Here is a 112238-nt window from a genome sequence, read left to right as displayed (position 1 = left end):
ACGCGCGGGCCCGGCATCAAAATTGTGTATCGATCGCCGATGGAACCGGGCCCGGCACCTTCCGCTTCAGGTACCCGACAGCACGAACGGCAGCGTCGTCAGCAGAAACACCGAAATGCCGACCACCGGCGCGCCGAACGCGATCGCCGTGAACGCAACCGCGGCACTCGTCAGCACGAGCGTTCTCGACACCCGTCGGTGCCGGTCGTGTGCAGCCGCCCTGTCAGTGCGGATTGCATCGGTCCGCGCACCGGTCACGTGTTTCCAGAACGTCAGGCCAAGCATGATTGCTCCTGTATGAAAGTTGACCGGGACCGGGCGCGCGAGGCGCCCGTCAAGCGGGTCAGCAGCGCTTGAGCTTGAGCACGCGCGAGATCTGCCCGGGCGTGAAGCTGCTGTTGCGCACATAAGGCGCGCAGTCGAGCGGTGCGGTGAGCGATTCGCTGACGATGTACTGGCCGACGAAGCGGTACGCGTCGGTGGCCATGCGGATGAACACCGGAATCGCGTCGCGTTGTGCGGCGAGCGTCCTGCCGGCCGCCCGGGCGGACGCGCTGCCGTCGCAGAGGATCACGTCGGGTGCGTGCGGGTTGAGGTCCGTGCGCAGGCAGGCGGCCACGACCTTGCCGTTCTTCGTCGGCAGGAACGCCTGTTTGCTGCCGCCGCACGCGGTGTGGATGAATTCGCGGGTGTACTGCTTGTCGATCTCGAACATGTTCGTGCTCCGGTATCGGAAACTTCCGTCGGTTAAATAAGGTATGCAAAGTAATCAGGCTGGATCGGCATGCGGGATGCGAGGCATTCCAGTCGAACGTTGCCGGGGCGGCGGATCGATGGCGTGTCGTGATACGGGAAATTCCGCGCCAACAAGCTGACCTGCGCGATGCGCGGCTAACGCATCGACGTCGTGTTCAAGCGTGCACGGGAAAGACTACGGCGCGCACCGTCCGCCTGCTGGCAGGACGGTGGCTCGGGAAAAGAGAGACGCAGGCGTCCTGCCTGTCAGGCAGAAAAGCAACTCGGAGGGCGAGGACTTCGGATGCGCATGTGCGTACTCGGTGATGGATCGATTGCGAACACATTCTAGTGAACGCATGCGCGGGCGCAAGTAAAAAGGTCGTAAAGGTGGCGTGGTCGGTGCGGCCTGGCGCACCAAGCAAAAAACGCGTGACGACTGTCGTCGCCACGCGCAATGGGAGTCTGCAAGCTGGCGCGCATGCCGGCGAACCGGCATACGCGTCGGGTCATCAGAAATCGAACCCCGGCCCACCCGCACCCGGGCCGCCCGGCGCCGCCGCCGGCGCCGCATCCTTCGGCGCTTCGAACACGGTCGCATCGGTCGTCAGCAGCAGCCCCGCGACCGACGCCGCGTTCTGCAGCGCCGTGCGCGTGACCTTGGTCGGATCGAGCACGCCCGATTCGACGAGGTCGCCGTATTCGCCGGTCTGCGCGTTGTACCCGAAGTTGCCCGAACCTTCGGCCACCTTCGCGACGACGACGCTCGCTTCCTCGCCCGCGTTCGTGACGATCTGGCGCAGCGGTTCCTCGAGCGCGCGCAGCACGATCTTGATGCCCGCGTTCTGGTCGGCGTTCACGCCCTGCAACTCGCGGATCGCCTGCCGCACGCGGATCAGCGCGACGCCGCCGCCCGGCACGATGCCTTCCTCGACGGCCGCGCGCGTGGCGTGCAGCGCGTCGTCGACGCGGTCCTTCTTTTCCTTCACTTCGATTTCGGTGGCCCCGCCGACCTTGATCACCGCGACACCGCCCGCGAGCTTCGCGACGCGTTCCTGCAGCTTTTCACGGTCGTAGTCCGACGTCGCTTCGTCGATCTGCACGCGGATCTGCTTCACGCGTGCTTCGATGTTCTTCGCATCGCCCGCGCCGTCGATCACGGTCGTGTTTTCCTTGCCGACTTCGATGCGCTTCGCCTGGCCGAGTTCGGCGAGCGTCGCCTTCTCGAGCGTCAGGCCCGTTTCCTCGGCGATCACCTGCCCGCCGGTGAGGATCGCGATGTCCTCGAGCAGCGCCTTGCGGCGGTCGCCGAAGCCCGGCGCCTTCACGGCGACCGTCTTCAGGATCCCGCGGATGTTGTTCACGACCAGCGTCGCGAGCGCTTCGCCTTCGACATCTTCCGCGATGATCAGCAGCGGCCGGCCCGACTTCGCGACCTGTTCGAGCACCGGCAGCAGGTCGCGGATGTTCGAGATCTTCTTGTCGTGCAGCAGGATGTACGGGCTTTCGATCTCGGCGATCTGCTTGTCGGGATTGTTGATGAAGTACGGCGACAGGTAGCCGCGATCGAACTGCAGCCCTTCGACCACATCGAGCTCGTCCGCGAGCGACTTGCCGTCCTCGACGGTGATCACGCCTTCCTTGCCGACGCGGTCGATCGCTTCCGCGATGCGCTGGCCGATCGATTCCTCGCCGTTCGCGGAGATCGTCGCGACCTGTGCGATTTCCTTGCTCGTGGTGGTCGGGCGGCTGATCTTCTTCAGCTCGTCGACGGCCGCCGCGACGGCCTTGTCGATGCCGCGCTTCAGGTCGAGCGGGTTGAGCCCGGCCGCGACGTATTTCTGGCCTTCACGAACGATCGCCTGTGCGAGCACCGTGGCCGTCGTGGTGCCGTCGCCGGCCGCATCGCTGGTGCGCGATGCAACTTCCTTCACGAGCTGCGCGCCGATGTTCTGCAGCTTGTCCGCGAGTTCGATTTCCTTCGCGACCGACACGCCGTCCTTCGTGACGACGGGCGCGCCGAAGCTGCGTTCGAGCACGACGTTGCGGCCCTTCGGCCCGAGCGTGACCTTCACCGCGTTCGCGAGAATGTTCACGCCTTCCGTCAGCTTGGCCCGTGCGACGTCGCTGAAAATGATTTCCTTCGCTGCCATGATTGCGCTCCGTTATTGATTGACGACCGCGACGATGTCTTCCTCGCGCAGCACGAGAAACTCGTTGCCGTCCACCTTGACGGCTTGCCCCGCGTATTTGCCGAACAGCACGCGTTCGCCGACCTGCAGGTCGGGCACGATGCGCTGGCCGTCCGTGTCCTTGCGGCCGGGGCCGACGGCGATCACTTCACCCTGGTCGGGCTTTTCCGCCGCGCTGTCGGGGATCACGATGCCCGATGCGGTGGTGGTTTCCTGGTCGAGTCGTTTCACGATCACGCGGTCGTGCAAGGGGCGTAGGCTCATTGGTTCGTCCTGTGCTGATCTGTTGAAATTGGCTGGCACTCTTTAACAGAGAGTGCTGACGAGTATAAAAATGCGCGGCGGCGCAATCCAATAACGGATTCCGAAATGCATTCGCGCCGTCGTGCAAAAGCGCGTCGCCGCCGCTATTGCGACACGGCCTGCTGGGCGGCGGGCGTGCAGGCCGGGCGGATCGTCTCGCCGGCGAGCACGCGCTTCACGAACGGGATCGAATCGGCGAGCGACGCATTCACGGTGCCGTTGTGTTCGCGGCCCGCATACAGGTGCGCCTCGACCGTCGTGCCGGCCGCGCATGCGTCCTTCGCGAGCGCGAGTTCGAGCGGCGCGAGCCCGTCGTCGGCACCCGCGCCGATGAAGACGGGCGTGGCGATCTTCAGCGTCGGGTATTTGAGGTACGCGTCCCACCATGCCTTCAGCCGCGCATCGCCGCCGGGCTTCACGGTGTTCGCGTGCGTGAGGTGCGCGAGCGCCGCGTCGTCCTCGAGCGATGCGAGGCAACTGATGCGCGACTGTTCGAGGATCGGCAATGCCTGCTCGGTCAGCACTTCGTCCGCACGCAGCGACGGGTCGAACTGCTGCGCGGAGAGCACCGAGTAGAACTGGTACGCGAGCGTCGGATCGACGCGCTCGGGATCGCGCCGGTACGCGCTCTCGAACTTCGGCAGCGACGCGAGCGTGGCGGGCGACGCGTTGTAGATCGTCCCGGTGGCAACGGTCGCGCGGATCGCGAGTTCGGGCGCATAGGTGGCTGCGTAGCCGGCCGCCGCGAACACGGCCGAGCCGCCTTGCGACTGGCCGACTAGCACGACCTCGTTCGCGAGGCCCGGCACGCCGCCGAGCACCGCGCGCACGCTGTCGAGCAGCGTGTAGCTGTTCGAGCGGTTGTTGAGCTGCGGATTCGGGCCGGGCGTGCCGAGCCCCTGGTAGTCGGTCGCGACGACCGCGAACCCTTGCTGCAGCCACGCGTTCAGGTAACGCACGTCGCGATACGAGCGGCCGAACCACGACGGCGCGCAGATGTCGGCCATCCCGAAGGTGCCGTGCGCCCACGCGACGATCGGCCAGCCGCCCGCGGGCGGCGTGCCGCGCGGCACGAACAGCGCACCCGACACGGCGATCGGCGTGCGGCCGCCGACACCGTCGGTCGATGCATAGAGGATGCGCAGCTGGCGTCCGGCGCTCGCGAGCCCGAGCGTTGCCGGAAGCGGCTCGGTGCGCAGCAGCACGCCGGGCGTCGCCGGAATGTCGCGGTCCCACGTGTAGAACGCGGACACGCGGCCGTCGCCCTGAAGCGGATCGGGTGCAGGAACGCGGCCCGGTGAAGCCGCATGCGAGAGGAGCGACGAGACGGCGAGCGCCGAAGCGAGCAGCGTGCGCGCGGCATGGCCGCGCAGGGGGAGAAGCGTCATGGTCGGATGGATGTCGGTGAAGTCGGATCGGACGTGCCGGACAGTGCGCGGCGCGGGCCGACCACGACGCAAGTTTCGAACCAGCGCGCGTTGCAGAGGCGGCGCACGGCGCGACGGGCCATCACGTGGCGCGTCGGCGCGTCCGCGCATGGACCGGCTGCGTGTCGCGCAGCAATCCGGGCCGGCGGGCTGTTGCTCCCGCAACAGAGGCGCGTGCATGGATCGCAAGGCGCGCGTCGTGCAAGGCGCACGCGCCCCGTCGCGCGGGCCTTCGGCGCACGCATGGCCGGCTGGCACGATTGCTGCTGATCCGGTAGCCGTGCGTCGCGGCGTTCCGACATCGCGATGCGAGCCCATCCGTTCACCCGATCAAGGAAACCGTCCTCATGCCAGTCACCTCGACCATCGACAGCGGCGAACTCGTGGCATTCGTCGAGCGCGCCACGCGCGAATTCACGCAGGCCGAACGCGTGCTGAAGGACACGCGCACGCTGTCCGCGACCAACACGTTCCAGGCGTTCCAGCGCGTGCCGGGCACGGAACTCATCGTCGCGCTGTCGGCGCCGAGCCCGTGGGCCGCGTCGCAGGAGATCCAGCCCGTCGTCGTGACGTTCGACGGCGACGTGCTGCACGGCGACGCGCGCGCGGGCGGCAACGGGCCGCGCTATGCAGACGTGTTCCGTGAAGCGCCGGAAGTCGGCGTCGTGATCCACGTGCACGGCCCGTACCTCGGCGCCTGGGCGAGCGCGCATCGCCCGCTGCCGATCCGCTATGCGCCGGCCGCACGCTACACGCGCGCCCGCGAGATTCCGGTGTATGTCGATCGCCGCCCCGGCGAGCCGCGCTTCATCGTCGACACGATCCGCCGCGACCCCGAGGTGCCGGCGATTATCGAGGCGAACGGCGGCGCGACGTTCTGGGGCAAATCGATCCTCGACGTGTCGAAGTACATCCTGATCCTCGAGGAAGCCGCGTATTTCCAGGCGCTCGCGGAGCCGCTCGGCGGCTCGCTCGAATTCGGGCCGGGCGCGCTCGAGCAGCAATGGAAGATGACCGGCCTCGCGTGATGCCGCGCGGCGGCCGGCGCAATCCGGCCGCCGTCATACCGATAGCTCGATGAATTGGTTCGTGGCCGCCGCGCGCCTTGCTATCGTCGAATCTTCCCCGTTCAATACGCCGGTCGTGCCATGGCCATCTTCAGCTTGCCGGACCCGACTTCGCATGCGATCACGATTCGTGCGAAGGCGCTGACGTTCGACGATCCCAAATCGCGGGTGCTGCTCGAGCGCATCCAGCTCGTCGCGCCAAGCGACGCGACCGTGCTCGTCACCGGCGAGAGCGGCACCGGCAAGGAGCTGATCGCGCGCCTCGTGCATTCCTTGAGCGAGCGTCGTGACGGCCCGTTCGTCGCGGTCAACTGCGGCGCATTCTCCGAGACGCTGATCGAGAGCGAGCTGTTCGGCCATGAACGCGGCGCATTTACCGGCGCGATCAACAGCCAGCCCGGCTGGTTCGAATCCGCGAATCGCGGCACGCTGTTTCTCGACGAGGTGGGCGACCTGCCGCTGTCCGCGCAGGTGAAGCTGCTGCGCGTGCTGCAGGAGCGCGAGGTGACGCCGGTCGGCTCGCGCAAGACCGTGAAGATCGACGTGCGGCTCGTCGCGGCGACCAACGTGAATCTCGAAGCCGCGGTGCGCGCGGGCAATTTCCGCGAGGATCTGTACTACCGGCTCAACGTCGTGAAGCTGAGCCTGCTGCCGCTGCGCGAGCGGCCCGGCGACATCGCGCCGCTGATCGAACACTTCATCGACACCTACGCGAAGCGGCTGCGCGTGGCCGCGCCGACGCTGACGGACGCCGCGCGCGCCCGGCTGCATGCGCACGCGTGGCCCGGCAACATCCGCGAACTCGAGAACGTGATCCACCACGCGGTGCTGATCTGCGCGGGCGGCGCGATCGATGTGAGCGACCTGCAGTTTTCCGCGCTGTCGCTTTCGCCCGATGCCGGCGACCCGCGCGCCGCTGCGGCGGCGCCGCCGCGCCGTGCGCGCGACGTGGCCGAGGCGACCGATGCGCTGCGCCACGCGGTGATCGAGCTGCTGGATCTCGGCACGCCGTCGCTGTGGCAGCACATCGAGGACACCGTCTACCGCAGCGTGTTCGACTACAGCGAGCACAACCAGCTGCGCATGTCGCGCCTGCTCGACCAGTCGCGCAACATCGTGCGTGCGCGGCTCGCGCAGCTCGGCATCCTGAAGCCGCGCGACGCGGGCGACGCCGACGCGCGGCTGCGCCGTCAGGCGTGATCGCGCCAGCGCAGCGCGCGCTGCGCGACACGCTCGCATAGCGCACTCATCCCGACGGCGAGCGCCGTCACGCCCAGCACGCAGACCAGCAACACGTCGGCGCGTGCGCCCGCCTGCGCGTTCTGCATCAGGCTGCCGACCCCCGCGCCCGCGTTGAACAGCAGCTCGCTGCTGGTCGCGGTGATCCATGCGAACGGCACGGCCTGCAGCACGCCCGCGAACAGGTCGGGCAGCGCGCCCGGAATCAGCACGTCGCGCCACAGGCCGGCGCGCGTCAGGCGATACGACTGCGCGAGTTCGACATAGCGCGGATCGACGCGGCGTAGCCCGTCGAAGCTGGCGGTGGTCATCGGGTAGAACGCGGCGAGCGCGATGATGAACACCTTCGCGAATTCGCCGGTGCCGGCCCACAGGCTCAGCAGCGGAATCAGTCCGAGCACCGGCACGTAGCGCAGCGCCTGGAACGCCGGCTCGCCGAGCTTGCGCGCGAGCGTCGAGCGCGCCATCGCCGCGCCGAACACGAGCCCGACCGCGACACCTGCCGCGAGGCCGAGCGTCGTGCGGCGCAGGCTCGCGCCGAGATCGGTTGCGAGTTCGCCGCTGCGTGCGAGTTCGACGAGCGCGGCGCCAACCTGCTGCAACGGTACGAATGCGTATTGATGGGCCGCGTCGCCTGACGACGCGTATTGCCATGCGGCGACCAGCAGGGCCGGCACGACGAGGCCGCGCGCCCGGCGGCGCAGCACGGCAAACGAAACGGGGGGCTTGGCGAGTGTCATTCTTGAAACCTGTTCGTTCAGCGCGCGGGCGTCTGCCAGCGCAATGCGTAGCGTTGCACGAGCGCGATCGACCGGTCGATCGCGAAGCCGATCAGCCCGATCACCGCGACGTCGATGAGCACGACGTCGAGGCGCAGCATCTGCCGCGCCAGTTCCATCATCTGGCCGATCCCGCTGTCGGCGCTGAGCAGTTCGACCGCGACGAGCGCGAGCCACGCGCGCGCGAGCGCGATCCGCACGCCGGTGAGCAGCGGCGGCAACGCGGCGGGCAGCAGCACGTCGCGCAGCAGCGCGAAGCGGCCGAGCCCGTAGTGCCGCGCCATCTCGACGAGATCGCGCGGCGCGTCGTGCACACCCGTGTACGCGGCCAGCGCGACCGGAAAGAACACGGCCTTGCCGACGACGACCAGCTTCAGCGGCTCGTCGACGCCGATCAACAGGATCAGCAGCGGAATCAGCGTGAGCGTCGGCACCTGCCGCAGCAGGTCGAACGTCGGCCGCAGGTAATCGGCGAACAGCCGGCTGCGCGCAAGCAGGATGCCGAATGCCGCACCGCCGGTCGCACCGATCACGAAACCGAGCGCGAGGCGATGCAGCGTGATCAGCAGGTTGTCGCGCAATTCGCCCGTGTCGAGCAGCGTGCGCAGCGTTGCCGCGAGCCGATCCGGCGGCACGACGAGCTGCGGCGGGAACCAGCGCTGCGCGCTCGCGAGCCACCACAGCGCGACGAACGCGACGGGCGTGACCCACGACAGCGCGATGCCGCCGAGCCGTGCGGGTCCGGGCAGGCGCAGCGCGCGTGTGCCGTTCGACGCGAGGGCATGCATCGGCATCAGCGGCTCGCGACGCGCGCCGCGTCGGCGCGCCAGTAGCCGTCGAGCCCGAGCTGCTTGAGCGCGGTCGTCAGGCCGGCCTGGCGGCTGTATGCGATGACGTCGCGGTAGTGGCCGGTCAGCGCGGGCGTGAAGAGCGGCGTCCATTGCTCCTTCCACGGTGTCTTCTCATCCGCGTATTCGCGGCGCACGACGCTTTCAGGCTGGCCGGACGCGCTCAGGATCTTCACGTACGCGTCGCGATTCTGCGGCTGCGAGATCCAGTGCGCGGCGCGCACGTAGGCCGTCGCGACGAGCTGCGTGATGTCGGGGTAGCGCCGCACGAAATCGTCGGATGCCCACAGTTCCGCGCGCATCTTCCAGTCGTCGGGCGCGGTCTTGGTCGACCAGATGATCTTGCCGACGTTCTTGTCGACGAGCGAATACGCGTCGGACAGCGTGAAGAAGCCGTCGACGCGGCCGGCCGCGACGGCCGCCGCGCCGGCCTGCGGGTCGAGGTTGTAGATCCTGAAGTCGGACAGCTTCAGCCCGTTCTCGGCGAGCAGCTTGCTGAACGTGACTTCCCACGGCCGGCCGCGATTGAGCGCGATGCGCTTGCCCTTGAGGTCGACGATCGACTTCGCGGTCGAGCCGGCCGGCACGACGAGATACGTGTTGCTGCCGACACCGCCCGGCACGATCAGGCGCGTATGCGTGCCCGATGCGTTGACGACGACCGACGGCAGGTCGCCGTAGCCCGCGAAATCGATGCTGCCGTTCGTGAACGCCTCGTTCACGAGCGTGCCGACCGCTGCGGTCGATACGGGCACCCATTGCAGCTTCACGTGCCGCGCGGCGAGCGCCTTCTCGAGCGACTTGTCGGCGTCGATCAGCGCCGACGCGCCCGCGTATTGCGTCTTGCCGCCGCTCGAATAGGCGACGACGGCGATCCGCACGACCTTGGGCGCGTCTTCAGCGTGAGCGGCGGGTGCTGTGAGCGACGCGACGGCCAACGGCAGCGCGGCGAGCAGCGCGCGCAGCGGGCGGCGCAGCGACGTGAGGGAGAGTATGGGTTTCATGACGGTTCCGAACAGTGAACGGAAAAGGGGCTCACGCACGTTTCTGCAGTGACGGCCGCAGCACGTCGGCGAGCGGCCGAGGATCGATCCAGTCGGCGACGTCGAAGTCGGCTTCCAGAAAGCCGTGGTCGTGCAGGAACGTCTTGAAGTCGTCGAGCGCGGCGACCGATTCGTCGTCGAGGTTGACGCCGAGATGCCGGTGCAGCTGGTTGCCGTACGCGGCGCGGACCCAGTCGATCGACGACGCGGTTTCGCCGGCCACGTAGTGCGCGGTTTCGTCGGGGTGCGTGCCGGCCCAGTCGCCGGCGGCGACCACGAGCTTCAGGAAGCCGGCGACGATGTCCGGGTGATTCGCGAGCACGTCCGCGTTGACGGTCAGCGGGCGCGGCGTGCCGTTGTTGTTGCGGATCGCGCGCTCCGGATGAAAGCCGATGTCGATCACGACGTGCGCGCCGATCAGCTGCGCGATCTCGAGGCCGGTCGACCCCTTCACGTAGATCGCGTCGACCTCGCCGCGCAGCAGCGCGCCGGCTTCGGCCGCGTACAGCGCGCGGCTCGAAAAGCCTTGCGGCGACGCGAACAGGTTCGCCGCGCGCGCCGGTCCGACGGCCTGCAGCGTGCGTGCGCGCACGTCGACGAGTTCGACGTCGCGCGTGGTCAGCCCGTCGAGGCTCAACGCGTTGACGAAGCCGCGCAGCGCCGACGCGCGAAAGATGTCGATGCGGTCGTCGGGGCGGCTCGGGATCGCGATGCGGCGCCCGCGCAATGCCTTCACCGAGCGGATGCCCGACTCGGGCCGCGCGAGGATCAACTGCGATTCGTCGACCCACGACAGCCCGATCACGCGCGTATTCGCGCCGTTCGAGCGCGCCCACATCGCGGGGATGCTGCCGCCCTGGCGGAACGACTGCGCGAGCGTGTGATCGCTGATCGACGACACGTCGTGCCGCGTGTCGCCGCGCGGCGAGCGGATCGCGACGCCATCGGCCGACGTTTCGCCGTTGAGCCAGCCGAGATGCACGGCGATGCCGAGCGGGGTCGGCACGGGCGAGCGGGCGTACCAGAACGTCTGTTGCTTGTCCGATGACGAATCGGGCCTGTCTGTCATGGGTGAGATTCCCTCTCTGCGTAAGCATGGTTGAAGCCCGGTCGCGCACGGTGTCGGTGTCGCACGCGCGGGCCGGTCAACGTTGCAAGTTCCGGGCCAGTGAACGGAAACGGCGCGGCCGCACGCGGCGCGGGCATCGCGCGGGAGGGGCGGTGCGCGCGCCGACGCATGGCCTGTTGCGCCAGCAACAGTCGCGACGGCTGCTGTTGCGCGCGCAGCAGCGGTGCGGCCGGTGCAGCACGGCGGTACGGGCGTGTCGCGGCGGCATGGGCGAGCGCGGGCGGGTGCGATCCGATTGCCGCTGATGGCCGGTGTGCAAGGCACCGGGCAGGTTCGCCGGCAGCCACGCACGCGCCGAGGCGAGCGCGTTGGCACACCGCGTGCTTTACAGCGCAGCACACGCGCGGCACGCCGATGCCGCACGCAATCCGAATGGCCCGACCAGGAGAACTCCGATGGCTGTTGAATTTTTGTGGCGCCTGCCGATGCATGGCGACGGCCGGCGCGCACACGACCTGCATACGCGCGGCGAATGGAACCGTCAGCGCGCATCGCGCGTCGCGCCGAAAGTCGATGACGACGATTTCGGCTACATCGACTATCTGTCGCAGGTCGCGCGCGCGGCCGATATCGCCGGCTTCCACGGCGCGCTGATTCCGATCTTTCGTTTTACCGAGGAACCGTGGGTCGTGGCGGCCGCGCTGGCGCGCGAGACGCGCCGGCTGCGGCTGCTGATCGCGCTGCAGCCGCATTTCGTGCATCCGGTCTATGCGGCGCAGATGGCCGCGAGCCTGCAGCGGATCAGCCGCGGGCGTGTCGAGTGGAACGTCGTCACGGGCGGCGGCGGCCCCGACCAGCGTGCCTACGGCGACTTCATCGATCACGACAGCCGCTATGCGCGCACCGACGAATTCCTCGATGTCGTGAAGGGCGTCGCGGCCGGCGCGCCGTACACGTTCGACGGCCGCTTCTACCGCGTCGAAGCCGGCGGGCTGCTGCCGCCGCTGAGCGGCCAGAAGCCGCCGCGCATCTACCTGGCCGGCGCGAGCGACGCCGCGCTCGCGGTCGCCGCGAAGCACGGCGACGTGCACCTGAGCTGGGGCGAGCCGCTCGCGAAACAGAAGGAGGTGATCGATGCGGCGCGCCGCGCGCTCGATCGCCAGAACGCGGAGCGCGACCTGCGCTTCGGCATGCGCATCGACATCCTGGCGCGCGAGACCGAGGAGCAGGCGTGGGCCGAGTTGCGGCAGATGTTCGCGACGGTGGGCGACGTGACGCGCAACGGCTTCGGCGGGCGCGGCGAATCGTCGGAGTCGGTCGGCGCGAAACGCCAGTTCGCGCTGCACCAGGGCAACACGCAGCACTTCGACGACCTGGTCGTCGGCCCGAACCTGTGGGCGGGAATGTCGCAGATTCGCGGCGGCCCCGGCTGCGTGATCGTCGGCAGCCACGAGCAGGTGGCCGAGCGGCTCGCGGAGTACGTCGACATCGGCGTGTCGACGTTCATTCTCGCCAGCAACCCGCATCTCGAGGAGGCGTACCGCGTGGGCGAGGAAGTGCTGCCGCTCGTCGACGGCGCGCTGAACGCGCGTGGCACGCAGGCGGCGCTGCGCGTGGCCGGCGCATGAGCGCGACGGCTTTCCCGCACGATCCAACGACATCGACAAGGACATTCACCATGACGACACTCGCTGCGCAGGCCACGGCCTGCGACGCACTCTGGTACACGCGCTGCCCGGTGCCGACCGCGCTCGGCATCGCCGTGCACCGCGGCTGGTTCGACGAGGAGTTCGGGCCGGACGGCATCACGCTGAATTCGCTGCAGGAGACGGCGGACGCCGGCAAGCGCGAATCGCATTTCGATCACAGCCTGCCGCACTCGTTCCGGCAGGGCGGCAACATTCCCGCGCTGTGGGCACGGGCACGCGGCGCCGATACGCGCGTGATCGGCCTGTCGTGGACCAACGAATTCCAGGCGATCGTCACGCTGCCCGATCGTGGCATCCGCTCGGTGCGCGATCTGCGCGGCCGGCGGCTCGGGTTGCCGCGCCATCCGATCAGCATCGACTTCTGGCGGGCGGCCGCGCTGAAAGGCTTCCTGAGCGCGCTCGAACTCGAAGGGCTCGGGCACGGCGACGCCGAGTGGGTCGACCTGCCCGACGAACGCGAACGTCGCACGGGGCCCGCATCGTTCACGAGCGGTCCGCACGAGTACGAGATCGAGATCGCGGCGCTCGTGCGCGGCGAGGTGGACGCGGTGTTCGTGAAAGGCGTCGAGGGGCTCGAAACCGTGCATCTGATCGACGCGCAGGTCGTCATCGATCTCGGCGCGCACCCCGATCCGCTCGTGCGGATCGGCAACGGCACGCCGCGCACGTTGACCGTCGACCGCGCGCTGATCGACGCGCGCCCCGATCTCGTGAGCCGCTTCCTGTCGGTGGTGGTGGGGGCGGGCGACTGGGCCGCGCGCCATCCGGCGGAGACGGTCGCCTATATCGGCCGCGAGACGCGCGCATCCGACGAGTGGGTGCGTTATGCGTACGGCGCGGACGTGCACCGCCATCTGGAGACGGGGCTCGCGCAGACGTCGATCGACGGGCTGGTCGCGTTCAAGGACTTCCTCGTCGAATGGGGCTTTCTCGAACAGGATTTCGATGCGCGCGCGTGGATCGACCCGGCGCCGTTCACGCGCATCGACCGGCAACGCCATGCGTGGGTCGCGTAGCGCGCCGCGGCGCGTCATTGCAAGGAGTCGAGCATGACAGGTCTGACGATCGAATACGGCGTGCCGCCCGCACGTCGGCACGCGGCGCGTGCTGCGCCGCGTGCGGGTGCGAACGCGGTGGCGGCCCGGGCGGCGGCCGTGACGCGTCCGCCGTCAGCTTCACCTTCGGCGCGGCCGAACGAGACGAAGGCGAAGCCGGGCGCGTGGCGCGTCACGGGGGCGATTGCGCTCGCGGTCGCGGCGTTGCATGCGGGTGTCGCGCTGCTGGCCGCGCGCGCGCCTGCCGCGCCGCCCGTGCAGCCGCCGCGGCCGCTGCCGATGACGGTCGAGCTGACGCGGCCGCCCGAACCGTTGCCGCAGGCCGCGCATCCGCCGCCACCGGCAGTGCCGCCGAAGCCGCCGAAGCCGCTGAAGCAGGCGCCGACTCCGCCGAAGCCGCGTGCGGCCGTCTCGCATCCGGCGCCGGTGCCGGTGCCGGCCGCCGCGCCGCAGGCCACCCGCGAGGCGGCCCCCGCACCGGCGGCGCCCGCCGTCGCCACGCCGGCTCCCGCGCCGGCCGCACCTTCTGCACCCGTGCGCGAAACCGCCCCGATCGGCGACGCGGCCTACCTGCGCAACCCGGCGCCCGACTATCCGGCGTTCGCGCAGGACCAGGGCTGGGAAGGGCGCGTCGTGCTGCGCGTGCACGTGCTCGCGAACGGCTCGCCCGATTCCGTCGAGGTCCGCACGAGCAGCGGCCGCCGCATGCTCGACACCGCGGCGGTGGCCGCCGTGAAGCGCTGGACGTTCGTGCCCGCGAAGCGCGGCGACGAAGCGGTCGACGGCTGGGTCAACGTGCCGATCGATTTCAAGCTGGGCTGACCCGCCGGGCCGCCCGCCACATTTTCAAAGGAACTCACATCATGAACGGTATCCCGACCACCTTCATCGTCCAGGGCGCGCTCTGGCTGCTCGTCGTCTTCTCCGTCGTCACGTGGACGCTGATCGTCGTGAAGGCGATCCAGAGCCTGCGGGCGAGTGCGCGCAACCGGCGTTACGTCAGCGCGTTCTGGGCGGCGAACAGCTTCCACGAGGCCGCCGCGCTCGACGGCGCGAACAGCCCGGTGGGCGAACTCGCCACGACGGGCTTCGACGCGCTGCGGCGCGCCGACGAGAGCAGCGCGCACGATCTCGAACACAGCTGGAGCCGCCACGACCTGCTCGAACGCCATCTGCGCCAGCAGATCCACAATGCGCGCCGGCGTGAGGAGGCGGGGCTGGCGGTGCTCGCGTCGATCGGCAGCACCGCGCCGTTCGTCGGCCTGTTCGGCACCGTGTTCGGCATCATCCATGCGCTGACCGCGATCACGCACAGCGCGTCGGCGAGCATCGACATCGTGGCCGGGCCGATCGGCGAGGCGCTCGTCGCGACCGGGATCGGCATCGCGGTCGCCGTGCCGGCCGTGCTCGCGTACAACTTCTTCGTGCGTCGCGTGAAGGCCGCGTCGGCCGATCTCGATGCGTTCGCCACCGATTTCGTCACGCTCGCGCAGAAGGCCGGCTTCCGCGTGCCGGCCGCCGCCGCCGCGCCCGCGCCGGCACGCCGTGCCGACGACACCCGCCAGGAGGCGTTCGCATAATGGCCTTCTCCTCTTCCTCCGACAACGACGACGTGCTCAGCGAAATCAACATCACGCCGCTCGTCGACGTGATGCTCGTGCTGCTCGTCGCCTTCATTGTCACGGCGCCGCTGCTCAACAACGCAGTGCACGTGAATCTGCCGAACACCGTCGCCACGGCGCCGGCCGATCGCAAGCCGAACGTCACCGTGAGCGTCGACGACAAGGGCGTCGTGTATCTCGACAAGCGCGCGGTCGCACTGGCCGCCGTGCCGGCCGAGCTGGCCGCGCTGAAGGCCGGCCGGCCCGACGTCGCGCTCGACCTGCAGGCCGACGAGCACGTGCCGTACGGCACCGTCGCGAAGCTGATGGCCGCGATCGAGCATGCGGGCATCACGCGGCTGTCGGTGCTCACCGCGCCGCGCGGCTGACGCGCGGTTCACGACTCCCTCTACGAACGCATCCATGAGCATCACGGCTTCCTCCAACGTCCAGTCGATCTGGTACACGCGCTGTCCGGTGCCGACGCCGCTCGGCATCGCCGCGCATCTCGGCTGGCTCGACAGCGAATTCGCCGGCGACGGCATCACCGTGCGCGCGCTGCAGGAGACCCAGCACGCGGCGCTGCATCACGCGCACGTCGATCACTCGCTCGACAACGCATTCCGGCAGGGCGGCAGCATTCCCGCGCTGTGGGCGCGCGCGGCCGGCGCCGATACGCGCGTGGTCGCGCTGACCTGGGTCGACGAGGCGCAGGCGATCGTCGCGCTGCCGGAAAGCGGCCTGACGCGGCCGAAGGACCTGCGCGGGCGCCGCATCGGCCTGCCGCGCCGCGACGGCGAGCGTATCGACATCTTTCGTGCGGCGGCGCTGCGCGGCTTCGTCAGCGCGCTGTCGCTCGACGGGCTCGGCCCCGCCGACGTCGAATGGATCGACGTGCCCGCGTCGAACCTGCGCGCACCGGTGTCGACTCCGGCGACGCGCGACGCGGCATTCAGCCATCCCGCGAGCCTGTCGAGCCGCCGGCTCTATGCGGCCGAAGCGGCCGCGCTCGTGCGCGGCGACGTCGACGCGATCTACGTGAAGGGGTCGCTCGGGCTCGAAACCGCGTACCTGATCGGCGCGCAGCCGGTCGTCGACATCGGCTTTCATCCCGATCCGCAGATCCGTATCAACAACGGCTCGCCGCGGCCGCTGACCGTCAATGCGTCGACGCTCGAACGCCATCCCGACATCGTCAGCCGCTTCCTCGCGCGCGTGACCGACGTCGAAGGCTGGGCGCGCGATCACGAGCAGGAAGTGCTCGGCTATCTCGGCCGCGAGACGGGATCGGGCCATGACTGGCTGAGGCTCGCGTACGGCGCGGACGTGCACCGGCGGCTGCGCACGGATCTCGACGAAGCGTCGATCGCCGCGCTCGACGATTTCAAGCGCTTCCTCGTCGAATGGCGATTCCTGCCGGCCGACTTCGACGTGCGTGCGTGGATCGACCGGCGCGCGCTCGACGGCATCGCGACGCTGTCTCGCGGCGCCGCGCGGTGAGCGCATCGGCACGCGTTGCCGACGCATGGCGGCGCGAGCGCTTCACCGGCGGCTTCATGCTGCTGGCGCTCGCGAGCGGCACGACGATCAGCATGGCGCAGCTCGCGACGACGCTGTACGCGCTCGCGCTCGGCGTCGACAGCGCGCGGCTCGGCATCATCGCCGCGATGGAGCCGCTCGGCATCGCGTTGATGACGCTGCCGGCCGGGCTGCTCGTCGCGCGCTACGGCGCGCGGCGCGTGTACTTCGTCGCGAGCATGGGGCCGATGCTGCTCAATCTCGTCGTGCCGTTTGCCGGCGCCTGGCCGCTGATCGCGCTCACGCAAGTGTTGATCGGGCTGTGCATCCCGTTCCGGATCGTGTCGATCAACGGCGTGTTCCTCGCGCGTCTCGCGCAGATCGGCCTCGCGCGCGCCGGCTGGTACCGCGCGGCGATGTCGGTCGGTACCGGCATGGTCGGGCCGTGGCTCGCGAGCGGGCTGATCGGCGCGCATGGCGCGGTCGCGACGTTCTGCGCGGCATCGGCGAGCTTCGCGGGCATGGCGCTGTTCAGCCGGACGCTGCTCGGCGACGCGCAGCCTCCGGCATTTCGTGCACAACCGGAAACCGGCGGCCTGCGCGCATTGCTGGCGCTCGCGTGGAGTCACGACGTGCGCGAGCAGCTCGCGCTCGAAGCCGTGAACAGCGCGACACGTTCGCTCGCCGGCGCTTTTACGGTGGTGCTGGCGATCCAGTCGCTCGGGCTGTCGCAAACGAAAGCCGTCGCGCTGCTGACGCTGCAGGGCGTCGTCGCGGTGGTCGCGCTGTTCGGGCTCGGGCATGTCGCGCAGCGGATGACCGCGCGCCGTTGCCAGGCGCTCAGTCTTGCCGGTGGCGTGGCCGGCTTGCTCGCGCTGGGTCTAGCGCATGACGCATGGATCGTCGGCGCGGGACTCGCCGCGCTGTGCGTCGGGTCGTCGCTGCTGCATCTCGTCAACATGCAGCGCCTCGGCCGCCACCCGGCCGACAAGAGCCAGGTGTCGAGCCTCTACAACCTCGCGTCGATGACGGGCGCGTTCTGCGGCCCGCTGGCCGGCAGCGCGCTCGTACCGGTCGTCGGGTTGCCGGGCGTGTTTCTGTGCTGGCTGCCGGTCGTCGTGCTGGTTGCGTTCGCGCTGCGCGTCTCGACGGCGCGGCGCGAGGCATCGCAGTCCGAGACTGCGAAGCTGTCCTGACGACCATCGAATCGGGTGTTGCGGAATCCGCGCGGTGTTGCGTGACAAGCAGTTTGCTTCCCGTCACAGATGCGCATGCAGCAACACCGGCACCACGCGCATGCCGGAAGCCCCGTGCGACGGGCTTCTCGATGCTGGCATCCGAATTGCAATAGGTAACCCGTGCGTCGCGCACGCACGTGCGTTCAACCGATCAAACAGGATGACTCATCGATGTTCAGGAAAAAACTAATCGTCACCGCGCTGGGGGGACTGCTGACGGGCGGCGCCGTATCGTTGCCCGCATGGGCGGAAGATGGCGCGGTGACGGCGGCGCCGGACGCGAAGCCGGCGCAACCGGGCGCGGACGATGCAGCCGCGGCCGCACCGAAGGCAGCCCGCGTGAACCAAGGCACGGCCGTACGCGAAACGAATCTCGGCACGGTGACAGTGACCGCGCGCCGGCGCAAGGAGAGCATCCAGGACGTGCCGGTCGCGGTGAGCGCGCTGAGCGGCGACACGATCAGGAACAACGAGTTGCGCGTGGTGAACGACGTCACGAAGTACGTGCCGAACTTCACCGGCCAGTCGACAGAAGGCCGCGAGCGGCCGCGCTGGTTCCTGCGCGGCGTCGGAAGCAACGATCCGTCGGACCTGTCGCTGAGCCCGATCGGCGTGTACTTCGACGATGTCTACATCAACAGCGTGTTCGGGCAGGGCTTCCCGCTGTTCGACCTCGACCGCATCGAAGTGCTGCGCGGCCCGCAGGGCACGCTGTGGGGCAAGAATACCGTCGGCGGCGCGCTCAGCATCACGTCGCAGAAGCCGACTTTCGACGTGAGCGGCTACGGCAAGATTGGGCTCGGCCAGTACAACAGCCGTCTCGCGGAAGCCGCGATCGGCGGGCCGATCGGCAAGAACGACGTGCTGGCCGCGCGCGTGTCGGTGTATCACGAGAACGCCGACAGTTTCTACACGAACACCGTGCAGCAAGGGCGCTTCGGCGGCTTCCACGACAATGCGGTGCGCTTTCAGGTGCTGGCCGTGCCGACTTCGGACACCGACTTCCTGTTCAACATCCACGGCCGCAACTACACGGGCGGCGGCAACGCGTGGCACGCGCAGGGCGCGGGGCCGGGCGGCGCGAACCAGTTCGGCTTCGTCGGGTCGAGCGATCCGTACACGGTGTCGCTCAATGCGCCGTCGAGCGATCGCATCTCGACGTGGGGCACGTCGCTCACCGCGCACTGGCGCATCAACCCGGCGGTGACGCTGACGTCGATCACCGCGTTCGAAGGGCTGCACCGCTGGTACCAGGACGACGAGGACTATTCCGCGTTCGACGCCGCGCGTTCGCACGATCGCCTGTCGAGCCGCCAGTTCTCGCAGGAATTCCGCCTCGAATCGCCGCAGAACGACCGGTTCAGCTGGCTCGTCGGCACGCACCTGTTCACCGAGCAACTGGCCGAACAGGGCGCCGGCGGCGGCCTGCCGGGCTCGCCGTCGCCCGCGTTCTACCACCTGACCGACCTCACGCAGCACACGCAGAGCGCGGCGATTTTCGGCAGCGTGAAGTACCGGTTCACCGACCGCTTCAACGTGACGGGCGGGCTGCGTTACACGATCGAGCGCAAGAACATCAACCTGACCGGGCTGCAGGGCACCGGCAACGTGACGTTCAGCAATCCGGGCAGCTGGTGGGATCCGTCGTCGGTGTCGTCGCCGCTCGCGGTCAGCGCGCGACAGAACCAGACGAACACGTGGCGCGCGCCGACCTGGGACCTCACGCCCGAATATGCGCTCAGCAACAACGTGCGCGCGTATTTCCGCTATGCGCGCGGCTTCCGCTCGGGCGGCTACAACGGCAACGCGTATACACAGAGCACGGTGTCGACCGTATCGCCGGAGTACCTGACCGACTACGAAGCCGGCATCAAGAGCGAGTGGTTCGACAAGCGGCTGATCGTCAACGCGAGCGTGTTCCACTACGACTATCGCGACATCCAGGTGTTCGCGCTGGCGCCGAACCCGTTCGGCGGCCCGCCGGTGTCGACGCTGTCGAACGCGGGGCAGGGGCGCGCGGACGGCTTCGAGCTGGAGCTGAAGGCGCAGCCGGTCAACAGCCTCTACCTGTTCGCGAACCTCGGGATGCTGAACACGCGCTACACGGAGTTCCGCTACGTGCCGACCGCCGTCGGCAATTCGTTCGCGCGCTCGCCGCATACGACGATCAATGCGGGCTTCGACTATCGCGTGCCGGTGTCGTTCGGCACGCTGACGGCCGGCGGCGACGTGAACTACCGCAGCCGCGAGTACTTCAGCGCGACGCGGCAGACGATGCCGCAGCTCTGGCAGGGCGGCTACACGGTGCTGAACGCGCACGTGTCCTACACGACACCGGACCAGAAGTACATCGTGACGGGCTACGTGACGAACCTGACCAACAAGGTCTACAAGAAGCTCGAGCTGCTGCCGTCGTATGGCGCATATCCGGTGCTGTATGGCGATCCGCGCACGGTCGGGATCACGTTGACCGCGAAGATCTGACGGGCGGCACGAGACGTGTGCGGCGGCGCGGCAAAGGGCCGCGCTCGCCGCGCGTCAGATCAGCAGCGACAGCGTCCTGAACAGCGCGAGATCCGCCTTGCGTGCCGATCGCGCATGCCGGCGGATCACGTGCAGCAGGCAGTCGATGAAGCAGCGCGCCGCGTCGCCGAGCGTGCTGCTGCGCCGCGTGACGATCCCGAGGTCGCGCGGCTCGAAGGTCTCTTGCAACTTCAATGCGCGCATCCGTTCGCCGAACGACGGCACGGCCGCGAGGATCGTCGGACACCACGTGCACATGTCGGCCTGCTCGAGCATCGTCTGCAGCATCGCCACCGACTGCGCACGCACGATGCGCCGTTCGTCGATGTGGGCGCCGTGACGTGTGAACAGGTAATCGACGAGCGCAGCTTGCCCATCGGCCGCGAAATTCAATACCCAGTCGTGGTCGACCAGGTCGTGGATCGACCGCGCGTGCTCGAGCGGGTGGCCGGCGCGCACCATCACCGCTGTCTCGTAGCGCAGCATCGGCTCGAACGCGAATTCCTGCGTGCCGCCCGGTTGCACGTGCCCGAGCGCGAAATCCATGCTGCCGTCGCGCAACAGCGGTTGCGCGACGGCCATCAGCGCTTCGTAGAGTTCGAGGCGCACGTCGGGCATCTGCGCGCGAAAACGCAGCACCGCTTCCGCGAGGAAGGTCATCGTCAGCCACGGTGTGACGCCGATGCTCAGCCGGCCCTCGACGCGGCCGCGCATGCGCTCGAGATCGCTCTGCGCGTGCTCGAGCTGCTTCAGCACGAGCTTCGCGTGCGTGAGCAGCGTCTTGCCGTATTCGGTGAAGCCGATCCCCTCCGGCGCGCGGACCAGCAGCGGCAGGCGTTCGCTCGCCTCCAGCTCGCGCAGCGCGCGCGTGACGGCCGCCTGCGACAGCCCGAGCGTGCGCGCCGCACCGCGGATGCTCCCGGCCTCCGCGCTCGCGACGAGCGCCTGCAGCTGATGCAGCTTGATCGTGCTCATGGTGCGATACCCGACAACGAAAGGTTGTCATCATAACGAAACCGCGGCTGTTCGCCGGGATTTTCGCTGCCTACGATGCGGCCACGATCGGTCATTCGGGCGATCGGCAACCGGAACGCATCGAGGAGAATCGGGGTTGGACCACAAACACATCCAGCCGGAAATGGCGGCCATCGAGGCGGAAATGATCGCGCTGCGCCGCCGGCTGCACGCGCATCCGGAGCTTGGCTTCGAGGAGCACGCGACGAGCGACCTCGTGGCCGGCTTCCTGACAACGTGGGGTTATCGGGTGACGCGTGGGCTCGGCGGCACGGGCGTGGTCGGCACCTTGACGCGCGGCCGCGGAAAGCGGCTCGGGCTGCGCGCGGACATGGATGCGCTGCCGATCCGCGAGACGACCGGGCTGCCGCACGCGAGCCGGTGCGATGGCGTGATGCATGCGTGCGGCCACGACGGTCACACGGCGATGCTGCTCGCGGCGGCGCGCTGCCTGGCAGAGCGCGAACGCTTCACGGGCACACTGAACCTGATTTTCCAGCCGGCCGAGGAAGGGCTCGGCGGCGCGAAGCGGATGATCGACGACGGGCTGTTCGCGCAGTTTCCGTGCGATGCGGTGTTCGCGATGCACAACGTGCCGGGGCTGCCGGCCGGCGTGCTCGGTTTCTGCGACGGCCCGGCGATGGCCTCGGCCGACGAGGTGCGCGTGCGCGTGACCGGGCGCGGCGGGCATGGCGCGGCGCCGCATACGACGATCGATCCGGTGGTCGTGTGCGCGTCGATCGTGATGGCGCTGCAGACCGTCGTGTCGCGCAACGTGAACCCGCAGGAGCTGGCGATCGTGACGGCCGGCTCGATCCATGCGGGCACCGCGTCGAACGTGATTCCGTCGCACGCGGATCTGGCGCTCAGCGTGCGTGCGCTTTCGCCGGACGTGCGGGCGCTGCTCGAACGGCGAATTCGCGAGATCGTGCACGGGCAGGCTGCGAGCTATGGTGCGACCGCGGAGATCGACTACCGGCACGAGTACCCGGTGCTCGTCAATCACGCCGCGGAGACCGCGTTCGCCCGCGACGTCGCCCGCGAATGGGGCGGCGATGGCGCGCTGATCCCGCATCTGCGGCCGATCGCGGCCAGCGAGGACTTCGCGTTCATGCTGAACGCGTGCCCCGGCAGCTACCTGTCGATCGGCAACGGCGACGGCGCCGCCGGATGCGGGCTGCACCACCCCGGCTACGACTTCAACGACGCGTGCCTCGCCAACGGCGCGAGCTACTGGATTGCGCTGGCGGAGCGCTACCTCGCGTGACGTGCCCGCACAATTTTGACTGACGATTCACACAAGGAAGGAGACTGGCAATGAAGCAATGGAAACGGATGGCGGCGCTCGCGGTGACGCTGGCGGCAGGGGCGGCGCATGCGGGCGACTGGGCCGGCAAGGAGATCCGCCTCGCGGTCGATCCGACTTACCCGCCGCTCGAATACAAGCTGCCCGACGGCACGCTGGCGGGTTTCGGGATCGACATCACGAACGCGTTGTGCGCGGAGCTGCATGCGCGCTGCGTGTGGGTCGAGTCGAGCTTCGACGGGATGATTCCGGGGCTGCTCGCGCGCAAGTTCGACGTGATTGCGTCGTCGATGACGATCACGCCGAAGCGGCAGCAGCAGATCGCATTCACGAACCGGATCTCGAATGCGCCGGCGCGCCTCGTCGCGCGCAAGGGCTCGCCGCTGCTGCCGACGGCCGACGCGCTGAAGGGCAAGCGCGTGGGCGTCGAGCAGGGTTCCGCGCAGGCTGACTATGCGATCGCGAACTGGCAGCGGGCCGGCGTGCAGATCGTGTCGTACCCGAACCAGGATCAGGTGTATGCCGATCTCGTGACGGGCCGGCTCGATGCGGCGTTCCAGGCGTCGATCGCGGCGAGCGACGGGTTCCTGAAGAAACCGCAGGGCAAGGATTTCGCGTTCGTCGGCGCGGCAATCGACGACGTGAAGTATTTCGGGCAGGGCGACGGGCTCGGGCTGCGCAAGCAGGACAACGACCTGCGTGACGCCTTCAACCGCGCGCTTGCGGCGATCCTCGCGAACGGCACGTACCAGCGCATCAACAACAAGTATTTCGACTTCGACATCTACGGCGCGAAGTAAGCGGCGACGCCCGGAAGGCGGGCAGTCACGACACGATAAATAAGGAAAACGAATGAACTGGAGATTGGCTTTCGTCGCGGTCCCGGCGCTGTGTGCAGCGCCCGCGTTCGCGTTCGCGCAAGGCAGCGTCACGTTGTACGGCCTCGTCGATGCCGGCATCGACTACACGAACAACGTCGGCGGCCACGGTGCGTGGCAGATGGCAAGCGGCTTCGCGCAAGGCAGCCGCTGGGGGCTGAAGGGCACCGAGGATCTGGGCGGCGGCTACAGCGTGCTGTTCCAGCTCGAGAGCGGCTTCAACGTGAACAGCGGCACGCTCGCGCAGGGCGGCCGCATGTTCGGGCGGCAGGCGTACGTCGGGCTCGGCAGCGCGCGGTTCGGCACGCTGACGCTCGGCCGGCAATACGATGCGGTGGTCGACTATCTCGCGCCGACGACCGCGAACGGCAGCTGGGGCGTCTATCCGTTCTCGCATCCGCTCGACAACGACAACACCGGCAACACGTTTCGCGTGAACAACACGGTGAAGTACGCGAGCCCGGATTTCGCCGGCTTCTCGTTCGGCGGCACGTACAGTTTCAGCAACGACACGGGCTTTGCGAACAACCGGCAGTGGAGCGTCGGCGCGCAGTACGAGCAGGGCGGCTTGCTGATCGGCGCGGCCTTCCTGAATGCGGACAACCCGGGCGCGACGTCGGGCGGCGCGATCGCGGGCTCGGGGCCGGTCGGTGCCGATGCGAACTTTGCGTCGGCGCGGCTGCGGATCTTCGGTGCGGGCATCAACTACACGGCGGGGCCCGCGACGGTCGGGCTCGCGTACACGAACAGCAACGTCACGCGGCCGACCGCGAACGTCGGCTACCTGTTCGGCAACGAAACGATCCAGCCGGTGACCGGCCCGCTCGCGGGTGGCGCGGTGTCGTCGATCCGGTACCAGAACGTCGAGGTGAACGGCAAATACCAGTTCACGCCGGCGCTGTTCGTCGGTGCGCAGTACGTGTACACGACGGTGCGCTACGACGCGACGACGGGCAGCGCGAAGCCGAAGATCCATTCGGTCGGGCTGATGGCCGACTACAGCCTGTCGAAGCGCACGGACGTGTACCTGATGGGCGCGTACCAGCGGATCGCGGGCGATGCGACGGGCTCGTCGCTCGACCAGGCTTACATTCCCGGTGCGGCGGACCTGGCGTCGACCGCGAAGCAGCTGATGATTCACGCGGGGATCCGTCACAAGTTCTGAGTGTGCGATGACGGAAGAGGCGGCGGGTGGAGCGACCCGCCGCCTCGACGCGCTTACTGCGCGACGCCGATCACGACCTTGCCGAAGTGTTGACCCGACTGCAGGTACGCAAACGCCTGCGGTGCTTCGTCGAAGCCGAACACGCGATCGACCACCGGCCTGATCTGCTTCGCGTCGACGAGCCGCACGACATCGTCGAGCATCGCGCGGCTGCCGACCATGATCCCGTGCAGCTGCCGGATTCCGCCGATCAGCGACAGCAGCCCGAGTTCGGGGCCGGCGAAGCTGCTGAGGCCGCCGATCACCGACACGATGCCGCCCATCTTCGTCGCGGCGACCGAGCGCGGCAGCGTATCCTTGCCGCCCACTTCCACGACCAGGTCCGCCCCCGCGCCGCCGGTGAGCCGCAGCACCTCGTCTTGCCATTCGGGCGTCGCGCGGTAGTTGATGGTTGCGTCCGCACCGAGCGCGCGGGCGCGCTCGAGCTTCGCATCGCTCGACGACGTGACGATGGTCCGCAGCCCCGCCGCATGCGCGAGCTGCAGCGCGATGATCGACACGCCGCCGGTGCCGAGCAGCACGACGGTCGCGCCGGGCTCGAGGCCACCGTCGGCGAACAGCGCGTTCCACGCGGTGGTGCCCGCGCACGACAGCGTCGCCGCCTCGTCGTAGTTCAGATGCGCGGGAATCGCGACCAGCGCGGCTTCATCGGATACGAAATGCTCGGCCAGCACGCCGTCGAATTGCGCGCCGGGCGACCCCGAGACCTTCTGCGGCGTGGGCGGCCCGTCGATCCAGTGCGGAAAGTACGTGTTGATCACGCGGTCGCCCGGCTTGAAGCGCGTGACGTCGCGGCCGGTTTCGACGACTTCGCCGGCGCCGTCGGCCACCGGGATCAGCGCGTCCGTGCCGATGCCGAGATAGTCGCCGCGCGCGAACATCAGGTCGCGGTAGTTCAGCCCGGCCGAGTGGATCTTCACGACGACGTCGGTCGGCCCGACCGCGCGGCGTGTCGCGTCGATGCGCTGAAGCCCGGCCACGCCGTCGCCCGGTTTCACTTGCCATGCGTTCATGTCGACTCCTTTTCGAGATAGAGCGGACTATCATAGTGTTGCGCACGGGGACGCATTGGCGAGAATTCGGCCGATGACTGTCGCCTGTGTGGACACAACCCTGTGACCCAACCGGAGTGGAATGGCATGGACGAGCGGCTGAGAGGCGTGGCCGAATTTGTCGACGTGGTGGAGTCGGGCAGCTTCGCGGCGGCGGCGCTGCGGCTCGGCGTCACGCGCTCGGCCGTCGCGAAGGTCGTCGCGCGGCTGGAACGTCGCCTCGGCGCGCGGCTCCTGCAGCGCACGACCCGCCAGCTCGGCCTGACCGACGAGGGGCTCGTCTACTACGAGCAATGCCGGCGGCTGCTGGCCGAACTCGGCGAGACGGAGGCCGCGCTCGACGCGGGGCAGCGCGAGCCGGCGGGGCGGCTGCGCATCAGCGTGCCCGTGCTGTTCGGGCGGCAATGCGTGGCGCCCGTCATGCGGCGCCTCGTCGAGCGCCATCCGCGGCTCGAGATCGACGTGTCGTTCAGCGACCGCGTGGCCGACCTGGTCAACGACGGCTTCGACATCGCGGTGCGTATCGGCGAGCTGGCCGACACGAGTGCGCTGGTCGGGCGCAAGCTCGGCGTGCAACGCATGGGCATCTGCGCGTCGCCCGCGTATCTCGACCGTCATGGCCGGCCGGCGGGGCTCGACGCACTCGCGTCGCACGTCGGCATCGCGTATTCGCGCGGCGGGCAACCGACGCCGTGGCGGGTCGTCGGCGCGGACGGCGCGGTGCACGACCATCGCCCGGCCGGCCGCTTGCGGCTCGACGACCTGCAGGCGATCGCCGATGCGGCCGCCGCCGGCGCGGGTCTCGCGTGGCTGCCGTGCTGGCTGATGGCGCCTTACCTGCGCGACGGCAGCCTCGCGCTCGTGATGGACAGCAACAGCGTGTCGGGCGCCGAAGTGTTCGCGGTGCGGCCGGCCTCGCGCCAGGTGCCGTCGAAGGTGCGTGTCGTCATCGATGCGCTCGTCGACGAGATACCGCGCATGCTGGCATCGGACGATTGACGCGGGGGCGATGTGGCGATCGCGCCGGGCCCGCGCCCCACCGGCTCAATTGGCGGCCCGATGCGGATTGCAGTCCACCGAATACTCCGCGTGCTCGCCATTGACGCGCAGCACCAGCGTCGCCTGGCAGATGTCGCTCGAATCGACGCTCAGCCGCAGCGTCGCGAGCGGCCGATCCTCGCCGCCGGCGAGTCGCGATTCGCCGGAGCGTGTCAGCGAGGCCGAACCGGCGCCGCCGGTTTTGGTGATGCGCAGGCTGTACGACACGTCGACCGGCGCGGCCGCCCGCACGTGCGGCACGATGTTCACGCCGCCGGCACTGGCGGCGATGTCGAAATAGGCGTTGAGATCGTGAATGCCAACCATGATCGTCCCCTGTCGAATGAAAAAAAGGCCGAACGGGCAACCGTCCGGCCTTTTCGTTACACCGGCGGCGCTCAGTGCTGCTTGATCGATGCGGTGTTGAAGGCGCCCGTCTGGCTGATGCTGGCGTAGTTGCCGTTGCCTTGCTGCAGCAGCGTGGCGTTGTTGCTGAAGCCGATCTGCGTCACGTAGCCCTGGTTGCCCGTGCCCGACACTTGCGACGCGTTGATGATGTTGAAGCCACCGGTTTGCGAGAGGTTCAGCAGGTCATCCGCACCCGTCTGCGACGCATTGGCGTAGTTGCCGATGGCGCCCGACTGGCTCACCGTCACCGCCGAGCTCGATGCCGATTGCGTCACGGACGCCAGGTTGTCCGCCGAAGACTGCGTGATGGATGCCGTCGAACCGGTCGAGCTGCTTTGCGTGATCGACGCCGTGTTGAACGCGGCCGTTTGCGTGATGGACGCGCCGTTGCCGTAGCCGTATTGCTGCGTGATCGCTGCGTTGTTCGACGCGGCCGACTGGTTGATCGTCGCGCTGTCGCCGGACTCGAACCACTGGTTGACCGTGGCGTTGTTGCCGTCGGCGGTCTGCGTGATCGACGTCGCGTTGCCGGCCGCGGCAAGCTGGTTCACCGTTGCGTTGTTGCCGCTCACGCCGCCCGATTGCGAAATCGTCGTCGAGTTGCCGCCGCCGAACGACGAGTTCACGGTGGCCGTTTCGGTGCCGCTCTGGGTCGTCGTGACCTGGTCGCCAACTTCGGCGAACTGCGTCACGCTGGCGTTGGTCGTGCCGCCCGTTTGCGTGATCGACGTCGCGTTGCCGCCGCCCCAGGTCGTCTGGACGTTCGCAGTGCCGTTGTTGCCGGTCTGCGTGATGCCGACGGTGTTGCCGACCGTGTCCGTCTGCGCGACGGTCGCGTTGTTGGCGATCGCCGACTGGCTCGGCGAGCCCTGGTTGATCGTCACGGAGTTCCAGCCGCCACCCTGCTGCGAGATCGACGCGCTGTCGATGTAGCTGTACTGGTTGATCGTGTTGATGTCGTATTGCGGGCCGCCCGTGTAGGCCGACGTCGTCTGCGTGATGGTCGCCGAGAAGTCGCCGCCACCCGACTGCGTCACGTAGTTCCGCTCATGCGACGTGCCCGTCTGCGACACGTTCACGCTCGAATACGGCTCCGCCCACCCGGAGGTCTGCTGGATCACGGTCGTGTCGCCGCTGCCGCCCGCGGTCGTCACGTTGGCGACGAACCCGTAACGGGGATCGTCGCCGGCTGCCGACTGGTTGATCGACACCGAATCACCGCTCGTCGCCGTCTGTTCGACGGTTGCCGAGTTGAAGCTGCCGGTTTGCCCGACGGTCACGTTGTTACCCGACGAATCGGCCTGTGCGGCGGCCGATGCGAGCATCAGCACTGCGATTGCGATTGCAGACTTGGTCACCTTCATTTCTTGCTCCTGATTCGAAAGAAAATTCGCCGGAAAAGTGGGTCTTCGCCGGCACCCCCGCCAATTGAGGACGCTCTCACGTCCCACACGTCACACCACTTGAAGCCAAGCACTTGCACACTGCATAACCGTTACCGCGTCAGCACCGTGGCGTGCGCACCGTTGCCGCTCTGGATCACCTGGATGCCGGTGTTCGATCCGCCCTGCACGATGTTCACCGCGTTGTTGCTGCCGTTCTGCGTGACGCGCGCCGACAGCGACGTGCCGACCTGCGTCGACTCGACCGAATTGCCGACGCCGTTCTGTTGCACCTGCAACGTGTTGCCGTTGCCGCGCTGCGTCGCATTCAACGTGTTGCCGACGCCGACCTGCGACGCCGCGATCCAGTTCTGCGCACCGGTCTGCCGCGCGACGATCGCGTTGCCGTCGCCGGCCTGCCACACCAGCGCACCGTTGTGGCCCGCCTGGTCGAGCGACGCGGCATTGCCGACACCGGCCTGCCGGACCGCGACGATGTTGCCGCTGTAGTCGAACGCCGGTTCGGGCGGCCCGAGATCGTTGAGCGGCACGGGTGCTGCCGCCGCAGCCTGCATCGTTGCCGCTGCCCACACGGATGCGAGTACCCGCCACGCCGCGCGGGCGCGCCCGTTCCGATCACGCTGTCGATTCATCATGTTTTCTCCGCTGGCCGGCCTGCTGCCGGTTAATGAGTGGTCGCGCCCTGGCGATCGATCTTCTGCGGGTCGTACGCGGTGTTCGCGTCCTCCATGTCCTGCGCGTATTTCCGGTCTTCCTGCAGATACCGCTGCATCGTCGGGTCGTACCAGTCCTGGTCGTTCTTCAGCGCCCAGGTCTGGTTCGCGACCCCCTGGACGATCAGGTGCGTAAGCGCCGATTCGATCGCTTCGTTCACGCAGATCTGCGCGGGTTCGTTGCGCGTCAGCCCGGCTTCCGCCTGCAGCAGGTCCTTGAAGCCGACGAAGCGATAGATGCCCGTGTCGACCTGATAGGAGTAGACGGTCTTGGTCGTCGACACGCTGTTGAGCACCTGGCCCGTGCGGATGTCGATCGCGCGCAGGTTGACGGTGACCTGGTCGATCCGGTATTGCGTCGACCCGCTGATCCCGAGGTAGGCGACGCCGGCCCCGCCGGTCCGGACGTTCGTGTCGTAGCCGACGATGCCGCCCTCGAGCACGATGTTCGCGGGCATCAGCGGCGCCATCGCATCGTTCTGCGCCTTCTTCGCATCCGCGCCGTCGGTGGCGCGCATGATCTTGCGTTCGGTCAGCAGGTCCTGCAGGTTCTCGCGTTCCACCGGCGTGAACCAGCCGGAGTCGCGCATCGCCTTGACGAGGAACGACGCGCCGCCCTGCGTGACCTGCGACGAGAACGAGCTGTCCGGCGATGCCTTGTACTGCCCCGTCAGGTCGCGAAAGCCGTACACCGCCGCGACGATCTTGCCCTTCGGCGGCGGCAGGTGCGTGAGGTCGCGCGTGGTGCGCGTCGGCGGCGTCAGCGTCGCGTTGCTCAAGGCCGGCATCGGCCGCGTGACGCAGCCGGCCAGCGACAGCAGCAACACCGCGCCCATGGCGACCCGTGTCATCCCCGTGTTGAAGCGTGTGCGTTCAGCATTGTTTTTCATGATTCGCTCAGTCGTTTTTCTGATCTATTGGCCGTTGCTGACGATGAACGTCGAGGTCGCACCCGTCGTCTTGTCGGTGGTCGTCACTTGCAGGTTGCCGTTGCCGGCCGCACTCACGACGATCGTGAAGTTGCCCGTGCTGATCGTCCCCGGCTTGAGCTCGCCGTTGGTGCCGACGATCGAGTTCGTCACCGAGCCGGCGACGCGCGACAGGATCGCCTGCTGCAGCTGCGCATTGAACTGGTCGAGCGACGACGTGGACGTCGGCGACGAAAAGGCCGACAGCGACGGATCCGTGTGCTTGTTCTGCGCGTTGGCCTCGTTGAGCAGGTTGGGGCCGTTCGCCGGGTTGCCGCCGAAGTTCGGGTTGTTCGGCTGATAAACCAGCGTCGACGACCACGCATAAGGCGACACCGCGGTCATCGCGACCAGGGCGATCAAGCTCAATCTGATTCGATTCATTTTCTCCCACCCCTGTTTTTTTGATTAATCGACTAAATCTCGTCTTTGGCCAGATCCGAATCGGGAAACAGCAAATTCGACAGATCGTCCTGAATGACGGTTTGAAAGGAGATACCGGCGGCGCTTTCGGCTACGGCCTTGACATTTGCCCGCGCAATCGGCAGGAAAGTCTGGAATACGCGCTTTTGCTGGAACTCGACCCAGATCAGGCTGCCGTAACGCCCGGACGGGCGTTCGTGAATGGCGACCATGTAGCGCTCGCTCAGCGGGATTTCCGACCACGTCTGCGAGAAGTAGGTATAGAAATCGCGGCCGGCGAGCGTCACGGCATCGGTCGTGACCGTGCCGCCGAGCTGGTCTTCCGGAAGGGCGTGGCGGGCGGCGGCCCGGGCACCGGCCGGCGCGGCGCCGGTGGCCGGCCTCACCGCGGCCGGGCCCGCGCCGGGCGCGGGCTTCGGTGCTTCGAGCACGCGTTCGGCGTTCAGCAGCGTCGAGGGCGGCGCAATCGGACCGCCGTTCGCCGCAGCGGCAGGCGGCGCGTCGATGGTGTCCTGGGCCTGCGCGCGTGCCGTCGCGAATAGCGACAGGCACGTCACGGCCCCCCAGGCCAATCGCCTGCTTGCGCTCGAAACCATTTCCCCGACCCCCGGATCAACTTTTACGAAATATGGCGCCGCCCGTTTTTCGGGTTATTCGTTCCTGGTCGAACGCGGCACATGGTGGGGGGAGTGAGCAAGAGGCATGCCTGCCGTTGTTTTAAACGGTTTACTTTTTTAAGTCGTTATTCGTCTAATGTATCGGTTGCATATTTCCGTCACGTAAAACGTTTGCGAGTTGGATATTCATTAACAGTCTTTCTTTTATAAATAGAGCATTACAATTTAATCAGACGATATTTTCGGAAAATCGTGATTTGGAAATTCCTGGCGATGCTGATGCGGAGAAAACGTAACGTGTTGCTACGGGTTCGCTCGTAACGACACGACGTAACGTCCCGTTACGCACGTAGAATCGTCCAACGAAAGCGCGGGTTCCGGGCTTGTGCGCCGGCAACCTCTCTCCACGCTACTCACGTGAACGGACTTCGGGAGCACACATGTCATCTCGCACCTATCTCGTCACCGGCGCATCGCGCGGCATCGGCCTCGCGATCAGCACGTTGCTCGCACGGCGCGGCCATCGCGTCATCGGCCTTGCGCGTCACGCGCAGGGCATCGACTTCCCCGGCGAGTTGCGCGCATGCGATCTCGCCGACCTCGAACAGACGGCGGCCGTTCTTGCACGCATCAGCGAGCAGCACGATGTCGACGGCATCGTGAACAACGCGGGCATCGTGTTGCCGCAACCGCTCGGGCAGATCGATTTCCAGTCGCTGCAGACCGTGTTCGATCTCAACGTGCGTGCCGCTGTCCAGGTGACGCAACACTTTGCCGAAGCGATGAAGGCACGCGGCCACGGTCGCATCGTCAACATCTGCAGCCGCGCGATTTTCGGCAGCCTCGATCGCACCGCGTATTCCGCCGCGAAGAGTGCGCTCGTCGGCTGCACGCACACGTGGGCGCTCGAACTCGCCGAACATGGCGTGACCGTCAACGCGGTGGCGCCGGGTCCGATCGAGACGGAACTGTTCCGGCAGACGCGGCCCGTCGGCAGCGAAGCCGAACGCAAGGTGCTCGCGACGATTCCCGCGCGCCGGCTCGGCACGCCCGACGACGTGGCCGCGGCGATTGCATTCTTCCTGTCGGACGAGGCCGGCTTCGTCACCGGGCAGGTGCTGGCCGTGGACGGCGGCGGCAGTCTCGGCGGGCGTAGTTGACGCCAACGCCGACGCATCGGGCGCCATCGGCGCGGCGCCCGGCAGCGGCCGGTTTCGGCGCGCACCGCGGGCGCGCACATGTGTGCGCGCTGATGGCCGGTATTCTGCTTGCGCGCATATTCCGCCACCCCGTTAGCATGTGACGAATCGGACTTTGGGTGCCGCGCACGCGACGCTAAGATCGCCGATCCCGTAGATCGAGCGTTCAGAACAATGAAAAAGTCAGCGTCGCCGTTACATGCCTTTCGTTTCCGTGTCGTCTGCGCCGCGATTGCCGGCGCGATGTCGCTCGCATCGTGCGGCGGCGTCGACAGCGATACGCCGTCGCCGCCGACGAACACCACGCCGCCGCTGGCCGCGAAACGCCCGAACATCCTGTACATCATGGCCGACGATCTCGGCTATTCCGACATCCATGCATTCGGCGGCGAGATCAACACGCCGAACCTCGACGCGCTCGTCGCGTCGGGCCGCATCCTGTCGAACCATCACACGGGCACCGTCTGCGCGATCACGCGCGCGATGCTGGTGTCCGGCACCGACCACCATCTCGTCGGCGAAGGCACGATGGGCGTACCGACCGACGAGCGGCGCGGGCTGCCCGGCTACGAGGGCTACCTGAACGACCGTGCATTGTCGTTCGCACAACTATTGAAGGACGCCGGCTACCACACGTACATCGCGGGCAAGTGGCACATCGGCTCGGGGATCGTCGGCAGCGCGACGGGCAGCGGGCAGACGCCCGACCAGTGGGGCTTCGAGCGCAGCTACGTGCTGCTCGGCGGCGCGGCGACGAACCACTTCGCGCACGAGCCGGCCGGCTCGTCGAACTACACGGAAGACGGCCGCTACGTGCAGCCTGGCCAGCCCGGGCAGCCGGGCGGCACGGGCGGCAGCCCGGCCGTGTTCTATTCGACCGATTTCTATACGCAGAAGCTGATCTCGTACATCGATGCGAACAAGCAGGACGGCAAGCCGTTCTTCGCGTACGCGGCCTACACGTCGCCGCACTGGCCGCTGCAGGTACCCGATCCGTGGCTGCACAAGTACGCGGGCGTGTACGACGCCGGCTACGACGCGATCCGCAACGCGCGGATCGCGCGGCAGAAGGCGCTCGGCCTGATCCCCGCCGATTTCAAGCCGTTCGACGGCTTGCCTGAAACCACGGCCGCGTCGCCCGCGACCGCGAACAACGGCGCGGCCGGCGCGAAATACATCAGTGCGGTGCACACGGCCGCGGACGGCTACAGCGACTACGGCCCCGGCAAGGTCGACAAGCTGTGGTCGAGCCTGTCGCCGGCCGAGCGCAAGGCTCAGGCGCGCTACATGGAGATCTATGCGGGGATGGTCGAGAACCTCGACTACAACATCGGCCTGCTGATCCAGCACCTGAAGGACATCGGCGAATACGACAACACGTTCATCATGTTCCAGTCGGACAACGGCGCGGAAGGCTGGCCGATCGATTCAGGCGCCGACCCGACGGCGACCGATACCGCGAACGGGCAGGACCCGATCTATTCGACGCTCGGCACCGACAACGGCAAGCAGAACGCGCAGCGCCTGCAGTACGGGTTGCGCTGGGCCGAAGTGAGCGCGTCGCCGTTCCGGCTCACGAAGGGCTATTCGGCCGAAGGCGGCGTATCGACGCCGACGATCGTGCGCCTGCCGGGCCAGACGCAGCAGCTGCCGACGCTGCGCGCCTTCACGCACGTGACCGACAACACGGCGACGTTCCTCGCGGTCGCGGGCGTCACGCCGCCGTCGCAGCCGGCGCCGCCGCTCGTCAACACGCTGACGGGCGTCGACCAGAACAAGGGCAAGGTGATCTACAACAACCGCTACGTGTATCCGGTCACGGGCCAGTCGCTGCTGCCGGTGCTGACGGGCACGGCGACGGGCGAGGTGCATACCGCGCCGTTCGGCGACGAAGCGTACGGCCGCGCGTACCTGCGCAGCGCCGACGGCCGCTGGAAGGCGTTGTGGACCGAGCCGCCGCTCGGGCCGCTCGACGGCCACTGGCAGCTGTACGACCTCGCGGCGGATCGCGGCGAGACGACCGACGTGTCCGCGCAGAACCCGTCGGTGATCAGCACGCTCGTCGACCAGTGGAAGACCTACATGAGCAACGTCGGCGGTGTCGAGCCGCTGCGTCCGCGCGGCTACTACTGAACCCGGGAGCGACACGATGCGGGTCCGGTTCTGGACGATCGGCGCGGCGCTGGCCGCCACGCTGTTCGCCGCCGCGTTCGCGGCCGGCTATGCGAATCCCGTCGCACCGGCGGGCGGCGCATTCGACGACGCGAATCGCGGCCGCGCGCTCGCGCCGCTCGGCTCGGAGCAACAGTGCGCGCGCTATTCGGGGCTGCCGGCCGGATGGCGCGACGACCCGAAAGCCGGGATGGTGCACCTGCGCGGCGGCGCGTTCGTGTTCGGCAGCACGCGCGGCTATGCAGACGAGCGCCCGGCCGGCGACGGCCGCACGCGTGTCGGCGGGTTCTGGATCGACCAGACCGACGTGACGATCGCGCAGTTCGCTGCGTTCGTGCAGGCGACCGGCTACGTGACCGAGGCCGAGCAGCAGGATGGGGCGGCCGTGTTTCATGTGCCGACGCGCGACGAGATGAACGCGCGCGACCTGGCATGGTGGTCGTGGGTGAAGGGCGCATCGTGGCGTCATCCGCGCGGGCCGGGCAGCCATGTCGACGGGCTCGGCAACCTGCCCGTCACGCTCGTCACGCAGCGCGATGCGCTCGCGTATGCGCGCTGGCTCGGCCGCGACCTGCCGACCGAGGCCGAATGGGAATACGCGGGCAAGGCCGGCCGCGACGACGCATCGCTCGACGCGGCGCCGCGCGATGCGCGGGGCAAGCCGGCCGCGAACTACTGGCAGGGCGTGTTCCCGGTGCTCGATACGGCCGAGGATGGCCACGCGGGGCTCGCGCCGGTCGGCTGCTATGCGGCGAACGGGTTCCGGCTCTACGACATGATCGGCAATGCATGGGAATGGACCAAGGACGCGTACACGGGCCCGCACCAGTCGCATACGAACGGCGACACGGCGGCCGTCGCGCCGCCGACGCGCCGGCACGATACGCCGATGGTCATCAAGGGCGGCTCGTTCCTGTGCTCGCGCGACTACTGCGTGCGCTATCGCGCGTCGTCGCGCGAACAGCAGGAAGCCGATCTCGGCGCGTCGCATATCGGGTTTCGCACGATTCTGAGGGATGCGTCATGAAGCGCGTCGTGGTTTGCGTGGGCGCGTGGCTGATGGCGGCGTGCGCGGTCGTTCATTCGGGGTTGACCGTGGCCGCCGAATCGGCCGCACCGACCGCACCGGCGGTGCGTGTCGGCGTGACGCGCGGCGTGCATGCGCAGATCCTGGACGAAGTGAAGCGGGTCGCCGCATCGCGAGGATTCGGCATCGACGTCGTCGAATTCGACGATGCATCGCGCATCGATGCGGCGCTGGCTGACGGCCGCATCGACGCTGCCAGCTTCGAGGATGCACATCAGCTTGCCGTGACGCGCGCGCAGAAACGCTGCGCGCTGACCGAAGTCGCGCCGACCGTCACGCTGCCGATGGCGCTCTACTCGCGCAAGCTCAAGAACCTGAACGAACTGCAGCCCGGTGCGACGGTCGCGATTCCCGCCGATCCGCGCGGGATGGCACGCGCGCTCGTGCTGCTGCAGAACGACACGCTGGTGACGCTGCGCGAGCGGGCCGGCCTGCATGCGACGCTGCGCGACGTGACCGGCAACCGGCTCGGGCTGAAGCTCGTCGCGCTGCGGCGCGATCGTCTTCATGCCGCGCTCGACACGGCCGCGTTCGTCGCGATCGACAGCGACGATGCCGCGCGCGTCGGGCTGCAACCCGCACGCGACAGCATCAGCATCGAGGATGCGCGCTCGCCGTATGCGAACGTGCTGACGGTGCGCGATGCCGATCGCGCGAAGCCGTGGGTCGCGCAACTCGTCGCCGCGTATCACTCGGACGATGTCGCGCGCTTCATCCTCACGCGCTACCAGGATTCGGTGCGGCGGCCGTGGTAGATACCTGGCTGCTCGCGTGCAACGCTTGCGGACGCTGCTGCAACAGCGCACCGACGCTGTCGTTGCGCGAACTGTTCCGGCATCGGCATCGCTTCGTCGGTGCGCTGACGATCGGCCGCGTGCCGAAGCGGCGAACGGGTGAGCGCTGGCGCGCGGGCGGCCGCGAGTACGCGCTCGACGCGGAAGACGTCGCGGCTTCCGATGCGCTGTCGGCGCGGTTGTTTCATCGCACCGGCGGTGCGGGGAGCGAATGGATCGCGCTGACGCTGCAGGGCTACGACTATCCGTCGCTCGGCCGTTGCGCGGCGCTGGCCGATGACGGGCGCTGCAGCGTGCATGCGGACAAGCCATCGATCTGCCGCGCGGTGCCGCTCGATCCGATGCTGCCCGACCGCTTGCAGTCGCGCGTGCTGGCCGCACGGCGCGACGATGCGGGATGGCTCGGCGCGAACTGCATCGTCGAAGCAGGGGCACCACACGCTGCCGTCGAGTCCTCATTTCCCATTCCGCTGGTGACGGCCGGGCAGGTCGCGGACCGCGCGGCGCTCGACGCACATCGCGATGCGCTGGTATTCGAGCGCGCGGTGTGGCGGGATGCCGTGTTCGCCTCGTTGACCGATGGCGGGCAGGACGTGCGCCATGCACTGTCGCGGCTCGCGCCCGGCGGCTACCTGACCGTGTCGATCGTGCCGGTACTGCTGGCCGTCGCACAGGTGTCCGCGTATTGCCGTACACGCTGCATCGAATTCATCGACGCGCAACTCGCGTTGATCGGTATGAACATCGAAACGGCACTCGCGCGCCGGCACGCCGACGACCGGCCCGCGACACGCGAGTTGCGCGGTTTCACGCAGGCGCTCGAACGGGCACGGCACGCACTGGCCGCGATGCCGGCGCCCGCGGCCGGAATCCGGGAGGACGCAGAGCGCATCGACGCGTGGCTCGCCGACCGGACCGACTTCGATACGCTCGCCGCGTAACGACGGCGGCCTGCCGTACCTGCCTTACAATCGGCGCTCTTTCAATCGCTTTCGATGGAGCGGGCATGTATGCGTCGACCTTCATTTTCCGGGCCGGGCAATACGACGACGAATTCCACCGGCTCGACCGGCAGATCGCCGACATGGCGCGCGCAACGCCCGGCTACCTGGGCGAGGAGACGTGGGAGAACGCCGAATCGGGGCTGATCCAGAACGTCTATTACTGGGAATCGGAGGCGGCGCTGCAGCAACTGATGCAGCACCCGGCGCATCTCGAGGCAAAGACGAAACAGGCGCGCTGGCTCGACGGCTATCGCGTCGTGATTTCGAAAGTGTTGCGCGAGTATGGCGACGGCAAGCTCACGCAGCCGCATGCGGGCCAATCCGCCTGAATGGCTGTCTGATCCATTTCTTTCGCATTACGGATCAATAACAAGGCGCTGCACCGGGAAACCCGCATGCGTACGCGGGTTTCCGCGACATCGCGTGCAATCAATTCTTCATCAAGCATGGCTAAGGTGGCTGGGCTTCACGTCGTCAGTCCGTCCACCAACAACGTCCTCACTCGATGTCGTACGGAGCCTTGTCCATGCCGAATTTCGCCTTGTCCGCGAAGCGCCGCCGCGCGCTGCGCGATCGTGCCGTTCCCGTCTTCGCACTCACGCTGATCGCCGCGAGCATCGGCGCACACGCTGCCCCGCATGACAACGACGGCGACAGCCGTTTTGCGCCGGGTTTCGTGCCGGGCTTCCTGGTCCTCAGCCGCAGCGTGTACGACAACGTGTCGGGCAACGTCCAGCCCGGCGCGATCCTGCCGCCGAACTGCGCGAAGACCACCGGCGGTTGCGGCGCGGCATCCGGTGCGCCGAACGACGGCACCTATCCGTACGTGTGGAACAACGACCGCTACGACGGCAGCTTCGGCATCACGTCGCGCATCTTCCTCGACCAGATCACGCCGGCCGGCGGTGTCGTCAGCACGCTCGAAGTGCCGAACAGCCTGCAGAAGGGCTTCGCGCACGACCAGATGGTGACGAGCTTCAGCTCGAAGTCGGAGCTCGGCCTGCACCTGTCGCTCGACGGCAGCTACCTGACGTTCATGGGCTACGTCGCGCCGGTTAACGCGATCGACGTGTCGAACTCGAACACGCCGCTCGCGGTCGATACGACGAACCCGGACGGGCAGAACGTCTATCGCGCGATCGCGCGCGTCGATCGCCACGGGCACTTCCGCTTCACCGAGACGAATGCGTACAGCGGCAACAACGGACGCGCGGCGATCCTGAACGATCGCGACGGCCGCGAGATCTACTACACGTCGGGCAACGCCGGCAACGGCGCGAACCCACAGCCGGACAACGTGATTCTCGGCGCGGGCGCGCAGCTCATCGACGGTGCGAAGCATCATGAAGCGCAGCAGGATCCGGGCGTGCCGACGCCGCTCGCGAGCTTCTCGGTCACGGAACTCGGTGCAAAGGCCGACAAGATCGGCAAGGACGACAACTTCCGCGGCATCGCGGTGCACGACAACGTCGTGTACTACACGAAGGGCAGCGGCGGCAACGGTGTGAACACCGTGTACTTCGTCGATACGACCGGCACCGCGTGCCCGTCGGGCGTCGGCGTGCCGTCGCCGAAGGCCGTGCTGCCGACGGCGCCGCTCGCGTACAATGCGGCCACGCTGCAGACGGCCGGCCTGCCGAGCAACATGTGCGTGCTGGCCGGCTTCCCGAGCACGCCGAACAAGACCGCGACGACGCTCTCCTATCCGTTCGGGATCTGGTTCGCCGACGCGAACACGCTGTATGTCGCGGACGAAGGCGACGGCTACACGGGCGGTGCGGACCTGTACACGCATGCCGCCGCGCAGAAGACGGCGGGGCTGCAGAAGTGGGTTTACGACGCGGGTGCGAAGCAGTGGAAGCTCGCGTACACGCTGCAGAACGGGTTGAACCTCGGTCAGCCGTATTCGGTCGCCGGTTATCCGGCGGGCAGCAATTCGGCGACGGGCCTGCCGTGGGCACCGGCGACGGCCGGCCTGCGCAACCTGACGGGCCGCGTCGAGCGCGACGGCACGGTGACGATCTGGGCGATTACGTCGACCGTCAGCGGCAACGGCGACGTCGGTGCGGATCCGAACCGGCTGGTTGCGGTGCGTGACGTGTTGAAGAACACGAGCGCGACGACGGCGGCGCATGAGCAATTCGCGGTGCTGCGGACTGCGAAGTTTGCGGAAGTGCTGCGGGGGATCGAGTTCGCGCCGGGGACGGATACGGGGCGGTGGCACTAAAGAAGATGAGCGCCCGGCTGGCTGATGCCGGGTGACACAGGCACGGCCACGCGTTTCCGTGGCCGTGCCTTTCAACGTGGGGGTGACACGCACGCGTCGCCGGCGATGGTGGGCGATGTACGCGGCGATGTCGAATGCGTGCCGGATGCCAGGCCTCGCCCCCCGCCGGCCCACACCGCATCACAGCGCCTCAACCAGCAACCGCTTGCTCTTCTCGCAATACTCGTGACAAGCCGTCCGCGCCGCGATCGATGCGCCATGCACGAACCGCGGCGCATCGGCCCGCCGCGACATCGACACGACGATCGACGGCGGCGACGGCTGCAGCGGCAACTCCACGACTTCACCGCTTTCGATCAACGCGTCGACGAACAGCACCGGAATCGCCGCCACGCCAAACCCGTCGCGCACGAGCTGCACGATCACCGAGATCGACGGCGACCCGGTGATGCGCGTGTCCGACAGCGGCACGCCGTGCGCATGCGCGAGCGTGCGGACGATGTCCTCCAGCGCACGATGCGGCGCCGTTCCGCGCCCGTAGGTGAGAATCGGCTGCCGCAGCACCTGCCTGGCGAGCCCCGCGCGCGTGTTCGGCAACAGCCCCGCACGCGCGATCCAGCGCACCGGGTAGTTCGCGAGCGCATCGCACACGACCGACGCCTCGTCGCTGCCTTCCACGCGGATGATCAGGTCGAGTTCGCCGGCCATCAGCCGGCGCTGCAGCACGACGCTGACGTCGACGGTCAGGTCGATCTCAAGCTGCGGATAGTCGGCCGCCAGCCGCCGCATGTAGTGCGGCAGCCAGCTGTGCACGACGGTCTCGATCACGCCGAGCCGCAGCTTGCCGCGCAGCGCGCTCTCGCCGGATGCCGCGGCTTGCAGCTCCTGGGTCGCCTCGACCACGGCCTTCGCATAGCCGAGCAGGTATTCGCCGTTCGGCGTGAGCCGGAATTCGCGGCTGTCGCGGTCGACGAGTACCGTCTGCAGTTCGTCCTCGAGCGCCTTCAGGCGCTGCGAGATCGCGGCCGGTGTCGCATGCAGCGCGGCGGCCGTCGTGCGGAAATTGCGCAGCTTCGCGAGCGTGACGAAGGTTTCGAGAAAACGCGTGTTCATGGCGGTCGGACGAAGGGTGAGCGCGCACTTTGCCGGTGAGGAAAAGTGAACGGAGCCGGGGAAAACCCCGAGATCCGTTAAGAAATTCTATACACGAAGCGCAGAAAAACTCGTTGGCGACAAAATTTTTTCTTTTCTATTCTTCGCCGTATCCGATGACACGGCACCGTCATCCCGACGACATACCGATCTGCGACACAACCTCATGACGCCTTCCGAATTCCGCCAGTCCGTGCGCCACGGCGCGTTCCGCGGCCCGACCGCCGGCCACTGCGGCCCGTACGCGCAAGCGAACCTCGCGATCCTGCCCGAGGTGGTCGCGCACGATTTCCTGCGCTTCTGCCAGGCGAACCCGAAAGCCTGCCCGCTGCTGGGCGTCGGCGAACCGGGCGCGTTCCGGGTCGATGCGCTCGGCGAGGATCTCGACATCCGCACCGACGTGCCGAGCTACAACGTGTACCGCGACGGCCGCCTGACCGAAAGCGTCGAGTCGCTCGAAGCGCTGTGGCGCGACGATTTCGTCGTATTCGCGATCGGCTGCTCGTTCTCGTTCGAGGACATGCTGGCCCGCGAAGGAATCGGCCTGCGCCACGTCGAGGAGGGGCGCAACGTGCCGATGTACCGCACGTCGATTCCGAATCGCCGTGCGGGGATCTTCGGCGGCCAGCTCGTCGTGTCGATGCGGCCGATGCGCGGCGCCGACGCGATCCGCGCGGTGCAGATCACGAGCCGGTTTCCGGGCGTGCACGGCGCGCCGATCCATCTCGGCGATCCGCGCGAGCTGGGCATCGCCGACCTGAACGCCCCCGAATTCGGCGACGCGGTGACGATCCGCGACGGCGAACTGCCGGTGTTCTGGGCGTGCGGCGTGACGCCGCAAACCGCGCTGATGGACGCGAAGCTGCCGATCGCGATCGCGCACACGCCCGGCCACATGCTGATGACCGACATCACGAACGCGTCGCTGGCCGTGTTCTGACGCGCGGCGACGACCCGCACGACACACACGCACGAAACACACGCACGATACACCCCCGCACGCACGATCGCCCTTTGACGGCGCACAACGACAGGAGCACCACCATGGAAAGCAAGACCCTCGCGGCGAACGCCGCGGAGCCCGCGAGCCCCGAGAGCGGCGGCCTGTTCTCGTGGTACGGGGACGCGCAGCCGCGCGAGCGCCGCGCGTTCTGGAGCTGCAAGGTCGGCTACATGCTCGACGGGATGGACACGCAGATGCTGTCGTTCGTGATCCCGACGCTCGTCGCGACCTGGGGCATTTCGCTCGCGGATGCGGGCTTCATCGGCACGATCACGCTGCTCGCGTCGGCGGCCGGCGGCTGGATCGCCGGCATCCTGTCCGACCGGATCGGCCGCGTGCGCACGCTGCAGCTCACCGTGCTGTGGTTCGCCGTGTTCACCGCGCTGTGCGGGCTCGCGCAGAACTACCACCAGCTGCTCGCGGCGCGCGCGCTGATGGGCTTCGGCTTCGGCGGCGAATGGACGGCCGGTGCGGTGCTGATCGGCGAGGTGATCCGTGCGCGCGACCGCGGCAAGGCGGTCGGCCTCGTGCAGTCGGGCTGGGCGATCGGCTGGGGGCTCTGCGCGCTGCTGTATGCGCTGCTGTTCTCGGTGCTGCCGGCCGATGAGGCGTGGCGCGCGCTGTTCCTCGTCGGCCTCGCGCCCGCGCTGCTGGTCGTCGCGATTCGCCGCTACGTGAAGGAGCCGGACGTCTACGAGAAGGAGAAGGCCGCGCAGGCGAAAGTGGCCGATGCGCCGCGCCTCACCGAGATCTTCGCGCCGAAGCTGATCACGACGACGCTGCGCGCGGCGCTGCTGACGACGGGCGCGCAGGGCGGCTACTACGCGATCACGACGTGGCTGCCGACCTTCCTGAAGACCGAGCGGCACCTCACGGTGATGGGCACCGGCGGCTATCTCGCGATGATCATCTTCGGCTCGTGGGTCGGCTACCTGACGAGCGCGTACCTGACCGACCGCCTGGGCCGCAAGCCGAACTTCATCCTGTTCGCGGTCGGCTCGATGGTGATCGCGTTCGCGTACACGTCGCTGAACCTGACCAACGCGTCGATGCTGTGGCTCGGCTTCCCGCTCGGCTTCTTCGCGTCGGGCATCTTCTCGGGGATGGGCGCGTTCCTCACCGAGCTGTTCCCGACCCGTGTGCGCGGCTCCGGCCAGGGCTTCTGCTATAACGTGGGCCGCGCGATCGGTGCGCTGTTCCCGTTCCTGATCGGCGCGCTGTCCAAACAATACGGGCTCGGCACGAGCATCGGCATCTTCGCGGTCGCCGCGTACGGCGTGGTGATCGTCGCCGCGCTCACGCTGCCCGAGACCCGCGGCCGCGAACTCGACGCCGCGTAAGCGGCAAGGGCGGCCGGCCCTTCGTTTACATTCCCCTTGATCGACTCCGTGACACGGCGCGCGCCGCGCGCCGTGCGGCGGCGCTCGTCCCTCGATTTCACGACGCATCGACCCGACATCATGACTGACCGACACCTTTCCCCCGTTCCCTCCGACGCCGCGCGCTGGCAATTCTGGATCGACCGCGGCGGCACGTTCACCGACATCGTCGCGCGCCGGCCCGACGGCACGCTCGTCACGCACAAGCTGCTGTCGGAGAACCCGGAGCAATACCGCGACGCGGCCGTGGCCGGCATCCGCCACCTGCTCGGCCTCGCGGCCGGCGAGCCGATCACGCCCGAGCGCGTCGACATGGTGAAGATGGGCACGACGGTCGCGACCAACGCGCTGCTCGAACGCAAGGGCGAACGTACCGCGCTCGCGACGACGCGCGGCTTTCGCGACGTGCTGCGCATCGCGTACCAGAACCGGCCACGCCTGTTCGACCTCGACATCGTGCTGCCCGATGCGCTGTACGAGACCGTCGTCGAGATCGACGAGCGCGTCGGCGCGCACGGCGAGGTGGTCGTGCCGCTCGACGTCCAGGGTGCCGAAGCGTCGTTGCGCCGCGTGTTCGATTCGGGCGTGCGTGCGCTCGCGATCGTGCTGATCCACGGCTATCGCTACACCGCGCACGAACGCATGCTGGCCGAAATCGCGCGCCGGATCGGCTTCACGCAGGTGTCGGTGTCGCACGAGGTGTCGCCGCTGATGAAGATGGTGTCGCGTGGCGATACGACCGTGGTCGATGCGTACCTGTCGCCGATCCTGCGCCGCTATGTCGAGCAGGTCGCGCACGAGATGCCCGGCGTGAACCTGCAGTTCATGCAGAGCAGCGGCGGGCTGACGCGCGCCGATGCGTTCCAGGGCAAGGACGCGATCCTGTCGGGCCCGGCCGGCGGCATCGTCGGGATGGTGCGCGCCGCGCAGGCGGCCGGCTTCGAGCGCGTGATCGGCTTCGACATGGGCGGCACGTCGACCGACGTGTCGCACTACCACGGCGAGTTCGAGCGCGTGTTCGAGACGCAGGTGGCCGGCGTGCGGATGCGTGCGCCGATGATGAGCATCCATACGGTGGCCGCGGGCGGCGGCTCGGTGCTCGGCTTCGACGGCGCGCGGCTGCGCGTGGGGCCCGAGTCGGCCGGCGCGAACCCGGGGCCGGCCGCCTACCGGCGCGGCGGGCCGCTGACGGTGACCGACTGCAACGTGATGCTCGGCAAGATCCAGCCCGATCATTTCCCGCGCGTGTTCGGCCCGCACGCGGACGAACCGCTCGACCGCGACGGCGTGGTCGCGAAGTTCGCGACGCTCGCCGACGAGATCCACGCGGCCACCGGGCGGCGCGAGACGCCCGAGGCGCTCGCCGAAGGCTTCCTGGAAATCGCGATCGGCAGCATGGCGAACGCGATCAAGAAGATTTCCGTGCAGCGCGGCCACGACGTGTCGCGCTACGTGCTGACGACGTTCGGCGGCGCGGGCGGCCAGCACGCGTGCGGCGTGGCCGATGCGCTCGGCATGACGCAGGTGTTCGCGCATCCGCTGGCGGGCGTGCTGTCGGCATACGGGATGGGCCTCGCCGACCAGACCGCGATGCGCGAGCGCGCGGTCGAGGCCGTGTTGTCCGACGATTCATTGCCGGCGCTGAATGCCGCGCTCGACCGGCTGGCCGACGAGGCCGCCGGCGCGCTGCTCGAACAGGGCGTGCCGCCCGAGCGGATCGCGACCGAGCGGCGCGTGCACCTGCGCTACCAGGGCACCGATTCGGCGCTCGACGTGCCGGCCGGCAGCGTCGAGGCGATGCAGCAGGCGTTCGAGGCCGCCTACCGGCAGCGCTACGCGTTCCTGATGCCGGGCACGCCGCTCGTCGCCGAACTCGCGTCGGTCGAGGCGATCGGCCGCTCCGACGCGCCGGTGGAGATCGCACCGCTCGCGCCGCGCAACCAGGGCGACGAGGCCGCGCTGCGCGCCCATTCCGCGGTGCGCTTCTACTCCGGCGGCCAATGGCACGACGCGGCGCTCTACGTACGCGACACGCTGCTGGCCGGCGACGCGATCGACGGCCCGGCGATCGTCGCGGAGCAGAACGGCACGACCGTCGTCGAGCCCGGCTGGCGTGCGCAGATGACCGCGCAGGGCAACCTCGTGCTGACGCGCACCACGCCGCTGCCGACCCGCCGCTCGCTCGGCACGGAGGCCGACCCGGTGCGGCTCGAGATCTTCAACAACCTGTTCATGTCGATCGCCGAGCAGATGGGGTTGCGGCTGCAGAACACCGCGTACTCGGTGAACATCAAGGAGCGCCTCGACTTCTCGTGCGCGATCTTCGACGGCGACGGCAACCTGATCGCGAACGCGCCGCACATGCCCGTGCACCTCGGCTCGATGGGCGAGAGCATCCGCACGGTGATCGAGCGCAACCGCGGCCGCATGCGCGACGGCGACGTGTTCATGCTGAACGACCCGTATCACGGCGGCACGCACCTGCCGGACGTGACGGTCATCACGCCGGTGTTCGCGGACGGCTCGGACGCGCCGCTGTTCTACGTCGGCTCGCGCGGCCACCACGCGGACATCGGCGGCACGACGCCGGGCTCGATGCCGCCCGATTCGACCCACATCGACGAGGAGGGCGTGCTGATCGACAACTGGCAGCTCGTGTCGGCCGGCACGCTGCGCGATGCGCAAACCCGCGCGCTGCTCGCGTCGGGCCGCTACCCGGCGCGCAACGTCGAGCAGAACATGGCCGACCTGCGCGCGCAGGTCGCCGCGAACCAGAAGGGCGTCGACGAGCTGCGCCGGATGGTCGCGCAGTTCGGCCGCGACGTCGTGCTCGCGTTCATGGGGCACGTGCAGGACAACGCGGAAGAAGCCGTGCGGCGCGTGATCGGCGCGCTGCAGGACGGCGCGTACCGCTATCCGCTCGACAACGGCGCGGAGATTCGCGTCGCGATTCGCGTCGACCGGGCGGCGCGGCGCGCGGAAATCGATTTCACGGGCACGTCCGCACAGCTCGACAACAACTTCAATGCGCCGAAGGCCGTCTGCATGGCCGCCGTGCTGTACGTGTTCCGCACGCTGGTCGGCGACGACATCCCGCTGAACGCCGGCTGCCTGAAGCCGCTCACGGTGATCGTGCCTGCGCGCTCGATGCTGAACCCCGAGTATCCGGCGGCGGTCGTGTCGGGCAACGTCGAGACGTCGTCGGCCATCACCAACGCGCTGTACGGCGCGCTCGGCTGCGTCGCGTCGAGCCAGGGAACGATGAATAACTTCACATTCGGCAACGATCAGTACCAGTACTACGAGACGATTGCGGGCGGCAGCGGTGCCGGCGACGGTTTCGCGGGCGTCGGCGCGGTGCAGACGCACATGACGAACTCGCGGCTCACCGATCCGGAGGTGCTCGAATGGCGCTACCCGGTGCGGCTCGATTCGCACCGGATCCGCGCCGGGTCGGGCGGCGGCGGGCGCTGGCGCGGCGGCGACGGCGCGGTGCGGCGGATCCGCTTCCTGGCGCCGATGACCGCGTCGATCCTGTCTAACAACCGGATTCATGCGCCGTTCGGTGCGGCGGGCGGCGAGGCCGGCGCGCTCGGCCGCAACACGATCGAGCGCGCGGACGGCACGGTCGAGGCGCTCGACCATATCGGCCGCGCGCAGATGGCGCCGGGCGATGTCTTCGTCGTCGAAACGCCAGGCGGCGGCGGATACGGCGCGGCGGGCTGAGCCGTGCCGCCGGTGCGCGAACGACATTGCAACGGACTGTGGAATAAATCCGCGCATTAACGCACAAAAGGAATCAAAATCGACGAAAAATCGGGTCGCCGAACGGCGATCCGACCCTGTCGACGCGGTCGCGTCACTGCACGCTCGCTGACCGCTGGAACCCGCCGCAAACGCCCGCCTGGCGCGGCGCTCAGCCCATTCGCCGAACCCGTTGCGCAGCGCCGCGACCCCGATTGAGCCGGCTGCCCATCATGAAAAATCCGGCTTGCCAATCGAGTCCCAATTCCTTGACACTCTGCTCTAAATGTGAGTGCCAATCCTGATCGTCATTTGATAAGATTGGTCTCATCATTCGTTAGGCAGCACCTGCGCGCATGACGCGCGAACGCCGGGTCGCATTAGCGGGAAACAAGTACGGGACGAGGCCCATCATCACGGCAATCACGGCCGCCTTTCCGGGCGCGCATCACGCGCGGCCCGGCAGGGCGGTCGGCCGGCTCGCCTCCGTCTACACTGTGCGTTTTTTCTGGATCGGGGCGTCTCCATGGATGACGAAAACGATAGCGCGGTGCTCGAGGCGCACGTCGGTATGCGCAGCCCCTGCTGGCGTCTCGGCAGCGACAGCAATGCACTCGAACTGGCGGCCGTTCGCGGCCTGACCAATGTCGCCGTCGCGCTGACGGGCGATCAGGCCGAGCGCATCCGCGCGCTGACCGGCGTCACGTCGCACCTCGTGCTCGACATCACGCTGTTCGGCGAGCCGGTTCGCCTCCATCTCGTCGGCCGGAAGGTCGACACGACCAACTGGGCCGGCACGGCGTCCGCCTATTCCGATGCCGAATCCGTCGCGTGCGATCTCGCGCACGGGCTCGCGTTCGCCGAGCAGGTCGTGTCCGAAGTGAATTCGCTCGTCGTGATCCTCGATCGCAACGGGATGGTGCAGCGCTTCAACCGCCTGTGCGAGGAAGTGACGGGCAAGCGCGAGGTCGACGTGATCGGCCGCAGCGCGTTCGAGCTGTTCATGAGCCCGGAGCAGGGCGCGCAGTCGCGCAGCAACATCACGGGCTTTTTCGCGAGCAACCATTCGTTCGCGGTCGAGCGCTACATCAACACGGTCAACGGGCCGCGCCTGTTCCAGTTCCGCAACAAGTTCGTGCAGAGCGGCAGCGGCGTCGACGAGCAGTTCCTGATCTGCTCGGGCATCGACATCACCGAGGAGCGCAGCGCGCAGCAGCGGCTCATCGAACTCGCGAACACCGACGTGCTGACCGGCCTGCCGAACCGCCACGCGATCAGCGAGCGCATCCACGCGGCGATCGCCGCCGAGACCGCCGCGACGCGCGGGCAGGTCGGCATCCTGTTCCTCGATCTCGACAACTTCAAGCGCGTCAACGATCACTACGGGCACATCACCGGCGACCGGCTGCTGCAGGACGTGTCGGCGATCATCAGCGGTTGCCTGCCGTCCGGCGCGACGCTCGCGCGGCTCGGCGGCGACGAATTCCTCGTGCTGTTCGAGCACGGCACGCGGCCGCTGCTCGAAGCGACCGCGCAGATCATTCTCGAACGGCTGCGCACGCCGATCCATCTCGGGCTGATGGAGGTCTACACGAGCTGCTCGATCGGCATCGCGATGCATCCGCAGCACGGCGACTCGCTCGAGACGCTGATCCGCAGCGCGGATACCGCGATGTACGTCGCGAAGGAAGAGGGCAAGCATACGTACCGCGTGTTCTCGCTGGAGATGAACCAGAAGGTCGCGAAGTACATGTGGCTCGACACGAACCTGCGCAAGGCGCTCGAAGACGAGCAGTTCGTGCTGCACTACCAGCCGGTCGTCGATATCGCGACCGGCGACGTGCACGGCGTCGAGGCGCTGATCCGCTGGCAGTCGCCCGATCGCGGGCTCGTCGCGCCGGTCGAGTTCATCCGTTTCGCGGAGGAGTCGGGCCTGATCGCGCCGCTCGGGCGCTGGGTGATGCGTACCGCGGCCGCGCAGGCCGCTGCGTGGAAGGCGAAGGGGCTCGGCATCCGGATCGCGGTGAACGTGTCCGCGCGGCAATTGCAGGACATGAACATCGTGCACCAGATGGCGTCGATCCTCGACGCCGCGGGGCTCAAGCCCGGCCTGCTCGACATCGAGCTGACCGAGAGCTGCTTCATCGAGGACGAGGATGCGGCCAACGGGCTGATGCGGCAGTTCCGCCAGCTCGGCGCGCAGATCCATCTCGACGATTTCGGCACCGGCTATTCGTCGCTGTCGCAGTTGTCGCGCCTGCCGCTCGATGCGATCAAGCTCGACCGCAGCTTCATCACGGGCATCGACCGCAATCCGCGCTCGCAGGCGCTGGTGCGCTCGGTCGTGTCGCTCGCGAAGGCGCTGAATTTCGCGGTGGTCGCCGAAGGCGTCGAAACGCGTGCGGAAGCCGAATTCCTCAAGCAGCTCGACGTCGATCACGCGCAGGGCTACTACTACGCGCGCCCGATGCCGGCCCAGGCATTCGAGGCATGGCTCGCGGAGACGAGGAAGCTCAGGCTGATCGCCTGAGCTTCGTTCGCGAACGGGCGCCGCCGGCGAGCGGCGGCGCCTGTCGCATTACACCGTGCGCAGCTTCGACACGCGCCGGTTCTGCAGCATCACGAGGCGTTCCATGTACGCGAGATCCTTCGGCTCGATCGTGAACGCCGCATGCACCCACGCTTCCGTGATGTCCATCAGCTCGGAGCGCGTCAGCTGGAACACCCGCTCGCGCGCACGCAGCATCGCACGCACGCCGTTCAGCTTCGGCTTCGTCACGTCGATGAAGGTGCGCGTCGCGAGATATGCGTCACCCGCGTCGAACGTCTGGTCGACCAGCCCGCGATCCTCGTACCACTCGGAGGCGTGCGCTTCACCGGTCGAGATCAGTTGCTCCGCAACGCCCCGATCGGCCTTGCGTGCGACGAGCGAATAGCCGCCCATGCCCGGGAACAGGTTGAACGCGATCTCGGGAAACCCGAGCTTCACGCCCTTCTGCGCGAGCACGTAGTGATGCGCGAGCGCGGCCTCGAAACCACCGCCGAGCGCGCTGCCCTCGACCATCGCGATCGAGATCGCCCCGGTGCCGAAGCCCGTGTAGATCTCGTACACGCCGTCGATGCACGAGCGCGCATAGGCCATCAGCAGGTCGCGCTTGCCGCTGCGGATCGCGTCGACGAAAAAGCTCAGGTCGCCGCCGACGTTGAACAGCTCGGGGACGAGCGAGCCCGTCACCCAGAAGTCGAACGGCAGGCCCGAATCGCGTGCGACGCGCGCGAGATGGATGATGTCGGTAACGAGTTGCTGGTTGAAGCACGGCCGCGGCTCCGATCGCAGCATCATCCACATGACATTACGTCCCTCTTCATAAAAGGCAGTCAGTTGCGTGAGTTCGCCGGCTTCATAAAACGGGCGGCACGCGGGATGGGATTGGAGTTGCATGGTATGTCCTCGTGAGATGTGGTTTTCGAAGACCGTCGCGCCCGGTGCCGAGCGGGAGGCGAGTGTCCCGCAAGGCGCCGGGCGCGAGGCACCGCCATTGTTGCGCGCGCACAAAAGTCGAATTGCGAGGAACCACGCACGACCGGGACGCGGGTGGCGGCCGCATCGGTGCGCGCGGGAAAGGTGGCGGCGAGCGGGGCGGGGCCGGTATCGGGAGAAGGTGGGCGGCGCGTCGGACGGGGCCGCCACGCGTGTGACGGCGGCCGGAAAGGTAGCCGGGCAGGTTCGCCGTGTTGCGCGAATGCGTGTAAACGGCCGATCCGGCGCGTGGCCGGCAGCGTCGTCCGCTTACATGCTGAAAGCGCTGCCGGGCCGCCGTGCGGCCCCTATGGAAGATGCGGACTGGCGCTGCGCCCATGCGTCGATTAGCTTTAAAGGATCACGCAGCGCGTGTCACCGGGCGTGCCGGGAGGGGACCATGACCACGTTCCAGAAAGTGTGGCAGTTGCTCGTCGGAAAGCCGCTCGACCCGCTCGATCCGCGCACGCGGCATGCGATTGCCGTGACGCCGCTGCTTGCCTGGGTCGGGCTCGGCGCCGACGGGCTGTCGTCGTCGTGCTACGGGCCGGAGGAGGCGTTTCTCGCGCTCGGCCAGCACCACGCGCTCGCGCTGTTCCTCGCACTCGCGACGGCGGCGACCGTGTTCATCATCGCGCTCGGCTACAACCAGGTGATCGAGCTGTTCCCGACGGGCGGCGGCGGGTATCGCGTCGCGACGTCGCTGCTCGGCTCGAAGCCGGGGCTGGTATCCGGCGCCGCGCTGCTGGTCGACTACGTGCTGACCGTCGCGACGTCGCTCGCGAGCGGCGTCGATGCGTTCTTCAGCCTGCTGCCGGTGAGCGCGCAGGCGTTCAAGCTCACGACCGAGATCGTGCTGATCCTGCTGATGACGGGGCTCAATTTCCGCGGGATGCGCGAATCGATCATGGTGCTGCTGCCGATCTTCATCGGCTTCGTGGTCCTGCATTTCGCGCTGATCGTGTATGGCGTCGCCGTGCACGGCAGCAGCTTCGCGATGGTGGTGCCCGACGCCGTGCACGAAGCGCACGGCATGTCGCAGTCGCTCGGCCTGTTCGTGCTGCTCGCGCTGCTGATGCGCGCGTTCTCGCTCGGCGGCGGCACCTACACGGGCCTCGAGGCCGTGTCGAACAACGTGAACATGCTCGCCGACCCGCGCGTGCCGAACGGCAAGGTGACGATGTGGTACATGTCGACGTCGCTCGCGTTCACGGCCGGCGGCATCATCCTGCTGTACATGCTGTGGCATGCGCGGCCCGTCGAAGGCCAGACGCTCAACGCGGTGGTGTTCGGCAGCGTGATCGATCATCTCGGGCTCGGCTCGGCATTCGCGCGCCACGCATTGCTCGCGGCCGTGCTCGCGTTCGAGGCCGGGCTGCTGATGGTCGGCGCGCAGACGGGCTTTCTCGACGGCCCGGCCGTGCTGTCGAACATGGCGTCCGATTCATGGGTGCCGCGCCATTTCCGCGACCTGTCGGGGCGCCTCGTGCGGCAGAACGGCATCATCGTCGTCGGGCTGTCGAGCCTGCTGATTCTCCTGTGGACGCACGGCAGCGTCGACGTGCTCGTCGTGCTGTACAGCATCAACGTGTTCCTCACGTTCAGCCTGTCGCTGCTCGGGCTGTGCACGTACTGGTGGCGTCATCGCAGCCAGCAGGGCTGGGCCAAGCACTTCTTCCTGTCGGCGCTCGGGCTGAGCGTGACGGCGACCGTGCTCGTCATCACGCTGATCGAGAAGTTCACGGCGGGCGGCTGGCTCACGGTGCTCGTGACGAGCGCGGTGATCGCGCTGTGCTTCATGATCAACCGGCACTACGCCTATACGCGTGCGCAGCTCGCGAAGGAAGACGCGCTGTTCTCGGGGAAGGCGCCCGAAGTCGACGAGGCGAGCGCGCCGGGCAAGCCCGACCCGTCGCAGCCGACGGCCGTGCTGCTGGTCGGCAAGCATCGCGGCGCGAGCATGCACGCGCTGCTGTGGGTCAACCGGCTGTTTCCCGGGCACTTTCGCAACGTGATCTTCCTCGCGGTCGGCGAAGTCGACGCGAAGGCGTACGACGGTCACGAGCATCTCGAACGGCTGCGCCACGCGATCACCGAATCGCTCGACTACTATGTCGCGCACTGCCGCCGCAACGGCATCGCGGCCGATTACCGGATCGCGTTCGGCACGAATCCCGTCGTCGAATTCATGAACCTTGCTTCGTCGACGCTCGACGAATACCCGAACGCCGTGTGCTTCGCGAGCAAGCTGATCTTCCGGCGCGTGAATTTCCTCACGGCCTGGCTGCACAACCAGACGCCCGTCGAGCTGCAGGCGCGGCTGCACGTCGAGGGCAAGCAGATGGTGCTGCTGCCGATGAACGTCGGCTAGCGGCGGACGAAACGGCTCACCCGGCTGATGAAAACGATCGCGGCAAGCGCACGGGCGACTGCAAATGACGCGCTGACACGGGCGAGCCCATCGTGCCGGCGACCGTCGGCCGGGCCGTCACGGATGGTCGCGCTTGCGCGCGCGATGCGGTCGCCGCAGGTGCGCGTGGCGATACGTTGCCCGCAGCCGCTCGCGCCGCCGCCGCGCGTAGAAGAACAGCCCCAGCAGCGCAGCGAACGCCAGCAGCATGACGAGTTGCACGATTCCGTTTGCCATATCGCCTCCGGCCGCATGGGCGGCCGCTGCGTCGCACGCCAGCCGTCGCCCGTGAAGACGTTTTCATTGTAGAAGCCGCCACGCGGACCGTCGCTTGACGCTCGCGCACGGGGCGCACAAACTGGCCGGCACGCGTGCGTGCCGCGCCGGTCCGGGTTGCGCGGCCGCGTTTTCACGCGCATGGCGCGACGAGGTGCGATGTGGTGCCCTTTTATCCCCGAGTGTTCGTCTGGACGCTTGCCGGCGCGCTCGCGCTCGGCCTGCCGGACGCGCATGCCGCACCGCCCGGCGCATCGCAGCGCGCGGACGTTGCCGTCGACACGGGCGGCGGCGCGCCCGTCACGGTCGTCAGCGACGTCCACGAATTCGTGATCCAGCACGACGGCTCGCTCGACGAGCACGACGATTCGACGCTGCGCGCGAACGACGCGAACGGCATCGATGCCATCGCGCAGCGCTATGTGTGGTTCGACAGGAATCTCGAAAGGGTGGAGCTGCTCGCGGCCGAGACGATCGACCGCGACGGGGTCGCGCATCCGGTCGGCGCGGACGGTATCCGCGACGTGCAGGAACCGCGCTCGGCCGGCGCGCCGACGTTCCAGGACGGGCTGCTGCGCACGGTCGTGTTTCCCGGCGTCGAAGCCGGATCGAGCACGCGCGTGGCGTTCCGCAAGACCCGCACGAAGCCGGTCAACCGCGGCTACTTCGGCTATACCGTGGAGCCGTCGCGGGAGCCGGTCGACAGCCAGCGGCTGATCTTCGACGTGCCGGCCGACATGCCGCTGTACGCGGATGCGCGCGGCTACGTCGCGCTGCCGCCGGTCACTGCGAACGGCCGCACGCGCTACGAATTCGAATACCGGCACGGCCCGTACGACCGCATCGAAAGCGGCGCGGTCGGCTACGCGACCTACGGCGACCGGCTCGTCGTGTCGACGCTGCCCGACTACGCGGCGTTCGCCGCGCGCTATCGCAACGCGGCCGTCGATCCGGGCGCCGACGATCCGGCCGTTACACAGCTGGCGCGCGCGCTCACGGCGGGCGCCGCCGATCCGCGCGACAAGGCGCGCATCCTGTACGACTGGGTGCAGGCGAACATCCGCTACGTCGGGCTGTTTCTCGGCGAAACGGCCGCCGCGCCGCATCGCGTGACGGACATCCTGCGCAACCGCTACGGCGACTGCAAGGATCATGTCGCGCTGTTCGGCGCGCTGCTCGCGGCGGTCGGCATCCGCAGCGAGCCGGTGCTGCTCAATCTCGGGTCCGTCTACACGCTGCCGTCGGTGCCCGGCTACGGCGGCGGCGCGATCAACCACGCGATCACGTGGCTGCCCGATCTCGCGCGTTATGCGGACACGACGACGGCCGGCATCGCATTCGGCTATCTGCCGCCGATCGTGATGGACCGTCCCGCGCTGCTGGTCGACACCGGCGTGCTGTCGCGCACGCCGGCCACGCAGCCGCGCGGCCGCCTTGCGCGGGTCGAGATCGATGCGGCCGGGGCGGGCACGACGCGTTTTCATGCGTACGTCGAGGACGAGGGCTGGACGGCCGAGCTCGAGCGCAACCTGTTTCGCCGCGCGACGCCCGACTCCGTCGCCCAGCTCGCGAACAACCGGCTGCGGCAAAGCAGCCTGCGCGGCCGCGCGCAACTGTCGACCAGCGACCGGCGCGTGACCGACGGACCGTTCGACGTGACGATGTCGGGCACGCTCGATCATTTCGTGTGGCCTGACGGCACGACCGCGGTGCCCGCGCTGTCGAGCCTGACGGGCGGCATCGCGACGCAGGTCGAGAACTGGCTCGCCGAGCCCGTGCGCACGCAGCCGTGGGGCTGCATCGGCGGCACGTTCGACGAGACCGGCCAGATCGCGCTGCCGGCGGACGTCGCGGTGACCGACCTGCCGGCCGATACGACCGTGCACGACCGCTTCGTCGACTTCACGTCGCATTACGTATTCGACGCGGCCGCGCGCGTCGTGCAGGTCACGCGGCGAATGACCGCGGATTTCGGCCGTCAGGTGTGTTCGGCGGACGAATTCACGGCGCTGCGCGCGTCGCTCGAACGCATCGAACGCGACACCCAGGCGCAGATCGTCGTGCGGGCGAAAGGGCGTTGAACGGGCAGGGAACGTGAGCGCATCGAGGCGATCGCTCGACGCGCAGGAGGGACATCATGACGGAACGGGATCACGAGATCGCCGATCTCTCGAAGGAATTGCTGGGCCGGATCGTGCAAGGCACCGTGACGAGCGGCGCGGTCGTCGATGCTGAGCAGTGCGCGGCGCTTGCCGTGCAGTGCGCGACGGCGCTGGTCGACAGGCTGGACGCGCGCAGCGACTGAGCGCTGCCGTCACGCGTGACGGCAATCGGGGCGACGCGTGGCGGCCGCGGCCGGCATCACGCGTGAAGCGTGACGCGCGCCACGTCACGCATTACGCTTCGACCCGCACGTCGCCGTCCGCGCGCACGGCGCCCGGCGGCTTGCCCACCACGCGCTTGAACGCGCGGCTGAACGCGGCGAGCGAGCCGTAGCCGAGCCGGTACGCGACGGCCTCGATCGTCTCGTGGTCGCGCGTGATCCATTGCGCGGCGAGCCGCATCCGCAGCTCGGTCAGGTAGCGCACCGGCGTCATCCCGGTAGCCGCGAGAAAGCGTTCGGCGAACACCGAACGCGACACGCCCGCTTCGGTCGCGAGTTCCGCCACGCTCCAGTTGCGGCCCGGGTCGCGATGCAGCGCGACGATCGCGCGGCCGAGCTTCGGCTCGCGCAGCGCCTGCACCCAGCCCGTCGCATCGCCGCATCCGCACTCGACCCAGCCGCGCACGATGAACGCCGCGACCACGTCCGCCAGCCGCGCGAGGATGCCCGCGAAACCCGCGCGCGCCGAGCACGCTTCGCGCTCCATCGCGTCGAGCATCGGGCGGATTTCCGGGTAGCGCGCGAGCAGCGTGCCGACGTGCATGAACTCGGGCATCGTGCCGACGAGCGGCTGCATGCCGCCGAGATCGAGCTCCATGCACGCGCTGAAGATCAGCGCATCGCCGGCGCCCGGCTCGGCCGTCGCGCAACGGGCGGGCGACACGCCGGCCGACGCCACCGACGCGACCGTATCGCAGATCTTCGCGACCTCGAAGCCGTTGATCTCGCGGCACGGTGCATCGGGGTCCGACAGCAGCGCGTGCATGCCGCCGCGCGGCAGCAGGATCGCGTCGCCGGCTTCGAGCCGCATCGTGGCGCCCGACGCGTCGCGCAGCAGCACGGGCCCGCGCCCGACGAAATGGAACTGCGCGCGGCCCGTCCCGTGGCCGAAATTCAGCCCGAACGGCCGCGCGACCTGGATGCGGCGGTACTGGACGCCGCTCAGGCGCATGCCCAGCAGCAGCTCGCTGACGAGGTCGTGCACATCGGGGATGGGCGGAAGCAGGGGCTCGGACATATCGAGATTCGGACGAACGATCAACAAGAACGGATTGTATGTCATAGACCGTCCTGACGTGGTTCCTTACGATACGCCCTCATCAGTACTTTCCCTAACCGACACGGAACCACGCATGAATCCCGGAACCTCCACGGCCGCCTCGACGGCGGCCCCCCGCGAACCGGCCTGGGGCGCGGTATTCGCGATGACGCTCGGCGTGTTCGGGCTCGTCACGGCCGAATTCCTGCCGGCCAGCCTGCTGACGCCGATGGCCGACAGCCTCGGCGTGACCGAAGGCGTGGCCGGGCAGGCCGTCACGGCCACCGCGACGGTCGCGCTGGTCACGAGCCTGCTGATCTCGGCGCTGACGCGCACGATCGACCGGCGGCGCGTGCTGCTCGTGTTCTCGGTGCTGCTCGTTGCGTCGAACCTGGCGGTCGCGTTCGCGCCGAACCTGGCAATGCTGCTGATCGGCCGCGTCGTGCTCGGCATCGCGCTCGGCGGCTTCTGGACGATGGCGACGGCCACCGCGATGCGGCTCGTGCCGACCGCGATGGTGCCGCGTGCGCTGTCGATCATCTTCAGCGGCGTGGCGGTCGCGACGATCGCGTCCGCGCCGATGGGCAGCTACTTCGGTCACCTGATCGGCTGGCGCAACGTGTTCCTGATCGCGGCCGCGCTCGGCGGCATCGCGTTCGTGTCGCAGATCCTCACGCTGCCGTCGATGCCGCCGAGCGGCACGACGCGGCTGCGCACGCTGATCGACGTGCTGCGCCGGCCGACCGTCGGCCTCGGCATGTTCGCGACGATCCTCGTGTTCACCGGGCACTTCGCGTTCTTCACGTACCTGCGGCCGTTCCTCGAACAGGTCGCGGGCGTCGGCGTGAACGGGCTGTCGGCGATCCTGCTCGGCTACGGCATCGCGAACTTCGTCGGCACGTCGCTCGCCGGCCGTGTGCTCGAACACCGGTTGCGGCCGATGCTGATCGGGATGCCCGCGCTGATGGTCGTGCTCGGCGTCGCGCTCGTCGCGCTGGGCCGCGCGCCGATGATCGACGCGGTACTCGTCGCGTTGTGGGGGATGGCGTTCGGCGGCGTGCCCGTCGCGTGGTCGACGTGGGTCACGCGCACCGTGCCCGATGAGGCCGAGAGCGCGGGCGGGCTGATCGTCGCGGCGATCCAGCTTGCAATCGCGACGGGCGCGGCAGCTGGCGGCGTCGTGTTCGACGCGAACGGGGCAGCCGGCGTCTTCGTCGCGGCAGCCGTCGTGCTGGCCGTTGCGGTCGCGACGATCGTGACCGGCGTGCCGAAGCGCGTCGGCGTGGTGTCCGCGCTGGCGGAATGACGTAGTACCGGCGGGCCGCCCGGCCCGCCGCTCAGCGCACCGGTGCGTGCGTGTCGAGCAACTGCCGGTGGCGCATTTCGGTCGCATCGTCGGCGGGGAACATGCATTCCACGCGCAACTCCTGCGCGGCGGCGCTTTGCGGCGTCCCCACCGTCGTGACCAGCGAGAAGTAACGCAGCACGATACCTTCGTGCACGAAGCCGATCGGAATGACCGGCAGCGACGGGGCGGCGGCCGGCACCGGCGGCGTTTTCCAGTCGCGCGGCGCATCGGGGTTCGCGAGCAGGTCGTCGAGCAACTGCCGGGTGTCGTCATCGATCACGCGGCCGACCGCTTCGCGATGCACGCGTTGCAGCAGGCTGCGCGACACCGTCTCCCAGTCGGCCACGAACGGCCGCATGCCGTGCGGATCGAACATCAGGCGCAGCAGGTTGCGCGGGCCGTCGCGCGCGGCCATGTCGATGAAGCAGCTGAAGAAGCGCGGCGCCGCGTCGTTGGTCATCAGCACGTTCCAGTGGCGATCCATCACGATCGCCGGAAACGGATCGTGCTGGCGCACGACCCGTTCGAGCGCGCCGATCACGCCCTGCATCTCCTGCGCATCCCATGGCGCTTCCGAATACACCGGCGCATAGCCGGCCGCGAGCAGCAGCGCGTTGCGCTCGCGCAGCGGCACGTCCAGCGTTTGCGCGAGCGTCAGCAGCGTGTCGCGGCCCGGCACGCTGCGTCCGCTTTCGATGAAGCTGATCTGGCGCTGCGAGATACCCGCGTCGAGCGACAGGTCGAGCTGGCTCACGCCGCGCACGTCGCGCCAGTAGCGCAGCAACTGGCCGAGTTCGTGCGGCGGCGCGTGCGGTTCGCGGCGGCTGGCGTTCATCGTGCCTCCCAGGGCGTTCCGTGAAGGACGCGATCGACTATATCGGACTCACGCGGCGTTCGCATGCCACGCGAAGGCGTCGAACGGCGCTTCGAGCGCGGGCTTCGTCACGCTGCCGACGTAGTTCGTGATCGTCGATGCGGCGACCACCGCGATCACTTCCAGCAACTGTTCGTCGCTGAAGCCGGCGTCGAGGAACGACTGCCGGTCGGCGTCGGTGAGGCGGCCGCGGGTGTCGATCAGCTTGCGTGCCGTGGCCGACAGCGCGGCCAGTGTCGCGTCGCCGGGCAGGGCGCCGCGGCGGATCGCGTCGACGTCGGCGTGGGTCACACCCTGTTTCAGCGCAAGCGCGGTATGGAAGGCGACCGGCCATTCGCTCGCGTTCGTGACCGCGTTGGTGAGCAGGAGCGTCTGGATCTGCGGCTCGGTGAGGCTGCTGGCGTGCACGCGCTCGAACAGGCCGATGAAGCCGTTGATCAGCACCGGGGAAGCGGCCATGGCCGCTGCGATGTTCGGGACGATGCCGAAGGTTTGCTGGAGCTGCTGGAGGACGGGCCGGGATGCGGCCGGCGCCGAGTCGATCGTATGAAGCGGATAGGCGGACATGATGTCTCCGGGGGATGAGCGCCGCCGGAATGGCGGCGCGACACCCGAAGCGTAGGAGCGGCCGTGTCGTGCGCCAATTACATGGGATGTAATCGTCCGGTGCGCGCGTGACGCCGTCCGCCTTGCAAACCTCTCAGCCGCCTTGCCTGACCATCTCCGCCAGCGTCTTCATCGCCTGCAGGTACGGATACGGCCCGTGGCTGATGCGGGCCACGCCGTATTCCGCGAAGTCGGCGAGCGTCGGCGTCTCCGTGACGCGCATCACGTTCACCGGCAGCGGCGACGCGGCTGTCAACGCGCGAATGAGTGCCGGCGAGCTCAGCCCCGGCACGAACAGCCCGTCGGCACCGGCCGCGGCATACGCGCGTGCGCGGGCCAGCGTGGCGTCGAGCAGGCGCTCGTCGTGCGTGTCGGCCGGCGCGTTGAAGAACACGTCGGTACGCGCGTTGATGAAGTAGTCGGCGCCCGCGCGATCGGCGGCCTGCCGTGCTGCCGCGAGACGGGCCGCCGCTGTGTCGACGTCACGCAATTCACCGGTCGCCGGGAAGCTGTCTTCGAGATTGCAGCCGATCGCGCCGGCCTTGATGCTGAGCGCGATCGTTTCGGCGACGTCTTCCGGCCGCTCGCCGTACCCGCTTTCGAGATCGACGGTAACGGGGAGGTCCGTCGCGCGCGTGATCCGCTCGAGCACCTCCATCATCAGCGCGCGCGGCATCTGCTCGCCATCGCCGAAGCCGTTGGCCGCCGCGACCGACCAGCTGCCGGTCGCCAGTGCGACGGCGCCCGCGTCGGCCGCCGTGCGCGCGCTGCCGGCGTCCCACACGTTGAACAGCGCCAGCGGGTGGCCCGCGCGGTGAAGCGAACGGAAATACGCGCCTTTCTCATTGCTGCTCATGTTTGCGTCTCCTTGTGGAAAACCGGATCGGTTGTCGTGTCGAACGATACTGCCACCGTATCGAGCGCCGCGAGAAAATCGCGCGCATCGAACAGCTCGCCGAGACTGCGCACACCGCCCGACGCCACGGTGTGGCCGGATATCAGGCGTACGGCTGCCTCGACGATGATCGGTGCGCTGACCGCGTAGATGTCGCGCCCGAGCGCCGTCGCGCGGTGCGTCGTGCCGCCCTGCACGACGATCGCGTCCATCGCGAACTGCTGCGCCGAGCGGCCCATTTCGTCGGTCGGCTCGGGCGGCGGCGTGGCGGCATCGCGCACGTCACGCAGCGCGACGGTGGCGAGCCACGATTCGATCGTATCGATGCGCAGGTGACGCGACAATGTCATCACTTCCGAAAACGGCAGCAGCGTCACGCCGACGCGGCCGATCGGCGGCGGAAACGGCCATGCGCGTTCGCGTGCGGGCGACGGCACCGGTGCCGGCTTGCCGTCCTTCTGCACGAGCCGCACCGCGCGATTGCGTTCGCCCGTCACGCGCGTGCCGTGCGTCGGGTGCCAGCTGTCGAGCCCGGTCGCGATATCGACGCGCTCGATCGGCCGGTTCGGGTCGACGACGGCCGTGACGAGCAGGTCTGCCAGGCCGCCGTAGAACGCCGCGGCCGGCACGAGCGTCGCGCCCGCGGCGCGCGCCCGCGCATCGCAGTGTTCGGCCAGCGCCAGCACCGACGGTTGCTCGGCCGTCAGGTCGAGATAGGGGATGCCGGCCCGCAGCGCGGCATCGGCCAGCAGCAACGCGGTATCGAGGTACGGGCCTGCGCAGTTGATCACCGCCGCCGCGCCGCGCAACGCGGCGTCGAGCGCGGCTGAATCGTCGATCGCGGCGACGCGCGCGAGCGTCGCGTCGCCGCCGGTCTTCGCGAGCCGCGCGGCATCGCGCCCGATGCGGATCGCCTGCAGGCCCCGCCGCGCCAGCTCCGCGACGACGAACCGCCCGGTGTGGCCCGTGGCGCCATAGACTGCAACCGTCATTCGATCACCCATGATCCACTCCGCTACAGAACGGTCTGTTTTATAGTACAGACCTGTAGCGTCGTCAAGCACGCGGTGCTATGATCGCTTCACTGTTGCGGGAGTGGGCGGCCGGCAAGGCCGGGTCGGGATGAAAAAGGAAACAGGGTCACCAGGGAGCGCGCCCGATACGCGCGAACGCATTCTGCAAACGGCCGCCGAGCTGTTCTATCGGGAGGGTACGCGCGCGGTCGGCGTGGACCTGATCGTCGCGCAGGCCGGCGTGGCGAAGACGAGCCTCTATCGTCACTTCGCGACGAAGGACGACCTGATCGAAGCGTTCCTGCTGCGCGAGGACGCCGATTTCTGGGCGCATTGGGATGCGGTGGCCGCGCAGTACCGGCGCACGCCGCGCGAGGAACTGGATGCGCAGCTGCAATGGATCGGCGAGCGCATTGCGCGCCCCGGCTATCGCGGCTGCCCGCAGATCAACATCGCCGCCGAATACGCGGACGGCAACCATCCGGCCCGCAAGGTGGCCGTCGCGCACAAGCAGGAACTCCGGCGCCGGCTGGCCGAGCTGGCGGGGGCGATCGGCGTCGACGAGCCGGAAACCTTCGCATTGCGGCTCGCGACCGTGATCGACGGCGCGCTGAGCAGCGGGCAGGCGCTGCATGCGCATGGGCCCGTGGCCTTCCTGCAGGAATTCGCGCAACTGCTGTTGCCGAAGAAGGGCCGGAAGTAAGCCGCCTGGCCGCAGCGATCCGCGCGCCGGCCCGGTTCAATCGCGGGCGGCCGGATCGACCGACAGCGCGCGCAACTGGCCGCGCAACTGATCGACTTCGCCCGGCGCGAACGGCCGTTCGATCTCGGCATGCGTCTGTTGCCACAGCGGAAACGCTTCGGCCAGCAGGTCGTGGCCGGCCTGCGTCAGTTCGAGCAGGCGGCTGCGCCGGTCGTCCGGATCCTGGACGATCGTGACCAGGCCGCGCCGCTCGAGCGGCTTGAGCGCGGCCGTGAGCGTGGTGCGGTCCATCGCGAGCAGCGACGCGACCGATTTCATCGGCGCCGGCCGGGGCCGGTTCAGCGACATCAGCAGCGAAAACTGGCCGTTGGTGAGATCCAGCGGGCGCAGCACATCGTCGAAGATCCGCGCAAGGTTACGCGCCGCGCGCTGCATGTGCAGGCACAGGCAGCAATCGCGCACCATCAGCGTCGTTTCGAAAGGGAGCTTTTCTTTTCGTGCCATGTTGCAATTGTGTTGATATCAACCTATCTTGTCAAGGTCGAGGCGCGGCAGCCCGTCGCGCCCGTCACCGGAGGAGACAGCATGAGTGCTCAACAGCAGTTGTATCTCGCGGTATTTCTCGGGACCAAGGATAGCCCGGCCATGAAAGCGTGGATCGCGCTGCCGGACGAGGAACGGCGCACGCGCGAGCGCGACGGCATCGCCGCATGGCATGCGTGGGTCGACCGGCATCGCGACGCGATCGTCGAGATGGGCGGGCCGCTCGGCAAGACGAAGACCGTCGATGCCGCCGGCATCAAGGACACGGCGAACGCGATGAGCGGCTTCACCGTTGTGCGGGCAGCCTCGCATGAAGCCGCGGCCGCGCTGTTCGAAGGCCATCCGCATTTCACGCTGTTCCCGGGGGTGGCGGTCGACGTGATGCCGGTGCTGGCGATTCCCGGCGCGTGAGCGACGGGCGCGGCCACGCGTCGTGTATCGGCGATGCGCCGTGGCCTGCAGGCGGAAGCTTTCCCGACATTCTGGATGGAGACTGGCGATGAAGCTTTACGGATTTGCCGGCACCCGCTCGCAACGCGCGCTGTGGGGGCTGAAGGAACTGGATGCCGATTTCGAGTTCATCTCGGTGAACCTGCTCCAGGGCGAACACAAGCGGCCCGAATTCCTGCGCCTCAATCCGGCCGGCAAGGTGCCCGTGCTGGTGGACGGCGATCTCGTGATTCCCGAGTCGGCCGCGATCGTGCTGTATCTCGCGGACAAGTACCCGCAGAAGGCGCTGCTGCCGGTCGATCCGGCGCTGCGGGCGCAGGCTTACCGGTGGGTCATGTTCGCGGTGACGGAGCTCGAGCAGCCGCTGTGGCGGATCACGCGGCACGCGTTCATCTATCCGCCGGAGAAGCGCTCGCCGGCCGATATCGAGCTCGCGCGCGAGGATTTCAGGACGATGGCCGCGATCCTCGACAAGCATCTCGAAGGCCGCGAGTTCATCGTCGGCGACACGCTGACGGTGGCCGATTGCGTGACGGCTTACCTGATCGACTGGGCCGGCGAGTGCAACCTGATCGAATCGTTTCCGCAGTTGCGTGCGTATCTTGAACGGCTGTATGCGCGGCCGAAGGCGCCGCAGCGGATCGCGGACGCGCGCAAGGCGGCGTGAACGGGCGGCGGCCGGTCATGCGTTGCATCGGCATGGCCGACCGTTACGCGTGTGCGCTCGGCGAGCGGCAGTCGCGCCGCGCTTCAGGATGGTGAAGCGTGCGTCGCGAGCGCGGCGCACGCAAGTGCTCACGCCACGTCGTCAGGCCCGCCGAGCATGCGGCACAGCATCGACAGGTCGCTGAGCGTGACGTGCGGTGTCGCGGCCTGCTGCTGCACGCGCTCCGCTTCCGGATGCGTATCGCGCACCACCCACGCCGCCTGAAGCCCCGCATTCAATGCGCCGACGATATCGAGGTGGTAATCGTCGCCGACATGCAGCAGTTCCGCCGGCTGCACGTCGAGCGCCTGCGCCGCCGCATGGAAGATGCCGGGCTCCGGCTTCGCGACGCCGAACGCCTGCGCGCTGAGCGTCGCACGAAAGAATTCGCCGCCGCCGGTCAGCCGCAGATCCGCGTTGCCGTTGGTCACCGCGATCAACGGAAACCGCGCGCTCAACCACGCGAGCGCCGGCAGCGCATCGTCATAGAATTCGACCCGGTTGCGTGCGGCATAGAAGGCTGCGTACGCCCGGTCGGTGAGCGCGACATCTTCGTTCGCCCGCTCCAGCGCAAGCCGGATCGAGCCGATTCTCATCGCACGGAAGTCGCCGGCGAGGTCGGGGCACAATCGTTCGTATTCCTCACGCAAGTCGCTGAGCGCCTGCTGCGTGGGCAGCACGTGCTCGGTCCCGGGCGCGTGCTCGATCAGCCACGTGCGCAGCTCCCCTTCGGCCCGTACGACGGAAGGCCCGAACGGCCACAGGGTGTCGTCCAGGTCGAACGAGAGCGCGGAAACTTGGGTGAGACGCATGGAGGTTGACGGGGAATTTCGTTTACCAGGGCCACGAAATGGAGAGTCCGGTGCCGTTTTCGAGGGCCTGCCGATACAGGAAGCGTGCGACGGTCAGGTCCTGCAGCGCGAGCCCGGTCATGTCGAAGACGGTGATCTCGCGCGGCGCGCGGTCGACCGTCGCGGATCCCGCGAGGATGTCACCGATTTCCGTGCGTGGCAAATCCGGCGCCCACTGGCACTCGCCGATGCTGCGCGCCTGGTCGTGATCGTCCACGACGATGCGCGCGCGCTCCAGCACGCCTGCCGGCAGCTCGCGCTTGCCGGCGGTATCGGTGCCCACGCAGGTCAGGTGGGTGCCCGGCCTGACCGCATCCGCATCGAACAGCGGGCCGCCGCCGGGCGTTGCCGTGATGACCACGTCGCTGTTGGCCACCGCGTCGTTCCGGTCGCGCGCCACGCCGATCGTGCATCGTTCCCGGAAGGCGGATTCGAACACCGGGTCGGGCTCGCCGCTGACGGTCACGTACTGCACGGTGCACCGTTGCGGCAGCAGCCCGAGTGCGTAGTCGAGCTGGACGCGCGCTTGCACGCCGGTGCCGAACAAGCAGATTCGCGCGCTGTCGCGACGCGCGAGCAGTTGCAGCCCGAGTCCGCCGGCGGCACCGGTTCGCGCGGTGGTGATCGCATTGCCGTCCATGATGCACAGCGGCCGGCCCGTGGCCGGGTCGAACAGCGCGACGGTGGCCTGATGCGGTTCGCCGCCGAGCCCGCGGTTGCCGGGCCAGAATCCGGCTGCCTTGAAACCGAGCAGGTCCTGATTCGCGACATCGCCCGACTTGATGCCGAACACGCCGCCGGTGTGCAGTTTCTCGCGCACCACCGGGAACACGCGTCCGGCCCGCTGGCTATGCAGCACGAAGGCTTCGCGAACGGCCGCGGTCACTTGCGCGGCCTGGAGGGCGGGCGCGACGGCATCGCGGTCGAGAAGCAGGAGTCGGTCGTCTGTCGGCATGTTCAGGCAAGCGCGCTCGGCGCCAGGCAAATCGGGGTGGTTTAAATTTTGTCCAGATTTGGACAAATAGTCAATGAATCGACGGGGCGGCGCAGGGGCGCGGTTTTGCTCACCACCCGTAGAAGCGCGGCCACGTCTGCGCGCCGCCGTCTTCGCCGATCGCCTGATACTCGGGATGCTGCGCTCCGGTGGCGCATGCGTGATTCGGCAGGATGCGCAGGCGGGTGCCGATCGGAAACTGCTGCGCGATGCCGGCGTCGGGTGTGCCCGCGCGCGACACGATCCCGTGCTCCTGGTTGGCGGCGCTCATCAGGTAGTCGCCGAGCACGTCGCCGTGTTCGGTGCAAACCTGCCCGTAGCCGAAGTCGTGCGCCTGGCGCTGCGTGCCGCGGTCGCGGCTCATCGCCATCCAGCCTGCGTCGACGATCGCCCAGCCTTTCTCTTCCTGGTGCCCGATGACGGTGGTCAGCACCGACAGCGCGATGTCGGACAGGTCGCACACGCCGATGTTGTGCATCACGAGGTCGAACATCACGTACACGCCGGCGCGCACTTCGGTGACGCCTTCGAGATGTTCCGCCGCGAGGGCAGTGGGTGTCGAACCGATGCTCACGACCGGGCAGGGCAGGCCGGCCGCCCGAAGGCGCTCCGCCGCCCGCACGGTGCGGCTGCGTTCCTGCTCGGCGATCGCCGCCAGCGCGTCGGGCGTGCTGTATTCGTAGCTGGAGCCCGCGTGCGCGAGCACCCCGCCGAGCACCGTCCCGCCGTCGGCCAGTGCGCGGCCCACGTCGATCAGCAGGTCGGCGTCGGGCGGAATCCCCGAGCGGTGGCCGTCGACGTCGACCTCGATCCACACTTCGAAGCGCTCGCCGTGCGCGCGCCCGAATTCGGCGATCGCGTGCGCGGCCGGCAGGCTGTCGGCGACGAGTTTCAGGTCGCAACCCTGCCGGCGCAGCGCGAGCGCCTGGCCCAGCTTCGAGGGCACCATGCCGACGGCGTAGACGATGTCCCGGATACCGTGCGCGAAAAACTGTTCGGCTTCCTTGAGCGTCGACACCGTGATGCCCTGCGCGCCTGCCGCGATCTGGGCATCGACGACTTGCGTGCTTTTGGTGGTCTTGACGTGCGGCCGGAACCGGACGCCGAGCGCGTCCAGGTGCGCCTGCATGCGGCCGATGTTGTGCTGCATGCGGCCGACGTCGATCAGGGCGGCCGGGGTGTTGAGAGTGTGAAGGTCCACGATGCGTTGCCTCGGAAGGTTGCCGATGTGAGCATCGTAGAGGCGTCGATGGGTGGCGTGTTTAACGCGTGGCTAATCCGGCATTAAACGCTGTTTAATCAACTGGATCGCGGGGATGCGCGTGGATGCACAGTGCCGCTCATGCGTTGTGGCGCCACGGCGGCGGGCTGAGAAACCGCGTCGCGGCTTCGAGAAACACCCGTTGCCGCGCCGAACGGCCGGTGCGCGACGGCAGCAGCGCCGTCACCGGCGCGGGCGGCAGGTGCCAGTCGGGCAGCAACCGCACGAGCTTGCCGTTCGCCAGCAGCGGTGCGACGTCCCACTCGGAGCGCTCGACGATCCCGAGCCCGGCGAGCGCCCATTCCGTGATGACGGTGCCGTCGTTCGAGGACAGCGCGCCGCTCACGCGGATCACGGCGGCGCGGCGCGGTTCGCCCTTGACGTCGCCGCCTTGCGAGAAGCGCCAGCGCGGGATGTCCTCGTCGTTCTCGCGCAGGCACAGGCAGTCGTAGCGGGCCAGGTCGGACGGATGGTTCAGTTCCTTGATGCGGCGTGCGTAGCCGGGGCTCGCGCACAGGAAGCGTTCGTTGGGCGCGAGCGGATACCCGATCCACGACGACGACTTGAGGCTGCCGACGTGAACGACCACGTCGGCGCCCGACGCGCTGGTCAACGGGCTCTCCGACAGATGGAGCGATATTTCCAGTTTCGGATGCGCGCATTGCAGGTCGCGCACGATCCGGGCGACGTACTTTCTGCCGAAGCCGAGCGGGGCGACGACGCGCAGCGTGCCCTGCACGTCGCCGTGGTCGCCTGCAATGCTGACCGGCAGCGCCTCCACGCGCTCGAGGATGTCGACGGCTTCCTGGTACAGCCGCTGCCCTTCGTCGGTCAACGCGATTCCTTTCGACTGCCGCACGGCGAGCCGTGCGTTCAAGCGCGCTTCCATCCGCTGCAGGCGAATCGTGACGGCGGGCGGCGTGAGATCGAGCAGCCGCGCGGCCGAGGCCAGCGAGCGCGACGTGCCGATCGCGCGGACGAGTCGAAGGTCGTCGAGGTCGAGCATTTCATGTCTCTTAATGCTGGATGTGCCGAGCATTAAACCGCACATCGCGCGGAGAAGCCATCGACGTGGCACCGACAGCGGATGCATGGCGAGCACGCCGAGTCGCTGGACGCTCACTTCATACCCGTGGCAGTACGGGCAATGCAGTACGCTGACGCCCCAGCGTTCGCCGAGCCGCAGGTTCTCGATGAATGTGATTTCTATCTCATATTGAAAAAGAAATCGCGCTGATCGGTGGACACGATTTCTTCTTGCCCATGCTGAAATATTTCGTGCGCGAGCATTCGGAGATTTGAACGGGAGGTGTTGCCGATCACGTCGACAAAAGCGCGCTGTTTGACGAGCCCGCGGCCATGCTCGGCATGCTGTTGCGCGAGTTCGAAGCGAAGGCGGCGCGGCTGCGCAAGCCGCGCTGACGCAGCGCAGCACGGCCGCAGTTCGCGCGCGCCGACGCGGCCGAAACCGTCGCGCCGCGATGGTCTGTCCCCCAACTTCTGCCCGGTTCGCCCGCCACAGGGCAAAATACGGGTTTTCCGCACCCGCGAGGGCGCGACCGAATCACGCGCCGGGCGGCGGCAGTGCGCACTCCGCACGCCGCCGCCGGGCGCCCAGGCAAGAAACGCTCGCCATGTCGCGAGCCCACAGGAGTCCAGACCCCATGCCCGAATCCAACCTGTCCTTCTTCGGCCGGCTGTCGCTGGCCGTCGGCACGTTCTTCTCCGTGCTCGGCAACCGCGAGTTCGCGGCCGGCGTGCTGCGCGTGCGCGATGGCGCCCCGGCCCCGGTCGCGCCGGCCCCCGCCGCGGCCCCGGCCCCGGCCCCGGCGCCTGCCGCCGCGCCCGTGAAGGCGCCGGCGCCCGAGCTGCGCGAAGCGAGCCCGCAGGCCGCGCTGCAACTGCTCGGCCTGCTGCAGCGCGATGCGCGCTTCATCGACTTCGTCGAGGAAGACATCGCCGGCTACGCGGACGCCGACATCGGCGCGGCCGCGCGCCTCGTGCACGACGGCTGCCGTGCCGCGCTGCGCGAACACTTCACGATCGTGCCGGTGCGCGACGAAGCCGAAGGCAGCCGCGTGACGCTGCCGGCCGGTTTCGACGCGACGGCCGTGCGCGTGACGGGCAACGTGGTCGGCGCCGCGCCGTTCACGGGCACCGTCAGCCATCGCGGCTGGCGGGTCGCCGACGTGCGCCTGCCGAAGCTGACGGGCAGCCACGACGCCTCGGTCGTCGCACCGGCGGAGGTGGAACTGTGAGCGATCCGCGCTATTCGATCGGTATCGATCTCGGGACGACCCATTGCGCGCTGTCGTACGTCGACAGCGCCGCGAGCGACGGCGAAACCATCACGCAGCAGGTGCTGCCGATCGCGCAGCTCACCGCGCCCGGCGCGCTGGAGTCGCGCGACCTGCTGCCGTCGTTCCTCTACCTGCCGCATGAAAGCGAACTCACGCAGGGCGACCTGACGCTGCCGTGGACGGCCTCGCGCGCCTTCGCGGTCGGCGAAATGGCCCGCACGCGCGGCGCCGGCACGCCGATCCGCCTCGTGTCGAGCGCGAAGAGCTGGCTGTGCCACCCGGGCGTCGATCGCCGCGCGGCGATCCTGCCGAGCGATGCGCCGCCGGAAGTGTCGCGCGTGTCGCCGCTGGAAAGCTCGATCCGCTACCTGACGCACCTGCGCGAAGCATGGGACCACACGCATCCCGATGCGCCGTTCGCCGACCAGGACGTGACGGTCACGATCCCTGCATCGTTCGACCCGGCCGCGCGCGAACTGACGGCCGAGGCCGCCCGCGCCGCCGGCTACTCGCGGATGACGCTGCTCGAAGAGCCGCAGGCAGCGCTGTACAGCTGGATCCAGAAGAGCCAGGGCGGCTGGCGCAAGCAGGTGCAGGTCGGCGACCTGATCCTGTGCGTCGACGTGGGCGGCGGCACGACCGACCTGTCGCTGATCGCGGTGGTCGAGCGTGAAGGCAATCTCGAACTGCATCGCGTGGCGGTCGGCGAGCACATCCTGCTCGGCGGCGACAACATGGACCTCGCGCTCGCGCATATCGTCGCGCGCAAGCTCGCGCAGCAGGGCACGCAGGCCGATCCGTGGCAACTGCGCGCGCTCACGTACGCATGCCGTTCCGCGAAGGAAACGCTGCTGTCCGACCCGACGACCGACGCGGTGCCGCTCGTCGTGCCGAGCCGCGGCTCGAAGCTGATCGGCGGCTCGATCCGCACCGAGCTGACGCGCGCCGAACTCACGCAGACGATCCTCGAAGGCTTCTTCCCGCAAGTCGATGCAGCCGCGCGCCCGGTGAGCCGCGCGCGCGTCGGCCTGACGCAGCTCGGCCTGCCGTATGCGCAGGACGCGGGCATCACGCGCCATCTCGCCGCGTTCCTCGGCCGCCAGGTCGCAGCGCTCGACTCGCTCGAAGGCGTGCAGCGCACGCTGCCGCAGGGCGCGACGTTCCTGCATCCGACGGCCGTGCTGTTCAACGGCGGCGTGTTCAAGTCGGCGCTGCTCACGCAGCGCGTGCTCGATACGCTCAACGGCTGGCTCGCCGCCGAAGGCGCGCCGGCCGCCCGCCTGCTCGAAGGCGCGGATCTCGATCTCGCGGTCGCGCGCGGCGCGGCTTATTACGGCTACGTGAAGCGCGGCCGTGGCGTGCGCATTCGCGGCGGCACGGCGCGTGCGTACTACGTCGCGATCGAATCGGCGATGCCCGCGGTGCCGGGGCTGGAGCCGCCGGTGCAGGCGCTGTGCGTCGCGCCGTTCGGGATGGAGGAAGGCTCGGACGCGGCGCTGCCGCCGCAGGAGTTCGGCCTCGTCGTCGGCGAACCGGTGCAGTTCCGCTTCTTCGGTTCGTCGGTGCGCCGCCAGGACCAGGTCGGCACGCTGCTCGACTACTGGTCGCCGGAAGAGTTGCAGGAACTGGAGGAAATCCAGGCGACGCTGCCCGCCGAAGGGCGCACGGTCGGTGAAGTCGTGCCCGTGAAGCTGCATGCGCGCGTGACCGAAGCCGGCACGCTCGAACTCGAGGCGATCCCGAGCGGCACGAACGAGCGCTGGAAGGTCGAGTTCGACGTGCGCGGCGCCGCCTGAGCGCGATGAAGCGCTATACGGTCGGGATCGACCTCGGCACCAGCAATACGGTCGTCGCCTACGTCGAGGCCGGTTCCGACGCGATCCGCGTGTTCGACGTCGAGCAACTGGTCGGCCCCGGCGCGGTGGCCGCGCAGCCGCTGCTGCCGTCGGTGCGCTATCACCCGGCGGCGAGCGAGCTGCCGCCGGATACGCTGCGGCTGCCGTGGGCGGCCCATGCGAAAGCGAGCGCGGCCGGTGCGACGCCGGCCGTGATCGGCCGCTACGCGCGCACGCTCGGCGCGCAGGTGCCGGGCCGGCTCGTGACGAGCGCGAAGAGCTGGCTGTCGCACGCGTCGGTCGACCGGCTCGCGGCGATCCTGCCGTGGGGCGCGGCCGACGGTGTCGACAAGGTGTCGCCGGTCGACGCGAGCGCGAGCTATCTCGCGCATGTGCGCGACGCGTGGGACGCGCGCTTTCCCGATGCACCGCTTGCGAAACAGGACGTGATCCTGACGGTGCCCGCGTCGTTCGACGACGGCGCGCGTGCGCTGACGGTCGAGGCTGCCAAGCGCGCGAAGCTGCCCGCACTGCGGCTGCTGGAAGAGCCGCAGGCCGCGTTCTACGACTGGCTGTACGGCCAGCGCGACACGCTGCGCGAGTCGTTCGCCGCCGCGCGCCGCGTGCTGATCTGCGACGTCGGCGGCGGCACGACCGACCTCACGCTCGTCGATGTCGCGCCGGGCGACGACGGCGAGCCGACTTTCACGCGCGTCGGCGTCGGCAATCACCTGATGCTCGGCGGCGACAACATGGACCTCGCGCTCGCGCGCCTGGTCGAGTCGCGGCTGACCGAGCCCGGCACGCGGCTGTCCGCCGCGAGCCTGTCGCAGCTCGTCGAGCGTTGCCGGGCCGCGAAGGAGCGGCTGCTCGGCGACGATGCGCCTGACTCCGTCAACGTCACGCTGCTCGGCGCGGGCAGCAAGCTCGTCGGCGGCGCGCGCTCTGCCGAGCTGACGCGGCAGGAAGTCGAGCAGATCGTCGTCGACGGGTTCTTTCCGCAGGTCGAAGCCGGCGAACTGCCGCGCCGTGCGCGCGCCGCGATCGTCGAATTCGGGCTGCCCTATGCGAGCGACGCGGCCGTCACGCGGCACATCGCCGCGTTCCTGAGCCGGCATGCGGAAGGCCCGCTGCCCGACACGCTGCTGCTCAACGGTGGCGTGTTCCGCGCGGGCGCGCTCGCCGGCCGTCTCGCGCAGACGCTCGGCGCGTGGCGCGGCGCGCCGCTCGACGTGCTGCACAACGCGCATCCCGACGTGGCGGTCGCGCGCGGCGCGGTGGCCTACGGGCTCGCGCGCGCCGGGCATGCGCCGCGTATCGGCGGCGGTTCCGCGCGCAGCTACTTCCTCGTGCTCGACGATGGTGCCGAAGGCGCGGCCGCGCGCGGCGTGTGCCTGCTGCCGCGCGGCGCGGAGGAGGGCCACGAGATCCGGCTCGACGATCGCACGTTCGCGCTTCAGCTCGGGCAGCCGGTGCGTTTCCACCTTGTGTCGACGGTGGCCGACACCGCCTACCGGCCCGGCGATCTCGTCGATCTCGACAGCGGCGATTTCGTGCGGCTGCCGCCGATCGCGACGGTCGTCGACGCGAAGGCAGGCGGTGACGCGCGCGAAACGCCGGTGAAGCTCACCGCGTCGCTGACCGAGGTCGGCACGCTCGAAATGCACTGCATCGCGACCGACGATGCGTCGCGCCGCTGGCGGCTCGAATTCCAGTTGCGCGGCGATGCGCCCGCGCAGGGCGACGACGCTGCGCCCGCGCGGCATCCGCGGCTCGACCAGGCGCTCGAACTGATCGAGCGCTCGTTCGGCAGCAAGGCCGCCGGCGTCACGCCGAAAGACACGCGCCGGCTGCGCGCGCAGCTCGAACAGGTGCTCGGCGCTCGGGAGGAGTGGGACGTCGCGCTCGCGCGTGAATTGTTCGATGCGTTGCTCGCGCGCGCGCGGCGGCGCCGGCGCTCGGCCGATCACGAACGTGCGTGGCTGAACCTCGCCGGCTATTGTCTGCGCCCGGGGTTCGGGCATCCGCTCGATGCATGGCGCATCGAGCAGCTGTGGCCGCTGTTCGACGACGGCATCCAGTATGTGACCGACGCTCAGGTGTGGTCCGAGTGGTGGACGTTGTGGCGGCGCGTGGCCGGCGGCCTCGACGACGATGCGCAGACGCAGGTGCGTGACGCGATCGCATTCCTCGAACCGACCGACGACAAGCGGCGCAAGCTGCCGTTTGATCCGGGCAAGGTCGGGCCGGCGGATATGACGCGGCTCTCCGCGTCGCTCGAGCGACTGCCCGTCGAGCGCAAGGTCGAGCTGGCCGAGCGGCTGATTGCGCAATTGCAGAAGCCGGGCGAGCGGGCACTGTGTGCGTGGGCGCTTGGGCGCATCGGCGCGCGTCGGCCGTTCTACGGCAGCGCGCACAGTGTCGTGCCGGCCGAAGTCGCCAACGGCTGGCTCGATGCGCTGTTCGCGCTCGACTGGAAACAGGTCGAACCGGCCGCGTTCGCGGCTGCCCAGATTGCCCGGATGACCGGAGACCGTTCGCGCGACCTGCCGGACGACACACGCGAGGCCGTGATCAAGCGCCTGTCGGCCGCGAATGCATCGGCGGCTTGGATCGACATGGTGCGCGAGGCGATTGCGTTCGACGAAGCCGACACGGTGCGCGTGTTCGGCGAAACGCTGCCGGCCGGGTTGAAGCTGCTCGCCGGGTGACGGAAGTCACGGAACGGATGCTTCGGCCTCGTTCGCAGGACGAAGCATCCGGTTGTGTCGGTCAATGCGCGGCGTGACCGCCGTTTCCTTCAGGCAGGCGAAACCGCTTCGCGCTGCCGTTCCACCGATTCGATTTCCGATACATCGCGCGCGGCCGCCCGCCGCGCGAGATGAATCCCCGCGAGCATGCAGCGCACCGAGCCGCCGGCCAGTTCGATCGTCGGCACGTCGAGCGGCAGCAGCCGTGCGGATCGCTCGATCGTCGCGCGCTGCACCGGCGTGAGGCAGTCGTACGCGCGCCGTGACAGCGCGAGCACACGCCCTTCCTCGCCCGACAATTCCAGCGTATTGCCCGCGAAATTCGCGATCTGCGATGCATCGAGCGCGATCACGGTGCGGCCCGTTTCGGCGAGCCGTTGCGCGATTTCTTCACGACGGCGGCTGTTGGCAATGAGTTCGAGGCCGACCATCGCGAACTCGGTCGCGACGCTCATCATCACGTTCGTGTGATAGATCGGCCGCCCGTCGGCATCGGCCGTATCGAAGCAGATCGGCTCGAAATTGAAGTTCGTGCAGAAGCGTTCGAGCGCGACCGGATCGGCACGGCGCGAACGCGCGGTGTACGCGATCCGCGCGACGTGGTCGAGCACCATCGCGCCGGTGCCTTCGAGGAACACGTCGTCGTATTCGAGGCCCGAGTAGTCGATCACGTCCTGCACGCGATATTCGGCCTTCAACATCTCGACGATGTCGGCGCGCCGCTCGCGACGCCGGTTCGCGCTGAACATCGGATACAGCGCGACGTGGCCGCCCGGGTGCGTCGAGAACCAGTTGTTCGGGAACACGGAATCGGGCGTGTCGCGCTCGCCGTGGTCGTCGAACACGTGCACGCGCACGCCTGCATCGGCGAGCGCCTGCGTGGCGGCCGTGACTTCGTCGCGCGCGGCCGCGGACACGGATGCCGCGCCGTGCGCGCCTTCAGCGCCGGACGTGCGCTGGAACGCGTTGTCGGCCGCGGTCTGCGGGTTCGGCAGGAAGCGGTGCGGCCGGATCATCACGACGGCGGCCGGCGCCTGGATCGATACGAGATTCATGGAAGGCAGGAGCGAAAGGCAACGGGGCCGGGCGGCGCACGGGCCGCCCGGGGATGACGGTCAGCGTGCGAGCGCGGCGACGGCTTCGGTCGCGTACGCCACATGACCCTGCGCGATCGCGGCCGGGTCGTCGATCAGCGCGAACAGGTTCTTCGGGTCGACGGCCGGCGGAATCAGCGCGATCTCGACGCCTGCGTTGTGCTGCTGCGCGAGCGCATACAGGTAGCGCAGCGCCGAGTAATCCTCGAGCGCGAAGCCGACCGAGTCGAACACCGTGACTTCATCCGCGCGTTCGCGGCCGGTCGTTTCGCCCTGCAGCACGCGCCACAGCTCGGTGACGGGGAAGTCGGCCGGCATCTGCTGGATCTCGCCCTCGATGCGCGATTGCGGCTCGAATTCGACGAACACGCGGCCTGCCTGCAGCACGCCCGCCTCGAGTTCGGTCTTGCCCGGGCAATCGCCGCCCACGGCGTTCAGGTGCATGCCGGGTTCGATCATGTCGGCCGTGACGATCGTCGCGTACGCCTTGTCGGCGGTGACGGTCGTCACGATGTCGGCGCCGCGCACGGCGTCGGCGGTCGACGCGGCGCGCACCACGCGCAACGTGGGGTACGCGGCGAGGTTCTGCACGAGCTTGTCGGTCGCGTGCGGATCGACGTCGAACACGCGGATTGCGTCAATGCCGAGCAGCGTGTGGAACGCGATCGCCTGGAATTCGCTCTGCGCGCCGTTGCCGATCAGCGCCATCGTGTGCGAATCGGGGCGGGCGAGGGCTTGCGCGGCGAGCACCGACGTCGCGGCCGTGCGCAACGCGGTGGTCAGCGTGAGTTCGGCGAGCAGCAGCGGGTAGCCGGTATCGACTTCGGCGAGCGCGCCGAACGCCATCACCGTGTGCATCCCGCGCGTGGCGTTGACGGGGTGGCCGTTCACGTACTTGAACGCGAACAGCGACGCGTTCGCGACGGGCATCAGTTCGATCACGCCGTTGCGCGAGTGGCACGCGACGCGCGGCGACTTGTCGAAATCGGCCCACTGCAGGTAATCGGCGCGCAGCGTGTCGACGAGCTCGCTGAGGAACGTCGTGACGCCGGTTTGGGCGATCAGTCTGGCGGTGGCGGGAACGTCGAGGAAGCGGGTCATGCGTCTGTCTCCTGTCGACCCGAGTTAGCGCTTTAGCGCTTACTCGGGTCCCATGCTTTGCAAATTCTCAGTGCCGGTACGGGTGTCCCTGGCGTTCTGGTCGACCGGGCGATGCCCGGGCGCGCGTCCCGGCTTCCTGGAAAGCGGCGGCGCGGCCTGTCGCGCCGGTCGATAGAACCATTATTTCCGCGAGTCGCGCCAACAAAAAGGCGGCAAAAGTGGCAGATTTATCGATAGACTTGGCAAATTGCTGGCCATTTATGGCAATTTGACCAGGTTACGCGCGTTGGAATGCAAAGGTTACGGCACGCTGGCGGCCGGTTCACGTTCAACAGGAAGGCTTGTTCATGATCACGCTCGACGACGTCGACCGGCAGCTCATCGCGCTGCTGCGCGACAACGCGCGACTGCCCGTCGTCGCGCTGGCGAAGGAATTGCGCGTCGCGCGCGCGACCGTGCAGAACCGGCTGACGCGGCTGGAGAAGCACGGCGTGATCGTCGGCTATACGGTGCGGCTCAAGCCGGCGGCCGAACGGCACCGGATCCGCGCGCTGATGTCGATCGCCGTGCAGGGCAATCGCGGCGCGGAAGTGGTGAAAGTGCTGCGCGGGCATCCGAACGTCGCGTCGATCCACAGCACCAACGGGCGCTGGGATCTCGTCGCCGAGCTGCATGCCGATTCGCTCGAGCACTTCGATCGCGTGCTCGGCGCGATCCGTCTGATCGACGGGATCGCGAATACCGAGACGAGTATTTTGCTGTCGACGCACAAGGCGTGACGCGGGCAGGCGGCGCCTGCGTCAGCCTGCGTACCGGTTCGGTTTGCCCGGGCGTCAGGCGCTGGCCGCCAGCTCCGGAAACACCGGCTCGCCCAGCGTCAGCATCAACCGGTTCGCCCACGCGAAGATCGCGACCGCGTGCGACAGGTCGAGAATCTCCTCATGCGTCAGCCCTTCGGCTTCCAGTGCGGCGATATCGCTCGCATCGACCGCATCGGGCCGCTCCGTCAGCGCAATCGCATAGCCAATGATCGCCCGTTCGCGCGCCGTCGTGCCGGCCGTCGCCGGATCGTCGAACACCTGCTCGATCGCGTCGGTGCGCTTCGCGAGCTGGGTAAAGCGCTGTGCATGCACGGACGCACAGTACACGCAGCCGTTCACGCGCGACACGGCCGTGCTCGCCAGTTCGCGCTCCGCGCGCGACAGTCCGCCGGGGCCGTACATGATTGCGTTGAATACGCCCGAGCGTTGCCGCAGGATCTCGGGAAGATGGACGAGCAGCAGGTAATAGTCGGACGTCTTCGCCTGCGGGTGGCTCGCTTCGAGCACGGCCAGCTGATCGGGCGTCGCGGCATCGAGCGACACGGTGTCGAGCCATGCACGCCAGCCGAGCGTGTCGGACGTGAAGCCGTGAGTGGTCGTCGTCATGCGGCCTCCGTTGCAGCCCGTGCCTGAAGCGCCTGCGCGGCCACCGCGACGCGCAACTGATACGCAACGAATGCCACGAGCTGCGACAGCGCGACGATCGCGGGCGTCGTGAGTCCGGCCGACGTCAGCGCGTCGAGATCGGACGGGCGTGCATCGACCGGGGAGCGCGTCAGCAGGCGTGCATGCGTCAGGATCGCGCCGATGCGGCGGGGCAACGTGTCGAATGCATCGGCGTCCGCGCGGGCGATATCGTCGAGCGTGCCGCCTGCATCGACCAGTCGTGCGCGATAGGTGTCTGCCAGCACGCGAGCGTTCGATTTTTCTGCAACATACCGCGCCGCGTGCAGTCGTTCGATCAACGAAAGGTCGGGCAACGCGGGATCGAACAGCGCCGCTTCGCTCAGCCGCGTATGGAGCAGCACCTTGTCGCGTGCGCGACGCAGCGCGGCGACGGCGTCGCCTTCGCGCAGGCCGGCCACCGCGTCGATCGTGTCCGGCGCAGCGGCCGGCGTGATGGATTCAGTCATCGTTTCGGGTTCCCTTCGTCGTCAATGTGATCGATGGACGCGCGCTCATGCGTCGGCGTCGTGCCATTCGTCGCCCTGCAGTTCGGCGTTCGCATATGCGACGAGCGCGTCGTAGTGGCGATCGCGGTCCGCGTCGAACAGCCGGCTCGCAATCCCGCACGCGAGCCGCTTGGCGCCCGCGCTGATGGCCGGGATATCGCCGGACAGCTTGCCGTGGCTCAGGCTCGCGGCATGGTTGAAGCAGTGGATCCGCGTGATGGCCGCGCACGCGCCGGGCTCGCGTTCCTGGAACGCGAACGCGGGGCCGAGATCGGGCGACTCGGCGAGCTCGTCGATCCACGCGCCCGGCTCCGGTCGGTAGCGATCCTTCCAGCGCCGCACCTGCGCGCCGAACGACGCGAATTCCGCGCGCGTCGTCCAGTCCGAATGAAAGCCGGTCGCGAAGATCAGGAAGTCGACGGTGTAGCGCCCGCGCGGCGTCGTCACATCGAGTCCGTCCGCGTGCCCGGCGAGCGTCTCGATCGGGCTGTTCGCGTGGAAATGCGCATGCGCGTGGCGCGACACACGCAGCACGCTGTCGCGCGGCGGCGGCGTTTGCGACGTCAGCGCGTAATGCATGAAGCGCCATTTCGTCGTGTCGTCGAGATCGGCGTAGCCGTGCACGAGGCCCGGGCTGCCGATGCCCGTCAGCTTGTTGATGCGCGGAATGTCCGCGCGGCGGAAGAACAGGTCGACGCGTGCGGCGCCGGCTTCGAGCGCGGTGCCCGCGTTGTCGAACGCGGATGCGCCCGCGCCGACCACGCCGACACGCTTGCCCGCGAGTGCCGCGAAATCGATCGGCTCGGACGAATGGGCCCAGCGCGTGCGCGGCGCGCGTTGCGCGACGGGCGGGACGTACGGGCCGCCGAGCCCGTCGCGGCCGGTGGCGAGCACCACGTGCCGTGCGAGCAGGGTCTGCGCTTCGCCGTTGCCGCGCACGTCGAGCGCGAGCAGGCCGTCGTCGCACGGGCGCAGCGCGACGAGCGTGGTGTCGTTGCGCACCTGCAGGTCGAGCACGCGCCGGTACCAGCGCAGGTAGTCCATCCATTGCGTGCGCGGAATCTTGTAGAGCGCGTCCCAGGCGTCGCGGCCGTATTGTGCTTCGAACCACGCGCGGAACGTCAGCGCGGGCAATCCGAGCGCGGGCCCCGCGAGCTGCTTCGGCGAGCGCAGCGTGTCCATTCGCGCGAACGTGACCCACGGCCCTTCGTAGCCGGCCGGCGCGCGGTCGATCACGCACTGGTTGTCGATGCCGAGCAGGCGCAGTTCGGCTGAAGCCGCAAGCCCGGCCATGCCGCCGCCGACGATCGCGACGTCGAGCACGCGTGTGCCGTCGGCCTCGCGCGGCGGCACCCACGATGGAGCCGGCAGGTCGAGCCAGCGCAGGTCTTGCGCGAGCCGGGCTTCGAGTGCCTGCAATTTATCGGGCGTCGTCGTTGTCATGCGGCCTCCGGGCGTGTACGGCGTGCACGCGTCGTGCCGGCTGCGCCGCGCGGTGCGCGCCCGGCGCGCAGCCGGTCGCCGCGCAGCAGCGCGTCGTGTGCGGCGGCGTCGTGAAAGATCACGTCGTCGAGCAGTGCGTGCGTCGTACGGTGCAGCGCGTCGAGCAGCGCATCGATGGCGGACGTGCGTGCCTTGCCTGCCGGCGTCGCGACGCCGAATGCGAACGGAATGTCGACATCGAGCGGGCGCGAGACGACACCCTCCACCGGCAGCGCCGCGCCCGTCGCCGGATCGACGATGCCGATTCCAATGCCCGCACGCGCGGCCATCACCGCATTCAGCGACGCATTGGTTTCGATGAATACGCGTGCATCGACCCGCGCGGCCGCGAATGCCGCATCGATCCGCTGGCGCAGCCGGTGGCGGTTCGCGACCGTCACGATGCGACGGCGTGCGAGATCGCGCAACGCGATGCGCGGCTGCGCCGCGAGCGGATCGCCGGCAGGCAGCACGGCGACGCACGGCGTCTGCGCGATCCAGTGCACGTCGAGCCCCGCGTGCGCCATCGGCAGCGTGACGACGCCGATATCGGCCGTGCCGGCCAGCACCTCGTGCACGACATGCTCGGCCGATTCGCTGCGTATCTGGTAGTGGGGCGCCTGCGCGCCGTCGGGCAGCGCGGCGAGCGCGGCCGGCACGAGCGTGGCCGCGAGCGAAGGGGTGGCCGCGATGCGCACGGGCTCGGCGGTTTCATCGCCGAGCGCCCGGGCGCGCGCCTCGATCGCGCGCAGGCCGACCAGCGAGCGTTCGACTTCCTCGTAGAGCAGGAACGCGCGCCTCGTCGGCGTGACGCGCGGGCCGTGCCGGTCGAACAGCGCGTAGCCGAGATCGGCTTCGAGCTCCTGAATCTGCCGCGTGACGGCCGGCTGCGAGCGGCCGAGCAGTTCGCCCGCGCCGGTCACGCTGCCGGCCGACATGACCGCGGAAAAGGCTTCGAGTTGATGCAGCTCCATGACACCTTCCGATGATGCGATTTGCGCATTGTAGAAGTGTGAGCATGCGTGATTCATATAATGATTTTTGCTATCGACAGCGCGAAAGCTGCGAAGGGCCCGACCGTTGCGATGGCCGGTGGTGCGTGCGTGAGCGTGGGTTGCGATCGGCGCCGTGAGCGAAACGCCAATCGAATCAACGTGATGCAGTGCCTGCCGATGCATCGCGCGAGGCAGGGTGTGCGGATGGCCGCACGCGAGCATCACCGCTTCGCGCCGCGCACGATATCGATATGCGCAAAACTTCGTTGGATCGTCCTGAACCGGATGGTTACATGCCCTCACTCTTTTCGACTGACTGAAGCTGGGGGACGCATGAACGTTTCGGGGAACGACGCACGCGGGGCATGGCGACGCGTGCTGGGCACGGTGGCGGCGCTCGCTGCCGCATGGGGCTTGTCGACGGGCGGCGCGCTCGCGGCGGGCGTGTCGGGCGAGCCGGTGGTGATCGGCGTGAGCGGTCCGCTCACGGGCCAGGACGCGCAGTACGGCGAACAATGGAAGCGCGGCTTCGATCTCGCGCTCGACGAGATCAACGGCAGCGGCGGCATTCACGGCCGGCCGCTCGCGGTCGACTTCCAGGACAGCCGCAGCGATCCGCGCCAGGCGGTGGCGATCGCGCAGAAGTTCGTCGCCGATCCGCGCATCGCGATCGAGCTGGGCGACTTCTCCAGCGCGACGTCGATGGCCGCATCGCCGATCTACCAGCGCGGGCAACTGATCCAGTTCGGCTTCACTAACTCGCATCCGGATTTCACGAAGGGCGGCGACTATCTGTGGAGCACCGCGCTGAGCCAGGCCGAGGAGCAGCCGCTGCTCGCGCGCTACGCGGTGAAGGAACTCGGCTTCAAGCGGATCGCGGTGCTGTACCTGAACACCGACTGGGGCCGCACCAGCAAGGACATCTTCGCGAAGGCGGTGACGGGGCTCGGCGCGCAGGTCGTCGCGGCCGAAGGCTATCAGCCGGCGGAGAAGGATTTCCGCTCGACGCTCGTGCGCATCGGCGAATCGAAGCCCGATTCGATCGTGCTGATCTCGTACTACGCGGACGGTGCGCAGATCGTGCGTCAGGCGCGTACATCGGGGCTCACGCTGCCGATCGCGGCGGTCGGTTCGGTGTACTCGCCGAAGTTCCTCGAACTGGGCGGCACGGCCGTCGAAGGCGTCTATACGGAATCGAACTTCTTCCCGGCCGAACCGCGCCCCGAGGTGCAAGCGTTCGTGCAGCGCTATCGCGCGAAATTCCACGCCGATCCCGATTCGTTCGTCGCGCGTGCATACGACGCGCTGATCCTGTCGGCGGAAGTGCTGCGCCGCTACGGCACGACGCGCCAGGCCGCGCACGACGGCTTCGCGAAGATCAGCGACGTGCCGAGCGTGATCTTCGGCAAGGTGCGCTTCGATCCGCAGACGCGTCGCGTTGCCGGCGCGCGCACCGTGTATCTGGTCGTGAAGCAGGGGCAGTGGGCGCTGTGGGACGGCGCGAAACCGCAGCTCGCCGCGCGTTGAGCCCGGCCCTGAACAGCATGCATGTAACGGACGCATCGTGATGGCTTCCTGGCTCGACTACACGCTCAACGGCCTCATCGTCGGCAACATCTACGCGCTGCTCGCGGTCGGGCTCGCGCTGATCTTCGGCGTGTCGCACCTGATCAACTTCGCGCACGGCTCGGTCTACATGGTCGGCGCGTTCATCGGCTGGCTGTGCCTGACGCGCTTCGGGCTGCCGCTGCCGGCGGCGCTCGCGGCGGTCGTCGTCGGCTGCGGCGCGCTCGGCATCGCGATCGAGCGAATCGGGCTGCGGCCGCTGCGCCACGCGGCACGCATCGCGCCGCTGCTCGCGACGATCGGCATCAGCTTCATCCTCGACCAGCTCGCGCAGCTCGCGTTCGGGGCCGACCCGCGCGCGGTGCCGACGCCGCTGCCCGACTGGCACGTACGGATCGCCGGCGCGACGCTCGGCTCGCTCGACCTGTTGATCGCGGGCATCGGCATCGCGGCGGCCGCGCTGCTGTACGGCTTCCTGCGCTTCACGCGGCTCGGCTGGGCCGTGCGCGCGACCGCGCAGGATCGCGACGCTGCGCTGCAGATGGGGGTCGACGTCGACCGCGTGAACCAGACCGTGTTCGCGATCGCGTGCGCGCTCGGCGGCGTGAGCGGGCTGCTGGTCGGCATGTACTACAACAGCATCGATCCGGCGATGGGCTTCCAGGCCACGCTGAAGGGCGTGGTTGCGCTGCTGATCGGCGGGCTCGGCAACGTGCCGGGCGCGATCGCGGGCAGCCTGCTGCTCGGTCTCGTCGAAAGCTACGGCGTCGCGCTGTTCGGCACGAGCTACCGTGACCTGTTCGCGTTCGGGCTGCTGATCGTGTTCCTCGTGTGGCGGCCGAACGGGCTCTTCAGCGCGAACCGCGCGCTGCCGCCCGAGCCGATGACGGGCACTTTCCTCGCGGCCGCGAAGGCCGTGCGCGTGCCGCGTCCGGTGCTCGTCGTGCTGATCGTGGCGGCGGCCGTGCTGCCGTGGCTCGGCGCATCGCCGTACGTGCTGCAGACGCTGACCAACGCGTGGCTGTACGGGCTGCTCGCGCTGAGCCTCACGCTGGTGGCGGGCACGGTCGGGCAGATCTCGCTCGGCCACGCGGCGCTGCTCGTGATCGGCGCATATGCGTCGGCGCTGCTGTCGTCTGATCTCGGCTGGTCGCCGGCCGTGACGATCCCGTGCGCGGGCGCGATTACCGCCGTGCTCGGCACGCTGCTCGTCTATCCGGCGTTCCGGCTGCGCGGGCATTACGTATCGATCGCGACGCTCGGTATCGGCGAAGTGGTGAGCCTCGTGATCCTGAACTGGGACGGCCTCACGCGCGGCCCGCTCGGCATCACGGGTATCGAGCCGCTGCCGTGGGCGACGACCGCGCGTGCCGCGTACTGGTTCACGTTCATGGTGCTCGTCGTGTTCGCGCTCGTGCAGGTGCGGCTGCTGCGCTCGCATCTCGGCCGCACGCTGCGCGCGGTGCGCGAGGACGACGTCGCCGCGCGTGCGCACGGCATCGCACCGAATCGCTACAAGGCGATCGCGTTCGCGGTCGGCGGCGTCGCGGCCGGCGTGAGCGGCGGGATCGCCGCGCATCTGTACAGCTACATCAATCACCAGACCTTTGATTCGCAGGTGTCGATCCTCGCATTGACGATGGTGATCCTCGGCGGCTTGGGCAACGTGCTCGGCGGCATCGTCGGCGCGATCGCGCTGATCGGGCTGCCCGAGCTGTTCCGCTGGGCGGCCGACTACCGGATGCTGATCTACGGCCTCGTGCTGTTGCTGCTCGTCCGGTTCCGGCCACAGGGCCTGCTCGGCACGGTGTGAGGAGGAATGCGATGACCACCAACCGACCCTTGCTCGACGTGCAGGGCCTGACGCGCCGCTTCGACGGCGTGACCGCGCTCGACGGCGCGAGCCTGTCCCTTGCCGATGGCGAACTGCTGAGCGTGATCGGGCCGAACGGCGCGGGCAAATCGACGCTGTTCAACCTGATCGCGGGCGCCGACCGGCCCGATGCCGGCCGCGTGACGTTCGACGGCCGCGACATCACGGGCACCGCGCCCGAGCGCCTCGCGACGCTCGGCATCGCGCGCACCTTCCAGCACGGCCGTGTGTTCGGCAACCTGAGCGTGCTCGACAACGTGCTGATCGGCGCGCATGCGCGGCTGCGCGCGGCCCGGCCGGGCTGGCCCGCGCTGGGTGCCGCGGCCGAGGTGCTGCGCGCGCTCGTGCGGCCCGCGGCGGTGCGGCGCGAGGAAGCCGCGCTGCGCGACGAGGCGCGCGCGATCGTCGCCGGGTTCGGCGAGCGGCTCACGCCGCGCATCGATCATCCGGCGCACAGCCTGTCGTATGCGAACCGGCGTCGCGTGGAGATCGGCCGCGCGCTCGCGCTGCATCCGCGGCTGCTGCTGCTCGACGAACCGACGGCCGGGATGAACGAGACGGAGACGGCCGAGATGCTGCAACTGATCCAGTCGCTGAAGGCGCGCGGCCTGACGATCCTGCTGATCGAACACAAGCTCGAACTCGTGATGCGCGTGTCCGACCGCGTGATGGTGCTCGACAACGGCGTGAAGATCGCCGAAGGCGCGCCGCGCGACGTGCGGCACGACCCGCGCGTGATCGAGGCGTACCTCGGCCGCCGGCATGCGGGTGGCGCGCCGGCCGACCGCACGGCGCAGGCGGCCGCATGACCGCACTCTCTTCCGGACCCGACACGACCATGACCGACGCGCTGCTGAAACTCGAACACCTCGACACGTTCTACGGGCCGGTGCAGGTGCATTTCGACGTGAACTTCGAAGTCGGCCGCGGGCAGATCGTCAGCCTGCTCGGCGGCAACGCGAGCGGCAAGTCGACGACGATGAAGCTGATCCTCGGGCTGATGCGGCCGCGCCGCGGCGTCGTGCGCTTCGACGGCGACGACGTGACGGCGCTCGCGACGCCGCAGCGCGTGCGGCGCGGGATCGCGGCCGTACCCGAGGCGCGGCGGCTGTTCGGCGACATGAGCGTGCGCGAGAACCTGCTGATGGGCGCGTATACGCGCAGTGACCGCACGGCAGTGGCGGAGGACTACGAGCGCGTGCTCGACCTGTTTCCGCGCGTGCGCGAGCGGCTGACGCAGCGCGCGGGCACGCTGTCGGGCGGCGAGCAGCAGATGCTCGCGATGGCGCGCGCGCTGATGGCGCGGCCGAAGCTGATCTGCATGGACGAGCCGACGATGGGGTTGTCGCCGCTCTACGTCGACAAGGTGCTCGAGCTGATCGACGCGATCAACCGGCAGGGCGTGACCGTGTTCATGGTCGAGCAGAACGCGAGCCTCGCGCTGGAGATTGCGCACTACGGGTACGTGCTGCAGACGGGGCGCGTCGTGCTCGAAGGGCCCGCGAAGGCGCTGCTCGACGACGAGCGCGTGCGCGATGCGTATCTCGGCGGGGAGGCGGTGGCGGCGTAGCGGGGGCGTTTCTTATCGTGTCGCGTTCGCTGCTTCGGTCTTGCCCTGAAGCCTGCGCGCGGGTTCCGTCCGGTGCAGGTGGACGGCATAGGTGTCCCACGGCAGCCTGATGTTCTTCCCCGAACGCGCGACTGCCTGGGTCATCAGCCTTCCGGCCTCGCCGCGATGGTAGCCGCCGTGCGTGACCACATGGGTCAGCATCTCTTCGCGTGTCATATAGCCGTTGTCGCCGTCGGTGAACGCAAACGGAATCGATTCGGCCAGCATTGCGGGCGTGGCGGCTTCGACATGGTCGAGATACCAGCGATCGAGCGCGGCGAAGGCCGCACGCAGCGCGTCGGGTTCCGGCGTGTCGGGCGTGTTGTCGGATGCGAAGCCATGACGTTCGCCGGTCAGGTGGGCGGCGAAAATCCTGTTCACGACGAGGCAATGGTTCATCAGCCGCAGCGCGAGATGGCGCTCGTCGGCATGTTCCACTGCATCGAGCCCCGCGATGGCCGTCAGCATTTCGTCATTCGCCCAGGCCTGGTAGCGCAGCATGCGGGACAGGAGTGCGTTCTCGCTCATGGTCGTGTCCTTGTGGGTTTCACCTAAAATGTGAGCCTCGCCACCATTATTTTCGGTCGGAGCCCGCATGTCCACTCGCGTTTCCGAAGCTGCCGCCGCGATGCGCAAAGCCCCGCGCCAGGCGCGTTCGCGCGCGACCGTCGACGTGATCGTCACGGCCGGGGCTCGCGTTCTGGATACGCACGGGTGGGCCGGATTCACGACCAACGAGGTCGCGGAAGTTGCCGGTGTCAGCATCGGTTCCGTGTATCAGTATTTCCCGAACAAGCTCGCGTTGGTCGATGCGATCCGGCGCCGGCATTTCGACGACGTGCTGGCCGTGCTGCAGCGCGCGCACGACCGTCAGGCAAGCCCGAGGCGTCTCGTCGAACGCTTGATCGCCGACCTGATCGCCGTGCATCGCGATTACCCGTCGCTGCACCGGGCACTGCTCGATCTTCCCGATCCGGGTGGCGTGAAGGCCGTATACGACGCGTTCCAGAAGGAATATTTGCACCGCTATGCGCTGGTCGTTGCTGCCTGTCGCGGGCGGCCATCGGTCAAGGCCGATGCGATGACGGCGCAGGTGCTGTCATCCGCGCTCGAAGGCATCGTGCACAACGCGGCCCGACGCGGGCTGCTGGACGATCCGAAACTGAAGCGCGAACTCGTCAGGCTGGCGTGCGGCTACCTCGAAGATCCCCGCGACGGCGCGACGAGGGCGCGCGAGTGAGCCGACGCAAAAATCATGACGGACACCGAAATTCAGGTAGATTGACGCTTTTCTGATCTCGTACGCCACGGGCGCACCATGTTGACCTATTCCGTTCAGAAAGTCGGCTACGCATTCGAGCAACTGGATCCGCAGGGCGCGACGGACTACCCGTCGTTCACGCAGGCGTTCGACGCATTCCCGTGGGCAGCGCAACATGCCGAATGGAACGACACGCAGGACGGCCCGTTGCCGGCCCTCGTGCTGCAGCATGCCGACGATCAGCGGGAATTGTGGGTGACCGCGCTGAGCGATGCGCATGCGGATGGCTTCCAGTTGAATGCCGTCTCGATGCGGATGAAGAAGGGGTTGTTCGGGATCGGCAAGGGCAAGCTGGAGCAGCACGTCGAGACGATCGACGTCAGGAAGCGCACCGACGTCGACACGTTGTGCCGGCTGTTCTGCGATCGTCAGTACGACGAGCTGGACCGGGCGGTGGCGCAGCACGTGGAGCGCAATCACTTCGAAGACGGCAGCGACGATTGAGCGCCCACTGCGCACGCGCCTGAACCGGCGCGATCCGTCGACTCATGCCTGCGCTATGACGCTCCCATCGCGCGCGGAAACGTCAACACCACCGCAAACCCGCCCGCCTCGGGAAACGCAAACCCGACGCGCCCGCCGTGCGCCTTCATCACTTCCTGCACGATCGCGAGCCCGAGTCCCGACCCCGTGCGCCGCTCGCTGCCGTCCGGCGCGATCCGCACGAACGGCTGCAGCGCGGCATCCCAGTGCTCGCGTGGAATCCCGCGGCCGTTGTCGGTGACTGTCAGCGTCACGGCATCGCCCGCGTTGCCCTGCGTCGCGACCGACACGACGATGTCGTCCGCATGACCGTGCAGCAGCGCGTTGTGCAGCACGTTCGACAGCGCTTCCTGCAGGCTGATCGCGTCGCCGTCGATCCACGCGAGCGGCGCGTCGCTTGCGAACGCAACGGCCACGTCGCGCTCGCCGGCGAGCGGAATCGTGCGGCCCAGGACCTCTTTCGCGAGTGCGACGAGGTCGACCGGTTGCAGCGGCACGGCCTCGGTGCGATGGATCACCATCGCATGATTGAGCAACTGGCCGGTGAGCCGCCCGACGTCCGAAGAGGTCGCACGCAACGCATCGAGCCGGGCCGCGTGACGCGCCGAGTCTGCCTCGCCGTCGAGCAGCTCGATCTGCGCGTCGAGCCGCGCGAGCGGCGTGCGCATCTGGTGCGCGGCATCGGCGATGAAGCGCTGCATCGCGTTGATCCGCTCGGCGAGGCGGTGCATCAGCCCGTTGATCGACCCGATGATCGCGTCGATCTCGCTCGGTGTGTCGACGGCCACCGGCCGCAGGTCGGCCGGGTCGCGCGCGGCGATGATCGTGCCGATCTGCGCGAGCGGGCGCAGGCCCCGCCGGATCGCGAGGCCGCTTGCGCCGATCGCGAGCACGCTCATCAGCAGGATCAGCGTCCACACCTTGAAACTCATTTCGTTCGTCAGTTGCTGGCGCGCGTTGGTGGTCTGCGCAACCGTCACGAGCGCCCAGCCCGGCGTGCTTTCCTCGGGCATGTAGCGCGCGATCGTCGCGGTGCGCACCCGGTGCCCCTGGTAGACGGCATTCGCGAACGCGGGGCCCTGTTTCGCGGCGGCGAGCGTCGCGGGGCTCGCGAGATCGTTGTAGCCGGCCACGACGATGCCGCGCGAATCGACCACCTTGTAGTAGACGAGGTCGTAGCGCGACAGCGTCGACAGCGCGGCCACCGGCGGATTCAGCGCGAGCACGCCGCCTTGCACGTAGAGGTTTTCGGCGACCTGGATCGATGCGCCCGCAAGCAACTGGTCGTACGCGCGTTCGGCCGCGACGCCCGCGTAGTAGCGCGCGATCGCCGCGAGCGCGAGCGCGCCGGTCGCGACGACGAGCGCGATGAAGAGCAGCGTGCGTCCGAACAGCGTCTTCGGGAACCAGTCAGTGCACCGCAATCTGATACCCCATCCCGCGCGCGGTACGGATTTCGACCGAGCTGCCCTGCAGCTTCTTGCGCACGCGTGTCACGTACTGCTCGACCGCGTTCGTGGTCGGCTCGTTGCCGAAGCTGAACAGCTGGTTCAGCAGTTCGTCCTTCGAGAAGATCCGCTGCGGGCGGCTCGCGAGGATTTCGAGCAGCGCGAATTCCTGGCGCGACAGCGACAGCGGCTGGCCGTCGAGTTCCGCGAGGCGGCTGCTGCGGTCGATCACGAGGCCGCCGAGCGTCAGCACGTCGTTCGCGTGGCCGCTGTTGCGGCGCAGCAGTGCCTGCACGCGCGCATCGAGCTCGCGGTAGTCGAACGGCTTCACCAGGTAGTCGTCGGCGCCGAGGCCGAGGCCGCTCACGCGGTCGTCGATCGCCGAGCGCGCGGTGACGAGCAGCACGGGCGTCGTGCTACCCGACGCGCGCAGGTGGCGCAGCACCGTGAAGCCGTCCATGCCGGGCAGGTTCGCGTCGAGCACGACGAGGTCGAAGCGCTCGACGCGCAGCAGCCCGTGCGCGGTCGCGCCGTCGGTTTCGAGATCGACGGCATGGCCGAGCCGCGCGAGGCGATTGCGGATCGCCGCGCCGATTTCGGCATCGTCCTCCACGACGAGAATGCGCATGGTGCCGTTTCGCAGGTGGGTGGGTTAGGGGTTTTCCCGGGGCCGGGATGTCAGCATTTTCTCAGACTCGGTCGATAACCTGTGTCGAGCCGGATGCAGCATGCAAGGACGGCATTAATACCAGAAATATTCAAGGAGACGGCAACATGCAGCATGTCACGGGCACGACGAACGCGCGGCATGGCGCGACGCGGGCCTTCGCACGGCCGTTTGCCGTCCGTCGCACGGCGGCACGTGCATGACGACGTCGCCGCGCCGCCGCGCATTGATCGCTGCCGGCCTCGGCGTGCTCGCCGCGCCCGCGCTCGTGCGCGCGAAGCCGCGCGCGGTGCGGATTTCCAAAGGCTATGGCGTGCTGTATCTGCCGCTGCTCGTGATGGAGAAGCAGCGGCTGTTCGAGCGGCACGCGGCGCGTCATGGCGTGCGCGACGTCGCGGTCGACTGGGTGCTGCTCGACGGCGGCAATTCCGTCAACGACGCGATGATGGCCGGCACGCTCGATTTCGCGGGCGCCGGCGCACCGGGTTTCATCGAGCTGTGGGCGCGGGCGCGCGGCATTCCGAACGTCGAGGTGATCGGCATCAGCGGCTTGTCGACCACGTCGCTGTCGCTGAACGCGAACCGGCCGGGGCTCGTGTCGCTGCGCGACTTCACGCCGACCGACCGGATCGCGGTGCCGGGCATCCGCACGTCGCTGTCGGCGGTGGTGCTGCAGATGGTCGCGAGCCGGCAACTCGGCCCGAAGCATTTCGCGCAGCTCGATTCGATCACCGTGAACCTGCCGCATCCGCAGGCGATGCAGGCGCTGATCCGCCGCGAGAACGGCGTCACCGCGCACTTCACGTCGCCGCCGTTCTCGACCCTCGAGCTGCGGCAGCCGGGCATCCACCGCGTCGTGAATTCGGTCGACGTGCTCGGCCCGATGACGCTCGACGTCGTGTTCGCGCCGAAGCGGCTCGTCGATACGGAGCCCGCGCTGGCCGTGGCGTTTCTCGGCGCGCTCGACGAAGCGACCCGGCTGATCGCGCAGGACCCGCGCGCGGCGGCTGCACTCTATGCGGCGTCGTCGGGCGTCGGCGTGTCGCACGACGACGTGATGCGGATGCTCGCCGCACCGGACACGCGCTTCTCGGTGCTGCCGAACCAGCTGATGGATTACGTCGAATTCCTGTACCTCGCCGGCACGATCAAGGCGAAGCCGCGTGCGTGGCACGAGATGTTCGCGCCGATGCTCGACGACTACCGGTCGCGCTGACGCCGCCGCGCACTTTCATCGAAACACCTCGCGCCCGTGCGTTCGCCGCGCCCGGAGCCGATTCAACTGACAAGCAACCGCCATGCAACCGTTTCACGCAAGGAGCCTCAAGTGAACGCCACTGAAACCCTGGACCCCGCGTCCGCCGAAGAGCAGCGCATCATGTCGAAGATGGCGCGGCGCCTGATGCCCATCCTCGTCGTGATGTTCCTGATCGCGTTCATCGACCGGCAGAACGTCGGCTTCGCGAAGCTGCAGATGGTGCACAGCCTCGGGATGACGGAAGCCGCGTTCGGGCTCGCGTCGTCGCTGTTCTTCATTGGCTACCTGCTGTTCGAGGTGCCGAGCACGCTCGCGCTGCATCGCTACGGCGCGCGCGTATGGCTCGCGCGGATCATGCTGACGTGGGGGCTGATCACGGTGCTGATGGGCTTCACGACGTCGATGCCCGCGTTCTGCGCGCTGCGCTTCGTGCTCGGCATCGCCGAAGCCGGCTTCTATCCGGGCGTGATCTACTACCTGACGCTGTGGTTTCCGCAGAGCTATCGCGCGAAGGTGCTCGGCATCTTCACGCTCGGCAGCGCGCTCGCGAACATGCTCGGCTCGCTGGTCGGCGGCGTGCTGCTGAGCCTGAACGGCGTGTGGGGGCTCGCGGGCTGGCAGTGGGTGTTCGTGGCGACGGGCATCCCGGCGGTGATCGTCGCGATCGTCGTGTTCCGCGTGCTGCCCGCGTCGGTGCGCGACGCACGTTTCCTCGACGACCGCGAGAAGCAGATCGTCGAGGCCGCGCTCGAACGCGAGAAGCCTGCGCAGGCCGAGCATGGGCAGCCGTGGAAGGCGCTGCTCGATCCGCGCGTGATGCTGTTCGCGGCGACCTACATGCTGATGTCGACGTCGCTGTACGGCGTGACGTACTGGCTGCCGACGCTCGTGAAGTCGTTCGGTGTGTCGAGCAGCACGAACGGATTCCTGAGCATGCTGCCGTGGGCGCTCGCGGTGGTGCTGCTGGTGTGGCTGCCGGCGAAACTGCGCCGCGCGAAGAGCATCCTGCGCACGATCGCGATCGTCGCGGCGCTCGGCGCGCTCGGCTTCCTGCTGAGCCTCGTGCTGCCGTCGACGCCGCTGCGCTTCATCGCACTGGTGCTCGGCGGCGCATGCATCCCGCTGCTGTATCCGTGCTTCTGGTCGATGCCGCCGCGCTACTTCACCGGCGCGCGGGCGGCGGCGAGCGTCGCGGCGATCAACTCGATCGGCAACCTCGGCGGCTTCTTCAGCCAGAACCTGATGCCGTTTGCCGGCAAGGTGACGGGCACCGCGTTCGGGCCGATGATCGTGCCGATCGTGTGTCTCGCGCTGCTCGGGATCGGCGCGCTGGTCGCGTGGACGCGGTCGGAACGGGGGATGGTGGCGGCGCGGGCGTGAGGGTGCGCGGCGTTACCGCTTCATCGACTGGTTCCCGACGACCGTGAAGTTGGCTGAAGCGTGCGTATTCGACAGCAGGTATTCGAGCGCGTGGATGTCGGGGGCGGTCGTCGTGAAATGACTGTCGCCGTCGAAGATGAAGTTCCATGTGATGATGCTGCGGCTGGTGCCGGGATCGTCCACGTGAATCTCCTTCAGCGATGCGAGGGGATACGCGCGTTCGTGCCAGTCGAACAGGTGCCGGACGTAGAGGTGGTCCGGCGTGACGATCTCGTAGCGCCTGAGGAACGGTATCGCGATGAGGAGGAGCACCGTCGTGAGGATCAGCCACGAGCGGGCTGCGCGCCACAGGACGGCCCGTGCCGACGGGCGGTCGCGCACCATGACGCGGTAGCGCGCGTAGGTGGGTTGCACGATGAGCGCGGTGCCGAACCACCACGCGATCGCGACGAACCCGAGCGGCACGTTCATGAACGGCACCGAAAACGCGCCGACGAAGCTCGTTGGAAAATCCAGGAGCCGCGCGGTCGATACGAACCCGAGACCGATATAGCTGCCGGCCGGATGCGGGATGAACACGGCCGTTGTCAGGGCCTGCAGTGCGAGCAGGACGGGCCAGCATAGGAGTGATACGGCGAGCCAGCCGGCCATGGCGGCGAGAAAGAAGAGTGGATAGCTCAGGATGGATTTCATCGTGGCGACAGTGGGACCATCGGCAGGCGTATTGACGTGAGAGCGAGGCGGGACGGTGACAAATTGTAGCGTTGTGCCGAAGCGGATCATGCGGGCAATGTCGCCTTGTGCTGGCCGGCGGCCGAGCACCACCATGAAACGCATCCGTCATGGTCGGCAGGCTGGCATTTTGTGCATTCTGCCGATGCGATACGATGCGTCGCATATGTTGCGGATGGAGTGTGCGATGAAAACGACGACGATGGATCGGCCGGGTGATGGCATTTCGCGCCGACGCATGCAGCGCGAGTTTGTCGCGCGAGGCGTAGCAGCGCGCGACGAGGCGCGACGGTCCGGTGAATACATCGATGCCGCGCACGTCCTTGCGGAACTCGAGCGCATGCTGGAAGCGGCGCGCGCGACGAAGGCCGTCGATTGAGCCGGCGGATCAAGGGTGGACTTTACCGGGCGGACAGCGATCGTCGCTGTTCGGCACCCACCCGCACCACCGCCTTCGCCGGGTACCTACCCGCGCGACCCCCCATCCCCGCCATGCGCGACCGTCACCTGCGCAGGCGACAGCGGAATCTCCACCTCGACCGTCGTCCCTTCGCCGAGCGTCGTCGCGATCCGCAGCGTGCCGCCGACGAGATACGCGCGCTCGCGTAATCCGACCAGCCCGAACGATCCCGACTTGCGCGGCACGCCGGGATCGAATCCCGTGCCGTCGTCGCGAATCGTCAGTTCGATCGCATTGCTCGCATGCACGAGTTCGACGTTCGCATGCGACGCGGCCGCGTGCCGCGCGACGTTCGCGAGCGCTTCCTGCGCGATGCGGAACACCGCCGTCGCGTAAGGCTCGGCGAGCTGCAGCTCCGGCGGGTCGACATGCAACGTGCAGTCGATGCCGTGACGGTGCCGGAAATCCTCCACGAGCCACTGCATCGCCGCGGCGAAGCCGAGATCGTCGAGCATCAGCGGGCGCAGGTCCGACGCGATGCGGCGCGTCGCGGCCACGGCGCCGCGCGCCAGCGCATGCATCGCCGCGATCTTGCGCGCCAGCAGCGCATCGTCCTGCGGCACGCGGTCGATCAGCCATTCGAGATCGTTCTTCAGCGTCGCGAGCGTCTGCGCGAGTTCATCATGCAGCTCGCGTGCAATGCGGCGCTGCTCGGCTTCGCGTGCGCTCGCGCTGATCGCGGCGATCTCGCGCAACTCCTCGCGCGACGCCTGCAACGCCCGCTCGGCCCGCACGCGGTCCTCGACTTCGCGCCGCAGGTCGCGGTTCGACGCGCTCAGTTGCGCGGTGCGCGCGGCGACGCGCTGTTCGAGCCGTTCGTTCGCGTCGTTCAACTGCGCGCTCTTCTGCACGACGAGCAGATGCTGGTAGCGTGCACCGGCCAGCGCGCGCACCGTCTGCGCATGCAGCCGGCCGTTCTCGAACAGCATCGCGAACAGCACGACGCCGGACGCGACGAGACCGTACGCGCGTCCCGCGTAGAAGCCGAGGTCGTAGCGCCCGTGATTCAGCATCGACGACAGCGCGATGTCGAACAGCCACGCGACGAGCACCGTCATGACCCACAGGTCGAGCACGGAATGGCGCCGCCGCCGCTGCCACATCAGCATCAGTGCGATCAGATTCAGCCCCCAGACGACCGTGATCGCGTTCGTCATCGTTGCGGCCATCCGGTTGCCGTTCATGATGCGCGGCAGCAGGTCGTGGCCGGCCGTGGCAAGCAGCGCGAGCGCGACCGTCGCGCCGACCGCGGCCGCGATGCACAGCCCGATGGGAATCGCCGCGCGGCGCTGCGGGCCCGGGATCGGGCCCGGCGCACGCGACTTCGCGCGCAGCAGCGCATACGCGGCGACCGCCAGCGGAAAGCCGCTGTGCCAGAACACGTACAACCAGGCGGTGGTCTGGTCGCCGGCGCCGAGCAGGCCGGTCGGCGCGAACAGCCCGGGAAAGGTCAGCATGTGGGTGCCGGCCATGAAGCCCGTGAACAGGTAGCCGCCCGCGAGCACGAGCAGCGGCCGCTGGCGCAGGATCGCGTACTGGCCGAGCAGCAGGCCGGCGGTCACCATGTCGTTGACGACGATCGCCGACTGGTACACGGGGATGAATGCCCATCCCGGCGCAAGCGGCCTGCCCGCGAACGGCGCCAGCGCGGCGAAGATCACGGCGGAGATGAGCACGGTCGCGAGCGCGAGCCGCCGTTCGCGCCGGCCCGGCGGCAGCGACGACATGAACAGGCGCGACGCGTCCGTGTCGTCGTCGTCCGGGGGCGAGGGCGGGGATGAGGGCGGAACGCGGAAGGCGGCGGTCATGCGTCGCCGCCGGGGTCGAGTTCGTGGCGCACTGCGTAGCGCACCAGCGCGGCTTCGTGCGGCAGTTCCATCTTCTCGAGGATCCGTGTCTTGTACGTGCTGACCGTCTTCGCGCTGAGCGCGAGTTCGGTCGCGATCTGCGTGACGGTCTGGCCCGCGACGATGCGGCGCATCACGTCGAACTCGCGCGCGGACAGCCGCTCGTGCGGCAGCGTCGCGGCCGGTGTGCGCAGCGTGAGCGCGAGGCTCTCGGCCGCCGACGGGCTCACGTAGACGCCGCCCGCAGCCACCTTGCCGACCGCCTCGACGAGCTCGGCGGTTGCGCTGTCCTTCGTCAGGTAGCCGGTCGCGCCGGCCTTGAACGCGCGCGCCGCGTACTGCGCCTCCGCATGCATCGTCAGCACGAGCGTGCGCAGCGACGGCGCGTGGCGTTTCACCAGCCGGATCAGCTCGATGCCGGTCGGCGCGGGCATCGACAGGTCGAGCAGCAGCACGTCGGCGGCGCCGCGCTCGACCAGCGCAAGCGTGGCGGAGCCGTCGCTCGCCTCGCCGACGATTTCGAAACCGCCGGCCGTTTCCAGGATGTGACGCAGTCCGTCCCGCATGACTGCGTGATCGTCAGCCAGAATTACCCTGATCATCTAGCGATCCTCTTCGGGATGACGCCGCGCACTGCTGTCCGGTGTTCGCCACGGCCGTTCTTCTGACCAATATATTCCGCCGAATCCGAAAACGGTACACATTCGGGAAATTTTCGAGATAGCCGATCAGGGAATGTGTACTGAAACGAAATAATTCCCGGGAAAAAGTACGTGGCAGAGCAGGCGGGAATCAGGGTATTCCCTGAATATTCTCGAGACCTGGAAAGGGCGGCGCGTCGCGTCGCGAGCCGCCCCGCGAACCTCCACGTTTCGGGACTAAACTGGTGCCCGATGCCACACCAACCGTCCCCGGGAGCCCCGTGATGATCGATCTTGCCGATATCCTGCCGTCCGCACTGCCCGCAGCCGTCGCGTGGGCCGAAGCCGAGGCGGCGCGCGGGATCGCGCAGGGTGCGCCGCTGACGCCCGGGCAAGCCGACGATGCGCGCACGGTGGGCGTCGCGCAGCCGGAGCGGATCCGCGTGGTGATCGTCGACCGCATGCCGTTCCCCGAGGTGCCGTCGCTCGCCGCGATCGCCCGCGACACGGGGCTCCTGGCGCCGGGGACGATCGGGCTCACGCTCGGCCATGCGGTGTATGTGCTGCGCGGGCAGGACACGCGCCGCCTGCTGACCCACGAATTCCGCCACGTGCATCAGTACGAGGCCGCCGGCTCGATCGGCGCGTTTCTCGCGCGCTATCTGCAGGAGATCGCAACGGTCGGCTACCACGACGCGCCGCTCGAGGCCGACGCGCGGCAGCACGAGTTCGATTGACCCGCCACGCCGGCGCGACCGCGCGCACCGCCCGATGAACATTCACGATGCCGCCGCCGACCTGGTGTACGCACACCGGGGCGCTTCGCCGAGGCGCGTGCGATGAGCGACACGATCCACGCGTGGATCGGCGCGATCGGCGCACATCCGCTGCTCGTGCTCGCGATCGTGTTCGTGGCGGCCTGCGCGGAGGCGATCGCGTTGATCGGCACGGTCGTGCCGGCCGGCGCCGTGATGTTCGCGGCTGGTGCGCTGATCGGCGCGGGCGCGCTCGACGGCTGGACGACCATCGGTGTCGCGGCGGTCGGCGCCGTGATCGGCGACGGGATCAGCTACGAACTCGGGCGGCACTATCGCGGCGTGATCCGCAACGCATGGGCGCGCTTCGGCTATGCGGCCGCCTTCGCGCGCGGCGAGGAGTTCGTGCTGCGCCATGGCATGAAGAGCATCGTGCTCGCGCGTTTTCTTGCGCCGGTGCGCGCGGTCGTGCCGGTCGTCGTTGGCTGCGCGACGCTGCCGCGCCGGTCGTTCTATCCGGTCAACGTCGTCTCGGCGCTCATCTGGGCGCCCGTGCACGTCGCGCCGGGCATCCTGTTCGGGGCGTCGGCCGCGCTGGCCGCGGCGATCAGCGTGCGGGTCGCCGTGATCCTGCTGGTCGTCGCGGCGCTGGTCGCGCTCGTGTGGATCGGCGTGCGCGTCGCATTGCGGCGCGGCTGGCCGCTGCTGCGCCGTGCGCTCGTCGAAGGCGTGCACGCCTGCGCGCGCCGCTGGCCGCGGTTCGGCGCGCGGCTGCACGACGCGATCGCTTACGTGCGCGGCCTGCCGGGCGCGGTGCCGGTGCTTGCGCTGCTGTTCATCGGCTGCGTGTGGCTGTTCGCGGGCCTCGTGCAGGATGTCGTCGCGAACGATCCGCTGATGCACGCGGACATCGCGCTGTATGCGTTCCTGCAGAACCTGCGCACGCCACCGGTGGATGCCACGATGCGCGCGCTTGCCGTGCTGCACGGGCACGATACGGGGCTGATCGTCGCGGCCGCGTTTCTCGTCTGGCTGTTGATCCATCGCTGCTGGCTGACGGCCGCGTGGTGGCTCGTGACGGTCGGCGTTGCCGTCGTGCTCGTGCCGGTGTTCGGCGCGGGCCCACCCGGTGCGACGCCCGCGAGCCTGCCGCCCGGTGCGCTGCACGTGCCGCTGCCCGATGCCGAAGCGGCGTTCGCGATTCTCGCGAGCAGCGGCCTCGGCTGGGTGCTCGCGCGCGACCGGCCCGCGCGGTGGCGGATCCCGGTCGTGACGGCGGTGGTGTTGTGGATCGTGCTCGGCGGCTTTGCGCGGCTGTATGTGGGCGACACGTGGCTGTCGGGCCTGCTGGGCGGCTGGAGCCTCGGGCTCGCCTGGTTTGCGCTGCTGGCCGGCGCTTATGCGTACTGGCGCGTGCGCGAGCACGTGCAGCCTAGGGGCGCGCTCGTCGCGGTGATGGTGGTGCTCGCGACGGCCGGCGTATGGACGGTGCCCGCGCAATGGCAGCTCGACCGCGCGGCGCGCCCGCATGTCGGCGACGTGGTCGCGATGACCGTCGACCAGTGGCTGCGCGGCGGGTGGCAGCGCGTGCCGGTGCGGCGCACCGAGATCGGCGGCGACCGCGAGGAATATCTGCCGCTGCAATGGAGCGCGACGTCGGACACGCTCGACCGGCATCTCGCGCAGGCCGGCTGGCAGCGCGCGACGCCGTGGTCGCCGGCCACCGCGCTGCGCTGGCTGCTGCCGCAGGCGCCGGCCGATGCGCTGCCGGTGCTGCCGCGCTATACGTACGGCGAAAGCACGCGCCGCGTGTTCGTCCGCTTCGATCCGGCGCAGCCGGAAAGCCGCCTCGTGCTGCGGCTGTGGCGTTACCCGTACGTACTGCAGGATGCGCTCGGCATGCGGCCGTTGTGGTACGGCGCGCTGTATCGCGAAACGCTGCACCGCCCGGCGCGGCTGATGACGACCGTACGCACGACGACGGTCGACGATGCGGCGACGATTGCGAAGGCGCTGGCGGTCGAGCCGGCGATCGAGCATCCGCCGGCTGGGATGACGAACGCGCCGGCGGAGATGCTGCTGGTGTGGATGGTTCGGCCGTGAGTGGGCGGTGTGCCGCTCAGGCGTGCACCGGCTGCGCGGGGACGACGGACAGGCGCAGGCCGACGGTCTTGAGCACCGCGAGCAGGGTTTTCAGTGTCGGGTTGCCGTTCGGGGAAAGGGTGCGATACAGCGATTCGCGGCTGATGCCGGCTTCGGCCGCGACGGCGCCGAGCCCGCCGTACGCTTCCGCGACGGTACGCAGCGCGAGCAGGCCGGCCGCGCGGTTGTCGGGATCGTCGAGCGACTCCATCGCGACGCGCAGATAGGCCACCGCGAGTTCGCGGTCGGCGCCGAGTTCGGCGACTTCCGCGTCGTGGTGCGATACCGCACCTTTGAGCTTGGTCATGTTTGCCTCCGTTTCCAGTTCGACCAGTGTTCCTTGGCGCGCCTGACGTCGTCGGGCTGACTGCTTTTGTCGCCACCTGACAGCAACAGCACCAGTGCGCCGCCGTACCGCCCGAAATACACGCGATAGCCGGCGCCGACGTGGACGCGCAGTTCGATCACGCCTTCGCCGACAGACTCGCAATCGCCGAAGTTGCCTGTCTGCACGCGGCGCAGGCGTTCGCGAATCCGTGCCTGCGCAAGCTTGTCGCGCACGGCGTTCAACCATTCGGTGAAAGGCTCGCGACCATCGTCGCGCTGGTAGCGAAGAAGTTCGAACTTGGAGAGCATTGTAACTTATAAGCTACAAAAAGGAAGCGTGGTAAATGGCGTGGCCGTGCGAGCTGCCGGGTGGTGTGCGCGGGGCGTGCGCGCATTGTCGAGGCGGGGCAACACGCAACACCGCATGCGCGTTGCTGCGCATACGGTGCCTTCGGAGTGCGGGATTTCAGGCCGCGAAGCCGGCTTCCCGGACGAAAGTCATTCTTTCATCCGGGGCGCGGGGAGACGATTCGGCCGGATGGCCAAGGTCAATGGCGCGGTGACGGGCACGCGCGGTGGGTGGGGTGCATGGGGAACAACATGAACAACAAGCTTGTCGGTGCCGGCGCGTCGCGCCTGGCGAGCCGACAGGCCTCCTGACGTTACTGCTTCATCGTTACGCCGTCGCCGCCACCCGCTGCGCCGCAAACCCCGCCAGCGTCCGCAACGCATCGCGCGCCGACCGCAGGTAAAACGCCTGCAGATGAAACACATGCCAGCGCGCCGCATGAATCTCCAGCCGGCACGGCACGCCGCAGGCCTGCGCATGACGGGCCAGCCGCTGCGCATCCGACAGCAGGACCTCCTGGTCGCCGGCCTGGACGAGCATCGGCGGCAGGCCCCGCAGGTCGGTGTCGAGCGGGCCGCGGGCCGCTACCGTACGGGCGCCGTGATACCAGCGCAGCCCCTGTTCGAGCCAGCCGCGGCGGATCATCGGATCGTCGTGACGGCGCGTAGCCAGCGTCGCGCCGCCGAGCGCGGGATCGGTCACGGGCGAGATCAGCAGCAGCGCGGCGGCAGCCGGCTCGCCGCGCTCGCGCAGCGCGATGGCCAGTGCCAGCGCCAGCGCACCGCCGGCCGAATCGCCGGCGATCACGATCCGGTGCGGCGCATGGCCCTGCGCGCGCATGGCATCGTAGACGGCCAGTGCATCGTCGAGCGCGGCCGGGCGCGGATGCTCGGGCGCGAGCCGGTAATCGGGCACCCACACCGGCAGGCCGGCCTCGTTCGCGAGCCGCGTCGTCACGCCGCGATGCGTGTGCGGGCCGCCGAGACAGAATGCGCCGCCGTGCAGATAGAGGATCGCGCCGCCCGTGTCGCCGCGTTTCGGCGCCACGACTTCGACCGGCACGCGGTGCACGGACGTGCGGTAGCGCAGCGTGCCGCTCGTGCCCGGCATCAGCGGCGACAGCAGCGCAACGACGCGACGCTGCATGCGCGCGCCGAACGGCGGCCCGATCAGCGGCCGGAAGGCCACCCGCAGGAAGCCGCGCAGCGAGGCGGCCGTGAGGGCCTCCAGCCGGCCGGCGGGCGGCGCGATCACCACGTCGCGCGCCGGTGCGACCGACCCGGGCAGCGGATGCGTGAAGCGGTAAGCGGACATCCCGGTGAAGCGCGTGATCCACCGGTAGGTCAGCGTGAAGCCCGGCCAGTTCGTGCTGTTGTGACCCGACGCATCGACGTACCAGCTCTTGCAGCTGTTCCACACCGAACCTTCGAGCCGTTGCTGCACATGCACGTTGAAGCGCCGGTAGCGGCGCGCGTCGACGTCGATCTCGCGCGCACCGTCGCGCCGCATTGCACGCAGGCAGCGCATCACGTGTGCGATCTGGCTTTCGAGCATGTACACGATCGAGTTGTGGCCGAGGTTGGTGTTCGGGCCGTACAGCATGAAGAAGTTCGGAAAGCCGGGCACGGTGAGCCCGAGATACGCCTGCGCACCGCGCCGCCACGCGTCGTTCAGGTCGAGCCCGTCACGGCCCGTGATGCGCATCGGCGACAGGAACTCGGTCGCCGCGAACCCCGTGCCGTACACGATCGCGTCGACCGGATGGTGCACGCCGTCGGCGGTCTCGATGCCGTCCTCCGTCACGCGCCGGATCGGCTGCGTGACGAGTTCGACGTTGTCGCGGCTCATCGCGGCAAGGTAGTCGCTCGACAGCAGGATGCGCTTGCAGCCGATCGGGTAGTCGGGGGTGAGCCGCGCGCGCAACGCGGGGTCCGGCACGTCGCGTGCGAGCAGCGCGTGGAACGGCCGGCCGACCGCGATCTTCATCAACGTGTGCAGGCGCGTGAACGCGATCGCGCGCGATTCGTAGCGCAGGTAGATCGAGGCGCGATGCAGCTTCATCGCCCACGGCAACCGGCGGAACAGCGCTTTCTCCCACGGGCGGTACGCGCGGTCTGGGCGCGGCATCACATAGGCCGGCGAACGCTGGAATACGACCAGCTGCTTCACGTCGCCCGCGATCGCCGGGACGAACTGGATTGCCGACGCACCAGTGCCCACGACCGCCACGCGCTTGCCCGTAAGCGAATAGTCGTGATCCCAGTGCGCGGAGTGGAACGCGCGGCCGCGAAACGTGTCGATGCCGGGCAGGTCGGGCATCGCGGGGCGGCTCAACTGCCCGGTGCCGCTGACGAGCACGGCGGCGCTGAGCGTCGTGCCGTCGGCGAGCGTGACGCGCCACAGCGCGGCGGCTTCGTCGTAGCGGGCGTGCGCGACCTCGGCGCCGAAACGCAGGTAGCGTGCGAGCCCGTACTTGCGCGCGCAATGCTGCAGGTACGCATGGATTTCGGGCTGCGGCGCGAACACGCGCGACCACGCAGCATTGGGCTCGAACGAAAACGAGTACAGGTGCGAGGGCACGTCGCAGGCGGCGCCCGGGTAGCGGTTGTCGCGCCACACGCCGCCGACATCGTGCGAGCGTTCGACGATCGTGAAGTCGTGGATGCCGGCGCGTTGCAGCGCGATCGCCATGCCGATGCCGGCGAAGCCGGCACCGATGATGATCGCCGCGAGCGGGGCGGCGGAGTCGGCGGCGCAAGCGGTATCAGGCGACAACATGGCGGGTTTCCTCGTGCTGGATGGCATCGTGCGCGGCACGCACGGCAGGAGCGGTGTCGCGATCCGTCGCTGTCCTGACGGTTTCGTCTTGCGGCTGTACCGACGTGCGGCACACGCCGCGGATCAGGTCGACGGCCTTCTCGGCGATCATGATCGTCGGCGCATTGGTGTTGCCGCCGATGAGTGTCGGCATCACCGACGCATCGACGATGCGCAGTCCCTGCAGGCCGTGCACGCGCAGTTGCGGATCGACGACGGCGAGCGCGTCGTGCCCCATCCGGCACGTGCCGACCGGGTGATACACGGTGTCGGTACGCTGCCGCAGCACGTCGCGGATTTCGTCGTCGGTGTCGACGTTCGCGGTGAACAGGTCGCGCGTGGTCCAGCCGGCGAGTGCCGGCGCTTCCATCAGCCGGCGTGTGAGGCGGAAGCCCGCGACCATGTCGTCGAGGTCGCGCGGGTCGTCGAAGAACGCGGGATCGATGCGCGGCGGCGCGAGCGGATCGGCGCTGCTCAGCGTGACCGAGCCGCGGCTGCGCGGGCGCAGCAGGCACACGTGGCACGACAGCCCGTGGCCGGCGTGCAGCTTGCGCGCGTGATTGTCGACGAGCGCGACGACGAAGTGCAACTGGATGTCCGGCGCGTCGAGCTCGGCGCGCGTCTTCAGGAAGCCGCCGCCTTCCGCGAAATTCGACGTCAGCATCCCGCGCCGTTCGCGGCGAAAACGCACCAGCTCGCGCAGCATGCGCAGGCCGCCGCCCACGGATACGCCCATCGTGTCGACGCTGCGCGTGCGGTAGCCGAAGATGAAATCCGGATGATCCTGCAGGTTGCGGCCGACGCCGGGCAGGTCGGCGTGCACGGCGATGCCCTGTTGCTGGAGCGCGCGGCCCGGGCCGACACCCGACAGCATCAGCAACTGCGGTGTTTGCAGGGCGCCGGCCGCGAGCACGACTTCACGCCGCGCGCGCAGCGTGCGGACCTCGCCGCGCTGCCGCACCTCGACGCCGATCGCACGCGTGCCGTCGAACAGGATGCGCAGCACCTGCGCGTGCGTCTCGACCGTCAGGTTGTCGCGGCGGCCGACGTGCGGCAGCAGGTACGCACGCGCCGCGCTCCACCGTTCGCCGTGCTTCTGCGTGACCTGGTAGATGCCGATGCCTTCCTGCTGCGCGCCGTTGAAATCGTCGGTGAGCGGCAGGCCGGCCTGCTGCGCGGCTTCGAGGTAGCGTGCATGGAACGGGTTGCCGGTGCGCAGGTCGCTCACCCACAGCGGGCCGTCGCGGCCGTGCCACGCATCGTCGAAGCGCTCGTTGTGCTCGCTCAGGCGGAAGTACGGCAGGACGTCGTCGTAGCGCCAGCCTTCGTTGCCGAGCGCGGCCCAGCCGTCGTAGTCGACGCGATGGCCGCGGATATAGACCATCGCGTTGATGGCCGACGAACCGCCCAGCACCTTGCCACGCGGCTGGTAGCCGATGCGCCCGCCGAGGCCAGGCTGCGGCACCGTGTCGAAGGCCCAGTTGCTGATGCGGGTCGGCATCATCGCGACCGCGCCGGTCGGCACGTTGACGAGCGTGCCGTCGCCGCGGCCGCCGGCCTCGAGCACGCAGACGGTCACGGCCGGGTCCTCGGTCAGCCGCCCGGCGACGACGCTGCCGCCCGAACCGCCGCCCACGACGATGTAGTCGAAAGTCTTGCTCATGGATTCGTCCTCCGAGGGTCGATGGATCAAGCGGGGCGCGGCAGCGTGCACGGGCGGCCGGTGTGCGCCGGGCGGGGCGTGCGTGGCGGCGCGGGGGCGCGGGCGAACGCGGCAAACGTGGTGAATTCGGCGCGCCGGCATGTGAAGCGGGCTGCGGGAGCGGTCGGGCGACTCGGTCGCATGGTGTCTCCTCCGGAGGGCGATGGCGTCGTTCGGGCGACGACTGGATGACGCCGATGGTGCTGGCCGCATGGGAAAACACCAATGCTGCTTCGGGACAATTGTTTTAGTATTTGGGCCAAATCGGCGCTTCGAGGGTTTCTCCGCATGAGCTTCTGGGATTTCACCCGGAGTCCGGCCAGTGCCCGGCTGCTGGTCGATTTCGGCGACGAACGTGGCGTGCCGCACACGACGCTGCTGGCCGGCACCGGGCTCGCCGACGCGCAGCTCGACGATCCGAAAGTCGAGGTGACGGCCGCGCAGGAATTGCGGCTGACCGGCAACCTGCTGCGCGCGCTCGGGCGCGCGCCGGGCCTCGGGTTCGAGGTCGGCCAGCGCTATCACTTCTCCGCGTACGGGGTGTGGGGCTACGGGCTGATTGCCAGCGCGACCGCACGCGACGCGCTCGCGCTGGCGCTGCGCTTCCTGCCGCTTACCTATGCGTTCACGGTGATCACCTACCGCGAGGAAGACGGCACGTGCGAGCTCGGTTTCGGCGCGCCGGAACTCGATGGCCCGCTGAGCCGGTTCCTCGTCGAGCGCGACATGGCGGCCGCGGCCGTGCTGCTGCAGGAAATCGGCGACGACACATTCGCGTTGTCGCGCTTCACGGTGCAGGCGGCGCGTACGCCCGCCATGGCGGTGCCGCGCATCGCCGGCGTCGAGCCGGTCTTTTCGGCGCGTGCGAACAGCCTCGCTTTCGACCGCGTGTTTCTCGACCGGCTGCTGCCGCACGCGAATCCGCTGACGGTGTCGATGTGCGAACAGATGTGCGGCCAGTTGCTCGAAGCACGGCGTGCGCGCGTGGGCACGTCGGAGATGGTGCGCCAGTACCTGAGCGCGACGCCCGGCCCCGCGCCGTTCTCGCTCGAGGACATGGCGCGGCTGATGAACACGAGCCCGCGCACGCTCAAGCGCCGGCTGCACGAGGAGGGCACGACGTTCCGGGCGTTGCTCGCGCAGGCGCGCGGCGCGATGGCCGAGACGTTGCTCGGCGACGCGCGCCTGTCGCTCGCCGAAGTGGCGGAGCGGCTCGGCTTCAGCGACCTGTCGAGCTTCTCGCAGGCGTTCAAGCGCTGGTACGGCGTGCCGCCGGGCGCATATCGCAGCGCGGCGCAACGAGGCAGCGGCCGTTCCTGAATCACGGTACGATCGCTGGCATTCCTGCCGACAGTCCAATCACGAGAGAGCCCGCATGATCACGATTCGCCCGATGACCGACGACGATTTTCCGCGCTTCTGGCCGACCTATCGCGCCATCGTCGCTGCTCAGGAAACCTACGCATTCGATCCTGCGCCCACACAGGAAGCGGCGCGCGCATTGTGGCTCGATGCGCCGCTCTGCACGTGGATCGCCGAAGAGGACGGCGTGGTCCTGGGTTCGTACTGCCTGAAGGCGAACGCAGGCGGCCCCGGCAATCACGTGAGCAACTGCGGCTACATGGTGAGCGAGGCCGCGCGCGGCCGTGGCGTCGCGCGCCTGATGTGCGAGCACTCGCAGCAGGTCGCGCGCGAGCGCGGCTTCCTCGCGATGCAGTTCAACTCGGTGGTGTCGACGAACGAGGTGGCGGTCGCGCTGTGGCAGAAGCTGGGATTTGAAATCGTCGGGCGCCTGCCGCGTGCGTATCGTCACGCGCGGCTCGGCTTCGTCGACAGCCTGGTCATGTACAAGTGGCTCGGCGACCCGCAGGCCGCCGAAGGCTGAGCGCGCAGCTGTTTCGTCAGACGGCGAACGCGCCGTCGAACACGATCCGCTCGTCGAGCGCGAGCGTGCCGCGCGCGAAGATCAGGTCGAGATGGTGGCTGCCGTTTTCGCCGCCGCCGAGCCCGAGGTGCAGGCCCGGATGGCGTTCCTCGAACCCCGCATTGCGGCCGTACAGCCCGCGAATCCCGAGGTTCGTGCCGATGCCGAATTCCTCGATCCGCCGGTGATTCGGATGCCGGTCGAGATAAGTCGAGAAGTCGCGCCGGAAGCCTTCGTTGCCGGTGTCGAACCCGACGATCGTACTGTTCTCGACCCGCAGCGTGGCGAGCTGCTCGGCCACCTTGTACTTGATCGCGAACGGCACGGTGCCGAGAAACGTGCCGCTGAAGACGACCGAGCCGTTGAGGTCGGTGACGTGCGTCGCGATCTCGCCGGGCACGACGTCGAGGTTGCCCATTCCGTCCACGCTCGTCCATTTCTGGTCCGGCGCGAGCGAGCCCGTCAGCGTGTTGCCGGCTTCGTCGATGAAGCGGATCTGCGAGGCGTGCGCGGCCGCGTCGATCAGCCGGCCGTTGCGCGCCGCGATGTCGTCGAGCGATTCGGCGAACGCCTCGTCGAGATGCGGTCCGTAATCCTTGAACAGCACCGACTTGCTCCAGTGCTCGACGATCGCAGGGCGGATCGCGGCGAGGAACGGCGGCCCGCTCGGCGACGGCGTGGGCAGGCACGACGAGTCGTACAGCAGCACGAACAGATCGGCACGATCGAGCGCGGCGGCAATGTCGGCGGGTGGGGTGCTTTCGAGGCAGAGTGTGGTCGCGTCGAGCGAATCGGGCAGGGCGGAAAACGCGCGCAACGCGATGTCGCGGTTGCGGGTGTCATGGCCGACCAGCAGTTTTCCCGACTCGCCGCGCGCCAGCTTGTCGCGCAGCGCGGGGTGGAAGCCCAGTGCGCGGTGCAGGTTCAGCATGCGTGTCTCCGGAAACGGCGGAAGGGCCGCAGCCCTTCCGCGAGAACGGGTGGCCCGCTCAGACCGGCCAGAGCGCGGTGCCGAACGGCACCACGGCGTCCTCGACCATCATGTCGACGGCCTCGGGGTGCGTGTCTTCCTGCATCCAGTCAAGCAATTCGATCTGCTGAGTGTCCTGCATGTCAATTCTCCTGTGGTGAACATGAGTGATTCAACATGAAAGCGCGGCTAAAAAGTTGCCACTCCTCATCACGCATTTCGTGAATACGCGGCGAGTGGCGTTGATATTAGTCTGACGAATTTGCGAAAGCAATGCGTTGCAAGGTTTTTAGCCGAGACGTGCTAAACACGGCGGATTTGTGGATCACGTGCCGTAATACAGGGATAAAGCGAATGACGGATTCGATGTCATTTTTTCAATGAAATCGAATCTCGATCGATGCATTGCATCCGGCGATTTTTCATCGGGAATTCAATCGCCGCGATCATCGTGATCGAAGGCGTTCGCCGCGACCGTGCATGCGCGTGAACGTGTCGTCGATCATCGGCGGCGCGTCGGCGGCTCGACGCCCGTGTCAACCGAGCAGCGCCTTGCCGAGCGGCTTGGCCGGCTCGGACCGCAGCACCAGCGACGTCGTGACCGCGCCGAAGCTGGCAATCGCATCGATGATGGTTTCCAGTTGTCCCGGTGTCGGCACCAGGACCTTCAGCAGGAAGCAATCCTCGCCGGTCATCCGGTGGACCTCGATGACGTGCGGCATTTCCGCGAACGCGCGCAGCGCCGGCTTGATGTGTTCGTGCGTCGTCTTCAACCGGATGATGGCCATCATCCCCAACCCCAGCGCGGCCGGGTCGATCCGCGCGCCATAGCCCGCGATGATGCCGCGCTCTTCGAGGCGCTTGACGCGCTCCGACGTGGCCGGCTGCGACAGGCCGATACGGCGCCCCACTTCGGACAGCGGCATCCGCGCGTTTTCCTGCAGCGCCTCGAGGATCGACAGATCCAGGCGATCGAGCTCTCCGTTCGACATGTCCGCTTTCCCGTTCCGTTAATTCATCGGCATATTGTCTCAATATCCGATGATTTGCCATTCCCGGCCGGTTGCCGGCAAGCCAGACTGCGAGCTCGCTTATTCATGGAGACGGAGATGGACCAGACGATCGTGATCGTGCCGGGGATCGGCAACTCGGGACCGGATCATTGGCAGAGCCACTGGGAGGCCGCGCTGCCGGGCGCCGTGCGCATGGCGCCGGCGTCATGGGATGCGCCCGACCTGCGCGACTGGATGGCGGCGCTCGATGAAGCCGTTGCGCAAGCCGCGACGCCGCCGGTGTTGATCTGTCATTCGCTGGGTTGCCTGCTGTTCGCGCACTGGCGTGCGGCGTCGACGCGCGTCGTGCGCGGTGTGTGGCTCGTGGCGGTGCCCGATCCGGGTGGCCCGCGTTTTCCGGTTGCGGCCAGGGCGTTCGCGGATGTACCGGGCGGCGATTTCGGTGACGCGCCGGTGCTGGCGATCGCCAGTTCGGACGACGGGTACGACCCGTCCGGGCGCGGTATTGCGTGGGCGAGCGAGCGTGGCGCGACGCCGTTGCTGCTCGGCGCGCGCGGCCATCTCAATACGGAAGCGGGATTGGGGGAATGGCCCGAGGGACGCGCGCTGTTGACCGCTTTTATGGCCGGATTGCGGCGGTAGCGCGGGCAAATTGCCGACCTGCTCGCGCGACGGCTCGCGGCTGGCGAGGCATGGACGATCCGGCTGCTGCGGCCGGGTTCCTGTTGGCCACGCATGCCGGCCCGCGACGGCTCAAGTATGATCGTCCGACAGAATCGGAAGCCTCGACAGTCGGGATCGCCGCGTGCGGAACACCGGTTCCGCCGTCACGACGCGTCGCGGCTTCGAACGACACAGGAGACACGCGATGCGCGCAGCGCCGCAACCGGAACATGCCGGCCCGTCGCGGCCGGGCACCGGCGCGACCAGCACCTACCCGGACCGTGACCCCGATCGCATCGCCGCGTGGCGGCTCGCGATCTGCCTGTCGCTCGGCAGCGCGATCGCGCTCGGCCTCGCGCGTTTTTCGTATGCGCTGCTGCTGCCGCCGATGAAGGCCGATCTCGGCTGGACGTTCGCGCAGGCCGGCGCGCTGAACACGGCGAACGCGGCCGGCTACCTGGTCGGTGCCCTCGCGTTTCCGTTGCTGTCGCGGCGCTGGCGAGCCGGCTCGCTGCTCGCGGCCGGGTGCGTGCTGACCGCGTTGCTGATGGCCGCGTGCGGGCTCACGTCCGGCATGCACGCGCTGCTCGTGCAGCGGCTCGCGACCGGCGTCGGCAGCGCGCTGATCTTCATCAGCGGCGGCGTGCTGGCCGCGCGGCTCGCATCTGCATCGCCGCGCGACGCGGGTTTGCTGCTCGGCCTCTACTACGGCGGCACCGGATGGGGCATCGTCGCCGCGTCGCTGCTCGTGCCGGCGACACTCTCACGCGGTGTGCATGGCTGGCAGCCCGCGTGGTTCGCGCTCGCGTTCGCGTGCGTGCTGTTCTCGGCGGTGGCCGTGTCGGCTGCACGCCGCATCGAGCGCGTGCATGCGGCTCCGACCGTACCGCGGGACGGTGCGGCGCCCGCCGCGACCGCGAGCCCCGCGCGCTTCGCACTCGCGCTGGCCGGTTACGGCCTGTTCGGCGTCGGCTATATCGGCTACATGACCTTCATCGTCGCGCTGCTGCGCGGCGCGGGAATGAGCGGCACGGTGGTCGCCGCGTTCTACGTGATGCTCGGCGTCGCGACCGTCGTGTCGGCGCGGCTGTGGTCGGGGCTGCTCGACCGGATGCGCGGCGGCCAGGCGCTTGCCGTGCTCAACGCGCTGCTCGGCATCGCGACGCTGATGCCGGCGATGTTCGTGCATCCGGTGGCCGCGTTCGCGTCGGGCGTGCTGTTCGGCGCGACGTTCCTGTCGGCCGTCGCGTCGACGACGGCCTTCGTGCGCCACAACCTGCCGCCCGACGGCTGGGCGAAGGGGATCAGCGCGTTCACGACGGTCTTCGCATTCGGGCAGATCGCCGGGCCGGTCGCGATCGGCTGGGTGTCGGACAGTGCAGGGCTCGCGCGCGGGCTCGTGTACTCGGCGCTGACGCTGTTCGCGGGCGCCGCGCTCGCGGCCGGGCAGCGCGCGTTGCGTGCCGCCGCGTAATCACGCGCGAGAGGCGGCATTCACCGCACGCACGCGGTGCGCGACACGCGATGGAACGCACGGCTGAAGTAGATCAGGCTGTCGCCGTCGTCGCGCACGCGGATCGACGTCGCCTCGATGAACATCACCGAATGCGAGCCGACTTCCTTCATGTCGGCGATCGTGCCCTGCAGGCTCGCGAGCGCGTCGCGCAGCACGGGCACGTCCTGCTCGCCGCGATCCCACACGGGCAGGTCGAAGCGCCGCTCCATCGGCAGGTCGGTGAGCCCCGCGAAATGCCGCGCGAGCTGCTCGTGTTCGGCTGGCAGCACGTTGATGCAGACGTGGCGGTTGCGTTCGAACGTCGCACGCATCGCGCTCGACCGGTTCAGGCACACGAGCAGCGTCGGCGGCGTGTCGGTGACGGAGCACACGGCGCTCGCGGTGATGCCGCAGCGGCCGTGCGGCCCGGCGGTGGTGATCACGTTGACGGCCGCACCGAGGTGGGCCATCGCTTGCCGGAAGGCCTTCTGTGCGTCGGTCGGTTCGACGCGTGCCGGTCGCTGGATATCGGTCGTGGAAGACATGGGCGCTCCTGGTTGGACGAATGCGGCGATCGCGTGGCGCTGCCGGTGCAGCGCGGATCGCCGACGATGATCCAAGCGTACGACGCGAAAATGCCGGCGACCATTCGCACGATTGACGATGGAGATGGCGTTCTCGCCAACGCGTCTAAAGGTTCTACCTAGATGCGCGCCGCACCGCGCGAAAATATCGGAGATTGCACGTTCATGCGGCACGTGAAGGGGTTTTCAGCGGGTTTTCGGCTCGTTATGATGTGCCGCACACCCCCAGCGAACGACGCGCGCGACGAGCCGGAACCGGCCCCGTATGCGGCGCGTGCGATACCGATACTGATATTCAATGAGACACCCGCGATGACGTCACCCGCACCGATCGTATACATCGTCGACGACGACAACGGCATGCGGACGTCGCTCGCGTGGCTGCTCGAATCGGTCGGCATCGCGTCCGAAGGGTTCGCGAACGCCACCGATTTCCTCGCGCGCTTCGACGTGAACCTGCCCGCCTGCCTGGTGCTCGACGTGCGGATGCCGGAGAAGAGCGGCTTCGACGTGCAGGCGGAACTGAACGCGCGTGGCGCGACGCTGCCGGTGATCTTCGTCAGCGGGCACGGCGATATCCCGATGTCCGTGCGCGCGCTGCAGAACGGCGCGATCGATTTCGTCGAGAAGCCGTACAACTCGCAGCAGATGCTCGAGCGCGTGCAACGCGCGCTGCGGCTCGCGCAGCAGCGGCATGCGGTGGGCCAGCGTCACCGCGAACTGCGCCAGCGGCTGGATGCGCTGACCGCGCGCGAGAAGGAAGTGCTGCGCGGCGTGGTGGACGGCAAGGGCAGCAAGCAGATCGCGTCGGATCTGTCGATCAGCGTGAAGACCGTCGACGTGCATCGCGCGAGCATCAAGGAGAAGCTCGGCGCGACGTCGATCGCCGCGCTCGTGCGCGACGTGATGGTCGTGTGGGGCGACGACAGGGAAGCGTCGCGTTAGCGCGTCGCCGGAGCTTCGGCGACGCGCCGCACGCAATGCACGGCGCTCAGCGCTCAGCGCATGTACAACCCGCCGTTAATGTCCCAGCATGCGCCGTTCGCGAAATGCGCGTCGCCCGACGCGAGCAGCACGGCCGCATCCGCAACGAAGCCGGCCGAGCCGAGCTTGCCGCCCGGCAGGCTCGCGAGCACCTGACGCAGCTTCTCCGGCGCGACGCTTTCATACACGATCGGCAAGTCGAGCGGGCCCGGCGAGATCGCGTTGACGGTCACGCCCCGGGCAGCGAGATCGCGCGCGAACACCTTGGTGAGCGTCAGCGTGCCGCCCTTGGCGGCCGCGTAGTGCGCGCCCGTCGCCGAGCCGCCGTTCTGCCCGGCGAGCGACGCGATGTTGACGATGCGGCCCGCGCCGCGTGTCGCGAAGTACTGGCCGAACACCTGGCAACCGAACAGCACGCTGCGCAGGTTCACGTCGATCACCTGGTCGAACTGCTCGGCCGTGATCTCCATCGCGGGGACGACCTTCGATGCGCCCGCGTTGTTCACGAGCACGTCGATCGTGCCCCAGCGCGCGACGAGCGCATCGCGCGCGGCTTCGAAATCGCGTTTCGACGTGACGTCGAGCGGCAGCGCGATCGCGCGTTCGCCGCTCGGGTCGAGTTCGCGTGCGTGCGTCTGAATGGCATTGGCGGCG

General features: G+C 68.6%; 104 protein-coding genes (1 of these 104 only partly in view). 52 read left to right on the top strand and 52 right to left on the bottom strand.

Features of this window, described 5'->3' with window-relative positions; translation table 11 throughout:
- Positions 1–66: 66 nt before the first annotated feature.
- The 5 genes from FFS49_RS17705 to FFS49_RS17685 all read right to left on the bottom strand — a co-directional run bounded on the left by FFS49_RS17705 (position 67) and on the right by FFS49_RS17685 (position 4618).
- The gene (locus FFS49_RS17705) at positions 67–285 is read right to left on the bottom strand and encodes a hypothetical protein (RefSeq protein WP_232357069.1); all 219 of its coding nucleotides are present in this window, start codon (positions 283–285) and stop codon (positions 67–69) included.
- Positions 286–343: 58 nt separating this feature from the next.
- On the bottom strand, positions 344–715 hold the full coding sequence (locus tag FFS49_RS17700) for a DUF6697 family protein (protein ID WP_071333161.1): 372 nt from the start codon (positions 713–715) through the stop codon (positions 344–346).
- Positions 716–1247: 532 nt separating this feature from the next.
- Positions 1248–2888: a chaperonin GroEL gene (groL, locus tag FFS49_RS17695; RefSeq protein ID WP_039354347.1), complete on the bottom strand. Its 1641-nt coding sequence runs from the start codon at positions 2886–2888 to the stop codon at positions 1248–1250.
- A 12-nt stretch (positions 2889–2900) separates the two neighbouring features.
- Positions 2901–3191 (bottom strand): co-chaperone GroES, encoded by a 291-nt coding sequence (locus FFS49_RS17690; protein WP_011694564.1) that lies wholly within the window; start codon positions 3189–3191, stop codon positions 2901–2903.
- Positions 3192–3334: 143 nt separating this feature from the next.
- Positions 3335–4618, bottom strand: a complete 1284-nt coding sequence (locus FFS49_RS17685; RefSeq protein WP_105817281.1) for an alpha/beta fold hydrolase — start codon at positions 4616–4618, stop codon at positions 3335–3337.
- A 386-nt stretch (positions 4619–5004) separates the two neighbouring features.
- Between FFS49_RS17685 and FFS49_RS17680 the strand changes: the two genes are divergently transcribed.
- Entirely contained in the window at positions 5005–5685 is a 681-nt protein-coding gene (locus tag FFS49_RS17680; protein WP_071333159.1) for a class II aldolase/adducin family protein, read from the top strand.
- 120 nt (positions 5686–5805) lie between these two features.
- Positions 5806–6924, top strand: coding sequence for a sigma 54-interacting transcriptional regulator (locus FFS49_RS17675; protein WP_071333158.1), 1119 nt, complete (start codon positions 5806–5808; stop codon positions 6922–6924).
- Here the strand turns inward: FFS49_RS17675 and FFS49_RS17670 are convergent.
- Genes FFS49_RS17670 through FFS49_RS17655 form a run of 4 tightly spaced genes read right to left on the bottom strand, consistent with a single transcriptional unit; the run spans position 6915 to position 10702 of the window.
- Complete coding sequence (locus tag FFS49_RS17670; RefSeq protein ID WP_105817280.1) at positions 6915–7703, bottom strand: ABC transporter permease; 789 nt, start codon at positions 7701–7703, stop codon at positions 6915–6917. The two genes, FFS49_RS17675 and FFS49_RS17670, sit on opposite strands and share 10 nt — an antisense overlap.
- 17 nt (positions 7704–7720) lie before the next feature.
- On the bottom strand, positions 7721–8536 hold the full coding sequence (locus tag FFS49_RS17665) for an ABC transporter permease (RefSeq protein ID WP_105817279.1): 816 nt from the start codon (positions 8534–8536) through the stop codon (positions 7721–7723).
- Complete coding sequence (locus FFS49_RS17660) at positions 8536–9594, bottom strand: PhnD/SsuA/transferrin family substrate-binding protein (RefSeq protein ID WP_105817278.1); 1059 nt, start codon at positions 9592–9594, stop codon at positions 8536–8538. The genes FFS49_RS17665 and FFS49_RS17660 overlap by 1 nt, the downstream gene beginning before the upstream one ends.
- 31 nt (positions 9595–9625) lie before the next feature.
- Positions 9626–10702: a nitrate ABC transporter substrate-binding protein gene (locus tag FFS49_RS17655; protein ID WP_105817277.1), complete on the bottom strand. Its 1077-nt coding sequence runs from the start codon at positions 10700–10702 to the stop codon at positions 9626–9628.
- 455 nt (positions 10703–11157) lie between these two features.
- Between FFS49_RS17655 and FFS49_RS17650 the strand changes: the two genes are divergently transcribed.
- The 8 genes from FFS49_RS17650 (at position 11158) to FFS49_RS17615 (ending at position 20307) form a co-directional block, all read left to right on the top strand.
- The gene (locus FFS49_RS17650) at positions 11158–12330 is read left to right on the top strand and encodes an LLM class flavin-dependent oxidoreductase (protein WP_105817276.1); all 1173 of its coding nucleotides are present in this window, start codon (positions 11158–11160) and stop codon (positions 12328–12330) included.
- 50 nt (positions 12331–12380) lie between these two features.
- Positions 12381–13427, top strand: coding sequence for an ABC transporter substrate-binding protein (locus FFS49_RS17645; RefSeq protein WP_105817275.1), 1047 nt, complete (start codon positions 12381–12383; stop codon positions 13425–13427).
- A 33-nt stretch (positions 13428–13460) separates the two neighbouring features.
- Positions 13461–14288 carry an energy transducer TonB gene (locus tag FFS49_RS17640; RefSeq protein WP_105817274.1) on the top strand — a complete coding sequence of 276 codons (828 nt, stop codon included), beginning with the start codon at positions 13461–13463 and terminating at the stop codon, positions 14286–14288.
- Between the two features lie 41 nt (positions 14289–14329).
- Positions 14330–15046 carry a MotA/TolQ/ExbB proton channel family protein gene (locus tag FFS49_RS17635; protein ID WP_105817273.1) on the top strand — a complete coding sequence of 239 codons (717 nt, stop codon included), beginning with the start codon at positions 14330–14332 and terminating at the stop codon, positions 15044–15046.
- Positions 15046–15456, top strand: a complete 411-nt coding sequence (locus tag FFS49_RS17630; protein WP_009694203.1) for a biopolymer transporter ExbD — start codon at positions 15046–15048, stop codon at positions 15454–15456. Before FFS49_RS17635 ends, FFS49_RS17630 begins: the two co-directional genes overlap by 1 nt.
- Before the next feature lie 34 nt (positions 15457–15490).
- Positions 15491–16567, top strand: a complete 1077-nt coding sequence (locus tag FFS49_RS17625; RefSeq protein WP_105817272.1) for an ABC transporter substrate-binding protein — start codon at positions 15491–15493, stop codon at positions 16565–16567.
- Entirely contained in the window at positions 16564–17781 is a 1218-nt protein-coding gene (locus tag FFS49_RS17620) for an MFS transporter (RefSeq protein WP_105817271.1), read from the top strand. Before FFS49_RS17625 ends, FFS49_RS17620 begins: the two co-directional genes overlap by 4 nt.
- A 213-nt stretch (positions 17782–17994) precedes the next feature.
- The gene (locus FFS49_RS17615; RefSeq protein WP_105817270.1) at positions 17995–20307 is read left to right on the top strand and encodes a TonB-dependent receptor; all 2313 of its coding nucleotides are present in this window, start codon (positions 17995–17997) and stop codon (positions 20305–20307) included.
- A gap of 54 nt (positions 20308–20361) precedes the next feature.
- On the opposite strand, the gene FFS49_RS17610 is transcribed toward FFS49_RS17615, so the two are convergent.
- Positions 20362–21321 carry a LysR substrate-binding domain-containing protein gene (locus FFS49_RS17610; protein WP_105817269.1) on the bottom strand — a complete coding sequence of 320 codons (960 nt, stop codon included), beginning with the start codon at positions 21319–21321 and terminating at the stop codon, positions 20362–20364.
- 184 nt (positions 21322–21505) lie between these two features.
- Here FFS49_RS17610 and FFS49_RS17605 point away from each other — a divergent pair, with 184 nt between their 5' ends.
- Genes FFS49_RS17605 through FFS49_RS17595 form a run of 3 tightly spaced genes read left to right on the top strand, consistent with a single transcriptional unit; the run spans position 21506 to position 24709 of the window.
- A complete protein-coding gene (locus tag FFS49_RS17605; protein WP_105817414.1) occupies positions 21506–22627 on the top strand; it encodes a M20 aminoacylase family protein in 1122 nt (373 codons plus the stop codon).
- Between the two features lie 50 nt (positions 22628–22677).
- Positions 22678–23466: an ABC transporter substrate-binding protein gene (locus tag FFS49_RS17600; protein ID WP_105817268.1), complete on the top strand. Its 789-nt coding sequence runs from the start codon at positions 22678–22680 to the stop codon at positions 23464–23466.
- 52 nt (positions 23467–23518) lie between these two features.
- Positions 23519–24709, top strand: a complete 1191-nt coding sequence (locus FFS49_RS17595; RefSeq protein ID WP_137910302.1) for a porin — start codon at positions 23519–23521, stop codon at positions 24707–24709.
- A 53-nt stretch (positions 24710–24762) separates the two neighbouring features.
- Here FFS49_RS17595 and FFS49_RS17590 read toward each other — a convergent pair whose 3' ends face one another.
- Positions 24763–25782: an NAD(P)-dependent alcohol dehydrogenase gene (locus FFS49_RS17590; RefSeq protein WP_105817266.1), complete on the bottom strand. Its 1020-nt coding sequence runs from the start codon at positions 25780–25782 to the stop codon at positions 24763–24765.
- 126 nt (positions 25783–25908) lie between these two features.
- Between FFS49_RS17590 and FFS49_RS17585 the strand changes: the two genes are divergently transcribed.
- Entirely contained in the window at positions 25909–26820 is a 912-nt protein-coding gene (locus FFS49_RS17585; RefSeq protein WP_105817265.1) for a LysR family transcriptional regulator, read from the top strand.
- A 45-nt stretch (positions 26821–26865) separates the two neighbouring features.
- On the opposite strand, the gene csgH is transcribed toward FFS49_RS17585, so the two are convergent.
- From csgH to FFS49_RS17555, 6 genes are all read right to left on the bottom strand, one after another.
- Complete coding sequence (gene csgH, locus FFS49_RS17580; protein WP_039354428.1) at positions 26866–27186, bottom strand: curli-like amyloid fiber formation chaperone CsgH; 321 nt, start codon at positions 27184–27186, stop codon at positions 26866–26868.
- Between the two features lie 71 nt (positions 27187–27257).
- Entirely contained in the window at positions 27258–28631 is a 1374-nt protein-coding gene (locus FFS49_RS17575; RefSeq protein ID WP_105817264.1) for a hypothetical protein, read from the bottom strand.
- Between the two features lie 131 nt (positions 28632–28762).
- Positions 28763–29305, bottom strand: coding sequence for a hypothetical protein (locus FFS49_RS17570; protein ID WP_105817263.1), 543 nt, complete (start codon positions 29303–29305; stop codon positions 28763–28765).
- Positions 29306–29334: 29 nt separating this feature from the next.
- Entirely contained in the window at positions 29335–30273 is a 939-nt protein-coding gene (locus FFS49_RS17565; protein WP_105817262.1) for a CsgG/HfaB family protein, read from the bottom strand.
- A 24-nt stretch (positions 30274–30297) separates the two neighbouring features.
- Entirely contained in the window at positions 30298–30720 is a 423-nt protein-coding gene (locus tag FFS49_RS17560) for a curli assembly protein CsgF (RefSeq protein ID WP_223274286.1), read from the bottom strand.
- Positions 30721–30767: 47 nt separating this feature from the next.
- Positions 30768–31205, bottom strand: a complete 438-nt coding sequence (locus FFS49_RS17555) for a CsgE family curli-type amyloid fiber assembly protein (RefSeq protein ID WP_171030074.1) — start codon at positions 31203–31205, stop codon at positions 30768–30770.
- 626 nt (positions 31206–31831) lie between these two features.
- Here FFS49_RS17555 and FFS49_RS17550 point away from each other — a divergent pair.
- The 7 genes from FFS49_RS17550 to FFS49_RS17520 all read left to right on the top strand — a co-directional run bounded on the left by FFS49_RS17550 (position 31832) and on the right by FFS49_RS17520 (position 39874).
- Positions 31832–32551, top strand: coding sequence for an SDR family oxidoreductase (locus FFS49_RS17550; protein WP_039354436.1), 720 nt, complete (start codon positions 31832–31834; stop codon positions 32549–32551).
- Between the two features lie 213 nt (positions 32552–32764).
- Positions 32765–34723 carry an arylsulfatase gene (locus tag FFS49_RS17545; protein ID WP_039354437.1) on the top strand — a complete coding sequence of 653 codons (1959 nt, stop codon included), beginning with the start codon at positions 32765–32767 and terminating at the stop codon, positions 34721–34723.
- A 16-nt stretch (positions 34724–34739) separates the two neighbouring features.
- Positions 34740–35789 (top strand): formylglycine-generating enzyme family protein, encoded by a 1050-nt coding sequence (locus FFS49_RS17540; protein WP_039354440.1) that lies wholly within the window; start codon positions 34740–34742, stop codon positions 35787–35789.
- The gene (locus FFS49_RS17535) at positions 35786–36604 is read left to right on the top strand and encodes a MetQ/NlpA family lipoprotein (RefSeq protein ID WP_105817261.1); all 819 of its coding nucleotides are present in this window, start codon (positions 35786–35788) and stop codon (positions 36602–36604) included. Before FFS49_RS17540 ends, FFS49_RS17535 begins: the two co-directional genes overlap by 4 nt.
- Positions 36598–37584, top strand: coding sequence for a YkgJ family cysteine cluster protein (locus FFS49_RS17530; protein WP_105817260.1), 987 nt, complete (start codon positions 36598–36600; stop codon positions 37582–37584). Before FFS49_RS17535 ends, FFS49_RS17530 begins: the two co-directional genes overlap by 7 nt.
- A 65-nt stretch (positions 37585–37649) precedes the next feature.
- Positions 37650–37976, top strand: a complete 327-nt coding sequence (locus FFS49_RS17525) for an antibiotic biosynthesis monooxygenase (RefSeq protein ID WP_039354446.1) — start codon at positions 37650–37652, stop codon at positions 37974–37976.
- Positions 37977–38173: 197 nt separating this feature from the next.
- The gene (locus FFS49_RS17520; RefSeq protein ID WP_071333139.1) at positions 38174–39874 is read left to right on the top strand and encodes a hypothetical protein; all 1701 of its coding nucleotides are present in this window, start codon (positions 38174–38176) and stop codon (positions 39872–39874) included.
- A gap of 180 nt (positions 39875–40054) precedes the next feature.
- Here the strand turns inward: FFS49_RS17520 and FFS49_RS17515 are convergent, their stop codons facing one another.
- Positions 40055–40987 carry a LysR family transcriptional regulator gene (locus FFS49_RS17515; protein ID WP_105817259.1) on the bottom strand — a complete coding sequence of 311 codons (933 nt, stop codon included), beginning with the start codon at positions 40985–40987 and terminating at the stop codon, positions 40055–40057.
- 205 nt (positions 40988–41192) lie between these two features.
- On the opposite strand from FFS49_RS17515, the gene FFS49_RS17505 reads away from it, so the two are divergent.
- The 4 genes from FFS49_RS17505 to pdeR all read left to right on the top strand — a co-directional run bounded on the left by FFS49_RS17505 (position 41193) and on the right by pdeR (position 49682).
- Positions 41193–41966, top strand: coding sequence for a putative hydro-lyase (locus FFS49_RS17505; protein ID WP_105817258.1), 774 nt, complete (start codon positions 41193–41195; stop codon positions 41964–41966).
- A 104-nt stretch (positions 41967–42070) separates the two neighbouring features.
- A complete protein-coding gene (locus FFS49_RS17500; RefSeq protein WP_071333138.1) occupies positions 42071–43369 on the top strand; it encodes an MFS transporter in 1299 nt (432 codons plus the stop codon).
- Between the two features lie 120 nt (positions 43370–43489).
- Positions 43490–47134: a hydantoinase B/oxoprolinase family protein gene (locus FFS49_RS17495; protein WP_105817413.1), complete on the top strand. Its 3645-nt coding sequence runs from the start codon at positions 43490–43492 to the stop codon at positions 47132–47134.
- A gap of 544 nt (positions 47135–47678) precedes the next feature.
- The gene (gene pdeR, locus FFS49_RS17490) at positions 47679–49682 is read left to right on the top strand and encodes a cyclic di-GMP phosphodiesterase (RefSeq protein ID WP_105817257.1); all 2004 of its coding nucleotides are present in this window, start codon (positions 47679–47681) and stop codon (positions 49680–49682) included.
- 48 nt (positions 49683–49730) lie between these two features.
- Here pdeR and FFS49_RS17485 read toward each other — a convergent pair whose 3' ends face one another.
- Positions 49731–50594 (bottom strand): crotonase/enoyl-CoA hydratase family protein, encoded by an 864-nt coding sequence (locus tag FFS49_RS17485; protein WP_039354460.1) that lies wholly within the window; start codon positions 50592–50594, stop codon positions 49731–49733.
- A 478-nt stretch (positions 50595–51072) separates the two neighbouring features.
- Between FFS49_RS17485 and FFS49_RS17480 the strand changes: the two genes are divergently transcribed.
- Positions 51073–53043 carry an APC family permease gene (locus FFS49_RS17480; protein ID WP_105817256.1) on the top strand — a complete coding sequence of 657 codons (1971 nt, stop codon included), beginning with the start codon at positions 51073–51075 and terminating at the stop codon, positions 53041–53043.
- Positions 53044–53160: 117 nt separating this feature from the next.
- Here FFS49_RS17480 and FFS49_RS42005 read toward each other — a convergent pair whose 3' ends face one another.
- Positions 53161–53319 (bottom strand): hypothetical protein, encoded by a 159-nt coding sequence (locus FFS49_RS42005; protein ID WP_171026776.1) that lies wholly within the window; start codon positions 53317–53319, stop codon positions 53161–53163.
- 260 nt (positions 53320–53579) lie between these two features.
- On the opposite strand from FFS49_RS42005, the gene FFS49_RS17475 reads away from it, so the two are divergent.
- Both FFS49_RS17475 and FFS49_RS42000 read left to right on the top strand, forming a co-directional pair.
- The gene (locus FFS49_RS17475) at positions 53580–55439 is read left to right on the top strand and encodes a DUF3857 domain-containing protein (RefSeq protein ID WP_224756052.1); all 1860 of its coding nucleotides are present in this window, start codon (positions 53580–53582) and stop codon (positions 55437–55439) included.
- A 56-nt stretch (positions 55440–55495) separates the two neighbouring features.
- Positions 55496–55663, top strand: coding sequence for a hypothetical protein (locus FFS49_RS42000; RefSeq protein ID WP_171026775.1), 168 nt, complete (start codon positions 55496–55498; stop codon positions 55661–55663).
- 91 nt (positions 55664–55754) lie between these two features.
- Here FFS49_RS42000 and FFS49_RS17470 read toward each other — a convergent pair whose 3' ends face one another.
- The gene (locus tag FFS49_RS17470) at positions 55755–56804 is read right to left on the bottom strand and encodes an AraC family transcriptional regulator (protein ID WP_071333134.1); all 1050 of its coding nucleotides are present in this window, start codon (positions 56802–56804) and stop codon (positions 55755–55757) included.
- A 70-nt stretch (positions 56805–56874) separates the two neighbouring features.
- Here FFS49_RS17470 and FFS49_RS17465 point away from each other — a divergent pair, with 70 nt between their 5' ends.
- Positions 56875–58086, top strand: coding sequence for an MFS transporter (locus tag FFS49_RS17465; protein WP_046549275.1), 1212 nt, complete (start codon positions 56875–56877; stop codon positions 58084–58086).
- A 31-nt stretch (positions 58087–58117) separates the two neighbouring features.
- On the opposite strand, the gene FFS49_RS17460 is transcribed toward FFS49_RS17465, so the two are convergent.
- The 4 genes from FFS49_RS17460 to FFS49_RS17445 all read right to left on the bottom strand — a co-directional run bounded on the left by FFS49_RS17460 (position 58118) and on the right by FFS49_RS17445 (position 61507).
- Complete coding sequence (locus FFS49_RS17460) at positions 58118–58963, bottom strand: helix-turn-helix transcriptional regulator (RefSeq protein ID WP_105817254.1); 846 nt, start codon at positions 58961–58963, stop codon at positions 58118–58120.
- Between the two features lie 48 nt (positions 58964–59011).
- Positions 59012–59569, bottom strand: a complete 558-nt coding sequence (locus FFS49_RS17455; protein WP_071333132.1) for a carboxymuconolactone decarboxylase — start codon at positions 59567–59569, stop codon at positions 59012–59014.
- Positions 59570–59702: 133 nt separating this feature from the next.
- Positions 59703–60464: an isocitrate lyase/phosphoenolpyruvate mutase family protein gene (locus FFS49_RS17450; protein ID WP_105817253.1), complete on the bottom strand. Its 762-nt coding sequence runs from the start codon at positions 60462–60464 to the stop codon at positions 59703–59705.
- A complete protein-coding gene (locus FFS49_RS17445) occupies positions 60461–61507 on the bottom strand; it encodes a saccharopine dehydrogenase NADP-binding domain-containing protein (RefSeq protein ID WP_105817252.1) in 1047 nt (348 codons plus the stop codon). The genes FFS49_RS17450 and FFS49_RS17445 overlap by 4 nt, the downstream gene beginning before the upstream one ends.
- A 118-nt stretch (positions 61508–61625) precedes the next feature.
- Here FFS49_RS17445 and FFS49_RS17440 point away from each other — a divergent pair, with 118 nt between their 5' ends.
- Positions 61626–62219 (top strand): TetR/AcrR family transcriptional regulator, encoded by a 594-nt coding sequence (locus FFS49_RS17440; protein ID WP_105817251.1) that lies wholly within the window; start codon positions 61626–61628, stop codon positions 62217–62219.
- A gap of 36 nt (positions 62220–62255) precedes the next feature.
- On the opposite strand, the gene FFS49_RS17435 is transcribed toward FFS49_RS17440, so the two are convergent.
- Positions 62256–62723: a MarR family transcriptional regulator gene (locus FFS49_RS17435; protein ID WP_039354476.1), complete on the bottom strand. Its 468-nt coding sequence runs from the start codon at positions 62721–62723 to the stop codon at positions 62256–62258.
- Positions 62724–62804: 81 nt separating this feature from the next.
- Between FFS49_RS17435 and FFS49_RS17430 the strand changes: the two genes are divergently transcribed.
- Together FFS49_RS17430 and FFS49_RS17425 are read left to right on the top strand one after the other, a co-directional pair.
- Positions 62805–63173, top strand: coding sequence for a hypothetical protein (locus FFS49_RS17430; RefSeq protein WP_105817250.1), 369 nt, complete (start codon positions 62805–62807; stop codon positions 63171–63173).
- A gap of 88 nt (positions 63174–63261) precedes the next feature.
- A complete protein-coding gene (locus tag FFS49_RS17425; RefSeq protein ID WP_105817249.1) occupies positions 63262–63879 on the top strand; it encodes a glutathione S-transferase family protein in 618 nt (205 codons plus the stop codon).
- A gap of 128 nt (positions 63880–64007) precedes the next feature.
- Here the strand turns inward: FFS49_RS17425 and FFS49_RS17420 are convergent, their stop codons facing one another.
- The 5 genes from FFS49_RS17420 to FFS49_RS42385 form a co-directional block, all read right to left on the bottom strand.
- The gene (locus FFS49_RS17420) at positions 64008–64730 is read right to left on the bottom strand and encodes an HAD-IA family hydrolase (RefSeq protein WP_071333126.1); all 723 of its coding nucleotides are present in this window, start codon (positions 64728–64730) and stop codon (positions 64008–64010) included.
- A gap of 22 nt (positions 64731–64752) precedes the next feature.
- A complete protein-coding gene (locus tag FFS49_RS17415) occupies positions 64753–65724 on the bottom strand; it encodes an ornithine cyclodeaminase family protein (protein ID WP_105817248.1) in 972 nt (323 codons plus the stop codon).
- A 109-nt stretch (positions 65725–65833) separates the two neighbouring features.
- Positions 65834–66964: a DSD1 family PLP-dependent enzyme gene (locus FFS49_RS17410; RefSeq protein WP_105817247.1), complete on the bottom strand. Its 1131-nt coding sequence runs from the start codon at positions 66962–66964 to the stop codon at positions 65834–65836.
- Positions 66965–67103: 139 nt separating this feature from the next.
- Positions 67104–68063, bottom strand: coding sequence for a LysR family transcriptional regulator (locus FFS49_RS17405; RefSeq protein WP_105817246.1), 960 nt, complete (start codon positions 68061–68063; stop codon positions 67104–67106).
- A gap of 167 nt (positions 68064–68230) precedes the next feature.
- Positions 68231–68569 carry a hypothetical protein gene (locus FFS49_RS42385; RefSeq protein WP_137951014.1) on the bottom strand — a complete coding sequence of 113 codons (339 nt, stop codon included), beginning with the start codon at positions 68567–68569 and terminating at the stop codon, positions 68231–68233.
- 119 nt (positions 68570–68688) lie between these two features.
- On the opposite strand from FFS49_RS42385, the gene FFS49_RS17395 reads away from it, so the two are divergent.
- The 3 genes from FFS49_RS17395 to FFS49_RS17385 are packed head-to-tail and all read left to right on the top strand — an operon-like array spanning position 68689 to position 73870.
- Positions 68689–69282 carry a DUF2760 domain-containing protein gene (locus FFS49_RS17395; RefSeq protein WP_137951013.1) on the top strand — a complete coding sequence of 198 codons (594 nt, stop codon included), beginning with the start codon at positions 68689–68691 and terminating at the stop codon, positions 69280–69282.
- Positions 69279–71120, top strand: coding sequence for an Hsp70 family protein (locus tag FFS49_RS17390; RefSeq protein ID WP_105817243.1), 1842 nt, complete (start codon positions 69279–69281; stop codon positions 71118–71120). Before FFS49_RS17395 ends, FFS49_RS17390 begins: the two co-directional genes overlap by 4 nt.
- Positions 71121–71125: 5 nt before the next feature.
- Positions 71126–73870: an Hsp70 family protein gene (locus tag FFS49_RS17385; RefSeq protein WP_105817242.1), complete on the top strand. Its 2745-nt coding sequence runs from the start codon at positions 71126–71128 to the stop codon at positions 73868–73870.
- 89 nt (positions 73871–73959) lie between these two features.
- Here FFS49_RS17385 and FFS49_RS17380 read toward each other — a convergent pair whose 3' ends face one another.
- Both FFS49_RS17380 and FFS49_RS17375 read right to left on the bottom strand, forming a co-directional pair.
- On the bottom strand, positions 73960–74964 hold the full coding sequence (locus FFS49_RS17380; RefSeq protein ID WP_105817241.1) for a citrulline utilization hydrolase CtlX: 1005 nt from the start codon (positions 74962–74964) through the stop codon (positions 73960–73962).
- 60 nt (positions 74965–75024) lie between these two features.
- Positions 75025–76104 (bottom strand): ornithine cyclodeaminase, encoded by a 1080-nt coding sequence (locus FFS49_RS17375; protein WP_105817240.1) that lies wholly within the window; start codon positions 76102–76104, stop codon positions 75025–75027.
- A 347-nt stretch (positions 76105–76451) separates the two neighbouring features.
- On the opposite strand from FFS49_RS17375, the gene FFS49_RS17370 reads away from it, so the two are divergent.
- A complete protein-coding gene (locus tag FFS49_RS17370) occupies positions 76452–76883 on the top strand; it encodes an Lrp/AsnC family transcriptional regulator (RefSeq protein ID WP_039354504.1) in 432 nt (143 codons plus the stop codon).
- Positions 76884–76937: 54 nt separating this feature from the next.
- Here FFS49_RS17370 and FFS49_RS17365 read toward each other — a convergent pair whose 3' ends face one another.
- From FFS49_RS17365 to FFS49_RS17350, 4 genes are read right to left on the bottom strand one after another with little or no spacing between them, the layout of a single operon-like run.
- Positions 76938–77531, bottom strand: coding sequence for a peroxidase-related enzyme (locus FFS49_RS17365; protein ID WP_105817239.1), 594 nt, complete (start codon positions 77529–77531; stop codon positions 76938–76940).
- Positions 77528–78058 (bottom strand): hypothetical protein, encoded by a 531-nt coding sequence (locus tag FFS49_RS17360; protein ID WP_105817238.1) that lies wholly within the window; start codon positions 78056–78058, stop codon positions 77528–77530. The genes FFS49_RS17365 and FFS49_RS17360 overlap by 4 nt, the downstream gene beginning before the upstream one ends.
- Before the next feature lie 45 nt (positions 78059–78103).
- Positions 78104–79540: an NAD(P)/FAD-dependent oxidoreductase gene (locus FFS49_RS17355; protein WP_105817237.1), complete on the bottom strand. Its 1437-nt coding sequence runs from the start codon at positions 79538–79540 to the stop codon at positions 78104–78106.
- On the bottom strand, positions 79537–80553 hold the full coding sequence (locus tag FFS49_RS17350) for a LysR family transcriptional regulator (RefSeq protein WP_071333112.1): 1017 nt from the start codon (positions 80551–80553) through the stop codon (positions 79537–79539). The genes FFS49_RS17355 and FFS49_RS17350 overlap by 4 nt, the downstream gene beginning before the upstream one ends.
- Positions 80554–80907: 354 nt before the next feature.
- Here FFS49_RS17350 and FFS49_RS17340 point away from each other — a divergent pair, with 354 nt between their 5' ends.
- From FFS49_RS17340 to FFS49_RS17325, 4 genes are read left to right on the top strand one after another with little or no spacing between them, the layout of a single operon-like run.
- A complete protein-coding gene (locus tag FFS49_RS17340) occupies positions 80908–82101 on the top strand; it encodes an ABC transporter substrate-binding protein (RefSeq protein WP_089443208.1) in 1194 nt (397 codons plus the stop codon).
- A gap of 40 nt (positions 82102–82141) precedes the next feature.
- The gene (locus FFS49_RS17335) at positions 82142–83953 is read left to right on the top strand and encodes an ABC transporter permease (protein ID WP_105817236.1); all 1812 of its coding nucleotides are present in this window, start codon (positions 82142–82144) and stop codon (positions 83951–83953) included.
- Between the two features lie 11 nt (positions 83954–83964).
- Complete coding sequence (locus FFS49_RS17330; protein ID WP_039354523.1) at positions 83965–84822, top strand: ABC transporter ATP-binding protein; 858 nt, start codon at positions 83965–83967, stop codon at positions 84820–84822.
- Positions 84819–85583: an ABC transporter ATP-binding protein gene (locus FFS49_RS17325; protein WP_105817235.1), complete on the top strand. Its 765-nt coding sequence runs from the start codon at positions 84819–84821 to the stop codon at positions 85581–85583. The genes FFS49_RS17330 and FFS49_RS17325 overlap by 4 nt, the downstream gene beginning before the upstream one ends.
- Before the next feature lie 12 nt (positions 85584–85595).
- Here the strand turns inward: FFS49_RS17325 and FFS49_RS17320 are convergent, their stop codons facing one another.
- Positions 85596–86219 carry a DinB family protein gene (locus tag FFS49_RS17320; RefSeq protein ID WP_224755932.1) on the bottom strand — a complete coding sequence of 208 codons (624 nt, stop codon included), beginning with the start codon at positions 86217–86219 and terminating at the stop codon, positions 85596–85598.
- On the opposite strand from FFS49_RS17320, the gene FFS49_RS17315 reads away from it, so the two are divergent.
- Entirely contained in the window at positions 86218–86862 is a 645-nt protein-coding gene (locus FFS49_RS17315; protein ID WP_105817234.1) for a TetR/AcrR family transcriptional regulator, read from the top strand. The genes FFS49_RS17320 and FFS49_RS17315 overlap by 2 nt on opposite strands.
- A 78-nt stretch (positions 86863–86940) precedes the next feature.
- On the top strand, positions 86941–87387 hold the full coding sequence (locus tag FFS49_RS17310) for a hypothetical protein (RefSeq protein ID WP_105817233.1): 447 nt from the start codon (positions 86941–86943) through the stop codon (positions 87385–87387).
- 53 nt (positions 87388–87440) lie between these two features.
- Here the strand turns inward: FFS49_RS17310 and FFS49_RS17305 are convergent, their stop codons facing one another.
- Complete coding sequence (locus FFS49_RS17305) at positions 87441–88850, bottom strand: sensor histidine kinase (protein ID WP_105817232.1); 1410 nt, start codon at positions 88848–88850, stop codon at positions 87441–87443.
- Entirely contained in the window at positions 88837–89502 is a 666-nt protein-coding gene (locus FFS49_RS17300) for a response regulator transcription factor (RefSeq protein WP_105817231.1), read from the bottom strand. Before FFS49_RS17300 ends, FFS49_RS17305 begins: the two co-directional genes overlap by 14 nt.
- 238 nt (positions 89503–89740) lie before the next feature.
- Here FFS49_RS17300 and FFS49_RS17295 point away from each other — a divergent pair, with 238 nt between their 5' ends.
- Positions 89741–90757: an ABC transporter substrate-binding protein gene (locus FFS49_RS17295; protein ID WP_105817230.1), complete on the top strand. Its 1017-nt coding sequence runs from the start codon at positions 89741–89743 to the stop codon at positions 90755–90757.
- Positions 90758–90868: 111 nt separating this feature from the next.
- Positions 90869–92179 (top strand): MFS transporter, encoded by a 1311-nt coding sequence (locus FFS49_RS17290; protein WP_039354546.1) that lies wholly within the window; start codon positions 90869–90871, stop codon positions 92177–92179.
- A gap of 12 nt (positions 92180–92191) precedes the next feature.
- Here the strand turns inward: FFS49_RS17290 and FFS49_RS17285 are convergent, their stop codons facing one another.
- A complete protein-coding gene (locus tag FFS49_RS17285; RefSeq protein ID WP_137910139.1) occupies positions 92192–93007 on the bottom strand; it encodes a hypothetical protein in 816 nt (271 codons plus the stop codon).
- On the opposite strand from FFS49_RS17285, the gene FFS49_RS42605 reads away from it, so the two are divergent.
- Entirely contained in the window at positions 93006–93290 is a 285-nt protein-coding gene (locus tag FFS49_RS42605; protein WP_224755933.1) for a prevent-host-death protein, read from the top strand. The genes FFS49_RS17285 and FFS49_RS42605 overlap by 2 nt on opposite strands.
- An 86-nt stretch (positions 93291–93376) precedes the next feature.
- Here the strand turns inward: FFS49_RS42605 and FFS49_RS17275 are convergent, their stop codons facing one another.
- Entirely contained in the window at positions 93377–95179 is a 1803-nt protein-coding gene (locus FFS49_RS17275) for a sensor histidine kinase (protein WP_105817228.1), read from the bottom strand.
- On the bottom strand, positions 95176–95820 hold the full coding sequence (locus FFS49_RS17270) for a response regulator transcription factor (RefSeq protein ID WP_039354556.1): 645 nt from the start codon (positions 95818–95820) through the stop codon (positions 95176–95178). Before FFS49_RS17270 ends, FFS49_RS17275 begins: the two co-directional genes overlap by 4 nt.
- A gap of 323 nt (positions 95821–96143) precedes the next feature.
- On the opposite strand from FFS49_RS17270, the gene FFS49_RS17260 reads away from it, so the two are divergent.
- Entirely contained in the window at positions 96144–96596 is a 453-nt protein-coding gene (locus FFS49_RS17260; RefSeq protein ID WP_039354559.1) for a hypothetical protein, read from the top strand.
- Between the two features lie 102 nt (positions 96597–96698).
- On the top strand, positions 96699–98717 hold the full coding sequence (locus FFS49_RS17255) for an LssY C-terminal domain-containing protein (protein ID WP_105817227.1): 2019 nt from the start codon (positions 96699–96701) through the stop codon (positions 98715–98717).
- A gap of 16 nt (positions 98718–98733) precedes the next feature.
- Here FFS49_RS17255 and FFS49_RS17250 read toward each other — a convergent pair whose 3' ends face one another.
- The 4 genes from FFS49_RS17250 to FFS49_RS17235 all read right to left on the bottom strand — a co-directional run bounded on the left by FFS49_RS17250 (position 98734) and on the right by FFS49_RS17235 (position 103912).
- A complete protein-coding gene (locus FFS49_RS17250; protein WP_039354565.1) occupies positions 98734–99063 on the bottom strand; it encodes a transcriptional regulator in 330 nt (109 codons plus the stop codon).
- Positions 99060–99392 carry a type II toxin-antitoxin system RelE/ParE family toxin gene (locus FFS49_RS17245; protein WP_105817226.1) on the bottom strand — a complete coding sequence of 111 codons (333 nt, stop codon included), beginning with the start codon at positions 99390–99392 and terminating at the stop codon, positions 99060–99062. The genes FFS49_RS17250 and FFS49_RS17245 overlap by 4 nt, the downstream gene beginning before the upstream one ends.
- 367 nt (positions 99393–99759) lie before the next feature.
- On the bottom strand, positions 99760–102210 hold the full coding sequence (locus tag FFS49_RS17240; protein ID WP_105817225.1) for an alpha/beta hydrolase fold domain-containing protein: 2451 nt from the start codon (positions 102208–102210) through the stop codon (positions 99760–99762).
- Positions 102197–103912 (bottom strand): choline dehydrogenase, encoded by a 1716-nt coding sequence (locus FFS49_RS17235; protein WP_105817224.1) that lies wholly within the window; start codon positions 103910–103912, stop codon positions 102197–102199. Before FFS49_RS17235 ends, FFS49_RS17240 begins: the two co-directional genes overlap by 14 nt.
- Before the next feature lie 327 nt (positions 103913–104239).
- Here FFS49_RS17235 and FFS49_RS17230 point away from each other — a divergent pair, with 327 nt between their 5' ends.
- On the top strand, positions 104240–105271 hold the full coding sequence (locus tag FFS49_RS17230; RefSeq protein ID WP_105817223.1) for an AraC family transcriptional regulator: 1032 nt from the start codon (positions 104240–104242) through the stop codon (positions 105269–105271).
- Positions 105272–105326: 55 nt separating this feature from the next.
- Positions 105327–105836, top strand: coding sequence for an N-acetyltransferase (locus FFS49_RS17225; RefSeq protein WP_105817222.1), 510 nt, complete (start codon positions 105327–105329; stop codon positions 105834–105836).
- 16 nt (positions 105837–105852) lie between these two features.
- Here the strand turns inward: FFS49_RS17225 and FFS49_RS17220 are convergent, their stop codons facing one another.
- The 3 genes from FFS49_RS17220 to FFS49_RS17215 form a co-directional block, all read right to left on the bottom strand.
- Entirely contained in the window at positions 105853–106806 is a 954-nt protein-coding gene (locus tag FFS49_RS17220; RefSeq protein ID WP_039354583.1) for a leucyl aminopeptidase (aminopeptidase T), read from the bottom strand.
- A gap of 58 nt (positions 106807–106864) precedes the next feature.
- On the bottom strand, positions 106865–106987 hold the full coding sequence (locus tag FFS49_RS42935; protein WP_006766865.1) for a hypothetical protein: 123 nt from the start codon (positions 106985–106987) through the stop codon (positions 106865–106867).
- 394 nt (positions 106988–107381) lie between these two features.
- Positions 107382–107837 carry an Lrp/AsnC family transcriptional regulator gene (locus tag FFS49_RS17215; protein WP_105817221.1) on the bottom strand — a complete coding sequence of 152 codons (456 nt, stop codon included), beginning with the start codon at positions 107835–107837 and terminating at the stop codon, positions 107382–107384.
- 117 nt (positions 107838–107954) lie between these two features.
- On the opposite strand from FFS49_RS17215, the gene FFS49_RS17210 reads away from it, so the two are divergent.
- A complete protein-coding gene (locus tag FFS49_RS17210) occupies positions 107955–108500 on the top strand; it encodes an alpha/beta hydrolase (RefSeq protein ID WP_171026774.1) in 546 nt (181 codons plus the stop codon).
- 226 nt (positions 108501–108726) lie between these two features.
- Positions 108727–109995: a YbfB/YjiJ family MFS transporter gene (locus FFS49_RS17205; protein WP_105817219.1), complete on the top strand. Its 1269-nt coding sequence runs from the start codon at positions 108727–108729 to the stop codon at positions 109993–109995.
- A gap of 20 nt (positions 109996–110015) precedes the next feature.
- Here the strand turns inward: FFS49_RS17205 and hpaC are convergent, their stop codons facing one another.
- Positions 110016–110561: a 4-hydroxyphenylacetate 3-monooxygenase, reductase component gene (hpaC, locus tag FFS49_RS17200; protein WP_039354714.1), complete on the bottom strand. Its 546-nt coding sequence runs from the start codon at positions 110559–110561 to the stop codon at positions 110016–110018.
- 351 nt (positions 110562–110912) lie between these two features.
- Here hpaC and FFS49_RS17195 point away from each other — a divergent pair, with 351 nt between their 5' ends.
- Positions 110913–111545 (top strand): response regulator, encoded by a 633-nt coding sequence (locus FFS49_RS17195; protein WP_105817218.1) that lies wholly within the window; start codon positions 110913–110915, stop codon positions 111543–111545.
- 53 nt (positions 111546–111598) lie between these two features.
- Here FFS49_RS17195 and FFS49_RS17190 read toward each other — a convergent pair whose 3' ends face one another.
- Positions 111599–112238: the 3' portion of an SDR family oxidoreductase gene (locus FFS49_RS17190; RefSeq protein WP_105817412.1), read on the bottom strand. The gene runs 104 nt beyond the window's last position; 640 of the gene's 744 nt are visible here — the last part of the coding sequence; the start codon falls outside the window, past its right edge — the gene reads right to left on this strand; the stop codon is at positions 111599–111601.

Source organism: Burkholderia sp. 4NA327C6 (assembly GCF_005502655.1).
Classification (GTDB): Bacteria; Pseudomonadota; Gammaproteobacteria; order Burkholderiales; family Burkholderiaceae; genus Burkholderia; species Burkholderia contaminans.
The sequence above is the reverse complement of the archived record's forward strand: the minus strand, read 5'-3'. Positions and strand labels throughout refer to the sequence as shown.

Excerpts from the sequence above, each read along its gene's own strand:
- FFS49_RS17705 (WP_232357069.1), bottom strand. The coding sequence starts at position 285 with ATGCTTGGCCTGACGTTCTGGAAACACGTGACCGGTGCGCGGACCGAT.
- FFS49_RS17700 (WP_071333161.1), bottom strand. The coding sequence starts at position 715 with ATGTTCGAGATCGACAAGCAGTACACCCGCGAATTCATCCACACCGCG.
- groL (WP_039354347.1), bottom strand. The coding sequence starts at position 2,888 with ATGGCAGCGAAGGAAATCATTTTCAGCGACGTCGCACGGGCCAAGCTG.
- FFS49_RS17690 (WP_011694564.1), bottom strand. The coding sequence starts at position 3,191 with ATGAGCCTACGCCCCTTGCACGACCGCGTGATCGTGAAACGACTCGAC.
- FFS49_RS17685 (WP_105817281.1), bottom strand. The coding sequence starts at position 4,618 with ATGACGCTTCTCCCCCTGCGCGGCCATGCCGCGCGCACGCTGCTCGCT.
- FFS49_RS17680 (WP_071333159.1), top strand. The coding sequence starts at position 5,005 with ATGCCAGTCACCTCGACCATCGACAGCGGCGAACTCGTGGCATTCGTC.
- FFS49_RS17675 (WP_071333158.1), top strand. The coding sequence starts at position 5,806 with ATGGCCATCTTCAGCTTGCCGGACCCGACTTCGCATGCGATCACGATT.
- FFS49_RS17670 (WP_105817280.1), bottom strand. The coding sequence starts at position 7,703 with ATGACACTCGCCAAGCCCCCCGTTTCGTTTGCCGTGCTGCGCCGCCGG.
- FFS49_RS17665 (WP_105817279.1), bottom strand. The coding sequence starts at position 8,536 with ATGCCGATGCATGCCCTCGCGTCGAACGGCACACGCGCGCTGCGCCTG.
- FFS49_RS17660 (WP_105817278.1), bottom strand. The coding sequence starts at position 9,594 with ATGAAACCCATACTCTCCCTCACGTCGCTGCGCCGCCCGCTGCGCGCG.
- FFS49_RS17655 (WP_105817277.1), bottom strand. The coding sequence starts at position 10,702 with ATGACAGACAGGCCCGATTCGTCATCGGACAAGCAACAGACGTTCTGG.
- FFS49_RS17650 (WP_105817276.1), top strand. The coding sequence starts at position 11,158 with ATGGCTGTTGAATTTTTGTGGCGCCTGCCGATGCATGGCGACGGCCGG.
- FFS49_RS17645 (WP_105817275.1), top strand. The coding sequence starts at position 12,381 with ATGACGACACTCGCTGCGCAGGCCACGGCCTGCGACGCACTCTGGTAC.
- FFS49_RS17640 (WP_105817274.1), top strand. The coding sequence starts at position 13,461 with ATGACAGGTCTGACGATCGAATACGGCGTGCCGCCCGCACGTCGGCAC.
- FFS49_RS17635 (WP_105817273.1), top strand. The coding sequence starts at position 14,330 with ATGAACGGTATCCCGACCACCTTCATCGTCCAGGGCGCGCTCTGGCTG.
- FFS49_RS17630 (WP_009694203.1), top strand. The coding sequence starts at position 15,046 with ATGGCCTTCTCCTCTTCCTCCGACAACGACGACGTGCTCAGCGAAATC.
- FFS49_RS17625 (WP_105817272.1), top strand. The coding sequence starts at position 15,491 with ATGAGCATCACGGCTTCCTCCAACGTCCAGTCGATCTGGTACACGCGC.
- FFS49_RS17615 (WP_105817270.1), top strand. The coding sequence starts at position 17,995 with ATGTTCAGGAAAAAACTAATCGTCACCGCGCTGGGGGGACTGCTGACG.
- FFS49_RS17610 (WP_105817269.1), bottom strand. The coding sequence starts at position 21,321 with ATGAGCACGATCAAGCTGCATCAGCTGCAGGCGCTCGTCGCGAGCGCG.
- FFS49_RS17605 (WP_105817414.1), top strand. The coding sequence starts at position 21,506 with ATGATCGCGCTGCGCCGCCGGCTGCACGCGCATCCGGAGCTTGGCTTC.
- FFS49_RS17600 (WP_105817268.1), top strand. The coding sequence starts at position 22,678 with ATGAAGCAATGGAAACGGATGGCGGCGCTCGCGGTGACGCTGGCGGCA.
- FFS49_RS17595 (WP_137910302.1), top strand. The coding sequence starts at position 23,519 with ATGAACTGGAGATTGGCTTTCGTCGCGGTCCCGGCGCTGTGTGCAGCG.
- FFS49_RS17590 (WP_105817266.1), bottom strand. The coding sequence starts at position 25,782 with ATGAACGCATGGCAAGTGAAACCGGGCGACGGCGTGGCCGGGCTTCAG.
- FFS49_RS17585 (WP_105817265.1), top strand. The coding sequence starts at position 25,909 with ATGGACGAGCGGCTGAGAGGCGTGGCCGAATTTGTCGACGTGGTGGAG.
- csgH (WP_039354428.1), bottom strand. The coding sequence starts at position 27,186 with ATGGTTGGCATTCACGATCTCAACGCCTATTTCGACATCGCCGCCAGT.
- FFS49_RS17575 (WP_105817264.1), bottom strand. The coding sequence starts at position 28,631 with ATGAAGGTGACCAAGTCTGCAATCGCAATCGCAGTGCTGATGCTCGCA.
- FFS49_RS17570 (WP_105817263.1), bottom strand. The coding sequence starts at position 29,305 with ATGATGAATCGACAGCGTGATCGGAACGGGCGCGCCCGCGCGGCGTGG.
- FFS49_RS17565 (WP_105817262.1), bottom strand. The coding sequence starts at position 30,273 with ATGAAAAACAATGCTGAACGCACACGCTTCAACACGGGGATGACACGG.
- FFS49_RS17550 (WP_039354436.1), top strand. The coding sequence starts at position 31,832 with ATGTCATCTCGCACCTATCTCGTCACCGGCGCATCGCGCGGCATCGGC.
- FFS49_RS17545 (WP_039354437.1), top strand. The coding sequence starts at position 32,765 with ATGAAAAAGTCAGCGTCGCCGTTACATGCCTTTCGTTTCCGTGTCGTC.
- FFS49_RS17540 (WP_039354440.1), top strand. The coding sequence starts at position 34,740 with ATGCGGGTCCGGTTCTGGACGATCGGCGCGGCGCTGGCCGCCACGCTG.
- FFS49_RS17535 (WP_105817261.1), top strand. The coding sequence starts at position 35,786 with ATGAAGCGCGTCGTGGTTTGCGTGGGCGCGTGGCTGATGGCGGCGTGC.
- FFS49_RS17525 (WP_039354446.1), top strand. The coding sequence starts at position 37,650 with ATGTATGCGTCGACCTTCATTTTCCGGGCCGGGCAATACGACGACGAA.
- FFS49_RS17520 (WP_071333139.1), top strand. The coding sequence starts at position 38,174 with ATGCCGAATTTCGCCTTGTCCGCGAAGCGCCGCCGCGCGCTGCGCGAT.
- FFS49_RS17515 (WP_105817259.1), bottom strand. The coding sequence starts at position 40,987 with ATGAACACGCGTTTTCTCGAAACCTTCGTCACGCTCGCGAAGCTGCGC.
- FFS49_RS17505 (WP_105817258.1), top strand. The coding sequence starts at position 41,193 with ATGACGCCTTCCGAATTCCGCCAGTCCGTGCGCCACGGCGCGTTCCGC.
- FFS49_RS17500 (WP_071333138.1), top strand. The coding sequence starts at position 42,071 with ATGGAAAGCAAGACCCTCGCGGCGAACGCCGCGGAGCCCGCGAGCCCC.
- FFS49_RS17495 (WP_105817413.1), top strand. The coding sequence starts at position 43,490 with ATGACTGACCGACACCTTTCCCCCGTTCCCTCCGACGCCGCGCGCTGG.
- pdeR (WP_105817257.1), top strand. The coding sequence starts at position 47,679 with ATGGATGACGAAAACGATAGCGCGGTGCTCGAGGCGCACGTCGGTATG.
- FFS49_RS17485 (WP_039354460.1), bottom strand. The coding sequence starts at position 50,594 with ATGCAACTCCAATCCCATCCCGCGTGCCGCCCGTTTTATGAAGCCGGC.
- FFS49_RS17480 (WP_105817256.1), top strand. The coding sequence starts at position 51,073 with ATGACCACGTTCCAGAAAGTGTGGCAGTTGCTCGTCGGAAAGCCGCTC.
- FFS49_RS42005 (WP_171026776.1), bottom strand. The coding sequence starts at position 53,319 with ATGGCAAACGGAATCGTGCAACTCGTCATGCTGCTGGCGTTCGCTGCG.
- FFS49_RS42000 (WP_171026775.1), top strand. The coding sequence starts at position 55,496 with ATGACGGAACGGGATCACGAGATCGCCGATCTCTCGAAGGAATTGCTG.
- FFS49_RS17470 (WP_071333134.1), bottom strand. The coding sequence starts at position 56,804 with ATGACATACAATCCGTTCTTGTTGATCGTTCGTCCGAATCTCGATATG.
- FFS49_RS17465 (WP_046549275.1), top strand. The coding sequence starts at position 56,875 with ATGAATCCCGGAACCTCCACGGCCGCCTCGACGGCGGCCCCCCGCGAA.
- FFS49_RS17460 (WP_105817254.1), bottom strand. The coding sequence starts at position 58,963 with ATGAACGCCAGCCGCCGCGAACCGCACGCGCCGCCGCACGAACTCGGC.
- FFS49_RS17455 (WP_071333132.1), bottom strand. The coding sequence starts at position 59,569 with ATGTCCGCCTATCCGCTTCATACGATCGACTCGGCGCCGGCCGCATCC.
- FFS49_RS17450 (WP_105817253.1), bottom strand. The coding sequence starts at position 60,464 with ATGAGCAGCAATGAGAAAGGCGCGTATTTCCGTTCGCTTCACCGCGCG.
- FFS49_RS17445 (WP_105817252.1), bottom strand. The coding sequence starts at position 61,507 with ATGGGTGATCGAATGACGGTTGCAGTCTATGGCGCCACGGGCCACACC.
- FFS49_RS17440 (WP_105817251.1), top strand. The coding sequence starts at position 61,626 with ATGAAAAAGGAAACAGGGTCACCAGGGAGCGCGCCCGATACGCGCGAA.
- FFS49_RS17435 (WP_039354476.1), bottom strand. The coding sequence starts at position 62,723 with ATGGCACGAAAAGAAAAGCTCCCTTTCGAAACGACGCTGATGGTGCGC.
- FFS49_RS17430 (WP_105817250.1), top strand. The coding sequence starts at position 62,805 with ATGAGTGCTCAACAGCAGTTGTATCTCGCGGTATTTCTCGGGACCAAG.
- FFS49_RS17425 (WP_105817249.1), top strand. The coding sequence starts at position 63,262 with ATGAAGCTTTACGGATTTGCCGGCACCCGCTCGCAACGCGCGCTGTGG.
- FFS49_RS17420 (WP_071333126.1), bottom strand. The coding sequence starts at position 64,730 with ATGCGTCTCACCCAAGTTTCCGCGCTCTCGTTCGACCTGGACGACACC.
- FFS49_RS17415 (WP_105817248.1), bottom strand. The coding sequence starts at position 65,724 with ATGCCGACAGACGACCGACTCCTGCTTCTCGACCGCGATGCCGTCGCG.
- FFS49_RS17405 (WP_105817246.1), bottom strand. The coding sequence starts at position 68,063 with ATGCTCGGCACATCCAGCATTAAGAGACATGAAATGCTCGACCTCGAC.
- FFS49_RS17395 (WP_137951013.1), top strand. The coding sequence starts at position 68,689 with ATGCCCGAATCCAACCTGTCCTTCTTCGGCCGGCTGTCGCTGGCCGTC.
- FFS49_RS17385 (WP_105817242.1), top strand. The coding sequence starts at position 71,126 with ATGAAGCGCTATACGGTCGGGATCGACCTCGGCACCAGCAATACGGTC.
- FFS49_RS17380 (WP_105817241.1), bottom strand. The coding sequence starts at position 74,964 with ATGAATCTCGTATCGATCCAGGCGCCGGCCGCCGTCGTGATGATCCGG.
- FFS49_RS17375 (WP_105817240.1), bottom strand. The coding sequence starts at position 76,104 with ATGACCCGCTTCCTCGACGTTCCCGCCACCGCCAGACTGATCGCCCAA.
- FFS49_RS17370 (WP_039354504.1), top strand. The coding sequence starts at position 76,452 with ATGATCACGCTCGACGACGTCGACCGGCAGCTCATCGCGCTGCTGCGC.
- FFS49_RS17365 (WP_105817239.1), bottom strand. The coding sequence starts at position 77,531 with ATGACGACGACCACTCACGGCTTCACGTCCGACACGCTCGGCTGGCGT.
- FFS49_RS17360 (WP_105817238.1), bottom strand. The coding sequence starts at position 78,058 with ATGACTGAATCCATCACGCCGGCCGCTGCGCCGGACACGATCGACGCG.
- FFS49_RS17355 (WP_105817237.1), bottom strand. The coding sequence starts at position 79,540 with ATGACAACGACGACGCCCGATAAATTGCAGGCACTCGAAGCCCGGCTC.
- FFS49_RS17350 (WP_071333112.1), bottom strand. The coding sequence starts at position 80,553 with ATGGAGCTGCATCAACTCGAAGCCTTTTCCGCGGTCATGTCGGCCGGC.
- FFS49_RS17340 (WP_089443208.1), top strand. The coding sequence starts at position 80,908 with ATGAACGTTTCGGGGAACGACGCACGCGGGGCATGGCGACGCGTGCTG.
- FFS49_RS17335 (WP_105817236.1), top strand. The coding sequence starts at position 82,142 with ATGGCTTCCTGGCTCGACTACACGCTCAACGGCCTCATCGTCGGCAAC.
- FFS49_RS17330 (WP_039354523.1), top strand. The coding sequence starts at position 83,965 with ATGACCACCAACCGACCCTTGCTCGACGTGCAGGGCCTGACGCGCCGC.
- FFS49_RS17325 (WP_105817235.1), top strand. The coding sequence starts at position 84,819 with ATGACCGCACTCTCTTCCGGACCCGACACGACCATGACCGACGCGCTG.
- FFS49_RS17315 (WP_105817234.1), top strand. The coding sequence starts at position 86,218 with ATGTCCACTCGCGTTTCCGAAGCTGCCGCCGCGATGCGCAAAGCCCCG.
- FFS49_RS17320 (WP_224755932.1), bottom strand. The coding sequence starts at position 86,219 with ATGCGGGCTCCGACCGAAAATAATGGTGGCGAGGCTCACATTTTAGGT.
- FFS49_RS17310 (WP_105817233.1), top strand. The coding sequence starts at position 86,941 with ATGTTGACCTATTCCGTTCAGAAAGTCGGCTACGCATTCGAGCAACTG.
- FFS49_RS17300 (WP_105817231.1), bottom strand. The coding sequence starts at position 89,502 with ATGCGCATTCTCGTCGTGGAGGACGATGCCGAAATCGGCGCGGCGATC.
- FFS49_RS17295 (WP_105817230.1), top strand. The coding sequence starts at position 89,741 with ATGACGACGTCGCCGCGCCGCCGCGCATTGATCGCTGCCGGCCTCGGC.
- FFS49_RS42605 (WP_224755933.1), top strand. The coding sequence starts at position 93,006 with ATGAAACGCATCCGTCATGGTCGGCAGGCTGGCATTTTGTGCATTCTG.
- FFS49_RS17285 (WP_137910139.1), bottom strand. The coding sequence starts at position 93,007 with ATGGTGGTGCTCGGCCGCCGGCCAGCACAAGGCGACATTGCCCGCATG.
- FFS49_RS17275 (WP_105817228.1), bottom strand. The coding sequence starts at position 95,179 with ATGACCGCCGCCTTCCGCGTTCCGCCCTCATCCCCGCCCTCGCCCCCG.
- FFS49_RS17270 (WP_039354556.1), bottom strand. The coding sequence starts at position 95,820 with ATGATCAGGGTAATTCTGGCTGACGATCACGCAGTCATGCGGGACGGA.
- FFS49_RS17260 (WP_039354559.1), top strand. The coding sequence starts at position 96,144 with ATGATCGATCTTGCCGATATCCTGCCGTCCGCACTGCCCGCAGCCGTC.
- FFS49_RS17255 (WP_105817227.1), top strand. The coding sequence starts at position 96,699 with ATGAGCGACACGATCCACGCGTGGATCGGCGCGATCGGCGCACATCCG.
- FFS49_RS17250 (WP_039354565.1), bottom strand. The coding sequence starts at position 99,063 with ATGACCAAGCTCAAAGGTGCGGTATCGCACCACGACGCGGAAGTCGCC.
- FFS49_RS17245 (WP_105817226.1), bottom strand. The coding sequence starts at position 99,392 with ATGCTCTCCAAGTTCGAACTTCTTCGCTACCAGCGCGACGATGGTCGC.
- FFS49_RS17240 (WP_105817225.1), bottom strand. The coding sequence starts at position 102,210 with ATGTTGTCGCCTGATACCGCTTGCGCCGCCGACTCCGCCGCCCCGCTC.
- FFS49_RS17235 (WP_105817224.1), bottom strand. The coding sequence starts at position 103,912 with ATGAGCAAGACTTTCGACTACATCGTCGTGGGCGGCGGTTCGGGCGGC.
- FFS49_RS17230 (WP_105817223.1), top strand. The coding sequence starts at position 104,240 with ATGAGCTTCTGGGATTTCACCCGGAGTCCGGCCAGTGCCCGGCTGCTG.
- FFS49_RS17225 (WP_105817222.1), top strand. The coding sequence starts at position 105,327 with ATGATCACGATTCGCCCGATGACCGACGACGATTTTCCGCGCTTCTGG.
- FFS49_RS17220 (WP_039354583.1), bottom strand. The coding sequence starts at position 106,806 with ATGCTGAACCTGCACCGCGCACTGGGCTTCCACCCCGCGCTGCGCGAC.
- FFS49_RS42935 (WP_006766865.1), bottom strand. The coding sequence starts at position 106,987 with ATGCAGGACACTCAGCAGATCGAATTGCTTGACTGGATGCAGGAAGAC.
- FFS49_RS17215 (WP_105817221.1), bottom strand. The coding sequence starts at position 107,837 with ATGTCGAACGGAGAGCTCGATCGCCTGGATCTGTCGATCCTCGAGGCG.
- FFS49_RS17210 (WP_171026774.1), top strand. The coding sequence starts at position 107,955 with ATGGACCAGACGATCGTGATCGTGCCGGGGATCGGCAACTCGGGACCG.
- FFS49_RS17205 (WP_105817219.1), top strand. The coding sequence starts at position 108,727 with ATGCGCGCAGCGCCGCAACCGGAACATGCCGGCCCGTCGCGGCCGGGC.
- hpaC (WP_039354714.1), bottom strand. The coding sequence starts at position 110,561 with ATGTCTTCCACGACCGATATCCAGCGACCGGCACGCGTCGAACCGACC.
- FFS49_RS17195 (WP_105817218.1), top strand. The coding sequence starts at position 110,913 with ATGACGTCACCCGCACCGATCGTATACATCGTCGACGACGACAACGGC.